The organism is Caldimonas hydrothermalis (genome assembly GCF_056746695.1).
This window is the reverse complement of sequence record NZ_JBWQXA010000006.1, coordinates 54,375-165,945: the sequence shown is the minus strand read 5'-3', so window position 1 is coordinate 165,945 and position 111,571 is coordinate 54,375. Positions and strand designations below refer to the sequence as shown.

Here is a 111,571-nt window from a genome sequence, read left to right as displayed (position 1 = left end):
CCCAGCGAGCTCTTGCCGGCGCCGTTGACGCCAGCCAGCACGAAGAGGACGGGGCGCGGGGCGGACGGCGGCTTCTTCAATAGCTGGCCCCGGCCTTGACCTCACCGCCCAGGCGGGCCGGGCCGTCCATCAGGCCGCGCAGGCGGTCGCCGGCCTCGGGGGTGTTCAGCACGGCCAGGCGCTCGTCGAAGCGGCGGCGCAGGGCGTCCAGGGCGGCCTCGGCCGGGTCGGCGGCGCGCTGGGCGCGTGCCAGCAGCTCGGCATAGGCCTGCACGGGCAGGATCACCGCCTCGGGCTGCTGGTGGTTGGTGACCAGCACGGGGCCTTGCGTCTGCAGCTGACGCATCACGCCGCGCCAGCCGAGTTTTTTCACGTCGGACGCGGGCGTGCGGTGGAGCTGGTCCACGGGCGGGACGGGCTGGGTCTTGAGGACGGCGGACATGGCAGGCTCCCGGACAGCGTGCACCTATCTTAGGCCAAAAGGGGAATTTTGGCCAAAAGGGGTCCATTGGATTCAAGCACGGGCCGCAGGCGCCACAGCGAGGTCACCTCCGAACGCCGGGCCCGGAACAGCGGGTCGGACGGGTCGGCGGCCTTGGGGTGACGGGGGCGGATGTCGTGGCGGCCGGCCACAGTCAGGCCCGCCTCGGCGATCCAGCCCAGCAGCTCGGCCCGGGGGCGCAGGCCCAGGTGCTCGGCCAGGTCGGACAGGATCAGCCAACCCTCGCCGCCGGGCGTGAGGTGGGCTTTCAGGCCGGCCAGGAAGGCGCGCAGCATGCGGTGGTCGGGGTCGTAAACGGCCTGCTCCAGCGGCGAATGGGCCCGTCCAGGCAGCCAGGGCGGGTTGCACACGATGAGCGGGGCGCGGCCGTCGGGGAAGAGGTCATCGCCGCTGAGCGTCACGCGATCGGCCAGGCCCAGGCGCTGCAGGTTGTCGCGCGCGCAGGCCAGGGCGCGGGGCGAGGTGTCGGTGGCCACCAGCTTGCGCACGCCGCGCCGGGCCAGCACGGCGGCCAGCACGCCGGTGCCAGTGCCCACATCAAAGGCCCGCTCGGGGGGCGGGGAGGGCAGGGGCGTGGTGGCCACCAGATCGACGTATTCCCCCCGCACCGGTGAGAACACGCCGTAGTGGGCATGGATGCGCGCGCCCAGGGCCGGCACCTCCACGCCCTTGAGCCGCCATTCGTGGGCGCCGATGGCGCCCAGCAGCTCGCGCAGCGACAGCACACAGGGCGCCTCGCAGGGGCCGAAGGCTTCTTCGCAGGCGGTGCGCACCTCGGGCGCGCGGCGCAGCGGCAGCGCGTAGTGGGCCTCGAAGGGCAGCAACACGAGGTTGAGGCGGCGGGCCTTTTCGGCCTGGGCCTTGCGCTGCAGGTGGAAGGCATGGGCGAGCGGGTCGGTGCCCGGGGCCGGTGCGGGCGGCGGCTTGCGCGGCGGGCGGTCGAGCCGCCGGGTCAGGGCCACGAGCAACTGGCGGGCGTTGTGGTAGTCGCCGCGCCACAGCAGGGCGGTGCCTTCGCTGGTCAGGCGCAGGGCGGTGTCGGCCGTGGTCTGGTCGTCGGCCACCACCACGCGTTTGGGCGGCGGCAGGCCCGCCTCGGAATGCCAGTGGGCCTCATGGGACCGGCCGTCTTCGGTCCAGCGCAGGGTCGAGATGTCAGTGGGCATGCGCCACTGTAGCGGCTGGGCTGTCGTGCGCCAGCGGTGGCAGCCGGTCGAACCAGGGCTGGGCCTGCTCGAGCTGGGCCGCCAGCTGCAGCAGCGTGGCTTCCTCGCCGAAGCGGGCGATGAACTGCACACCCAGCGGCAGGCCGTTGGCGCACCAGTGCAGCGGCACGCTCATCGCGGGTGTGCCGGTGAGGTTGGCCAGCTGGGTGAACGGCACATGGCGCAGGCTGTCGAGCGCGATCTGGTCGATCACCGGGGCCAGCACGCCCAGGCGGTGCAGGCCGCCCAGCAGGCCGGTGGCGCACAGAACCGTGAGCAGGCTTTCCTGCCAGGCGGGCGGGTCGCCGGTGCCATGCACCACAGGCGGGCCCGCCAGCGTGGGGGTGAGCAGCAGGTCGTGCTGCTGGTGGAAACGGCCCAGCGCGCGGGCGAAATCGTTCCAGCGCCAGAGGTGGCGCGTGGCGGTGCCAGCCGAGGTGGCACGGCCCAGGGCGGCCAGCACGCGGGTGAGCGGTTCGAAATCGCTCTCGCGTGCGCCCTGTTCGCACGCCTGGCTCACGCTGGCGGCCACCACGCCGAAGTAGAGGTGCAGGTAGGTCTGGGCCAGCGCACGGCCGTCGATGTCGGGGGCGCCCGGCACCACCTCGTGCCCGAGTTGGCGCAGCAGATCGACCGTGTGCTCGACGGCGGCCACGGCTTCGGCGTGCACCGGCGTGCCCAGCGGCGAGGCGGTGGTGTAGGCGATGCGCAGGCGCGGGGGCGGCTGGCGCATCAGTTCGACATAGGGTGCCGGCGGCGGCGGGATCTGGAAGGGGTCGCCCGGTTCGGGGCCGGACAGCACATCCAGGGCGAGTGCACTGTCGCGCACGCTGCGCGAGATCACCCCGTCGCTGGAGGCGCCGTACCAGACTTCGCCGAGCGCCGGACCCACCGATACGCGCCCGCGCGAGGGCCGCAGGCCGAAGAGCCCGCAGCAGGCCGCCGGGATGCGGATGGAGCCGCCGCCATCGTTGCCGGCGGCCATGGGCACCACCCCCGCGGCCACGGCGGCGGCCGCGCCCCCGCTGGAGCCGCCCGGGGTGTGGTCCAGGTGCCAGGGGTTGCGGCTGGGCCCCAAAGCGCGCGGGTCGGTCACGCCCTTGAGGGCCAGTTCGGGCAGGCGGGTCTTGCCGAAGATCACCAGGCCCGCGGCCTTCAGGCGGCGCACGATGCTGCTGTCCTGGGCGGCGGGGCGCGTGAAGGCCCGGCTGCCCTGGCCGGTGGGCAGCCCGGCGATGTCGTGCACGGCATCCTTCACGAGGAAGGGCACCCCGCCCAAGGGTCCCGAGGGACGGCCATGGGGCCAGGCCTCGATCTGGGCGCGGGCCTCGCCTTCCATCAGCCGCGCGAGCGACTGGATGCGCGGCTCGACCCGGTCGAGCTGTTGCAGCGCGAGATTCAGCAATTCGCAGGCACTGACCTCGCCGCGGGCCACGGCGGCGGCCAGGGCGGTGGCGTCATGGCGCAGGTACTCGGCGTGGTGCATGCGCCGCCGCGTCAACGCTTGCGCGTGCGGGCCGCCGGTGCTTCGGCGCTGCCCTGTTGCAGCCCTTCGGTCATGCCGATGAGCACGCCGCTGACCAGCGTGGAATAGCCTTCGAGCAGGGCCTGGGCGGTGCGCAGGCCCATGGCCCGGCTCTCGCGCAGGCTGGTGCGCGCCTGCGCCAGGAGCTGCTCGACGGTGTCCGCCGCCTGGGCGCCGGTGTGGGTGCCCTTGAGCTTCATCGCATCGAGCACGGGCTGCCAGGCACCTTGCACGGGGCCCGCCGCGTCCTGGATGGCCTTGCCCACGGTGGTGAAGAAGACGTCTTCCATCTTCTCGAGATTGGCCAGCGCGGTCTTGAGCGGGCCCTGCTGCAGGTCGGCTCCCTGGGAGACGAATTGCTGCAAGGCGGTGCGGTGCGCCTGCACGGCCTTCAGCAAGGCGGCATCCATGCCGTCGAAGGCTTTCTCGAGGAGCTTTTGCACGTCGATGGTGCTGCCCGGGTTCTGGGCCGCGCCGGCCGAGGCCGCCTGGGTGACGGCCTGCAGCACGCTGCGCACGTTCTGCAGTGTGAGCTCGCGCCCCTGCAGGGCCTTGAGGGTGGCCGCGCTCACCGCCTTGCGCAGCGCCTCGCCCTGGCCGGCGGTGGCCTGGGCGAACATCTGGATCAGGGCGTCCTGGTCGATGCCGGATTTCGTGCTCATGCGCGTCTCCTCGTCTTTTCGTTGCGGCGGCCGCGCCCGATGCGGCACCTGCCGCTTTATAGGCGGGATCACGCGCGCTGACCAGGGGGTGGGCCAGCACGGACTGCACCACCGCAACGAAAGGACGAGAATGCCGCGATGGACTTCCTCGAACACCTCGACCCCGGCATCACCGTCATCGACACCGGCTTTGTGCGGCCGCGATTCGATGCGGCCTACCTGATCGTCGAAAACGGCCGCGGCGCGTATGTGGACACCGGCCCCAACAGCGCCGTGCCACGCCTGCTGGCGGCTTTGCAGGCCCGGCAGATCGCCCCCGAGCAGGTCGATTGGCTGATCGTCACGCACGTGCACCTCGACCACGCCGGCGGCGCGGGCCTGCTGCTGCAGCACCTGCCGAACGCAAAGCTGGTGGTGCATCCGCGCGGGGCGCGGCACCTGATCGACCCGCGCCAGCTCATGGCCGGCGTGCGGGCGGTCTATGGCCCCGAGGTGGCCGAGCGTGACTACGGCGAGCTGCAACCCGTGCCGCCCGAACGTGTGCTGGAAACCCACGATGGCCTGGTGCTGGAGCTGGCGGGACGGCCGCTTCACTTTGCCGACACGCCGGGGCACGCCCGCCATCATCACTGCATCTGGGATGAAGCCAGCCGCGGCTGGTTCACCGGCGACACCTTCGGCATCGCCTACCCGGATCTCGTCACGGCCGATGGCCGCTACGCCTTTCCGACCACCACGCCGGTGCAGTTCGAGCCCGAGGCCCTGCACCGCTCGATCGACCGGCTGATGGCATACGACCCGCAGGTGATGTTCCTCACGCACTTTGGCGCCACGCGCGCGGTGGCCGCGCAGGCGGCCATGGTGCGCGATCAGCTCGATGCGATGGTGCGCCTGGGCCGGTCGGTCGCAGACCGGCCCGACCGCGATGCACGCCTGCGTGCGGGCCTGGCGGCGCTGTATGGTGCTGAATACCGGCGCTGCGGCGGCGCGCTCGACGACGAGCGCGTGCAGGCGCTGCTCGAAGGCGACGTGGAACTCAACGCCCAGGGCCTGGGCGTGTGGCTGGACAAGCAGGCGGCCGCGACCGCCTGATCAGCGGCGCGGGCCGCGGGGGCGGTCCGGGCCTTCACGCCGGGGCGGGCGGTCGCCGCCTCGCGGCGGACGGTCTCCGCGCGGGGGCGGGCGTCTGTCATCAGCTCCTCCTCCTTGCGCCTCGCGCAGCAGATGGTGCATCTGCCCCGGGGGCATGTTCTTGCTGGCGGCGAATTCGTTGATGCTCAGGCCGCTGTCGCGGTAGGCCTTGCTCAGCTCGGCCAGGAAGGCCTGCCGCTGCGCGCGCTCGGCTCGGGCTGTCTCCAGCAGGCCGTCCAGCGCGTCGGGCGCAATGCCCTTGAGGGCGCAGAAGTTCTCGCGGGTCAGTGTGGTGGTCTCGAAGGCCCGCAGCAGGCCGGCGCGGAACTGGCGTTCGGCGCGCTGGGCTTCGCGGTGCTTGGCACGGGCCTGTTCGCGTTGAGCTTGGCGTTGGGCCTTGCGACGGGCCTGGGCCTGCGGGTCGGCCGCCTGGGCCACGGGCGCGGCCTGCCCCTCACGCGGCGGATGCAGCGGGCCACGGCGCTGCTCGCGGCGTTGCAGCAAGGTTTCCAGCGCGATTCGGCGGTGTTCTTCACTCAGTTCGCCGGCGGGCTGGCCGTCGAGATCGAAGCGTTGTGTGCCGGTGCTCACCGCCTTGAGATAGGCGTCACTGAGCGTGTAGCGGCGAAAGAAGGCCGACAGCACCGGCTTGGGGAACACGCCTGGCGCACGTTCGTTGATGTCCACCTGGATGCGCAGCTTCAGCGGCTTGGGCTCGCCGCCGAACAGGGCGGGAAAGCGCGCGCGCAGCTCCTCGGCACAGGCCTTGACCGTCATGGCAGGCGGCTGCGCGGGCGCTGTGGGGGGGGCAGCGGTCGCTGTGACATCGGCCGGGGCGGCCTGGGCGGACAAGAGCGGCTCGGTGGGCACCGGCGGGGGCGGCGGGACGTCTGCCCCTTCGGGCGGGGGGAGGTTCGGGGTGTCGGCGTTCATGACGGTTCGCGGCGTGAAGCGGCGATTGTCGCCGCTTCGACGGCCTGATGCCATGCGCGAGCGCTGCGTTGCCACGGTTCGGCTTAGCATCGCCCCATGAGCAACGACCACGAAGCGGCGAGGGCGTCGCGCCGGGCCCGGGCCGTGGGCCTGCTGGGCCTGGCCTCAGGCATGGGCATCGGACGCTTTGCCTTTACGCCGCTGCTGCCGCTGATGCAGGCCGAGGGGCTGAGCCTGACCGCCGGCAGCCAGTTGGCGGCGGCCAACTACCTGGGTTACCTCGCCGGGGCCTTGGCTTGCATGGCAGGCCATCCGCGTGCCGGTGCGGCGGCTCGGGCCGGCTTGCTGGGCGTGGCCGTATGCACCTTGGCGATGGCGGTGTCGCCGGGGCTGGTGATGGCCTGGTGGTGGCGTTTTGCGGCGGGCGTGTGCAGTGCCTTCGTGCTGGTGGGAGTGTCGGCCTGGGCGATGGGCTGGCTGGCGAAGGCAGGCCGCCCGGCTGCGGCGGGCGGCGTGTTTGCCGGCGTGGGCGTGGGCATGGCGGTGGCCGGCGGCATCGCCTGGGTGGCCGGGCTGCGGGCCTGGCCTGCGGCACCCACCTGGGCCGGCCTGGGCCTGCTGGCCGCCGCAGTGGTGGTCGTCGCATGGCAGCCCTTGCGGGAGGACGCCACGGGGCCCGCGCCGGGGCCGCAAGGCGCAGCACAGGGGGTGCCGCGTGCCGTGTGGCCGCTGGTGGCCTGCTACGGCGCCCTGGGTTTCGGCTACATCCTGCCGGCCACCTTCCTGCCGGCGCTGGCGCGCCTGTGGGTGGACGATGCACGCGTCTTTGGCGCGGTCTGGCCGGTGTTCGGTGGGGCAGCGGCCCTGTCCACCGTGGGGGCCGCGCCGCTGCTGGCGCGCCACGGTGCGCGCACCGTGTGGGCCGCCGCGATGGGCGTGATGAGCGTGGGGGTGCTGCTGCCGGTGGTCTCGACCCAAGCCCTGGCCCTGGTGCTGAGCGCCGTGTGCGTGGGCGGCACCTTCATGGTGGCCACGATGGCCGGGCTGCAGGAAGCCCGGCGCCTGGGCGGCGCAGCGCCCACCCGCGTGATGGCCGCGATGACCGCCGCGTTTGCCACCGGTCAGTGGCTGGGGCCGCTCACCGTGGGGGCGCTGGCCCGCGCCGACGATCCGATCACCCGGCCCAGCCTGCTGGCGGCGGCCGTCTTGCTGCTGGCGGTGGGGGCCTTGCTGTGGCGCCGCCGCCCCGATGTGGAACTGCCTCGAAAGGACCCAGCATGAACACACCCCTGTTGCCCGACCGCATGCCGCCGTTGGCGCTGGAAGCGATGGACGATGCGCAGCGCGAAGCCGCCCAGGCCCTGATCGCCGGCCCGCGCAAGGCTGTCAAGGGCCCCTTCATCCCGCTGCTGCGCAGCCCCGCGCTGATGGACCGCGTGCAGCGGGTGGGCGAGTACCTGCGCTTCGACAGCAGCCTGCCCACGCGCGTGTCGGAGTTTGCGACGCTGCTCGTGGCGCGCCACTGGACGCAGCAGTTCGAATGGTGCGTGCACGTGCCGCTGGCGCTGAAGGCGGGAACTTCACCGGAGACGATCGAGGCCCTGCGCGAAGGCCGGCGGCCCACCACGATGGACGCCGACGAGACCCTGGTGCACGACTTCGTGGGCGAATTGCTACAGCACCACGGCGTGAGCGATGCCACCTATGCGAGGGCGGTCGAGCGTTTCGGCGAGCGCGGCGTGATCGACCTCACCGGCCTGGTGGGCTATTTCGCGATGGTGTCGATGGTGCTCAACGTGGCGCACACACCGCCCGAAGAAGCGCCCGGTGTGGCGCTGCTGCCGGCTTTCCCGCGCTGAATCGTCGCTAGTGGGGCGTCATGGTTGAAATCAACTGCTCGAACGTCACGTGATCGACACCGGCCACCAGCGCTCGCACCACAATGTCGGGCTTGTCGGCATGGAGCGCGATGAACTCGTAGCGACCGTCTTCGCCCTCGAAGGCATAGACGAGACGGTGAGCGGGCCTCTCGTCAGGGTTGAGCGGTACGTCGCGGAATGCATCTGCTTCCAGCTCTTCAGGAAGGCGCAGCCTTCCTCCGTTTTGCCTTGGAGCGCGTTGGCGAAGAAGGGACCAGGCTTGCTGTCACTCATGCCTTTCAAGGTGTACCCATCGTCCATCAACACGACGATCCTGCGGCTGTCGCCATAGTGAACGGCCAGGGCATCATGGCTGGGGATCAGGTGAGTCATCCCGGCCGGGATTCGCATACGCAACTGGTTTGCCGGTCGCACTTCCATCGTGCCAGACTCGGCACCAGGCAGGGGGTTCAGGGCGTTGAAGCTGGGGGACGGGCACGCCTGCGCGGCTGCAAGGATCGGTGCCGCCAGAAGGGCACCGAGAAGGGCACTGTATTGCATGGACACTCCCCGACTTTTTGGTGCGGGCAGTGTATGCAGCGCGCACGGCCCCCAGCAAGCGGCTGGCTGTAACGCATTTTTGCGAGCTGGACCCAGGCCGGCCCCGCAGGCATCCATCCAGGGGGTCGGACCCTGTTGCGCTTGCGCGCAGCGTCGTCGGCTGGCAGGACGGTTGCTCAGGCGTCGGCCAGCGGCACGTCGCGCCCGTCGGGCGCCTGCAGTGCCATCAACCCGATCACCTGCTCGAGCAAGTGATTGAGCTGCGCCAGGGCCGAAGGGTCCAGGCGTTCCAGCGCATCGGGCAGAATGCCGGCCACGGGCTTCGGGGCGGCTTGCGCGATGCGGGCGCCCGCTTCACTCAGGAACAGGCTCACCACGCGCTGGTCGCGCTGGTCGCGCCGGCGTTCCACCAGGCCCTTGCGGTCCAGCGACTCGACCAGATTGCTCGCCGTGGCCTGCTGGATTCCCAGCGCCTGCGCCAGTTGGGTCACACGAATGCCGGGCTGGGCCTGGATGGTGACCAGGCACCACAATTGGGAGCCGCTGACCCCGGTGGCTTCTTGCACATGCTGAAAATGCTGCTTGATCGACCGCACGATCATGCGGAAGCTGCGCAGGGCGCGCAGCACTTCGGCGGGCAGGGTGGGGTTCTCGCTGGGATGGGAGACCATGGAATCCGCTTGGGGATAGGACGGGACACCAAGCCGTTGTATGGCATGGTCCCCCCATAACGCGCCATCCGTCATTGGGTTGACGCGCCGCCACGGGCGGCTTGCCGCCTTGAAGACATGAACAAAGAAAGGGAACAGCACGATGCTCGAATCCATCTTTGCCACCCTTGGCATCAGCCTGTCGGGCTCCGGCGGGCTGTTGTGGGGATCGCTGGTCATCATCGTGGGCGCCCTGGTGGGTGAGGCGGTGTTCCGCCGGCTGGGCCTGCCGCGCGTCGTGGGTTATGCCTTGGCCGGCATGGGCGTGGGCCTGGCCGGGTATGGCATGGCGGCTGGCCAGCTCTCGCCGTCGCTGCGGGTCATCGTCGACCTGGCGCTGGGCCTGCTGCTGTTCGAGCTGGGCTCGCGGGTCTACCTGCGATGGCTGCGCACCAACCCCTTCCTGCTCGTCACCAGCCTGGCCGAATCGTTGCTCACCTTCGGGGCGGTCTACCTGGTGATGCGCTGGGCGGGGCTGGCCGCGCCGGCCGCCGTGGCCGTCGCGGTGCTGGCCGTGCCCACCTCGGCGGCGGTGATCTCCCGGGTGGCCTCCGAGTTCGGCGCGGCCGGGCAGGTGACCGAGCGGGTGTCGATGATGACCGCGCTCAACACCCTGTACGCCGTGTTCGCCAGCAAGCTGCTGCTGGCCTGGCTCGACTTGGACACCGGCCAGAACCCGGTGCAGGCCATCGTGCAGCCCTTGTACGTGGTGGCCGGCTCGGTGCTGGTGGCCGGGCTGCTGGGCTATGCCGTGGCTCGCGTGGCCCGTGGCCTGGATCTGCGCAATGAGAACTCCACCTTGCTGCTGCTGGGCCTGATCACCCTGGCGCTGGCGGTCACGCAGGTGCTCAACCTGTCCACGCTGCTCGTTCCGCTGATGGCCGGCCTGTGGCTGCGCAACACCACCGAACGGCCCTGGGTCTGGCCCCGCCACTTCGGCACGGCCGGCGGCGTGCTGGTGCTGCTGTTGTTCGTGATCGTCAGCACCTCCTGGTCTCCCGCGGCGCTGGCCGCCGGGGCCGGCCTGGCCCTTCTGGCCATGGCCGTGCGCCTGGCCGCCAAGGCCGGGGCGGTGCTCACCCTGGGCTGGTTCAGCGGGCAGTCCGTCCGCCAGGGCCTGGGCTTGAGTCTGGCCCTCACCCCGCTGTCGGCCACGGCCCTGGTGCTGTTTGCCGACCTGCAGGGCTCGCATGCCGCCTTTGCCGCTCAGGTCGCGCCCATCGCCCTGAGCGCCGTGGCGCTGATGGAACTGCTGGGCGCCCTGGCCGTGCTGGCCGCCCTGCGCGGCGCCCGTGAGATCACCCCCCAGCGCGGGGCCTGAGCCCTGCACCGAGGACACCCCATGAGCCTGGAAGCCTTCTCCACCTCCGAACCGCTGACCCTGGGCGTCGAGCTCGAACTGGCCATCGTCAACCGCCACGACTACGACCTCTCCCCCAGCTCGGCCGACCTGCTGCGCCTGATGGCCAAGCGCAAGATCCCCGGCGACGTGAAGCCCGAGATGACCGACAGCATGATCGAGCTGTCCACCGGCATCTGCCGCCACCATGCCGACGCCCTGGGCCAGCTCACCGAGATCCGCGACGCGCTGGTCGAGTGTGCACGCAAGCTCAACGTGGGCCTGTGCGGCGGCGGCACCCACCCCTTCCAGGACTGGAGCGAACGGCGCATCTTCAACACGCCGCGCTTCCACATGCTCTCCGAGCTGTACGGCTATCTGTCCAAGCAGTTCACCATCTTCGGCCAGCATGTGCACGTGGGCTGCCCGGGGCCGGATGACGCCCTGGTGCTGCTGCACGGCCTGTCGCGCTTCATCCCCCACTTCATCGCGCTGTCGGCCTCCAGCCCCTACGTGCAGGGCACCGACACCGGCTTCCACTCGGCGCGGCTGAACTCGGTGTTTGCCTTTCCGCTGTCGGGCCGCGCGCCGTTTTGCACCACCTGGGACGACTTCCGGATCTTTTTCGAGAAGATGACGCGCACCGGCGTGGTCCAGAGCATGAAGGACTTCTACTGGGACATCCGCCCCAAGCCTGAATTCGGCACGATCGAGGTGCGCGTGCTCGACACCCCGCTCACGATCGACAAGGCCGCGGCCCTGGCGGCTTACATCCAGTGCGTCTCGCGCTGGCTGACGGTGGAGAAGCCCTTCGAGCTCGCCGAGGACGACTACCTCGTCTATACCTTCAACCGCTTCCAGGCCTGCCGTTTCGGGCCCGAAGGCAGTTTCGTCGACCCCAAGACCGGGGAGCACCGCAGCCTGCGCGAGGACATCCTGGCCACCCTGGCCCGGCTGGAGTCGCATGCCATCGAGCTGAAGGCGGAGGCGGCGCTGGACTACCTGCGCCTGGAGCTCGAGCGCCACGGCAATGACGCCACCTGGGCGCGCCAAGTTCACGCCCGTGAACACCTCCTGCCCGAGCTCGTCCGGCAGCAGTGCGAGCGCTGGAGTGGGGAATGCTCCGTCGAGTGATGGTAATTTAACTACATCGACTCCAGCGAAGGGGTTTTCCGCTCGGCCGCTCGGCCGCCGATTCCGCGGCGTGGAACAGGCGAAATACCTATTGTTTATCAATCACTTGGCAATCGTTCCTGCGCCCCGAATGTTTCAGGGTTTGTCCCAGAGTTGATTTTGTAGTTTTACTTCGCGAACATCCCGGTCGCCGTATCTGGAGGCTGAGCACGCCCTGGCTTCGTCCATCGTGCCCCCTCCCGGTACCGAACTCAGGAGACGACGATGACGAACGGGATGAGACGAGGTTGGAGCCGCTTCTGGGCGGCCCTGATGGTGGCCGGTGGGGTTGGTCTGCTGGCCGGCTGCGGCGGCGGTGGGGGGAGCGATGGCGGCGGCGATGAGGGGGCCCCTGCGGTGGCGCCCGGGACGCTGCGGGTCCATTACCAGCGTGCAGCCGGCGACTATGCCGGCTGGGGCGTCTACGCCTGGCATGGACCGACGACCCCCTCGAGCGGCTGGCCCGGTTCGCCGCGCTTCGAGTTTGGGGCCTCCGACGGCTACGGCCGCTATGTCGACATCCCCGTGAACCCATCGGCCGGCCGGATGGACTTCCTGTTGAACCGGCCCACCAGCGCCTCCGAGGCCGAGAAGGACCAGGAGTGCGACCGCGTGGCGTCCTTCACGGCCGACATCGCCACCCGCGGCCAGGAGATCTGGCTGAAGCAGGGGGACTGCACCACCTACGACAGCGCCCAGGCCGCCAGCGGCCTGAACATCGGCCATGCCCGCGCGATGTGGCTGTCCGCCTCGCGCCTGGTCTGGCCGGGCCTGCCGCCCGGCGGCGAACTGCGCCTGTACCACGCCGCCCAGGGCGGCATCACCGTCAGTGCCTCGGGCGTCCAGGGGGCCGACGGCTTTCATGCGCTGAGCACCACCACGCTGGACACTGCACTGCGCGAGCGCTTCCGCCACCTGGCGGGTGCACCGGCCTTTGCGTTGCCGGTGGCCGCGGCCTCCGAGGTCCGCTCGCTGCTCAAGGGCCAGCTCGTCGTGGCGCGCCTGGTCCAGGGCCAAGTCACCCACGCCACGCAGTTGCAGATCCAGGGGGTGCTCGACGATGTGTATGCTGCCCAGGCGCGCCCGCAGACGCTGGGATTGAGCTTCGACACGCAAGGCCGTCCGGTGTTCCGCCTGTGGGCGCCCACGGCGCGTTCGGTCGAGCTGGCCATCGCCGGGCAGCCGCTGCGTGCCATGACCGAGGATCCTGGTTCTGGCGTGTGGAGCCACACCGGCGAAGCCGACTGGGTGAACAACGCCTACTACACCTACCGGGTGCAGGTCTATTCGCGCCAGGACGGCGGCGTGGTCACGAACACCGTGACCGACCCCTATGCCCTCACCCTCAATGCCAACAGCCAGGCGGCGATGGTGGCGCGGCTCTCCGATGCGATGTTCAAGCCCGCCGGCTGGGACGGCCATGCCATCCCGCCGCTGCAGGCGCCCTCGGACAGCGTGATCTATGAACTGCACGTGCGTGACTTCTCGGCCAACGACGCCACCGTGCCGGCGGCGCACCGCGGCAAGTACACCGCCTTCGCGCAGACCGGCACCGACGGCGTGCGCCATCTGCAGGCCCTGGCCTCGGCCGGCCTCACCCACGTGCACCTGTTGCCCACCTATGATCTCGCCACCATCCCCGAGACCGGCTGCGTGACGCCCTCGGTCACCTCCGACGGTCCCACCAGCACGGTGCCGCAGGCCACCGTGGCCGCCACCAAGGACGAGGACTGCTTCAACTGGGGCTATGACCCGCGCCACTATGGCGCTCCCGAAGGCAGCTACGCCAGCGATGCGGCCGACGGCGCGGTGCGTGTGCGCGAGTTTCGTCAGATGGTGCAGGCCCTGCACGGCAACGGCCTGCGCGTGGTGCTCGACGTGGTCTACAACCACACCAGCGGCAGCTTCCTCGACCGCATCGTGCCGGGCTACTACTACCGCCTCAACGGCGACGGCTTCATCGAGCGCTCGACCTGCTGCGAGAACACCGCTCCCGAGTACGCGATGATGGAAAAGCTGATGATCGACACCCTGAAGACCTGGGCGGTCGAGTACAAGGTTGACGGCTTCCGTTTCGACATCATGGGCCACATTCCGCTGGCCGCGATGCAGGCCGCCCGCACCGCGGTGGACGCCGCCGCCGGCCGCCCCTTGCTCTACTACGGCGAAGCCTGGAACTTCGGCGAAGTGGCCAACGACCGACAGTTCGTGCAGGCCCGCCAGGCCCACCTGCGCGGCACGGGCATCGGCTCCTTCAGCGACCGCATCCGCGACGCCATCCGCGGCGGTGGTCCGTTCGATGTGGGCGACGCGGTGCTGCGCCGCCAGGGCTTCGCCAACGGACGCTGCTACGACAACAACGCGCTCAACGGCAGCACCTGCACCTCGGAGCAGCGCGAGGAGCTGCACTACCAGCAGAACCTCATCCGCTTGGGGTTGGCCGGCAGCGTGCACGACTTCGTGCTCAACGGCCGCTTGGCGTCCTCGTACGACTATGGTGGCCAACCCGCCGGCTACACCGCCGATCCGCACGAGGTCATCAACTACGCCGGCGTGCACGACGGCGAGACGCTGTTCGACATCCACCAGTTCAAGCTGCCCGCCACGACCGCGGCGTCCGAGCGCGCGCGGGCCCAGGTGGTGGCCCTCGGCACGGTGCTGATGGGCCAGGGCATCCCCTTCCTGCATGCGGGCGACGAATTGCTGCGCAGCAAGAGCCTGGACCGCGACAGCTACAACGCCGGCGACTGGTTCAACCGCATCGACTGGTCGGCCACGACCAATTACTTCGGCACCATGGGCCTGCCCTCGGCCGAAAAGAACCAGGCCGAATGGGACCGCATGCGCCCCATTCTGAGCAACACCAACATTGCGCCGTCGGCCGCTGACATCCGGGCTACCCGCGACGCCGTGCTCGACCTGCTGCGCGTGCGCCGCGACACCACCATGCTGCGCCTGCGCAGCGGGGCCGATGTGCGCGACTGCGTCAGCTTCCCCGACGCCGCCAACCAGCGCGACGGCCTGATCGTGATGCGCGTGACCGGTCGCAAGAACGACGGCAGCCTGTGCGGGGACGGCCGCTATGCCAACCTGGTGGTGCTCATCAACGCCGCACCCAACGTCCAGACCTATGCCGTGGCCGCGCTGGCGGGCCGCAGCCTGAGCCTGCACCCCGTGCTGGCCGGTGGCAGCGACCCCCGGGTGCGGGGCGCGAGCTTTGCCTCCGGCACCGGCAGCTTCACCGTGCCCGGCCGCAGTGTGGCCGTCTTCGTGGAGCCTGCAGCCCCCTGAACCGGCCGCCGCCCTCGTGACCCCGGGGCCCCGAGGCCGGCCCCGGCTTCCCGCCCGCCCTCACCCGGCGGGCTTTTTTTCGGCCGGGGTCTTGAAGCCCGCCGACTCGCCCCCATGTTGTGCGCTCATCTGTGGGCTGCCGGCCCCTTCCTTTCCAAAGACGCCATGGACAAGCAAATCCTCTCCTTCCAAGCCGAAGTCAAGCAGCTGCTCCACCTCGTCACCCACTCGCTGTACTCCAACAAGGAAATCTTTCTGCGCGAGCTGATCTCCAACGCCTCGGACGCCTGCGACAAGCTGCGCTTCGAAGCCCTGCACCACAACGAGCTCTACGAGGACCAGCCCAACCTCGAAATCCGCGTGAGCTTCGACAAGGCCGCGCGCACGATCACCATCAGCGACAACGGCATCGGCATGAGCGCCGAAGAGGCCATCGCCAATCTCGGCACCATCGCCAAGAGCGGCACCCGCGAGTTCATGGGCCGCCTCTCGGGCGACCAGCAGAAAGACGCCCAGCTCATCGGCCAGTTCGGCGTGGGCTTCTACAGCGGCTACATCGTGGCCGACCGCATCACCGTGGAGTCGCGCCGGGCGGGCCTCAAGCCCGAGGAGGGCGTGCGCTGGAGCAGCGAGGGCACCGGCGACTTCGAGGTCGAGCCCCTCACCCGCGCCCAACGCGGCACTGACGTCATCTTGCATCTGCGCGAGAGCGAGGCCGATTTCCTCAGCCGCTGGCGCCTGAAGTCCATCATCGGGAAGTACTCCGACCACATCTCCCTGCCCATCCTGATGCGCAAGGAGGAATGGGACAAAGACAAGGGCGAGTACGTCCTGAAGGACGAGTGGGAGACGGTGAACCAGGCCGCGGCCCTGTGGACCCGCGCCAAGGGCGACATCACCGAAGAGCAGTACCACGAGTTCTACAAGCAGATCAGCTACGACACCCAGGCCCCGCTGGCCTACACCCACAACCGCGTCGAGGGCCGCACCGAATACACCCAGTTGCTCTACATCCCGGCCAAGGCCCCCTTCGACCTGTGGAACCGCGACAAGCGCGGCGGGGTGAAGCTCTACGTCAAGCGCGTCTTCATCATGGACGACGCCGAGGCGCTGATGCCGGTGTACCTGCGCTTCGTCAAGGGCGTGGTTGACAGCGCCGACCTGCCGCTCAACGTCTCGCGCGAGCTGCTGCAGGAAAGCCGCGACGTCAAGGCCATCCGCGAGGGCTGCACCAAGCGTGTGCTGTCCATGTTGGAAGATCTCGCCGAGAACCACAAGGACAAGTACGCCCAGTTCTGGAAAGAATTTGGCGCGGTGCTCAAAGAAGGTGTGGGCGAAGACAACGCCAACCGCGAGCGCCTGGCCAAGCTGCTGCGCTTTGCCTCCACCCAAGCCGACGATGGCCTGGTGTCGCTGGCCGACTATGTCTCGCGCATGAAGGATGGCCAGGAGGCCATCTACTACATCACCGCCGACACCCTGGCCGCCGCCAAGAACAGCCCCCAGCTCGAGATCTTCCGCAAGAAGGGGATCGAGGTGCTGCTGCTGACCGACCGCGTCGACGAGTGGATGCTCAACTACCTCTACGAGTTCGACGGCAAGCCCCTGCACAGCGTGGCCAAGGGCGCGGTCGATCTCGGCTCGCTGCAAGACGAGGAAGAGAAGAAAAAAGCCGAACAGGCCGCCGAGGCCTTCAAGCCCATCGTCGAGCGCCTGAAGGAAACGCTCAAGGACAAGGCCAAGGACGTGCGCGTCACCACCCGCTTGGTGGACTCCCCCGCCTGCCTGGTGGCCGACGAGGGCGAGATGAGCGCCCACCTGGTGCGCCTGCTCAAGCAGGCCGGCCAGAACGCGCCGCAGACCCGCTTCATCCTCGAGATCAACACCGAGCACCCGCTCGTCCAGCGCCTGGACGGCAGCGAGCGCTTCGAGGATCTGGCCCACATCCTCTTCGACCAGGCCTTGCTGGCCGAGGGAGGGCAGCTCGAAGACCCGGCCGCCTACGTCAAGCGCGTCAACGCCTTGCTCGCCGGCTGATCCCTCACACCGCCAGCGGCGGCTCGGCCATCGCCTCCAGCTGCTCACGCAGCTGGACCACCTGGCCACTCCACCAGGCCGAGCTGCCGAACCAGGGGAAGGCGGCCGGGAAAGCCGGGTCGTCCCAGCGCCGCGCCAGCCAGGCGCTGAAGTGCAACTGGCGCAGCGTGCGCAGGGCTTCCACCAGGTGCAGCTCGCGCCGGTCGAAGGCCATGAAATCCTCGTAGCCGGCCAGCACCTCGCTGAGCTGGCGTGTCCGTGCCGCGCGGTCGCCCGACAGCAGCATCCACAGATCCTGCACCGCCGGGCCCATGCGCGCATCGTCCAGGTCCACGAAATGCGGGCCGGCCTGCGTCCACAGGATGTTGCCCACGTGGCAGTCGCCATGCAGGCGCAGGCGGGCCACCTCGCCGGCTGCCTCGAAGCAGCGGCGCACGCCATCGAGCGCCGCCCGCGCGGCCGCCGTCCAGGCGGGCGCCACGTCGGGCGGCACGATGCCATGATCGAGCAGCCAGGCCAGCGAGTCCTCGCCGAAGCTCGTCACGTCCAGCCAGGGCCGGTGCACGAAGGGCCGCAGCGCGCCCACGGCATGGATGCGGCCGATGAAGCGGCCCAGCCATTGCAGCGTTGATGCATCGTCGAGTTCGGGCGAGCGCCCGCCGCGCCGTGGGCTCACCGAAAAGCGGAAACCCTCGAACTGGCCCAGGGTCTGCCCGGCCGCCGCCCCCGACAGTACCAGCGGCGCCACCACGGGAATCTCGGCCTGGGCCAGTTCGCAGGCATAGGCATGTTCCTCGAGGATCTGCGCGTCGCTCCAGCGCTGCGGCCGGTAGAACTTGGCCACCACGCTGCTGCCGTCTTCCAGGTGACACAGGAACACGCGGTTCTCGTAGGAGTTGAGCTGCAGCAGACGTCCGTCGCCGCGCAGCCCGGCGTGGTCCAGGGCGTCGAGCACCAGATCGGGGGTCAGGCGGGCGTAAGCGTGGGCAGAAGAGGTGGGGTCGCTCATCCCGACATGCTACGCGGCCGGCCGCCGTTCAGTGCCGCGGGGCGGCCGGCGCCGCAGAGTCCACCACCACGCCGCCGATGTCGCTGGGCCGTTCGGCGGGCCATGCCGCAGCGGCCGGTGGCAGAGGGGTGAAGCCGCTTTCGACCATGCCGTCGAGCCGGCTGTCGGGTGCGAAGAAAGAGTCCTGCGCGAACGCCGAGTCCTGCCACAGCGCGCTGCGCTGCTCGCGGCGCTGGCGCACCGTGCGCTCCAGCGTGTGGCGGGCATCGTCCAGCGGCGACGGGGCGCTGGCTGCTCCGCGTGTGGCCGGCATCGGCAGCGGGCTGTCGTGCAGCACCAGGCGCTGCACCTCCAGCAGCGAAGGCAGGTCGTCCACCATGAAGCACAAATAGCGCACCCGACAGGCGTTGAGCACGCCGGTCTTGATGGCCGTGGCGCGGCGCGATCCGCCGCGCGCGCCCTCGATGTCGATGGCCGCGATCACCCGGCCGTTGAGATTGCAGATCGCAAAAGTGACATGCAGGTTGCCGATGAGCTGGTGCCAGTAGCCGGCCCGCTCGGGCTCGCTGGCCTGGGTGAAGCGCGTCAGCGGCAGCTTCACCAGGATCGCATGCTCGGGAAATGCCTCGCGCAACTGGCGGTACATGCGCCGCTCGTCGGCGGTGAACACCGGGCGCAGCGTCAGATGCCATTCGCGCGGCAGGGTCTCGCCACGATGCCGGTGGGTGATCCACAGGCTCAGACCCGCCCCCAGCAGCACGGAACTCACCACGACGAGAATCAGGGTCAGGGATTGCATGGCCATTGCGGAAGGGGGCCCGCAACGTCAGGGGCGCTCGCGCTACCGCGTGCCGCCCGTGGGGCCATCACATGGACGCGATGCTAAGGGCGCCTGGCTGCTGCGGCCATCGCCCAGTTGAGGGGCCAGGCCGCGGTGCGGGCCTGGCGGCCCGTGGGGCGCCCGTTCAGCTGCTGCTCGGGTGGTGCGGTCCGATGTTGGCCTTCACTTCGGCCAAGGCATCCAGCCACTCGGCGAACCGGCGGGCGTGGAGCTTGAGCCGGTAATCCATCTCGGCGGCCTGGGTCTCCAGCAGGGCCTCGAAATGCGTGGCCAAGGTGTCGGGCGGCAGCTTCAACCAAGCCTGGGACTCGCTGCCGTCGCGCACCACGGTTGCCCCCGCCTTGCGGGCGATCTTCAGCATGGCCGTGTTCTCGCTCAGGGCGTGGATGTAGAGCGTGTCGACCTGCCGGTTGCGGGCGTGCATCACCGCCCGTTGGAACAGCCGGGCCCCGTAACCGCGCCCGCGGGCCGACTTCGACACCGACACCCCGAACTCGACCATGGCCGGTTGTCCGCGGACCTGCTGCGGCGCCTGGTAGGCCAGATGGGCCACCGCGATGAGCTGCAGCCGCCGGTTGAAGATGCCGAAGACCTCGTCGCGCTCGAAGTCGAGCTTGTGCACGTACTGTTCGATCTGGGCGTCGCTGGCCGGGTAGCCGAAGCGCAGGTAGCGATCCTGGGCGTCCAGCCCCAGCAGGTGGGCCAGGATGCGCGGGCGGTGCCGCGGCGCCAGCGCGCGGATCGGCACCCAGTTCGCCAGCCAGGACGGCGTACCAGGGCCCTGGGGCGGGGTCTGCGGTTCGGACTGGGGCCGGTCGTGTCGGTCCAGTCCATACTTCGGCCGGCTCAGGATGTCGCCGGGGTAGCCCATGACATGCTCTCCGATAAGGGTTAACCCTAGTATGCCTCGAAATCACGGATCTGGCCACCCCCCGGGCCGACCGCCGCGAAGGCCGTGAGGTCTTCTCATCAAGCCGCTGTGGCACGGCCGGCCTGGCAGCCGGCCCCGCGAGCCTGTATACTTGCGCGTTTTCCCGAGTGCAACCCCGGGAAATGCGCTGCCGGACTGGCGCTCTTTCGAGTCGGCCCAGGTCGATTCCCAAAAGCTTTGGTCGGGTGGCGTTGTGGAAGATTCCCGTGCCCCAGGGCCTAAGAGGCTGCAAACCACAAGCAGCACCGACCGCCTGCGCGGAGCTTCCAGGGTTGGACCTCACTGATCGGAACTTCCATGAAAACCTTCAGCGCCAAGCCCGCTGACGTGAAGCACGATTGGTTTGTGATCGACGCCACCGACAAGGTGCTCGGACGAGTGGCCAGCGAAGTCGCTCTGCGCCTGCGTGGCAAACACAAGCCCATCTACACGCCCCACGTCGACACGGGCGACTACATCATCGTCGTCAACGCCGACAAGATCCGCGTCACCGGCAACAAGGCCGAGGACAAGATCTACTACCGTCACTCCGGCTATCCGGGCGGCATTTACGCCACCAAGTTCAAGGACATGCAGGCCAAGCATCCCGGCCGCGCCTTGGAAAAGGCGGTCAAGGGCATGCTGCCCAAGGGCCCCCTGGGCTACGCGATGATCAAGAAGCTGAAGGTGTATGCCGGGGCCGAGCACCCGCACACCGCCCAGCAGCCCAAGACGCTGGAAATCTAAGGAGCGGCGATGATCGGCAATTGGAACTACGGCACGGGCCGGCGCAAGTCGTCGGTGGCCCGCGTCTTCCTGAAGAAGGGTACCGGCCAGATCCTGGTCAACGGCCGCCCGGTGGACCAGTACTTCGGCCGCCAGACCTCCATCATGGTGGTCAAGCAGCCCCTGGTGCTCACCAACAACGATGGCGCCTTTGACATCAAAGTCAACGTGCATGGCGGCGGTGAGTCCGGCCAGGCCGGTGCGGTGCGTCATGGCATCACCCGCGCCCTGATCGACTACGACGCGGCGCTCAAGCCCGCGCTCAGCCAGGCCGGTTTCGTGACCCGCGACGCCCGCGAGGTCGAGCGCAAGAAGGTCGGTCTGCACGGCGCCCGCCGTCGTAAGCAGTTCAGCAAGCGCTGAGACGCCCCCCACCCCCTGCGGCCTGCGGCCGCCCCCTCTAGGGGGCGCCTCAGGCGGACCGGTGCCGCCGAATCTGCGGTGGCCGCTGAGGGGAAACAGATCGCAAAAGCCGCCTTCGGGTGGCTTTTGTGCTTCTACAATGAACAATTCTTCGCTGGAGAGCGGTCCATGATCAAGGTTGGTATCGTCGGGGGAACGGGTTACACGGGCGTCGAGCTGCTGCGCCTGCTGTCGCAGCATCCCCAGGTGAAGATCACCGCCATCACCTCGCGCAAGGAAGCGGGCATGCCGGTGGCCGACATGTACCCCTCGCTGCGCGGCCGGGTGGACCTGGCCTTTACCACGCCCGACGAGGCCCGGCTGAACGAATGCGATGTGGTGTTCTTCGCCACCCCCCATGGCGTGGCGATGGCGCAGGCGCGCGAGCTGCTGGCCGCGGGCGTCAAGATCATCGACCTGGCGGCCGACTTCCGCCTCAAAGACACGGCCGAGTTCGAGCGCTGGTACGGCATGCCCCATGCCTGCCCCGACCTGCTGGCCGAGGCGGTCTACGGACTGCCCGAATTGCATCGCGAGGCCATCCGCAAGGCTCGCATCGTCGGCAACCCCGGCTGCTATCCCACCAGCGTCCAGCTCGGCTTTGCGCCGCTGCTCAAGACGCCGGGTCTGGTCGATGCAGCCCACCTGATCGCCAACTGTGCCTCGGGGGTGTCGGGCGCGGGCCGCAAGGCCGAGGTGCACACTTTGCTGGCCGAAGCGTCCGACAACTTCAAGGCCTATGGCGTCAAGGGCCACCGCCACGGGCCCGAGATCAATCAGCAGTTGCGCGTGATCGCCGGCGTGGCCCCGGGCTCTTCCGAGGTGCACTGCGTGTTCGTGCCGCACCTGATCCCGGCCATCCGCGGCATCCACTCCACGCTCTACGCCCGTCTGACGCCCACTGGCCAGCAAACCGACCTGCAGGCCCTGTTCGAGGACCACTACCGCCACGAACCCTTCGTGGACGTGATGCCGGCCGGCTCGGCGCCCGAGACCCGCTCGGTGCGCGCCTCCAACTTCGTGCGCATCGCGGTGCACAAGCCCGCACCCGACCTGGCCATGGTGCTGGTCGTGGAAGACAACCTCACCAAGGGCGCCTCGGGTCAGGCCGTGCAGTGCATGAACCTGATGTGCGGCCTGGACGAAACCACCGGCCTGCTGCAAGTGCCGGTGCTGCCTTGAACCGCGTCGTCGGAGACCGCGCTTGCGCTGGAAGCTGATCAGGCGGCGGCTGTCGGTCAGTGCCCCGCGCATGATCGTGCGCAGCCATCTGCCCTGGCCGCTGCGCTGGGCCGCCCTGGCGCTGGTGCTGGGCTTTTCCGGCGCCATCGCGCTGTGGGCCTTCGAGTTCGGCAAGGACATCGCCGGGCTTGACCGGGTCGAGCGCGCCGAGCTGGCGCGCCTGCAGGCCGAACTGCGCCAGTTGCGCGAGGAGCGCGACCAGGCCCAGTCGATTGCCAATGCGGCCGAAAGCCTGCTGAAGATGGAGCGCGCCGCCCAGGAACGCCTGGCCGAGCAGATGCGGCAGCTCGAAGCCGAGAACCTGGCCTTGCAGGACGACCTGGGGTTCTTCGAGCGTCTGCTGCCGGCCACCGGCGGGCCGCTGGCGGTGCGGGGTTTGCAGGCCGAGGTTGCCCAGCCCGGGCAGATGCGTTACCAATTGCTCATCATGCAAAACGGCCGCACCCAGCCTGAATTCCGCGGGCTCTACGAGATCCGGCTCGTGGGCACGCTCGACGGCCGGCCGTGGAGCCAGACCCGGGCGGAAGGGGCGCGTGCCGTGGTCGTAAAACATTACAAACGTGTGCAGGGCATCATCGACTTTCCGCCGACGGCCGTGGTACAACAACTCGAAGTCCGCGTGACCGATGCCGACGGCACGGTGCGGGCTCAGCAGACGCTCAAGCTCTGAAGCCGCAGCGCCGCTGGGAACAAGCCCGCGGCGGGCGTGCGTGCCGCAGCCAGGCCAGGGCCGGGCGGGACATCGACATTCGCACGAGCAACCCAGGCGGCACCTTGCCGCTGCCGCCTCGGGTGGCCACCACGTTGGAGAGCACCATGTTCGGACGCAAGAAGCAGCCCCCCATCCGCACCCTCATCGGCGAGGGCACCCGCATCGAAGGGCGCGTCGCCTTCGCCGAGGGGCTGCGCATCGACGGCGAAGTGCTGGGCGACGTTGTGGCCCAGGGCGAGGCGCCGAGTGTGCTGGTCATCAGCGAGAAAGCCCGGGTCCGCGGCAAGGTCAAGGCCGGCCATGTCATCATCAACGGGATCGTCGAGGGCCCCGTGGAGGCCGAAGACCTGCTCGAATTGCAGCCGCGTGCCCGCATCATCGGGCCGGTGCGTTACGAATCCCTGGAGATGCACCAGGGGGCCACGATCGACGGGGAGTTGCACCCGCTCAAGGGCGATGCGCCCGGGCCGGCCGCCGAGTCGGCCGGCAGCGGGGCTGCTGCGTTGAAGCTGGCGTCCAATAACGGATAATCCGGTCACCGGGCCGCGTCGGCCCACCAGGAGTTTGCATGAGTGCCGTCCTTGAAACCCCCACCGCCGAGATGCCCGCCCCGCTGATCTTCACTGACAGCGCTGCCGAGAAGGTCAAGCAGCTCGTCGACGAGGAAGGCAACCCCGACCTGAAGCTGCGCGTGTTCGTGCAGGGGGGCGGTTGTTCGGGCTTCCAGTATGGCTTCACCTTCGACGAGGTCGTCAACGAAGACGATACGCAGATGCAGAAGAACGGCGTCACCCTGCTGATCGATGCGATGAGCCTGCAGTATCTCGTCGGCGCCGAGATCGACTACAAGGAAGACCTGCAGGGTGCCCAGTTCGTGATCAAAAACCCGAACGCCACGACCACCTGCGGCTGCGGTTCGAGCTTCTCGGTCTGAGCCGCTCCTTCTCCGATCCTGTGCGGCGCGCCCTCGGGCGCGCCGTTCGTTTTGGGGGGGCTTCGGGGCTTCAGGCGTGGTGCAGGGCGCCCAGCACGCGCGGACCGGACGCCCCGGTGACGGCGGGCAGGTTGCCCGCTCGACCCTGCAGGCGCGCGCGGGCCAACCAGGCGAAGGCGGCCGCCTCCACCTGCAGCGGGGGCAGGCCGTGTTGTCCGGAGTCCCGCACCACCATGCCCGGCAGCCGCGCGCGCAGCCGAGCCAGCAGGTCGGTGTTGAACGCGCCGCCGCCACAGACGATCAGTTCCTGTGTGGCCGGGGCATGGCGCTGCAGGTGGTCGGCAGCACAGGTGGCCGTGAACTCGCACAGCGTGGCCTGCACGTCCACCGGTGCGCAAGGCGGCCCGGCGTCGAGCCGGGCCTGCAGCCAGTCGGCATGGAAGAGGTCGCGCCCGGTGCTCTTGGGCGCAGGCGCAGCCAGCCAGGGTTCGGCCTGCAGCGCCTGGAGCAGCCAGGGCAGCACCCGGCCCTGGGCCGACCAGCGGCCTTGCGCGTCATACGGTTGTCCGAGATGGCGCTGGCACCACGCGTCCAGCAGCACATTGCCCGGACCACAGTCGAAGCCGCGCACCTCACCCTGCGGGCCGAGCAGGCTGAGGTTGGCGATGCCGCCCAGGTTGAGCACGGCCACCCAGGCGCCGGGCCGGGCGAAACAGGCGGCGTGGAAGGCCGGCACCAGCGGGGCACCCTGGCCCCCGGCGGCCACGTCGCGGCTGCGCAGGTCGGCCACCACGTCCAGGCCGCAGAGCTCGGCCAGCAAGGCGGCATTCAGGAGCTGCACGGTATAGCCATGCCCATCGAATTCGCCCGGCCGGTGCCGGACCGTCTGGCCATGGGCGCCGACGGCCCGCACGGCCCCGCGCAGCGATGCCGGCAGGGCATCGAGCAGCCGCCGCACCACGCCGGCATAGACCCTGGCCAGGGCGTTGGCGGCCAGCGCCGCACGGTGCAGTTCGTTGTCGCCGGGGCGGTTCAGGGCCAGCAGCTCCTCGCGCAAGGTCGCATCCAGCGGCTCGGCGACATGGGCGAGAACTTGCAGGGCTGGCGGCTCGCCGCGGCCGAAGCGCACGGCCACGCCATCCACCCCGTCCAGCGAGGTGCCTGACATCAGGCCGAGGACCACCTCGCCGGGCGCCGCCTCGTCGCTGGGGGCTGGCTCGGTCATTCAGCCTGGGCGAATTGCTGCTGAGAGGCCAGGGCGAGCTGGTTCCGCAAGGCCAGGGCCTGGGCCTGGAACTGCGTGCGCGAGGCCGGGGCGATCGAGAAGGCCTCGGAGCTGCGGGCCACGCGCAGCGGGTCCACATGCTGGCCGTTCTCGCGGATCTCGAAATGCAGATGCGGGCCGGTGGCCCAACCGGTGGCGCCCACGGCACCGATGTGCTGGCCCTGCTCGACGCGCTGGCCCTGGCGCACGTTGATGCGGCTCAGGTGGGCGTAGACGGTGACACGCCCGCCCGTGTGCCGGATGAAAATCACGTTGCCATAGCCGTTTTGCCAGCCGGCGAACTCGACCACGCCATCGGCCACGGTGCGCACCGGGGTGCCGGTGGGCGCGGCGTAATCCACCCCGAGGTGGCGGCGCCAGGTCTTCAAGATGGGGTGGAAGCGCATCGCGAAGCCCGAGGACACCCGCGAGAACTCCATCGGCGAGGCCAGAAAGGCGCGCCGCAGGCTCTCACCCTTGCGGTCGAAGTAGGCGGCATTGCCCAGCACCGGATCGCGGAACCAGTAGGCCTCGTGCACCCGGCCGGCGTTGGTGAACTGGGCGGCCAGCACGCGCCCGGCCGCCTGGTTCCAAGTGATGGGCTCCCCATCGGCTTCGAGCGATTCGAAGATCACGGCGAAGAAGTCGCCGCGGCGCAGGTCGCGCCGGAAGTCGATCTCGTTGGCGAAGATCTCCGCCATTTGGATGGTGACGGTGTCGGGGATCTGCGAGGCCGCGGTGGCCGCCCACAGCGAGCTTTCGATCGTGCCGCTGCGCAGGGCCACCTGGCTGTTCAGTTCGGCCTGCTCGATGCGGGCTGCAAAGCTCTCGCCCGAGCGCTCGACCGTCAGGCGGGTGAAATGGGTGGCGTATTGCTCGGCCTTTTCGGCCGGGTAGCGGGCGATGAGCCGATGCAGCTCTCCCGAAGGGCCGACCTGGGCCTGTACCATCTTGCCCGCGCGGCCTTGCATCAGGCGGCGCGCGACGGGGTCGTTGCGCAGGAAGGCGGCCGCCTGGGCGTCCGTGACGTTCAGTCGGGCCAGCAGGGTGTCGACGGTGTCGGTGGCGCGGGTGAGGTCGTTGCGGGTGAGTTGCAGCTCGAACTCCCCCAGCGCTTCGAGCTGGGCCTGCCAGTCCGGCGGCTCGACCTGCTCGGCGATCAGGCGCTTGGGCAGATCGGCGGCATCGGGGGCGAGCGGCGCCACTCCGAAGGCGGTGATGGCCGTGCCGAACAGGGCGGCCAGCACGACACCGGCCAGCCCGCGATGATGACGATGCGCCCACGTGGCGGCGCGGCGCGCGTGGCGCTCCCAAGACTCCAACAACTTCACGGATCTTCTGACTGCTGAGGAGCGACACGCCGCGCCGGTCTCACCGGCCGGGGCCCCGCCCGCGAGTTGAACCCCCCTGGTCACCAGCGGAGGGCCTTTGCCGCTCCACTAGAATCCAAGGCGCCTGCCAGGGGCTGTTTTTAAAGCGTTGGAGTATATCAACCGCCTCTCGCGACAACCCTCTGAAATAACCCGTATGTCCACCTCTTCGGCTCAGTCTTCCGCTTCGGGCAGTCCTTCCTCGTCCACCTTGACACCGCGCTACCCCGTGACTGACAAAGTGCGCGAGGCGATGAACATCTCGTTACGCGGTTGCGAGGAATTGTTGCCGCAGGAAGACTGGCTGAACAAACTGGCCCGTTCTGAAGCAACTGGCGTGCCATTGCGCATCAAGCTCGGCCTGGACCCGACGGCGCCGGACATCCATCTGGGCCACACCGTGGTGCTGAACAAGATGCGCCAGCTCCAGGACCTGGGCCACACGGTGATCTTCCTGATTGGCGACTTCACCTCGATGATCGGCGACCCGTCCGGGCGCAACTCCACCCGTCCGCCGCTGACGGCCGAGCAGATCCGCGCCAATGCCGAGACCTACTACCGCCAGGCCAGCCTGGTGCTCGACCCGGAGAAGACCGAGATCCGCTACAACTCGGAGTGGAGCGATGCGCTCGGGGCGCGCGGCATGATCCAGTTGGCCGCCAAGTACACCGTGGCGCGCATGATGGAGCGCAACGACTTCCACGACCGCTTCAAGGCCGGCACGCCGATCTCGGTGCACGAGTTCCTCTACCCGCTGATGCAGGGCTACGACTCGGTGGCGCTCCGAAGCGACCTGGAGCTGGGCGGCACCGACCAGAAGTTCAACCTGCTGATGGGCCGCCACCTGCAGCAGGAGTATGGCCAGGAGCCGCAGTGCATCCTGACCATGCCGCTGCTCGAGGGCCTGGACGGCGTCGAGAAGATGTCCAAGTCCAAGGGCAACTACATTGGCATCACCGAACCGGCCAACGACATGTTCGGCAAGCTGATGTCGATCAGCGATACGCTGATGTGGAAGTACTTCACTTTGCTGAGTTTTCGCAGTGAGGCTGAGATCGCCGCGCTGAAAGCCGAGGTCGAAGCCGGTCGCAACCCCCGCGACGCCAAGGTGATGCTGGCCAAGGAGATCACCGCTCGGTTCCACAGTGCCGCCGCGGCCGATGCGGCCGAACAGGACTTTGTCAACCGGTCCAAGGGAGGGATTCCCGACGAGATGCCCGAGGTGCAGCTTGCCGGGGCGCCGCTGGGCATCGGGGCCCTGCTCAAGCAGGCGGGGCTGGCGCCATCCACGAGCGAGGCCTTGCGCCTGATCGAGCAGGGCGGCGTGCGCATCGACGGCGCCGTGGTGTCCGACAAGGCCCTGAAGGTCCAGCCGGGCCGCTTCGTCGTGCAGGTGGGCAAGCGCAAGTTCGCGCGCGTGACGCTCACCTGAGCCTGGCCGGTAGGCCGCTGTGATGAAGGTCGCCCGCTACCTGCAGTGGTCTGTCGCCGCGGCGGTGGTCACGATCGCGCTGAAGACGGCGGCTTGGTGGTTCACCGGGTCGGTGGGCCTGCTGTCCGATGCGATGGAGTCCTTCGTCAACCTGGCCGCGGCCGTCTTCGCGCTGGCGATGGTGACGATTGCTCACGCGCCGGCCGACGACGAACACCCCTTCGGTCATGGCAAGGCCGAGTACTTCTCCAGCGGCTTCGAGGGCCTGCTCATCCTGGGGGCGGCGCTGGCCATCATCTGGGCGGCGGTGCAGCGCCTGCTGGCTCCCGAACCCCTGGAAGCGCTGGGCCTGGGGGTGGTGCTGTCGGTGGTCAGTTCGTTGATCAACGGCGGCGTGGCCTGGATGCTGCTGCGCGCCGCGCGCGAGCACGACTCCATCGCGCTGGAGGCCGACGGCCGCCACCTGATGACCGATGTGTGGACCTCGATCGGCGTGGCCGGTGGGGTGCTGCTGGTGCCGGTGACCGGCTGGCTCTGGCTGGATCCGGTGCTGGCCATCGGGGTGGCACTGAACATCACGCGCGAGGCCTGGAGCCTGCTGCGCCGATCGATCGACGGGCTGATGGACCGGGCCTTGGGCGCATCCGAGCGGGCGGTGATTCAGAGGGTGCTGGCGGGGCTGGCCAGCGAGGAGATCCGCTTCGATCACCTGCGCACGCGGCGGGCGGCGCGCTACAAGTTCTGCGAGTTCCACATGCACGTGCCTGGGCGCTGGAGCCTGTCGCTGGCCGCGGCCCGGCGCTCCGAGGTCGAGCGCGCGCTGACCGATGCGGTGCCGGGCCTGAAGGTGACGATCGAGCTGCTGCCCCAGTCGGTGGAGCCGGTGGGGCTGCACGAGGCGGCGGCGAAGGAGACCTGATGCTGGCGTTGGTGCAGCGGGTGCGGCAAGCCCATGTGGAAGTGGCCGGCGAGGTGGTCGGTGCGATCGGCCGCGGCCTGCTGGTGCTGGTGTGCGCACAGCCCCAGGACACCGAGATCCAGGCAGCGCGCCTGGTGGACAAGCTGCTCAAGCTGCGCATCTTCGGCGACGAGGCCGGCAAGATGAACCGCAGCGTGGTGGACGTGGGCGGTGGCCTGCTGATCGTTTCTCAGTTCACCCTGGCCGCGGACGTGTCGGGCGGCAACCGGCCCAGCTTCACCGGGGCGGCGCCCGCCGGGCAGGGGCGGGCGCTGTACGAGCAGGTCCTGGCCTGCGCCCGCGCGCGCCACACCCCGGTGGCCGCCGGCGTCTTCGGTGCGGACATGCAGGTGCACCTCATCAACGATGGGCCGGTGACGATTCCGCTGACGGTGGGCTGACGAGGCGTCAAGTACAACGGCCCGCCGAGGCGGGCCGTGTGTTCAGGTCGCGAGGCCGTTCAGTCGGCGTACTGGCCGGCGGCTTTGATGACCGGGGTCCACTTGTTGATCTCGGACTCGACGAACTTCTTGTGCTCGGCCGGGTTGACGCGGTTGTCGGTGACGACCACGGCCCCCAGGGCGGCCTGGCGTTTGATGAATTCAGGATCCTTCAGCGCCTCCTTGAGCGCAGCGTTCAGCTTGTCGAGCACCGGCTTGGGCGTGCCTTTCGGAGCGTACAGGCCATGCCAGATGCTCACGTTGAAGCCCTTCAGGCCGGACTCGTCCAGCGTGGGCAGGTTGCGCAGCTCGGGCGTGTTCAGGCGTTGCAGCGAGGTGACGGCGTAGGCCTTGACCTTGCCGGCGGCGATTTGGGGGGTGGTGTTGGTGGTCTGGTCGCACATCAGATCGACCTGGCCGCCGATCAGGTCGGTCATGGCCGGGCCGGTGCCCTTGTAGGGCACGGTGGTCATGTCCACCTTGAGTTGCGACATGAAGAGCAGACCGCACAGGTGCGAGGCCGCGCCCAGGCCGGCGTTGGCCAGGTTGACCTTGCCTTTGTTCTCATTGATCCACTTGACCAGTTCGGCGTAGTTGTTGGGCGGCAGGTTGGGGCGGCCCAGCAGGGTCATCGGCACTTCGTTGATCAGGCCGAGGTATTCGAAGTCCTCCAGCGGCTTGAACTGCAGGTTGCGGTACAGGGCCGGCGAGGTGGAGATGCCGATGTGCCACAGCAGCAGGGTGTGGCCGTCCGGGTTGGCCTTGGCCACGCGGGTGCCGCCCAGCGTGCCGCCGGCACCTGCGACGTTCTCGACGATGATGTTGCCGCCCAAGGGCTTGCGCATTGCCTCGGCGAGGTCGCGTGCGACCTTGTCGGTCGGACCGCCTGCGGCAAAGGGCACCACGAAGGTGACGGGCTTGCTGCCGGGGAAGTCCTGGGCAGCGACGCCGCTCATGGCAAGGGCCGCGGTGGCGGCCAGCAACAGGCGTTTCATGGCTTGATCTCCTGGGTTGGCAAAAGGCGGAATCGTACAGCGAGGCATCGTAGGTCGGCGGCGCGCGCACGCCATGACGGAAACTACGTAAGCCGGGCTGCGGGATTGCCCTGGCCCCGTGCAGCACGACGGGTTCAATCGTACCGGCGCGCGTCCTCGATGACCTTGCCGTCGTTGGGCAGGCTGCCGGGGGGCACCACGACGACCTCCCCGCGCAGTTTGGTCACCTCGCGGATCGACTCGGCCACCCGATCGGCCAGCCCTTCGGGCGCCTGGGCGCATTCGACGTGCAGACGCATGCGGTCCTGGGCCATCTCGCCTTCCACGACCAGGCGCACCCGTCCCAGCTCGGGGTGTCGGCGGGCGATCTCTGCCACCTGGCCCGGGTGCACGAACATGCCGCGCACTTTGGTGGTCTGGTCGGCCCGCCCGAGCCAGCCCCGGATGCGGGTGTGGGTGCGGCCGGTGGGGCAGCGACCGGGCAGCACGGCCGAGAGGTCGCCGGTGCCGAAGCGGATCAGCGGGTAGTCGGGGTTGAGGGTGGTCACCACCACCTCACCGACCTCCCCGTCGGCCACGGGGTCGCCGGTGCCGGGGCGCACGATCTCGACGATGACGCCTTCGTCGAGCACCAGGCCTTCGCGTGCGGCGGTTTCGTACGCGATGAGCCCCAGGTCGGCCGTGGCATAACACTGGTAGCCCTCGATGCCCCGCTCACGCAGGTGCTCGCGCAAGGCCGCAGGGAAGGCCTCGCCGGATACGAGGGCCTTGCGCAGGCTGGGTAGGCTCAGGCCGGTCTCGCGTGCCCGGTCGAGCAGGATCTTCAGGAAGCTGGGGGTGCCGGTATAGCCTTGGGGGCGCAGCTCGGCCATGGCCTGCAACTGCAGTTCGGTGTGGCCCACTCCGCCGGGGAAGACCGTGCAGCCCAGGGCATGGGCGCCGGTCTCCATCATCGAACCGGCCGGGGTGAGGTGGTAGCTGAAGCTGCAGTGCACGAGGTCGCCGCGCCGGAAGCCCGCGGCAAACAGGGCGCGACCCATGCGCCAGTAGTCGGATGCCTCGCCCTCGGGTTCGTAGATGGGCCCGGGAGACTGGAACACCCGGCGCGCGCCGGCGCCGCCGGCCATGCCGCGCCAGCCGATGGTGGCAAAGCCGCCGAACGCATCGGCGCTGCGCTGGGCCTTCTGGCGTTCGAGCAGCTCGTGCTTGCGCGTCACGGGCAGCCGGGCCAGGGCTTCGCGGCTCGTCACCGCGCGGGCGTCGATGCCTTCGAGAATCTGGGCAAAGGCGGGTGACCGGGCCTGGGCATGGGCCACCTGGCGGGGCAGTGCCGCCATCAGCGCGGTCTCGCGCTCGGCCGGGTCGCGGGTCTCCAGCGCGTCAAAGAACTCGGGTGTGGCGCTCATTCCTCACTCCATCGGGCCAGGCGGCGCTTCACTTCGTCGATGAAGCTGCGCACCTCGGCGGCGTTCCTCAGTTGGCGCGTGTCCCATTGCGGGCTGCGCGCGGGCTTCCTGGCGATGCGCACCTGCAGGTGATCCGCCTGCGCACCGAGCTGCAGCACCGGCTGCCCCTGCAGCTCGAAGCCTTCGCCGCGCTCGAGCAGCGGCCGCAGCTCACGCAGGCTGCGCTTGAGTTGCACCAAAGCGGCATCGGGCTTGAAGGGCGGTGACGCAAAGAAGTCGTCGGCGCTCATATCGTCAGGCCAGCCAGCGCTTGCGGCGCTTGTAGCTCTTCACGTCGCGGAAGCTCTTGCGGTCGCCGCCGCCCATGCCGAGGTAGAACTCCTTGACGTCCTCGTTCTCGGCCAGGGCTTTGGCCTCGCCGTCCATCACGATGCGACCGTTTTCGAGGATGTAGCCGTAATCGGCATAGCGCAGCGCCATGTTGGTGTTCTGCTCGGCCAGCAGGAAGGTCGTGCCCTCCTTGGTGTTGAGGTCTTTCACGATCTCGAAGACCTCCTCGACGATCTGCGGTGCCAAGCCCATCGAGGGTTCGTCGAGCAGCACCATTTTCGGGTTGGCCATCAGCGCACGGCCGATCGCGCACATCTGCTGCTCGCCGCCGGAGGTGTAGGCGGCTTGCGAATGGCGGCGGGTCTTGAGCCGGGGGAAGTAGTTGTAGACCTTCTCCAGTGTGGCGTTGATCGCCGCTTTGCCGTCCTTGCGGGTGTAGGCGCCGGTCAGCAGGTTTTCCTCGATGGTGAGGTGGCCGAAGCAGTGCCGGCCTTCCATCACCTGGATCACGCCGCGCTCGACCATGTCGGCGGTGGTGAGTTTCTCGATGCGCTCACCGCGCAGCGTGATCGAGCCCTTGGTGACTTCGCCGCGCTCGCCCGCGAGCAAATTGCTCACCGCGCGCAGCGTGGTGGTCTTGCCCGCCCCGTTGCCGCCCAGCAGCGCAACGATGCGCCCTTCGGGCACCTGCAGCGACACGCCCTTGAGCACGAGGATCACGTGGTTGTAGATGACCTCGATGCCGTTGACGTTGAGTAGCGGTGTAGCCATGAGAGACGTCCTTATCGAGCACGCGCCGCGCAGCCGGCTGCGCCGGCCCGCCAGCGCGGCCCCCCGCAGGGGGCGCGCGTAGCGCGTAGGGGGTGGGTCAAGACTGGCAATCCGCGGGCGTGCGGCGCTGGAGCTTCTTCTCGGCGGCGTACTTGTCGGCCGCCGCCTTCACCATGGGCTTGAGGATCTGTTCGTCGGCCTGATACCAGTCGGAGGTGAAGTTCCACTTGGTGCCGTCCCAGGTGTGGATGCGTGCCCAGGCCGATCCCATGTGGTCGTTGCAGGACGTGCTGACCGGGCGCATCACGCCGGCAAAGCCCAGAGCGTCGAGCTTTTTCTGGTCGAGTGCCAGGTTCTCCAGGCCCCAGCGGACCTGCTCGCCGGTCATGACCTTGCCGCGGCCGTACTTCTCCTGGGCGCGCTTGACGCCTTCGACGGCCAGCATGGCCGAGATGAGCCCGCGCATGTAGAGCACCGAGCCCACCTCCTCGCGCGGGCCGGTGCCCTGGCCCTTGTCATGCACCATGGCAAGGATGTCCTTGACGACCTTGGCATTGGGCTCGGTGCCATGCTGCATCGCCAGGCCGTTGTAGCCCTTGGCGGCATCCCCCACGTCCTTCACATCGGGCTCGGCCGCGGCCCACCACACGCCATACATCTTGTCGCGCGGGTAGCCGGTGGCCACGGCCTCCTTCAGCGCGGTCGAGTTCATCACGCCCCAGCCCCACAGGAAGACGTAGTCCGGCCGTTGCTGGCGGATCTGCAGCCAGGCGGCCTTTTGTTCCACGCCCGGGTGGGTCACGGGGATGGTCATGAGCTCGAAGCCGTGCATCTTGGAGCGTTCCTGCAGCAGCGGGATGGGCTCCTTGCCATAGGGGCTGTCGTGGTAGACGAGCGCGATCTTCTTGCCGCGCAGCTTGTCCAGGCCGCCGAGCTGTTTGCCCACATGCTGCACCAGGATGTCGGCGGCCACCCAGTAGGTGCCCAGCAGCGGGAAGTTCCACTTGAAGACGCCGCCGTCCGCCGACTCGGAGCGACCGTATCCGGCCGTGATCAGCGGGATCTTGTCGACGGGGGCCTTCTCGGTCAGCGCGAAGGTGATACCGGTGGACAGTGGCTGGAACACGGTGGCGCCACCGTTCTTTCCTTTGAGCCGCTCATAGCATTCGACACCACGATCGGTGGCGTAGCCGGTCTCGCATTCCTCCCAGCTCAGCTTCACACCGTTGAGGCCGCCTTGGGCGTTGACGAGCTTGAGGTAGTCGACATAGCCGTTGGCGAAGGGCACGCCGTTGGGGGCATAGGCGCCCGTGCGGTACACCAGCACGGGGAAGAACTGTTCCTTGGCCTGGGCCTGGGCCTGGGCCTGGGCCGCGGTGGTGGTGACCAGGGCGGCAGCACCGGCGGCTGCCAGGGTGGCGGCCAGAGCGAGCGACTTGAGTTTCATGCCTGTCTCCTAGGGGTGGATGCACTCGGGGTGCGTGTTGATGTTCGAGGAAGGGAACGTCCGGGGGGACTCAGTGCGGGAAAGGCCACAAGCGCAGCTTTTCCTTGCCGATGGACCACAGCCGTGCCAGGCCGTGAGGCTCGACGATCAGGAAGAAGACGATCAGGGCGCCGAAGATCATGAACTCCAAGTGCGAGGCCAGGGCCGTGGAGATCGGCACCCCGAGCCACAGCGGCACCTGGTTGAGCAAGATGGGCAGCACCACGATGAAGGCCGCACCGAAGAAACTGCCCATGATGGAGCCCAAGCCGCCGATGATGATCATGAACAGCAACTGGAAGGAGCGGTCGATGCTGAAGGCGGCCGGCTCCCAGGAGCTCAGGTGCACGAAGCCCCACAACGCGCCGGCCACCCCCACGATGAAGGAGCTCACCGCAAAGGCCGTGAGCTTGGCGTACACCGGCCGGATGCCGATGACGCTGGCGGCCACGTCCATGTCGCGGATGGCCATCCACTCGCGTCCGATCGCACTGCGCACCAGGTTCTTGGCCAGCAGCGCGAACACCACGACGAAGACCAGGCAGAACAGGTACTTCTCCATCGGGGTGTCGATGCGCCAGCCCAGCACTTCGAGGTTGGAGACTGACACCGACCCCGAGGCCGAGTGGTTGGTGAACCACTTGATGCGCAGGAAGGCCCAGTCGGCGAAGAACTGCGCCGCCAATGTGGCCACTGCCAGGTACAGGCCCTTGATGCGAAGTGAGGGGATGCCAAACAGCACACCCACCGCCGTGGCGCACACGCCGCCCATCAGCAGCGAGGCGATCAGCGGCATGCCCTCGATGCGGATCTGGAAGTTGTAGGCCGCATAGGCGCCCACCGCCATGAAGGCGCCGGTGCCCAGCGAGATCTGGCCGCAGTAGCCCACGAGGATGTTCAGGCCCAGGGCGGCCAGCGACAGGATCAGGAAGGGGATGAGGATGGCGCGAAAGAGGTATTCCGAGGCGAACGCCGGCACCACGAAGGCGGCAAAGAGAAGGATCAGGCCGATGGCGATGCGGTCCTGCCGGATCGGGAAGATGGCCAGGTCGGCCGCATAGCTGGTCTTGAACTGGCCGTTTTCACGGTAGAGCATCTGGTTCTCCTTCTCGCTCAGACGCGGTCGATGATCTTCTCGCCGAACAGCCCTTGGGGCCGGAACAGCAGGAAGACGAGGGCCAGCACGTAGGCGAACCAGATCTCGATGCCGCCGCCCAGCATCGGGCCGAGGTAGATCTCCGAGAGCTTCTCACCCACACCGATGATCAGCCCGCCGATGATGGCGCCGGGCACCGAGGTCAGGCCGCCCAGGATCACCACCGGCAGGGCCTTGAGTGCCACCAGCGACAGCGAGAACTGCACGCCCAGCTTGGAGCCCCAGATGATTCCAGCCACCAGTGCCACGAAGCCGGCCACGCTCCAGACAATGACCCAGATGCGCCCGAGCGGAATGCCGATCGACTGCGCGGCCTGGTGGTCGTCGGCCACCGCACGCAGGGCCCGTCCGGTGCCGGTCTTCTGGAAGAACAGCGTGAGCGCGATCACCAAAGCGGCGGCGATGCCCGCGGCGTAGAGATCCTCCTTGCCGATCAGCACGCCACCCTGGAAGGTGTTTTCGAAGAGGAAGAGCGGGTCCTTGGGCAGGCCGACGTCGATCTTGTAGATGTCCGATCCGAAGATCGTCTGGCCGGCGCCATCGAGGAAGTAGGTGATGCCCAGCGTGGCCATCAGCAGCGTGATGCCTTCCTGATTGACGAGCTTGCCCAGCACCAGCTTCTCGATGAGCCAGGCCACGACCACCATCACCGCCATGGCCAGGATGAAGGCGCCGACGTTGGCAAACAGGCGGCTGTCGATCCCTGTCCATTGCGGGATCCATTCCGAGAAGCGCGCCATCGCCAGCGCCGCAAAGAGCACCATCGCGCCCTGGGCGAAGTTGAACACGCCCGAAGCCTTGAAGATGAGCACGAAGCCCAGGGCGATGAGCGAGTACAGCATGCCGGCCATCAGGCCGCCGAACAGGGTTTCGAGGAAGAATCCCATCGCAAGTCCTCAGTGGCTGGTGCCCAGGTAGGCGCGGATCACGTCTTCGTTGCGGCGCACCTCGTCGGGCGTGCCGTCGCCGATCTTCTTGCCGTAGTCGAGCACCACGACCCGGTCGGAGATGTCCATCACCACGCCCATGTCGTGCTCGATCAGCACGATGGTGGTGCCGAACTCGTCGTTCACGTCGAGGATGAAGCGGCACATGTCCTGCTTCTCCTCCACGTTCATGCCGGCCATCGGCTCGTCGAGCAGCAGCACCTGGGGCTCCATGGCCAGCGCGCGGCCGAGGTCCACGCGCTTTTGCAATCCGTAGGGCAGGCGCCCCACGGGCGTCTTGCGGTAAGCCTGGATTTCCAGGAAGTCGATGATGCGTTCGACGAATTCGCGGTGGGCGATCTCCTCACGCTCGGCCGGACCCCAGCGCAGGGCCTGCAGGAAGATGTTGCTCTTCATGCGCAGGTTGCGGCCCGTCATGATGTTGTCGAGCACGCTCATGCCCTTGAACAGGGCCAGGTTCTGGAAGGTGCGCGCCACCCCCATCTCGGCCACCTGGCGTGAGTTCATGTGCTTGAAGGTCTGGCCGCGGAAGACGATCGACCCTTGCTGGGGCTGGTAGACGCCGTTGATGCAGTTGAGCATCGAACTCTTGCCCGCGCCGTTGGGGCCGATGATGGCGCGGATCTCGTGCTCACGCACGTTGAAGCTGATGTCGGTGAGCGCCTTGACGCCGCCGAAGCTCAGCGAGATGTTGCGCACATCCAGGATCACGTCGCCGATCTTGCGGCCGGCCACGGGAGGAGCCGCATCGTTGGCGGCCGGAAGGTCATCGCCCACCGGCAGGGGGGCGCGCAGAGCAGTGGCAGTGGTCATCAGGCAGCCCTCTTCACGGCAGGGTAGGTCTTGGTGTCGACGATGCGCAGGTCGGCGCTGACGACGCCGGTGCGGCCGTCCTCGAACTTGACCTGGGTCTCGATGTACTGCGAGGTCTTACCACCGTACAGCGCGTCGACCAGGACGCCATACTTCTCGGCGATGTAGCTGCGGCGCACCTTGCGCGTGCGGGTGAGTTCGCCGTCGTCGGCGTCGAGTTCTTTGTGCAGGATGAGGAATCGGCTGATCTGGCTGCCCGCGAGCTTCTCGTCCTGGGCGAGGTCGGCATTGACCTTCTCGACGCATTCGCGGATGAGCTCGTAGACCTCGGGTTTTTGTGCCAGGTCGGTGTAGCCGGCATAGGGCAGGTTGCGCTTTTCGGCCCAGTTGCCCACGGCCTCGAAGTCGATGTTGATGAAGGCGCAGACCTTGTCGCGCTTGTCTCCGAAGGCCACGGCCTCCTTGATGTGCGGGAAGAACTTGAGCTTGTTCTCGATGTACTTGGGCGCGAACATCGAGCCGTCGGCCATGCGCCCCACGTCCTTGGCGCGGTCAATGATCTTCAGGTGGCCGGTGGCGTCGAGGAAGCCGGCGTCGCCGCTGCGGTACCAGCCGTCGGCCGTCTTCACCTCGGCGGTGGCCTGGGGGTTCTTGTAGTACTCCTTGAGCAGGCCGGGTGAACGGATGAGGATCTCGCCGCTGGCATCGAGCTTGATCTCCACGCCCTCGATGGGCACGCCCACGGTGTCGGCCTTGACCTCGTGGTCGGGTTGCAGGCAGACGAACACGGCGGTCTCGGTGGAGCCATAGAGCTGCTTGAGGTTGATGCCGATGGAGCGGTAGAAGGTGAAGAGGTCTGGGCCGATGGCCTCGCCGGCGGTGTAGGCCACGCGGATGCGGCTCATCCCGAGGTTGTTGCGCAGCGGTCCGTAGACGAACAGGTCTCCGAGGGCATAGGCCAAACGCTCGCCCAGCGACAGGGGTTTGCCGTCCATGCGGGCCGGGCCCACGCGGCGCGCCACGTCCATGAAGTGGTGGAAGAGCCAGCGCTTGAAGCGCCCGGCGTCCTCCATGCGGATCATCACACTGGTGAGCAGGCCTTCGAAGATGCGCGGGGGCGCGAAGTAGTAGGTGGGGCCGATCTCCTTCAGGTCGATCATCACGGTGGAGGCCGACTCGGGGCAGTTCACCACGTAGCCGCACACGAGCCACTGCGCATAGCTGAAGCAGTTCTGGCCGATCCAGGCCGGCGGCAGGTAGGCCAGCACCTCCTCGTGCTCTGTGAGCCGGTCGAACTTCGCGCCGGCCAGGGCCCGGTCGATCAGCGCGTGATGCGTGTGGACCACGCCCTTGGGGTTGCCGGTGGTGCCCGAGGTGAAGAACATCGCGGCGACGTCCTCGGCTCGGGCCTTGTCCACCTCGGCCTGGAAGAAGCCGGGATGCTGGGCGTCGAAGGCGCGGCCGGCCTCGATGAGGGCATCGAGGCTGTCCAGACCGCTTTCGCGGTAGTTGCGCAGGCCGCGTGGGTCGTCGTACCAGATGCGTGCGAGCCGGGGGCATTGCTCGCGCACCTCCAGCAGCTTGTCGACCTGCTCCTGGTCCTCGACGACCGCGAAGGCGACCTCGGCGTTGTTGATGGGATAGACGAACTCGGCGGCCACCGCGTCCTGGTACAGCGGCACGGGAACGGCGCCCAGTGACTGCGCCGCCAGCATCGTGGCGTACAGGCGGGGACGGTTCTCGCCCACCACCACGAGATGCTCGCCGCGCTGCAGGCCCGCCTGGGCCAGGCCGCCGGCCAGATGCCGCACGAGCGCGGCCAGCTCGGCCCAGCTCATCGTCTGCCAGATACCGTATTCCTTCTCGCGCAGGGCCGGTGCGCCCGGTCGGCGCGCCGCGTGCTCGAGCATGAGCTTCGGAAAGGTGGTCTGCACCGTCGTCTCCTGGTGGGGCCGGCGCTTGCCGGCTCATCGCATGCCAGGGATGCTAGGAAGATGTTTGACGTCGTGTTGTCGTTCTGACGACAATCCTAGGGTCGCCCCCCTGGGGAATAACCCGTGTCCGTTGCCGTGTCCAAGGACCTGCCGCCTGCCGGTGCTCTGCTGCGCCGAGCCCGCTCGCCCAGTGATGCCGAACTGGCCGACGTGCCCTGGCTGGCGCATCTCGACGACGGCGACCGCGCGCTGGCGGCCGCCCGGATCCAGGTGGTGCGGGCCGAACCGGGGGAGCTGGTGTGCCGCATCGGGCGTGCGCCCACCTATTGGTTCGGTGTGATCGCTGGCTTGCTCAAGATGAGCAATGATTCCTCGGCCGGCACGCCCATCACCTTTACCGGCCTGCCGCCGGGCGCCTGGTTCGGCGAGGGCACGCTGCTCAAGCGCGAGCCCTACCGCTACAACGTGCAGGCCCTGCGGGCCAGCCTGGTGGCGGGGCTGGACATCGAGACCTTCCACTGGCTGCTAGACAACAGCATCCCCTTCAACCGCTTTGTGATGCGCCAGCTCAACGAACGTCTGGGCCAGTTCATCGCCGCGCGCGAGATCGACCGCATGAACGACCCGGATGCCCGTGTGGCGCGCAGCCTGGCGGCGCTCTTCCATCCCGTCCTCTATCCCGGCGTGGGCACCTTGCTGCGCATCACCCAGCAGGAGCTGGGGGCGCTGGTGGGACTGTCGCGCCAACGGGTCAACGAGGCCTTGCACGTGCTGCAGGACCAGGGCCTGATCCGTATCGAATATGGCGGCGTGCGCGTACTCGACCTGCAGGGTCTTCAGCGGCAGGTCTTCCGCGCGCTGCAGGAGTGATCGCGCTCAGCGCATCACGCCGAGGTGACGCAGGAAGAACTCGCGCACCGTTTTGCGATGGAACCGGCGCCACTGCCAGGCGCCGGCGGCGATCAGCCCGATGGCGCCCAGTTCGAGCAGGTGATTGAGCTTCAGGCCGGCCAGGCCCCACCCGAGCCATTCGTCGATGTGATGGAAGGTGGCGGCGCGGATCACGATGAACGCCAGCAGCAGCACCACACCCACCGCGCTGAGGCGGTAGCCTTGCCAGTGCCGGCGCCATTGGCGCCACAGCAGCACCGAGACGCCGGCCGCCCCGCAGGCCAGCACCACGATGAAGCCGGCCTGCACGATGCGACGCTGCGCGTACCAGCCCTGGGCCAGGGCCAGGTCGCGCCCGAGCTGGGTGAACCAGGTTTGCAGATCGAGCTGCTTGTTCAGTGCCAGCAGGGCCATCAGGGCCGCCACAACGGCCCAGTAGAGCCATGGCAGCCGGGTGCGTCGCGCCGCCAGCAGGTTCACCAGGGCCAGCGCGGCCGCGCCCAGGTAGGCCAGCACGGTCAGCCAGCCCATCACGGTGGGGTCGCCGATGCCAGGCGTCCAGCGGCCCGTGGCCGGGTCCACCACGGCCCGGGCTGGGCTGCCGGCCAGGGCCAGCAGCCAGGGCAGTGATCGAAGGGCAATAGCAAGCACCCTGCCATTTTGGCCGCGGGGCCAGGCCCGACAACCCCTCGGCACAGGGGGTCACATGTTGCGCCGGTACTGCCCGCCGACTTCGAACAGCGCGTGGGTGATCTGGCCCAGCGAGCAGCAGCGCACCGCATCCATCAACACCTCGAAGACGTTGCGGTTGTCGATCACGGCCTGCTTCAGGCGCTCGAGCATGGCCGGCGCCTCGTGGGCGTGGCGGGCATGGAAGTCCTGCAGGCGCGCCAGCTGCGACTGCTTCTCCTCCTCGGTCGATCGCGCCAGCTCCAGCGACTCGGGAATGGGGTCGCCATACGGGTTGCGGAAGGTATTCACGCCGATGATGGGCAGCTCGCCGGTGTGCTTGAGCATCTCGTAGTGCAGCGATTCCTCCTGGATCTTGCTGCGCTGGTAGCCGGTCTCCATCGCCCCGAGCACACCGCCGCGCTCGGCGAGCTTCTCGAACTCGGCCAGTACCGCCTCTTCCACCAGTTCGGTCAGCTCGTCGATGATGAAGGCGCCCTGGTTGGGGTTCTCGTTCTTGGCCAGGCCCCATTCACGGTTGATGATGAGCTGGATGGCCATCGCACGGCGCACCGATTCCTCGGTGGGGGTGGTGATGGCCTCGTCGTAGGCGTTGGTGTGCAGGCTGTTGCAGTTGTCGTAGATGGCAATGAGCGCCTGCAGCGTGGTGCGGATGTCGTTGAAGGCGATCTCCTGCGCGTGCAGGCTGCGGCCACTGGTCTGGATGTGGTACTTGAGCTTCTGGCTGCGCTCGTTGGCGCCGTACTTCTCTTTCATCGCCACGGCCCAGATGCGCCGCGCCACGCGGCCCAGCACGGTGTACTCAGGGTCCATGCCATTGCTGAAGAAGAAGGACAGGTTGGGCGCGAAGTCGTCGATGTGCATGCCACGGGCCAGGTAAGCTTCCACGAAGGTGAAGCCGTTGGCCAGCGTGAAGGCGAGCTGGCTGATCGGGTTGGCGCCGGCTTCGGCGATGTGGTAGCCGCTGATGGACACCGAGTAGAAGTTGCGCACCTTGTGGTGCACGAAGTACTCCTGGATGTCGCCCATGACCTTCAGGCTGAACTCGGTGGAGAAGATGCAGGTGTTCTGGCCCTGGTCTTCCTTCAGGATGTCGGCTTGCACGGTGCCGCGCACGTTCTCCAGCACCCACTCTCGGATCTTCTGGGCTTCGTCGTCGGTGGGCTCGCGGCCGTTGTCGGCGCGGAACTTGTCGAGCTGCTGGTCGACGGCGGTGTTCATGAACATCGCCAGGATGGTGGGGGCCGGCCCGTTGATGGTCATCGACACGCTGGTGTGGGGCGAGCACAGGTCGAAGCCGCTGTAGAGCACCTTCATGTCGTCCAGCGTGGCGACGGACACGCCCGAGTTGCCCACCTTGCCGTAGATGTCCGGGCGCGGGTCGGGATCGGCGCCGTAGAGCGTGACCGAGTCGAAGGCCGTGGACAGACGCTTGGCCGGCATGCCTTCGGACAGCAGCTTGAAGCGCCGGTTGGTGCGTGCCGGGTCTCCCTCGCCGGCGAACATGCGGGTGGGGTCCTCGCCCTCGCGCTTGAAGGCAAACACACCGGCGGTGTAGGGGAAGGAGCCGGGCACGTTCTCCAGCATCAGCCACTTCAGGCGTTCGCCATGATCCTCGAAGCTGGGCAGGGCGACCTTGCGGATCTTGTTGCCCGACAGCGTGGTGTGCACGAGCGAGGTGCGGATCTCCTTGTCGCGGATCTTCACGACGTACTCGTCGCCCGCGTAGGCCTGCTGCATCTGCGGCCACTGGGCCAACAGTTTTTTCGCCGTCGGCTCGAGCTGGGCCTCGCGCCGCTGCGCCTGCTCGAGCAGGGCTTCCACAGCCTTGTTCTTCTCCGGGATGGCCTCCTTGAGCATGCGTGCCGATTCGCGCAACTGCTGGATCTCGCGCGCCAGGGCCGACTGCTTGCGCGCCCGAGCCTTGTAGCCGCGCACCGTGTCGGCGATCTCGGCCAGGTAGCGGGTGCGCGCAGGCGGCACGATGGGGTTCTGGTGGGTGCTGTGGCGGGTCGAGACCGCCGGCAGCCGGCCCTCCTTCACCGGCAGGCCCAGCTCGGCCAGCCGCTGGCGCAGCGCCTGGTACAGCGCGGTCACGCCGTCGTCGTTGAAGCGGCTGGCCATGGTGCCGAAGACGGGCATGTCCTCGGGGCGCTGGCCGAAGGCCTCGCGGTTGCGCTGCACCTGCTTGGCCACGTCGCGCAGGGCGTCCAGCGCCCCCTTGCGGTCGAACTTGTTGATCGCCACGAACTCGGCGAAGTCGAGCATGTCGATCTTCTCGAGCTGGCTGGCCGCGCCGAACTCCGGCGTCATCACGTACATGGGCACGTCCACGTGCGGCACGATGGCCGCATCGCCCTGGCCGATGCCGGAGGTCTCGACGATCACCAGGTCGAAGCCGGCGACCTTGCAGGCGGCCACCACGTCGGGCAGGGCCTGGCTGATCTCGCTGCCGGCCTCGCGCGTGGCCAGGCTGCGCATGTACACGCGCGGGCCCTGCTGCCACGGGCCGATCGCGTTCATGCGGATGCGGTCGCCCAGCAGCGCGCCGCCGCTCTTGCGCCGAGACGGGTCGATGCTGATGACCGCGATGCGAAGCTGGTCGTCCTGGTCCAGGCGCAAGCGGCGGATGAGTTCGTCGGTGAGGCTGGATTTGCCCGCCCCGCCGGTGCCGGTAATGCCCAGCACCGGGATGCGCGCCTGCGCCGCGCGCTGATGCACAGCCTCGCGCAGCGCGGCAGGGACTGTGCCGGCCTCCAGCGCCGTGATGAGCCGGGCCAGCGCGCGCCAGGCCCGGTCATCATGGCCCTCCAGCGCGGACAGCTCGCGCGGGGCGTGCACTGAAAGATCCTGGTCGGCGCGCATCAGCATCTCGCCGATCATGCCCTGCAGCCCCATGCGCTGGCCGTCCTCGGGGCTGTAGATGCGCGCCACGCCGTAGTCCTGCAGTTCGCGGATCTCGGTCGGCACGATCACGCCGCCGCCGCCGCCGAAAACCTGGATGTGCTCGCCCCCGCGCTGGCGCAGCAGGTCCACCATGTACTTGAAGTACTCGACATGCCCGCCCTGGTAGGAGCTGATCGCGATGCCGTGGGCGTCTTCCTGCAAGGCGGCGGTCACCACCTCGTCCACCGAGCGGTTGTGACCCAGGTGGATCACCTCGGCCCCCATGCTCATCAGGATGCGCCGCATGATGTTGATCGAGGCGTCGTGGCCGTCGAAGAGCGAGGCGGCGGTGACGAAACGCACCTTGTGGGTCGGACGGTACGCGGCCAGGGCCTGGTATTCGGCGGAAAGGTCGGTCATCTCGGGACAGCCTGTGGGTTGGACGGGGTGGGGCTCGAATTGACGTTTACGTCAACGTCAATCATGCCATCAAAGTCTGGCAGACCGGCCCCCTGAAGCCGCCGGCCTATGGATAACCCTAGGTTTCAGTCGATCCGGATGCTCTTCGGGTCGAAGTCGGGTCGCGGGTAGCGCAGGTCCAGGCCCTGGAGCACGTCGCGGATCAGCGTGGCGACCATCAGATTGCGGTGGGTCTTGGAATCGGCGGGGACCACCGTCCATGGCGCCCAGGGGGTGGCGGTGGCGGCCAGGGCGGCCTCGTAGGCCCGCTGGTAGTCGTTCCAGCGGGCGCGGGCGTGCAGGTCGCGCGGGTCGAACTTCCAGTGCTTGCGGTCGTCGTCCAGGCGGGCCTGCAAGCGCTCCTTTTGCTCGTCCTTCGAGATGTGCAGCATGCACTTGACGATGACGGTGCCGGTCTCGGCCAGCATGCGCTCGAAGTCGCAGAGGTGGCGGTAGCGGCGTTGCGTCTCGTCCTCATCGATCCAGCCTTCGACCACCGGCACCAGCACGTCCTCGTAGTGGCTGCGGTTGAAGATCACGATCTCGCCGGCGCGTGGCACGCGCTGGTGCACGCGCCAGAGGTAGTCGTAGGCCAGTTCGGTGCTGTTGGGCGCCTTGAAGGCCACGGTGTGCACACCCAGCGGGCTCATGCGGCCGAACACGCTGCGCACCGTGCCGTCCTTGCCGCTGGTGTCCATGCCCTGCAACACCACCAGCAGCTTGTGACGCCCGTCCGCATAGAAATGCTCCTGCAGCAGGTCGAGCTCCTCGGCCAATTGCTCCACGCGCTCCCGGTCGCCGTTCTTCGGGCCGTTGGCAAAGGGTTTGTCCGCCGCAGACAGCCGCTCCAGATGCACCGGTGCTCGCCCGTCGCGGCCGTCGGCCTGGTGGAAATGCCAGCCTTCGAAGCGCGGATCCTTCAGGACCGGGAAGCGGGGCGGGGCCATGATGTCTCCTGTGGGGCGCACGCCCGGCGCCCATCGCACCCATAATGCCACCCCATGAGCTTCCTCGCCATCGACATCGGCAACACGCGCCTGAAGTGGGCCGTCTACGACGCCATGCACCCCGGCGCGCGCCTGCTGGCGCATGGGGCGGTGTTCATCGAGAACATCGACACCCTGGCCGAGGACGAGTGGAAGGACCTGGCCGCGCCTGAGGCGATGATCGGCTGCTGCGTGGCCAGCGATGCGGTGCGTCGCCGCGTCGAAGAGCAGATCGAGGAGCTGTGGGACTTCCCCCCGGTGTGGGTGGTCGCCAGCAGCCAGGAGGACGAGGTCATCAACGGCTACGACCATCCGTCGCGCCTGGGCGCGGACCGGTGGGTTGCGATGATCGGCGCGCGCTGGCACCTGCTCAACGGCGGTCGGCCGCGTCCGGCGCTGGTGGTGATGGTGGGCACGGCCGTGACCGTCGATGCGCTGGATGCGAGCGGCCACTTCCTTGGAGGCCTCATCCTGCCCGGCCACGGCATCATGCTGCGCGCGCTGGAAAGCGGCACGGCGGGCCTGCGCGTGCCCACCGGGGAGGTGCGCGACTTCCCCACCAACACCAGCGATGCACTGACCACCGGCGGCACCTTCGCGATCGCCGGGGCGATCGACCGGATGTACCACAACCTCACCGAGCGCTGCGGCGAGCCGCCTTCGTGCTGGCTGACCGGGGGGGCGGGATGGAAGATGGCCCCCCACCTGGGCCAGGAATTCGAGCTGGTCGAGACGCTGATCTTCGACGGCCTGCTGCACATCGCGCATCGACGCGCGCAAGCCAAGCGGGCGCTCTGAGCCTGCCGCTTCACACTGCTTGATTCGGAAGACGGTTACTCAGAGGATGTAGCGCGAGAGATCCTCGTCTTTCGCCAGCTCGGCCAGCCGGGCGTCCACGTAGGCGGCGTCGATCGTGACGGTCTGGCCTTCGAGCCGGCTGGCCTCGAAGGAGACTTCGTCGAGGAGCTTTTCGAGCACGGTGGACAGGCGGCGCGCACCGATGTTTTCGGTGCGGTCGTTCACCTCGTAGGCGATCTGCGCGATGCGGCGAATGCCCTCGGGCGTGAACTCCAGTGTCACGCCCTCGGTGGCGAGCAGGGCCTGGTACTGGCGCGTCAGGTTGGCATGGGTCTGCGTCAGAATGGCCTCGAAGTCCTCCACCGACAGGGGCCCCAGTTCGACGCGGATCGGGAAGCGCCCCTGCAGCTCGGGGATGAGATCGCTGGGCTTGCTGAGGTGGAAGGCGCCCGAGGCGATGAAGAGGATGTGGTCGGTCTTGACCATCCCGTACTTGGTGTTGACGGTCGTGCCCTCCACCAGCGGCAGCAGGTCGCGCTGCACGCCCTGGCGCGACACGTCGGCACCGCCCACGTCCGAGCGCGAGGCCACCTTGTCGATCTCGTCGATGAAGACGATGCCGTTCTGCTCGGCATTGGCCAGCGCGCGGGTGCGGATCTCGTCCTCGTTGATCAGTTTGGCGGCTTCCTCGTCCACCAGCAGCTTCAGCGCCTCGGCGATTCTGAGCTTGCGGGTCTTGCGCTTGGCCGCGCCGAACTGCGAGAACAGGCCGCGCAACTGCTCGGTCATCTCCTCCATGCCCGGTGGGCCCATGATCTCCAGCGCGGGGCGGGGGTCAGCCACCTCGATTTCGATTTCCTTGTCGTCGAGCTGACCTTCGCGCAGGCGCTTGCGCATGGTCTGACGCGCGGGGCTGTCGGGGGTCGAGGCGGGGGCCAGGCCGAAGTCGCTGCGCGGCGCAGGCACCAGCACGTCCAGGATGCGCTCCTCGGCGGCATCCTCGGCGCGCGAGCGCAGCTTGCGCATCTCGGCCTCGCGCGTTTGCTTGACCGACATGTCCACCAAGTCGCGGATGATGGAGTCCACGTCCTTGCCCACATAGCCCACCTCGGTGAACTTGGTGGCCTCCACCTTGATGAAGGGCGCATCGGCCAGGCGGGCCAGGCGGCGCGCGATCTCGGTCTTGCCCACGCCGGTGGGGCCGATCATCAGGATGTTCTTGGGCGTGATCTCGGGGCGCAGCTTCTCATCCACCTGCTGGCGGCGCCAGCGGTTGCGCAGCGCGATGGCCACCGAGCGTTTGGCCTGCTGCTGGCCGATGATGTGGCGGTCGAGTTCGGAGACGATCTCCTGGGGCGTCATGGCGCTCATCCCAGCACCTCGATCGTGTGGTGGTGGTTGGTGTAGATGCACAGGTCGCCGGCGATCTCGAGCGACTTCTTGACGATCTCGGGCGCGGCCAGCTCGGTGTGCTCCAGCAGGGCACGGGCGGCCGCCTGGGCGTAGGCGCCGCCCGAGCCGATGGCGATGATGCCGTGCTCGGGTTCCAGCACGTCGCCATTGCCGGTGATGATCAGCGAGGTCTCGCGGTCGGCCACGGCGAGCATGGCTTCCAGGCGGCGCAGCACGCGGTCGGTGCGCCAGTCCTTGGTGAGCTCGATGGCGGCGCGCACGAGGTGGCCTTGGTGCTTCTCCAGCTTGGCCTCGAAGCGTTCGAAGAGCGTGAAGGCATCGGCCGTGGCGCCGGCAAAGCCGGCCAGGACCTGGTCGCGGTACAGCTTGCGCACCTTGCGGGCTGAGGCCTTGACGACGATGTGGCCGAGCGTGACCTGGCCGTCGCCGCCCAGGGCGACTTGGTGGCCGCGGCGCACGCTGACGATGGTGGTGCCGTGAAAGGGTTCCATGGACTGTCTCAGATGGGGGAGATGGGGGAGGATTCAAGCGCGGCGGCGGCCCCTTCGGGTCCGGGGCCGCCGTGCGGCCGCAGACGCGCGCACCCTTTCAGACGTTGCGCACCTTGACCCGGGCATGCTCGGTGATGCCCATGGCGCCGAAGAACAGCGCCACCAGCCGGTGGGTGTCCTCGAACACGATGTGGCGGTTCTCGCCACGGCGGTTGAGCACCCAGTTGAGCAGGTCACCGGCGGCGATGAAGTCCACCCGGATCAGGCGGGTGCACGAGACATGGACGATCGAGGCATTGCCCAGGCGGGCATCCAGGCCCTTGAGTGTCTCGGAGATGTCCCCAACGAGCTGGCCCGACAGTTCCAGTGAGGCCACCTGCACCAAGGCTTCATCGGCGAGCTGCGACTCGACGAAGCTGGTGGAGACGTCGCTGACCACCGACAGCGGGGCCGTGGAGGCCGAGGGCAGGCCCGCGCCCCCGCCGAGCTTGACCACGCAGCGCGCAGCCTCCCAGGATGGCGGGGAGACCTCGTAGGTGACGCAATAGTCGATCGCCACCTCGTCGAATTGGTCGGGGCGGTTGGCCAGGCGCAGCACGTCCAGACGCAGCAGCCACAGGGCCGGGTCGGCATCGCGCACGCCGGTGGGGGCGGCGTCGGACAGGATCTGCAGCAACTGCTCGCCGGCCAGCCAGTGCATCTCCAGCGGCTCGCGCGCCCAATGGCGAAACAGCTCGCTCAGTTGCGCGGCGGCCTCGGCATCCACACGGCGCAGCGGGCTCCAGTCCAGCACCCAGGGCAGGGGCATCTGCAGGCTCTGCGAGCGCAGCCGCGCCACCGCGTCGACGTCGAGCTGCTCGGGGCAGACCCAGCCGATGGGACCTTCCAGCCGCGCCGCGCCGGTCATCGGCGCCTCTTCGGCGGCGGCTTCGGCCACCATGCGCGGCAACGAGAACCACTGGGGCGCCGACCAGCCGAACTGCTGCGCGTAGTCCAGGGCCAGGCCCTCGAACTTGGGCTGCTGGCCGGTGGCGCGGTACAGGTCGAACAGCACCATCCAGGTGTCGGCATGCTGTGCACGGCTGGCGCCGGGGTGCACCATGGCGACCAGGGATTGTTCACAGGCGTCGAAATCGGCGTTAGCAAAGGCGATCACCGCCTCGTCGAGCTCGGGATCGTGGACGACCTCGCTCACTTCCACCGCAAAGCCTTCGCCCAGCGCAGCGGGCGCGGCTTGCGGGGGCGCCACGGGGGCCGGGGGGTCTGCCGGGCCGACGACCACCGCCGGCGGCCCGGCCGGGCTGTCGCCCAGGGCTGCGGCACCGCTGGGTCCGGCCGCGGGTTCGGCGCCGAGCGAGCGGGTCGAGGGGCCGTCCAGCGCGGCCGGCTGGGTCGGGGCGTTGTAGAACGAGGGTGAGCGACGCGTGCCGATGGATTCGCCCACCATCTGCTGCTCGATCTCGTCGATCTTGGCCTTGACCTCGACCACGTCGGAGCGGACGAGCGCGCCGCGCAGGTCCACCTCGTCGAGGTTGGACGTGGCATCGAGCATGCCCACGTTGGCGTCGGTGAGGCCCTCGCGGCGCACCTTGCGCAGCATGTCGAACTCGCGCTTGCGCACGAAATCGTTGCGCCGCTTGCGCTCGATCATCGCCTTCAGTTCGGACTTGGCGTACTCGCTTTCCCGCGATTCCGCCGCCGGATGGCTCAGGTCGGCCCAGTCGGTCGTCGGATTGGCGACGAACCGGACGACCTTGCGGAAAAAACCGGGGGTGTTGTCCTTGGAATCCGACATGACCAGGGGGAGACCGACGTGTTCAGTCTCCGAACATCTTTTGCTTCAGCTCGCGGCGCTGCTGGGCTTCGAGGGACAGTGTAGCGGTGGGACGGGCGATCAGGCGGCCCAGACCGATGGGTTCGCCGGTTTCGTCACAGAAACCGTAGTCGCCGGCGTCGATGCGGGCCAGGGCCTGGGCGATCTTCTTGAGCAGCTTGCGCTCGCGGTCGCGGGTGCGCAGCTCCAGGGCGTGTTCTTCCTCGATCGTGGCCCGGTCGGCCGGGTCGGGAACGATCGAGGTGTCCTCGCGCAGGTGCTCGGTGGTCTCGCCGGCATTGCTCAGCAGGTCTTCCTTGAGCGACAGCAGCTTGTGGCGGAAGAACTCGAGCTGCTTGTCGTTCATGTACTCCGACTCGGGCATCGCCAGCACCTCGGCATCGGTGAGGTCCTTGCCGGCCTTGGTCTTCCAGGCATTGGCGAGCTTGGGATCGGGGGGGGTGAGGCTTGCGCGGGGTTGGTCGAGGACGTCGTTGGACTTGTTCATGGTGGCTGAGAGGGACGCTCGCCCGGCGGAGGATTGGGAAAAAGCCTTCGCCGGGCTGGGGCTGGGGGCCGGTGCGGCCGCAGCGGCTGCCGGGACCGGGGCGCTTGCCGGGGCCTCGGGCCGCCGGGCCGAGGCCGCGGGCTTGGGCGCTGGGGCCGTCTTGGCAGCGCCGGTCTTGGCCGGTGCGGCCGCAAGCGGACTGCGGGCGGGCGGCGCCGGGGTCTTTTTGGCCGGTGCCTTGGCCGGGGCGGCCTCGACGGTCTTCTTGGCGGCCGGGGCTGCCTTGGCGCGAGTCGGGGCCGCGGTCTTCTTGGCCGCCGTCTTGGCTGGTAGGGCTCGCTGGGCCGGGGTCTTGCTCACGTTCCATCTCCTCGCAGTGGCAGTTATATACCTGCTCTTGTCGGAATCGGGGACGAAGAACCTTGGGACGAGGCCGTTCCAGTGGCCTTCTGGCGCCGGGGACACCCCCAAGGGCGCCGCGGATTGTAGCGATCTCGCGTCATCGTGCGTGGGAGTTTTCCCGCCCCGGCCCGATCGTGGGTCAGACGAGACATTGCTCCAGGCCCTGCCGGAAGATGTCCTGAGGCAGGTCCAGGCCGATGAAGACCATCTTGCTGGTGCGGGGCTCCCCCTCGGCCCACTGCGGGCCCAGGTCGCTGCCCATGAGCTGGTGCACCCCCTGGAAGATCACCTTGCGCTCGGTGCCCTGCATGTGCAGCACCCCCTTGTAGCGCAGCATGCGCGGGCCGTAGATCTGCACGATGGCGCCCAGGAAGTCCTCCAGCTTGGCCGGGTGGAAGGGCCGGTCCGAGCGGAAGACGAAGGACTTCACGTCATCGTCGTGATGGTGATGGTGCGGGTGGTCGCAGTGCTCGCCATGCTCGTGGTCATGGTGGTGATGGTGGTCATGATCGTCCTCCTTCAGGAAGTCGGGATCGATCTCGAGCTTGGCGTTCAGGTTGAAGCCGCGCAGGTCGAAGACCTCGGCGATCGGCACCTCGCCGAAGTGCACGCGACGCTGCGGCGCGCGCGGGTTCATGTGCTTGATGCGGTGGGCCAAGGCCTCCACGGCGTCGGGCTCGACCAAATCGGTCTTGCTGATGAAGATCTGGTCGGCAAATCCCACCTGGCGGCGGGCCTCCTGGCGGGTGTCGAGCTGGTGCTGGGCATGCTTGGCATCCACCAGGGTCAGGATGGAGTCGAGCAGGTAGCTTTCGGCAATCTCGTCGTCCATGAAGAAGGTCTGGGCGACGGGGCCGGGGTCGGCCAGGCCGGTGGTCTCGATCACCACGCGGTCGAACTGCAGCTCGCCTTTGCGGCGCTTGGCGGCCAGGTCGGCCAATGTGGAGCGCAGATCCTCCCGGATGGTGCAGCAGATGCAGCCGTTGCTCATCTGGATGATCTGCTCCTGCGTGTCGGCCACCAGGATGTCGTTGTCGATGTTTTCCTCACCGAACTCGTTCTCGATGACGGCGATCTTCTGGCCGTGGGCTTCGTGGAGCACGCGCTTGAGCAGCGTGGTCTTGCCGCTGCCCAGGAAGCCGGTGAGGATGGTGGCGGGAATGAGGCTCATGATGGAATCCGTCGCAAAAGGGCGTGCCGGGATCTGGGGGCGAGCGCCGGCGTTTCAAGGGTTGAGCCGAGTGTATCGATCTTGTCAAGCCTTCGGCCGGCCTGGATACGCCTTGTCACGGGGCTGGGGTATCCTTCGCTGATCTAAACTTCTCGCGCAAGCGATGTCCGACCCCCACCCTCGACGCCTGGGACGCCCCGCGGGCGACAAGCGCAACTTCTTCGAACGCCTGGTCGAGTTCCTCTCGCCAGGGCCTGACTCCAAGGACGAGCTGTTCGAGACCCTGGCCGAAGCCGAGGACCGCGAGCTGATCGAGCCGGAATCGCGGCTCATGCTCGAAGGCGTGCTGCGCATGGCCGACATGACGGCCGGCGACGTGATGGTGGCGGCTCCGCGCATGGACCTGCTCGACATCAACGCGCCCTACGAGGAACTGCTGCGCATCGTGATCGACACGGCGCACTCGCGCTTCCCGGTGTTCGAAGGCGATCGCGAGAACATCATCGGCATCTTGCTGGCCAAGGACCTGCTCAAGCTGCAGCGCGCCCCTGAGCTCAAGCTGCGCACGCTGCTGCGCCCGGCCGTCTTCGTGCCCGAGTCCAAGCGCCTGAACGAGCTGCTGCGTGACTTCCGTTCCAACCGCAACCACCTGGCGCTGGTGGTGGACGAGTTCGGCAAGACCGCCGGCCTCATCACCATCGAGGACGTGCTCGAGGAGATCGTCGGCGAGATCGAAGACGAGTTCGACGAGGAAGACGCGCACAACGGCATCTACACCCTGGCCGATGGCAGCCAGCGCGTGGCCGGCGATGCCGACATCGAGACCGTCAACGAGGCCTTCGGCACCCACCTGCCCGAGGAGGACTTCGACACCATCGGCGGTTTGGTGGCCCATGAGCTGGGCCATGTGCCCCGTCGCGGCGAGGTGGTTGACATTGGCGGCCTGCGCTTTTCGGTGATGCTCACACGGTCCGGCGCGGTGCGCTGGTTCAAGGTGACGCGCAGCCCCGAGGCGCCAGCGGCTGCGCCCGCGCCCGAGGCCTGATGCCGGCGGCGCTGGACGCGCTCGTCGCGCTGCTGGCCGGCTGGGCGCAGGCCCAGGCCTTCGCGCCGCGCGAGGGCTGGGCGCTGCAGGTGGTGGCCACCGCGGTGTTGGCCTGGGGTGTGATGCGCGCACCCACCGTGCGCCGCGCGGCGCTGCTGGGCTGGTGTTTCGGCCTGGCCTGGCTGGCCGGTGGGGTGTGGTGGCTGTTCATCAGCATGCACCGCTATGGCGGCCTGCCGGCCTGGTTGTCGGCGCTGGCGGTGGCGGCGCTGTCGGCGGCGCTGGCGCTCTACCTGGCCTTGGCGATGGCGGCCTTTGCGCGCTGGCGCAGCGGCCGCCCGGGGGCGGACGCCCTGCTTTTCGCCGCCTGCTGGCTGCTGGCCGAGCTGGCCCGCGGCCTGCTCTTCACCGGGTTTCCCTGGGTGGCCTCCGGCTATGCCCACAGCGATGGGCCGTTGGCGGCCCTGGCGCCCTGGGTGGGCGTCTACGGCATGGGGTTCGTGGCGGCCTGGCTGGCCGCGGCCGCGGCTGCCGGACTGGCCCGCGCAGGCCGCGCCCGGCGGGCGTGGCTGGCCGCCGGGGGGGCGCCGCTGGCGCTGGTGCTGGCGGCCGCGATGGCGCCTTCCGACTTCACCCGGCCGGCCGGTCGTTTCGACGTCACGTTGCTGCAGCCCAACGTGGCCCAGGATGAGAAGTTCTCGGCCGAGCACCTGCCGGCCGCCTTGGAATGGCTGGGCCGTGAACTGGTCTCGGCGCGCACTGCGCTGGTGGTGGCGCCGGAGACGGCCATCCCCTTGCTGCCCGCCCAGCAGCCCGAGGGCTACTGGGACGCCCTGGCGGCCCATTTCGCCCGGGGGCCCGGCGCTGCGCTGATCGGCGTGCCGCTGGGCGACTTCACCGAGGGCTACACCAACTCGGTGGCCGGCCTGGCCCCGGGACAGCCGATGTACCGCTACGACAAGATCCACCTGGTGCCCTTCGGGGAGTTCGTTCCCCGCGGCTTCCGTTGGTTCGTGGACATGATGGATATGCCGCTGGGCGACTTCACCCGCGGGCGCGACACGCGGCCCTTCGAGTTCGACGGCCAGCGCATCCGCCCCACCATCTGCTACGAAGATCTTTTCGGCGAGGAGTTGGCCGCCAACTTCGTCGGGCCGGGCCAGGCCACGGTGATCGCCAACGTCAGCAACATCGGCTGGTTCGGCCCCACCGAGGCGGTGGACCAGCACCTGCAGATCTCGCGGCTGCGGGCGCTGGAGTTCCAGCGTCCCCTCGTGCGTGCGACCAACACCGGGGCCACCGCCATCATCGACCACCGCGGCCGGGTGACGCATGGGCTGGCCCCCCACACCCGGGGTGTGTTGGTGGGCGAGGTCGAGGGCCGCGAGGGCAGCACGCCGTATGCCCGCTGGGTGGCGGCGCTGGGCCTGTGGCCGTGGACGGTCCTGGCCGGGGGCGTGCTGCTGCTGGCGGGGCGCCGCCGCAAGTCCGGGGTGGGCGCCTAGAATCAAAGATTTATTCCGCCGGGGCCGGCGCGCTGCCCGCGCCGCCCCTTGCCCGCACATCGATCCTCGACACCATGCTGACCTTCCAGCAACTCATTGCGCGCCTGCAGGACTACTGGGCCGCCCAAGGCTGCGCCTTGCTGCAGCCCTACGACATGGAGGTGGGCGCCGGCACCAGCCACACCGCCACGTTCCTGCGCGCCATCGGCCCCGAGCCCTGGAAAGCCGCCTACGTGCAGCCCAGCCGGCGCCCCAAGGACGGCCGCTACGGCGAGAACCCCAACCGGCTGCAGCATTACTACCAGTACCAGGTGGTGCTGAAGCCGGCGCCCGAGAACATCCTGGAGCTCTACCTGGGCTCGCTCGAAGCCCTGGGCTTCGACCTGAAAAAGAACGATGTCCGCTTCGTCGAAGATGACTGGGAGAACCCCACGCTGGGCGCCTGGGGCCTGGGCTGGGAGGTCTGGCTCAACGGCATGGAGGTGACGCAGTTCACCTACTTCCAGCAGGTGGGCGGCATTGATTGCAAGCCGCTGACCGGCGAGATCACCTACGGCCTGGAGCGCCTGGCGATGTACCTGCAGGGGGTGGACAACGTCTACAAGCTCACCTGGACCGAAGGCCTGAGCTACGGCGACGTCTACCTGCAAAACGAGCAGGAGCAGTCGGCCTACAACTTCGAGCACAGCGATGTGGAGTTCCTGCTCACCGCCTTCAGTGCGCACGAGCGTCAGGCCCAGCACTTGATGGCCCAGCGCTTGGCTTTGCCGGCCTACGAGCAGGTGCTCAAAGCCGCGCACACCTTCAACCTGCTCGATGCACGCGGGGCGATCAGCGTGACCGAACGCGCCGCCTACATCGGCCGCATCCGCAACCTGGCGCGTGCGGTGGCGCAAAGCTACCTCGACAGCCGTGCCCGCCTGGGCTTCCCGCTGGCCCCGCGCGATTGGGCGAACGAAGTGCTGGCCCAGCTCGAGAAGAAGGCCGCCTGATCATGACGATGAAGAAGAACCTGCTGGTCGAGCTCTTCGTGGAAGAGCTGCCCCCGAAGGCACTGAAGAAACTGGGCGAGGCCTTTGCCACGGTACTCACCGACAGCCTCAAGGCCCAGGGCCTGGTGGACGCCGCCGTGGTGCCCACGCCCTTTGCCTCGCCGAGGCGCCTGGCGGTGCGGGTGGAGGCGGTGGCCGAGCGTGCGGCCGACCGTCCGGTGCAGCGCAAGCTCATGCCGGTGTCCGTGGGCCTCACGGCCGAGGGCCGGCCCACACCGGCCCTGCTGAAGAAGCTCGAGTCCCTGGGCCTGGACGCCAGCGTGGTGGACCAGCTCCAGCGGGTGAACGACGGCAAGGCCGAGGTCCTTTTCCATGACAGCCTGGTCCCCGGCGTCACGCTGGCCGAGGGCCTGCAGAAGGCCCTGGACGAGGCCCTCGCCAAGCTGCCCATCCCCAAGGTCATGAGCTACCAGCTCGCCGACGGCTGGACGAGTGTGCATTTCGTGCGGCCGGCCCACGGCCTGGTGGCGCTGTGGGGGGCCGACGTGGTGCCGGTGCAGGCCCTGGGCCTGACGGCCGGCCGCCAGACGCGCGGCCACCGCTTCGAGGCCCGGGTGGACCCGGTGGTGATCCACGAGGCCGACAGCTATCCCGAGCAACTGCGCCATGATGGGGCCGTGATCGCCAGCTTCGAGGCCCGCCGCGCCGAGATCGTGCGCCAGCTCGGCGAAGCGGCTGCGAAGATCGGCGGCGGTGTGCGGCCGGTGGACGACGAGGCCCTGCTCGACGAGGTCACCGCCCTGGTGGAGCGCCCCAACGTGCTGGTGGGTCAGTTCGAGGCCGAGTTCCTCGAGGTGCCGCAGGAGTGCCTCATCCTCACGATGAAGGCCAATCAGAAGTACTTCCCGCTTCTCGATGCCCAGGGCAAGCTCACCAACCGTTTCCTCGTGGTGAGCAACATCAGCCCCGAGGACCCGAGTGCCGTGATCGGCGGCAACGAGCGGGTGGTGCGCCCGCGTCTGGCCGATGCCAAGTTCTTCTTCGACCAGGACCGCAAGAAGACGCTGGAATCGCGCGTGCCGGGTCTGGACAAGGTGGTCTACCACGGCAAGCTGGGCAGCCAGGGCGAGCGCACACAGCGCGTGCAGGCCATTGCGCACGCCATCGTCAACCAGTTGCGCCTGGCCACCGTTCCCTACACGGTCGAGGCCAAGGATGAGTTCGATGTGCTCGACGGCAAGGTGCAGCAGGCCGCCCGCCTGGCCAAGGCCGACCTGCTCACCGACATGGTGGGCGAGTTCCCCGAGCTGCAGGGCATCATGGGCGGCTATTACGCACGCCATGAAGGCCTGCGCGATGGGGTGGCTATCGCCATCGAAGACCACTACAAGCCCCGCTTTGCCGGCGACGCCTTGCCGCGCAACCACACCGGCACCGTGCTGGCCCTGGCCGACAAGCTGGAAACGCTCGTGGGCCTGTTCGGCATCGGCCAGTTGCCCACCGGCGACAAGGACCCGTTTGCGCTGCGCCGGCATGCGCTGGGGGTGATCCGCCTGCTGATCGAGAAGAACCTGCCCTTGTTGCTGCCCGAGCTGGTGGCGGCCGCAGTGCCGGTCTTCGGCTCGCGCATCACCGACCCGCGCGAGCCGCTGCTGGATTTCATCTACGACCGACTGGCCGTGTCCCTGCGCGAGCAGGGCTATACCGCCCAGGAGGTCGAGGCGGTGCTGGCGCTGCGCCCTGGCCGCTTGGGTGAGGTGCCGCGGCGCCTGGCGGCCGTGCGCGCCTTTGCCGGCCTGCCCGAGGCGCAGGCGCTGGCTGCGGCCAACAAGCGCGTGGGCAACATCCTGAAGAAGGCCGACGCGACGGTCGAGCCGCGCGTGGACCCCACCTTGCTGCGCGAGGCGGCCGAGGCCGCCCTGCACGAGGCCTTGCAGGCCGTGCGTCCCCGCGCCGACGCGGCGTTCGAGCAGGGGGACTACACCGGCTCGCTGCAGGCCCTGGCCGTGCTGAAGGCCCCGGTGGACACCTTCTTCGACCAGGTGATGGTCAACGCCGACGATGCGGCGCTGCGGGCCAACCGGCTCGGCCTGCTGGCCGCACTGCACGCGGCGATGAACCGCGTGGCCGACCTGTCGCGTCTGGCGGCCGCCTGAGGAGATCGTCATGCCCGCCCCGCGCCCCGTGGAACGCCAGCTCAAGCTCGTCGTGCTCGGACGCGATGGCGTGCTCAACCGCTACCGCACCGAGCATGTGGCCCAGCCCGAGGAATGGGAGCCGCTGCCCGGTGCGCTGGATGCCGTGGCGCGGCTGAACCATGCCGGCTGGCATGTCGTGGTGGCCACCAACCAGCCGGGTCTGGGCACGGGATTGCTCGACATGTCGGGCCTGAACGCCGTGCACCAGCGCATGAACGAGCTGCTGGCCCGCCACGGCGGCCGGATCGACGCGGTCTTCATCTGCCCGCACACGCCCGAGGACGGCTGCGACTGCCGCAAGCCGGCGCCGGGGCTGCTGCGGCGCATCAGCGAACGCTTCGGCGTGCCGGCCCACGAGATCGTCGTGGCCGGCGACACCGTGCGTGACCTGCAGGCAGCTCAGGCGGCGGGCTGCGAGCCGCACCTGCTGCGCACCGGCCGCTGCGAGGGCCTGGGCGACGAGGAGGTGGCCGCGCTGGCGGCGCAGGTGCCCGGCACCCGCGTGCACGACAACCTCGAGGCCCTGGCCCAGCACCTGATCCAGCGCGAGCGCGAGATGCGCGGCGAGAACGCGGGCTCGAGTTCCGGATTTGGAGGTTTGAACTGATGTTGAGGGTCCTGCGTTCCCTCCTGTTCCTGTTGTGGATGACGGTGACCGTCATCCCCTGGGCGCTGGCCGTGCTGCTGCTGTCCGTCTTCGTGCGCGGCAGCCCCTTGTACTGGGCCTGCGTGGGCTGGCTGCGCCTGGTGATGTGGGGTGCGCGTGTCATCTGCGGTGTGCGTGCCCGCGTGCAGGGGCTGGAGCACCTGGGCAACGAGGCGGTGATCCTGTGCTCGAAGCACCAGTCCACCTGGGAGACTTTCGCCTTCCCCTGCCTGATGAGCCATCCGCTGTGCTATGTGTTCAAGCGTGAGCTGCTCTACATCCCCTTCTTCGGCTGGGCGATTGCCCGGCTGGACATGATCCACATCGACCGCAGCAAGCGCGCCGAGGCCTGGAACAAGGTGGCCGAGCAGGGGCGGCACTACATGGCTCAGGGCAACTGGGTGATCATGTTCCCCGAGGGCACGCGCACGCCACGCGGCGGGCAGGGCGTGTACAAGTCCGGCGCCACGCGCCTGGCCGTGGCCACCGGCGTGCCGGTGGTGCCGATTGCGGTGACCTCGGCACGCTGCTGGCCGCGCAAATCCTTTCTGCTGACGCCGGGGGTCATCGACGTGTCGATCGGCAAGCCCATCGCCTCGGTGGGGCGCGAGCCGGAGGAATTGATGCGCGAAGTGGAAGCCTGGATCGAGGCCGAAATGCGTCGGCTCGATCCCGAGGCCTACCCCGACGGCGCTGCGGTCTCCGGCGGCACGCCGCAGCGGGCCTGAACCTATACTGCCGGTCCATGGCACGCCCGGCACCCGGCTCCGACGAACCTCGGCAACTGTCGCTGTTTTCCGGCGAGCCGCCGTCGTGCACGACGGCGGCTCCACCGGCGGCAGCGCCGGCCAGGCCGCAAGCCTCGCGCCCCTTGCCGCCGGTGGCTTTTGTCCATCCGCGCTCGACGCACGACCTCCAGCTCGAGGGCCATCGCGTGGCCTTCGCCCTGCGCCGCGCCAAGCGTCGCACCATCGGGTTTGTCGTCGGCCCCGAGGGCCTGACGGTGAGCGCCCCACGCTGGGTGGGGCTGGGCGAGATCGAGGCGGCGCTGCGCGAGAAGGCGCGCTGGGTGCTGCGCAAGCTGGCCGAGCAGAACGAGCGCAACGCCCGGCTGCAGCAGGCGAAGGTGGAGTGGCGCGATGGCGCGAGCGTGCCTTTTCTGGGCGAGGCGGTCATCGTGGTGCTCGACCCGCGGGCCAGCGGGGCGGTGCTCAACACCGATGCTCAGGCCCTGCCCGGCGTGCCCCGCCTGGCCCTGCACGTGGGCCTGCCGCAGCACGCCCGCCCGGAACAGATCCGCGACGCGGTGCAGAGCTGGCTGCAGCGCCAGGCGCGCCGCGTCTTCGAGGAACGCTGCCGCCACTTCGCCGAGCGGCTGGGGGTGCGCTACACGCGCCTGAGCCTGTCATCGGCGCAGACCCGCTGGGGCAGTGCGTCGGCCGATGGCGCCATCCGCCTGAACTGGCGGCTCATCCACTTCGCCTTGCCCACCATCGACTATGTGGTGGCGCACGAGCTCGCGCACTTGCGCGAGATGAACCACAGCCCGCGCTTCTGGGACGTGGTGCGCTCGGTCATGCCCGACTACGAGCACGCCCGCGGCACGCTCAAGGACACGGTGCTGCCGGATCTGGGCTGAGCTTCAGGGCCGTGAGGCGAGCATCACGCCGGTGACGGCCACCGCGCCACCCACGAGCATGCTGGTCAGCAGCGGCTCGCCCAGCAGCAGCACGCCAAAGCAGGCGCCAAACACCGGCACCAGGTTGTTGAAGACCACGGTGCGCGCCGGCCCCAGCCGCTGCACACCCTGCGAATACCACACGAAGGCCAGCGCCGTGCCCAGCAGGCCGAGGTAGAGCGCCGAGGCGATCACCTGGGGCGAGAACGCCGCCCGCTCGATGCGCGGCAGCTCGAACAGGGCCACCCCCATCAGCAGCGCCGTGCCCCATAGCGAGGCATAGGTGGTGGCGGCCAGGGCCGTCAGCCCCTTGAGGGCCACGCGGCCGATGAGGGTGTAGGCCGCCCAGGCGCACACGCCGCCGAACATCAGCATCTCGCCCAGGCCGACGGACCGGCCCAGCGCCGCCGTCAGGTCGCCGCGCGTGATCACCACCCACACGCCGGCCAGGGCCAGGGCCACGCCCAGCCAGCGCTTGAGGCTGAGCCGCTCGTGCAGCAGCCAGGCGGCCGCGCAGATCGTCACCACCGGGTTGAGCGCGATGATCAGCGAGGTGCGGCTGGCCGGCAGCAGCGACAGTGCGCCCAGGAAGAAGAGGTTGTAGGCAAAGATGCCGGTGGCGCCCAGGCCGAAGGTCACCATCATCTGCCGGCGGTCCAGCCGCGGCAGGCCGCCTTCCAGCCAGCGGGTCGCCAGCAGCAAGGCTGCGCAGGCCACGAGGTAGCGCAGCACCGACCCGAAGGCCGGCGGCAGGGCCAGCGCGATCACCCGCCCGGCGATGAAGGTGCCGCCCCAGATGGCCGGCACGGCCACCAGGCGGGCGTAGAGAGACCAGGAGACGGAGGGAAGGGCCGCAGGGGGCGAAGGCGGGGCCATTCAGCGCCTGAACTTGCCTTCAGGCCCGATGATGGACAAGTCGGCGTAGTCCAGGCCGGTATGGTCGTTGGGCGAGTAGTTGATCTCCATCCCGCCAATGTCGTAATTGCGGATGCCGTTCAACGCATTGAGGATTTGCGCGCGCGTGGGGTTCGGGCCGGCGCGGCGCAGACCTTCGACGAGCACCTTGGCCGCGGCGAAGCCTTCCATCATGGCCGGTGAGATCTCCATGCCGCCTTTGGCACGTGCCAGGTCGACCGCCTCTTTCACGATGGGCGCGGCCAGCGAGCGCTCATAGGGAAAGACCTGGCTCACGATCACGCCGCGGGCGTGCTCGCCCAAAGACTTGATGAAACCGGTCGAGGCGTTGTTCGACAGCGTCACCACCTGGGCGCGTGAACCGGCCGCGCGCAGGGCCTTCACTGCGTCGACCACGGCCGATCCCGAGCCGATGATCATTACAGCCTGGGCCTCGGCCTTCACGATCTTGGGCACGATGGGCGCGAAGTCGGGTTTGGCACGGTCAAATTTTTCCAGCACCACCGGCTGCTTACCCACGGCGTCGAAACCCTTTTGGGCGCCGGCCATCGAGTCGGCACCGAAAGAGTCGTCCACCTGTATCACCGCGATGCGCTCCAGACCGATCAGGCTGAGGTGACGGATGGCGCGCTCGGCCTCGCGCTGGTAGGTGGCCCGGACGTTGAAGATGTAGGGGTTGACCGGCTGGTGCAGCACCATGGCGCCGGTGGATGGCGCGATCAGCGCGATCTTGTGCTCGTCCAACAAGGGCATGATGGCCTGGGTGTGGGGCGTGCCGCGCGTCAGGAACAGGGCGACCACCTTTCTGTCGACGATCAGCTCGCGTGCGTTCTCGGCGGCCAGCTTGGGGTCGAACTTGTCGTCCAGGGAGATCAGCTCGATCTTCTGGCCGTTCACCCCGCCGCGGGCGTTCACCGCGTCGATGTAGAGCTTGGCGCCGTCGGTGGTTTCCTTCACACCGGCGGCCACTGGCCCGGAGAAGCCGGCGGTCTGGCCGATCAGGATCTGGGCTTGAGCGCTGCAGGCCACAGCAGCGACAGCCCAAGCGGCAAGTCGAAGCCAACGAGTCATGTGCACAGTCTCCTCAGTTGTGTTTGTGGGGAAAGGAATAATCCGATGCGCAAGCCTCAGCGCCTGAACTTTCCGTCCGGCCCGATGATGGACAGGTCGGCGTAGTCCAGTCCCGAGCGGTTGTTCGGGCCGTAGGTGATCTCCAGACCGCCGATGTCGTAGCGGCGCAGGCCCTCCAGGGCTTGCACGAGGCGGGCCGGCGTGGGGTTCGGGCCGGCGCGGCGCAGACCCTCCACCAGCACCTTGGCGCCGGCAAAACCTTCCAGCATGGCCGGCGTCACTTCCGGCAGGCCCTTGGCACGGGCCAGGTCAGCCGCCTCCTTCACGATGGGCGCGGCCAGCGAGCGCTCATAGGGAAAGACCTGGGTCACGACCACGCCGCGGGCATGCTCGCCCAACAGCTTGATGAAGCCGGCCGAGGCATTGTTCGACAGGGTCACCACCTGGGCGCGCGAGCCGGCCTCGCGGATGGCCTTCGTGCCGGACGCCACCGTGCCGGCCGAGGCGATGAAGATCACCGCCTGCGGCTGGTTCTTGGCCACGACGGCCGCCAGCGCGGCCAGGTCGGGCTTGGCGCGGTCAAGCTTTTCCAGGAAGAGCGGCTTGAGCCCGGCCTGATCCAGGCCGCGCAGCGCACCCAGCACCGAGTCGGCGCCAAAACTGTCGTCCGTCTGGAAGATGCCGATGCGAGTCATCCCAATGGTTGTTAGAACCTGGATCGCCTTTTCTGCTTCGCGTTGATAAGGAGCCCGTACGTTGAAAATCAGCGAATGGGGCGGCTCGTGCAGCACCATCGCGCCGGTGCTTGGGGCGATCAGTGGCACCTTGAATTCCTCGATCAGCGGGATGAGCGCCTGCGAGTGCGGCGTGCCGCGGTTCATGAACAAGGCAATGACCTTGTCTTCGGTGATCAGCTTGCGGCTTACCTCCACGGTGACTTTGGGGTCGAACTTGTCGTCCACCGAGATCAGCTCGATCTTCTGACCGTTGACCCCGCCGCGGGCGTTCACCGCATCGAAGTACAGCCGGGCGCCGTCGGTGTTCTCTTTCACACCAGTGGCCACTGGCCCGGTGAAGCCCGAGGGCTGGCCGATGCGGATCTGGGACCAGGCGGGCCAGGCGCACAGGGCGGCAACGAGGGTGGCGCCGACCAGGCGAGCCTGCAAGAACTGCAACATCAATACACTCCGGCACTTCGCTGAGAAGGCGCGCAGTTTCACATGCCAGACCCCCCAGGTATTGTGGAAAACCACAGGCCTTTCGGACTTTTTACACATGGTTGCGGCCTGCGTGCGCCATGCGCGCGCTCCTCGCGCCGGCCCCTGTCAGCAGTCTTGTCAAGGCGGCTGCCTAGAATGCTTGGCCACTGCCGTTCGACCCCTCCCGAAAGACGTCCTTCATGACTTCCGGTGTCATTCGCATCCGCGGCGCCCGCCAGCACAACCTCAAGAACCTGGACCTGGACCTGCGCACCGGCGAGCTGACGGTGGTGACCGGCCCCTCGGGCTCGGGCAAGTCCAGCCTGGTCTTCGACACCCTCTACGCCGAAGGTCAGCGCCGCTACGTCGAGACCTTCAGCGCCTACGCCCGCCAGTTCCTCGACCGCATGGACCGTCCGGCGGTCGATCACGTGGAAGGCGTGCCCCCGGCGATCGCCATCGACCAGACCAACCCGGTGCGCACCTCGCGCTCGACGGTGGGCACGATGACCGAGCTGAACGACCACCTCAAGCTCCTGTTTGCCCGCGCCGCGCAGCTCTACGACCGGCAGACCGCCCGGCCGGTGCGTGAAGACAACCCCGAGACCATCTACGCCGACCTGGCGCAACGCACGCAGGGCAGCGACCCGCGCCTGGTGGTGACGTTTCCTGTGGAGCTGCCCGCGAACACCTCGGCCGAGGAGATCGAGCAATGGCTGTCGGCCAGCGGCTACACGCGCGTGCAGGCCGAGCGCGAGGTGGTCACGCCCAGCGGGCCGCGCAAGGTGCTCGACGTGGTGGCCGACCGCTTCCGCCTGGCCGGCGCCGAGAAAGCCCGCGTGATCGAGGCACTGGAGGCAGGGCTCAAGCGCGGCAGCGGGCGTGTGAACGTGTATGTTTTGAAGGAAGAAGGCGAGCCCGACGTCTGGCGTTATTCCGCCGGCTTGCACAGCCCCGACAGCGACCTGCGCTACAACGCACCCTCGCCGGCGATGTTCTCGTTCAATTCGGCCTACGGCGCCTGCGAGGCCTGCCGCGGTTTCGGGCGCGTGATCGGGGTGGACTGGGGCCTGGTCATTCCCGACCACCGCAAGACCCTGCGCTCGGGCGCCATCAAGCCGCTGCAGACGCCGGCGTGGAAGGAGATCCAGGACGACCTGCTCAAGTACGCCGGCGAGGCTGGCATCCCGCGCGACACCGCCTGGAGCCAGCTCACCGAGGCCCAGCGCGCCTGGGTGCTGGACGGCTCGCCGCACTGGAACGGCAACTGGAACAAGCAGTGGTACGGCATCAAACGCTTCTTCGAATACCTCGAAAGCAAGGCCTACAAGATGCACATCCGCGTGCTCTTGTCGAAGTACCGCAGCTACACCCCCTGCGAGACCTGTGGTGGAGCGCGCCTGAAGCTCGAATCGCTGCTGTGGCGCCTGGGTGGCAAGGACGATGCCGACGCGGTGCTGGGCGATCGTTACACGCGCTTCCGGCCCGTGGGCGTGGCCTGGACGCAAGAGCAGCTCGACGCCTTGCCCGGCCTGTGCCTGCACGATCTGATGCTGCTGCCCATCGAGCGGCTGCGCATCTTCTTCGACCGCATCGCGCCGCCGGCCGCAGCCGGGGCGGACAAAGACCCGCTGCACCTGCTGTATGACGAGATCCGCACGCGGCTGAAATACCTCTGCGACGTGGGGCTGGGCTACCTCACGCTCGACCGGCAAAGTCGCACGCTCAGCGGCGGCGAGGTGCAGCGCATCAACCTCACCACCGCGCTGGGCACCTCGCTGGTGAACACGCTGTTCGTGCTGGACGAACCCAGCATCGGTCTGCACCCGCGCGACATGAACCGCATCAACGAGGCCATGCTGCGCCTGCGCGATGCCGGCAATACCCTGGTGGTGGTCGAGCACGACCCGGCCGTGATGTTGGCGGCCGACCGCGTCATCGACATGGGCCCAGGCCCCGGCGAGCGCGGCGGCCAGGTGGTGTTCGACGGCACACCCGAGGACCTGCGCCAGGCCGACACGCTCACCGGCGCCTACCTGGGCGCACGCAAGCGCATCGGCATCGGCATGCGCCGCCTCGTCAACCAGAGCACGCCCCGCCTGGTGCTGGAAGGCGCGCGCGAGCACAACCTGCGCGGCGTGACCGTCGAGTTCCCGCTGCAGCGCCTGGTGTGTGTCACCGGCGTGAGCGGTTCGGGCAAGTCCACGCTGATGCAAGACGTGCTCTACCCGGCGCTCGCCCGCCACTTCGGCAAGGCCACTGAAGCCCCCGGCGCGCACGACCGTCTGCTGGGCGCCGACTGGCTCACCGACGCGGTCTTCGTGGACCAATCGCCCATTGGCAAGACGGCCCGCTCCAACCCTGCCAGCTACGTGGGCGCCTTCGACGAGATCCGCACGCTCTTTGCTGCTGCGCCGCTGGCGCTGCAACGCGGCTACGGCGCCGGCACGTTCAGCTTCAACGCCGGCGACGGCCGCTGCCCCACCTGCGGCGGCTCGGGCTTCGAGCATGTGGAGATGCAGTTCCTCAGCGACGTGTACCTGCGCTGCCCCGACTGCGACGGCCGCCGCTACCGCGCCGAGATCCTGGAAGTGCACCTCGACCGGCAAGCCGCCGACGGCAGCTGGCGCACCCTGAGCGTGGCCGACGTGCTGGAGCTCACCGTCAGCGAAGCGGCCGAACTCTTCCGTAGCGACCGCGAGGTGCTGCGCGTGCTGCAGCCGCTGGTGGACGTGGGCCTGGAGTACGTCAAGCTCGGCCAGCCCGTGCCCACGCTGTCGGGCGGCGAGGCCCAGCGCTTGAAGCTCGCCGGCTTCCTGGCCGAGGCGGCCAAGAGCGCCACACCCAGCAAACAGTCGCTGGCGCGCAAGGGCACACTCTTCCTCTTCGACGAGCCCACCACCGGATTGCACTTCGATGACATCGCCAAGCTGATGCGCGCCTTCCGCAAGCTGCTGGACGCCGGGCATTCGCTCTTTGTGATCGAACACAACCTCGACGTGATCCGCTCGGCCGACTGGATCGTGGACCTCGGCCCCGAAGGTGGCGAGGCTGGCGGCGAGGTCGTGTGCACCGGCACGCCCGACGACGTGAAGGCGCATGCGCAGTCGCACACCGGCCGGGCGCTGCGCGAGTACGAAGCCGCGCTGGGCCTGGGCGATACGAAAGCGCAAGAGGGCGCCCCGCTGCAGACCCTGGTGCGTGCGCGCCGCGCCGCCGTGCAGGCCAACGGTGCGGACGCCATTCGTATCGTCAACGCCCGCGAGCACAACCTCAAGGCCATGAATGTGGACATCCCGCGCGGCAAGTTCAGCGTGGTCACCGGGGTGTCGGGCTCGGGCAAATCGACGCTGGCCTTCGACATCCTCTTCAACGAAGGCCAGCGCCGCTACCTCGAATCGCTCAACGCCTATGCGCGTTCCATCGTGCAGCCGGCGGGCCGCCCCGAGGTGGATGCCGTCTATGGCATCCCGCCCACCGTGGCCATCGAGCAGCGCCTGAGCCGCGGCGGGCGCAAGAGCACGGTGGCCACCACCACCGAGGTCTACCACTTCCTGCGCCTGCTGTATGTGAAACTCGGCGTGCAGCACTGCGTGCACGACGGCGCCGAGGTGCGCCCGCAAACGCCCGAATCCATCGCCGCCCAGCTGCTGCGCGACCACAAGGGCCAGCACGTGGGCCTGCTGGCCCCGCTGGTGGTGAACCGCAAGGGCCTCTACACCGACCTGGCCAAGTGGGCCAAGGCGCGCGGCCACACCCACCTGCGCGTGGACGGCGAATTCGTGCCCGTGGCCCCCTGGCCCAAGCTCGACCGCTTCAAGGAACACACCATCGAGCTGCCGGTGGGCGACCTCGTGATCCGCGCCGACAACGAAGCCGAACTGCGCGAGCTGCTGGGCCGCACGCTCGAGCTGGGCAAGGGCGTGATGCACCTGCTCGCCCCGCTCGACGGCCTGAAGGACGCGATGGCCGCAGGCCGTTCCACGGCCCGCATCGGCCAGGTGAAGGTGTTCTCCACCAAACGCGCCTGCCCGGTGTGCGGCACCAGCTACCCCGAGCTCGACCCGCGCATGTTCTCGTACAACTCCAAGCACGGCTGGTGCACCGACTGCGTGGGCACCGGCGTGCAGCTCACGCGCGAGCAGCGCCGTGCGCTGGACGACACGCGCCGCGACGATGACAAGGGCCGCGAGCAGACCTTCGCCGAGCCCGAGGTGGAAGACGTCTCCGACCAGCCCTGCGGCACCTGCGGCGGCGCGCGCCTGAACCCGGTGTCGCTGGCCATCCGCTTCCGGGGGGAGTCGATCGCACAGATTGCCGCCCGCCCGGTGGCCGAGGCCCGCCGCTGGGTCGAAGCCCTGGCCCTGGAAGGCCGCGAGGCCGCGATTGCGCGCGACCTGGTGAGCGAGATCCGCAGCCGGCTGGAGTTCCTGGAAGACGTGGGCCTGGGCTACCTCACGCTCGACCGCGCCGCGCCCACGCTGAGCGGCGGCGAAGCCCAGCGCATCCGCCTGGCTGCGCAGCTGGGCTCCAACCTGCAGGGCGTGTGCTACGTGCTGGATGAACCCACCATCGGCCTGCACCCGCGCGACAACCACATCCTGCTCGACGCCCTGCACAAGCTCGGCGAACAGGGCAACACCCTGGTGGTGGTGGAGCACGACGAAGACACCATCCGCCGCGCCGACCACATCATCGACATCGGCCCCGGCGCCGGCAAGCGCGGCGGCCGGCTCATCGCCGAAGGCACGGCCGAGCAACTGGCCGCGCATGCCGATTCCCTCACCGGCCGCTTCCTCTCGCGCCCGCTGGTGCACCCGCTGCAGCCGCGCCGCGCGGTGGACCGCCATGTGCCCAAGCTGTCCTTGCGCGGCGCTTCGCTGCACAACCTGCGCGGCATCGACGTGGAGGTGCCGCTGCACCGCCTCGTGGCCGTCACCGGCGTGTCGGGCTCGGGCAAGTCCACGCTCGCGCGCGACGTCCTGCTGGCCAACGTGCAGGCCGTGGTGAACAGCCGCGGCAAGGGCCTGCCCGCCTGGATCGGCTGCACTGGGCTGGACGGCTGGGAGCACGTGGACCGCGTGCTCGAAGTGGACCAGACGCCCATCGGCAAGACGCCGCGCTCGTGCCCCGCCACCTACGTGGGCTTCTGGGATGTGATCCGCAAGCTCTTTGCCGACACCCTGGAAGCCAAGGCCCGCGGCTACGGGCCTGCTCGGTTCTCCTTCAACACCGGCGACGGCCGCTGCCACGCCTGTGAAGGGCAGGGCATGCGCACCATCGAGATGAGCTTCCTGCCCGACGTGAAGGTGCCCTGCGACGTGTGCCACGGCGCGCGCTTCAACCCTGAAACCCTCGCTGTCACCTGGCGCGGCAAAAGCATCGGCGACGTGCTGGCCATGGAGGTGGACGAGGCGGTGGACTTCTTCGCCTCCATGCCCCACATCGCCCACCCGCTGCAGTTGCTGAAGGACGTGGGCCTGGGCTACCTCACCCTGGGCCAGCCTTCACCCACCCTGAGCGGCGGCGAAGCCCAGCGCATCAAGCTGGTGACTGAGCTGAGCAAGGTGCGCGACGACGTGACCCGCCGCGGCAGGACTTTTGACCCCCAGACGCCGATGGCGTCGCCCCCCGAGGGGGACCGCCCGCTTGGGGCGGCCCGGCGCGGGCTGCCCCCGCACACCCTCTACGTGCTGGACGAACCCACCGTGGGCCTGCACATGGCCGACGTGGAAAAGCTCATCCGCGTGCTGCACCGCCTGGTGGACGGCGGCCACAGCGTGGTGGTGATCGAGCACGACCTCGACGTCATCGCCGAAGCCGACTGGATCCTCGACCTGGGCCCCGAAGGCGGCGTGGGCGGCGGCCAGGTGGTGGTGGCCGGCACACCGGAAGACGTGGTGGCCGCCGGCAGCCACACGGGGCGGGCGCTGGCGCCGGTGTTGGCGCGAGCCACCACGCGTTGAGCGGCGACGAAGGCTGTACCGCGTGCGGCGCCGTGTGGCGTCAAAGACGCGACGTCGAGTTCACGAGTGCGTTCAACCCCACTGCCGCCGTCGTCCTCCACACCCGGCTCACCTGCCCACTCAGTGGCGTGGCCTGCGGGTTGATCTCCACCACCGGCACGCCACGCGCCAATGCCTGCGCCGGCAAGCCGGCGGCGGGGTGGACGAGGCCGGAGGTGCCCACCACCAGCAGCAGGTCGCAGGTGGCCACGGCGTCCAGGGCCGCCTGCCAGGGGCCTGGGGGCAGCGCTTCGCCGAACCACACCACGCCGGGGCGCAGGGGGGCGCCGCAGTGGCCGCAGGCCGGTGGGGGGATGCGCAGCTCGGGTTGCCACTCCGGGGCCTGTGGTGCCAAAGGCTCCCTCGGTGGGCGGCCGCAGGCAAAGCAGCGGGGGGCGAAGAGGCTGCCGTGCACGTGGATCACGTCGGGGCTGCCGGCGCGTTCGTGCAGGTCGTCCACGTTCTGGGTGACGATGCGCAGGCCGCTCCGGTGCCGGGCCCAGCGGGCCAGGGCCAGGTGGCCGGCGTTGGGTTGGGCTTGGCGCACGAGGTGGGCGCGCCATTGGTACCAGGCCCACACCAAGGCGGGGTCGCGCTCGAAGGCTTCGGCGGTGGCCAGGGTTTCGGGGTTGAAGCGGGCCCACAGGCTTTTGGGCGTGTCGCGGAAGGTGGGCACGCCGCTTTCGGCCGACATGCCCGCGCCGCTGAGCACGCAGGGGCGTTGGGCGGCCTGCCACCAGGCCAGCACGTCGGCGGGCACATCAGACGAAACGGCGGGGGCGTTCACAGCCCTTCGCTGCTGAGCGCCTCACGCACGGCAGCGACCTGGCGGCGCGAGACGGCCAGCCATTCGTCCAGGCCCTGCAGGCGCACGGCCCAGCCTTCCTTGCCGTTGTCGTCGTCTTCGCCGGGCACGCTGCGGCGCTCGAGCGCGCGCACGGCGCGGCGGGCCACCAGGGCGTTGCGGTGGATGCGCAGGAAGCGCTCGCCTAGGCGCTCTTCCAGCACGGCCAGTGAGTCGTCGAGCACGTAGGTGTGCTCGGCGGTGCGCAGGGTCACGTACTTGAGTTCGGCCTTCAGGTAGAGCACCTCGTGCACGGGCACGCGGGTCACGCGGCCGCGGTCGTTCACCACGAGCACAGGACCGTCCTCGGTGCTCTGGGCCCGGGCCTTGATCCGATCGGATGCGCGTTCGAGCGCGGCTTGCAGGCGCTCGCGGCGCACGGGCTTGGTGAGGTAGTCCACCGCATTGAGCTCGAAGGCGGTGACCGCATGCTCGGGGTGGGCGGTGACGAAGACGATCGCCGGGGCATCGGGGCGGCCTTGCCACTGCGCCGCCCATTGCGTGCCGGTCAGTCCGGGCATCTGCACGTCCAGCAGCACGAGGTCGCAGCCCTGAGCGGACAGCCAAGCCTGGGCCTGTCGGGCATCGGCGGCTTCGCCGACCACCCGGTTGGGCGGCATGCCGGGCTCTTGCAGCAGGCTGCGCAGCCTCACGCGGGCCAGTTCCTCATCATCGACGATGAACACCTTGAGCATGCTCGGTCTTCCTCAGCTCTTCAGCGGCACGGCAATGTGCACGCGCCAGGTGCCATTTTCCGGGCCGGCGGCGAATTGCGCGCTGACGTCGTGCATCAGCCGCAGGCGCTCTTTCACGTTGCGCAGGGCCATGCCATGGCCGGCCGTGCCCGGCGTTGCGGCCGGCGGCAACGAGTTCGTCACGGTCAGCACGGCCAACGAGCCGCGCACCCGGGTGCGGATGCGCACGTAGCCGCCCTCGGGGGAGGGTTCCACGCCATGCCGCACGGCGTTCTCCACCAGGGGCTGCAGCACCAGCGGGGGCACGCGCACCTCGCCGGCGGCGGGGTCCAGATCCCATTGCACCTGCAGTCGCTCGCCGAAGCGGATCTGCTCGATGGCGAGATACCGCCGGGCGAGGTCCACCTCCTCGGACAGGGTGACGGCGCGGCCTGACTCGATCAGGGCCACGCGAAAGAGTTCGGACAGGTCTTCGAGCACGGCCTCGGCGCGTGCCGGATCCACCCGCACCAGCGTGATGGCGGTGTTGAGCGTGTTGAACAGGAAGTGCGGCCGGATGCGTGACTGCAGCTCGGTCAGGCGGGCGCGTGTGACGGCCGGGAGCTGGCTGCGCGAGCGCAGCTTCAGGGCATAGAACATCATGGCCGACAGGCTCGCCCCGGCCAGCATCGGGGCCAGGCCGTGCACGATCTCGGTCAGCGGCAGCCCCACCAGGCCCACCTGCCACCAGCCGTAGCCGGCGCAGGCGGCGCCCAGGCCCACGGCCACCAGCCACTGCATCGGGCCGGAGGCGCGGGCCAGCACACGCTTGAGCACACAGCACAGCACCAGCCACAGCAGAGTGGCCGGCAGGGCCACGGCGGCGCCATAGGCCAGCGCGAGCAGCCAGTCCTGCCAGCCGCGGGCCAGAAAGCTCACGGCCACGCCCACCACCGCATGCACGAACAGCACCGCACGCAGCACCACGCCGACCTGACAGGCGTCGAAGGGTGACAGGGCCGCCTGCGCGGCGGTGCCCCCCGGTTGTAGTTGGTCAAAGATCGTGGTGCCGAACGGGCGGGTCGACGGGTTCGGACGCGACGGCGATGGGCCGGGGCTGGACAAGGCGGCAGTCTCCACGGGCCCGGACAGCCGAGCCCCTAAAATCGAGAGGTTCCAAGGCGGCCCCGACCGGCGGCCGCCGCTGCCGATTCTCCCGGACGCCTGCCTGCCCCGGCAAGCCGCAGGGCGAGCGTCCATCCAGCCGGCCTGCGCCGTTCATCCGACATGTCCGCCAACCAACTCGACAAGAAATCCGAAGCCTGGTCTGCGCTCTTTTCCGAACCGATGAGCGAGCTGGTCAAGCGCTACACCGCCAGCGTGTTCTTCGACCAGCGCCTGTGGCGCGCTGACATCCGGGGCTCGCTGGCGCATGCCGAGATGCTGGCCGCGCAGGGCGTGATCTCGGCCGACGATCACGCCGCCATCCAGCGCGGCATGGCCATCATCACGCAGGAGATCGAATCGGGCGCCTTCGAGTGGAAGCTCGACCTGGAGGATGTGCACCTGAACATCGAGGCCCGCCTGACGCAGTTGATCGGCGACGCCGGCAAGCGTCTGCACACCGGCCGCAGCCGCAACGACCAAGTGGCCACCGACGTGCGGCTGTGGCTGCGCGACGAGATCGACCTGATCGACGGCCTGCTCACCGACCTGCAGAAGGCCCTGGTGGATATCGCCGACAAGAACGCCGAGGTGATCCTGCCCGGTTTCACCCACTTGCAGGTGGCCCAGCCGGTGAGCTTCGGCCACCACATGCTGGCCTATGTGGAGATGTTCGCGCGCGATGCCGAACGTTTTGCCGAGGTGCGCCGGCGTGTGAACCGCCTGCCCCTGGGCGCGGCCGCCCTGGCCGGCACCAGCTACCCGCTGGACCGCGAGCGCGTGGCGCGCACGCTGGGCATGGACGGCGTGTGCCAGAACTCGCTCGACGCGGTGAGCGACCGCGACTTTGCGATCGAGTTCACGGCCGCCGCCTCGCTCGCCATGGTGCATGTGTCGCGCCTGTCGGAAGAGCTCATCCTGTGGATGAGCCAGAGCTTCGGTTTCATCGACATTGCCGACCGTTTCTGCACCGGCTCGTCGATCATGCCGCAGAAGAAGAACCCCGACGTGCCCGAGCTGGCGCGCGGCAAAACCGGCCGCGTGGTGGGCCACCTGATGGGCCTGATCACGCTGATGAAGGGCCAGCCGCTGGCCTACAACAAGGACAACCAGGAAGACAAGGAGCCGCTGTTCGACACGGTGGACACCTTGAAGGACACGCTGCGCATCTTTGCCGAGATGGTGGGCGGCATCACCGTGAAGCCCGAGGCGATGGAGCGCGCGGCGCTGAAGGGCTATGCCACCGCCACCGACCTGGCCGACTACCTGGTGAAAAAGGGCCTGCCTTTCCGCGACGCCCACGAGGTGGTGGCGCACGCGGTGAAGACGGCCATCGGCCAGGGCGTGGACCTGTCGGCGCTGCCGCTGGCCACGCTGCAAAGCTTCTCGCCGCTGGTGGGCGAGGACGTGTACGAAGTGCTCTCGCTGCGCGGCTCGCTCAATGCCCGCAACATCCTGGGCGGCACCGCGCCGGCCCAGGTGCGCGCCCAGGTGGCGCGCCATCGGGCACGGCTGGCTTGATGCCCTGGACTTGACCTGGGGCAAGGCCCGGCGTGCAAGAGGCCGGTAGGCTGGCGGCCTGTTCCCGAAAGGCCGCTGCCCATGTCCCAACCCCTGCAATGGTCCGATGCCCTGGCCCTCGGCGATGAGGCGATGGACCGCACCCATCGAGAATTCGTCGAGCACCTGCAGGCGTTGCACTCCGCCACCGACGAGGCCCTGCGGCCGGCGCTGCGCATGCTCATCGAGCACACCGAGGCCCACTTCGGGCAGGAGGACGCCTGGATGGCCGCCACCGGCTTTGCGCCGGACAACTGCCACCAGCGCCAGCACACGATGGTGCTGGAGCTGATGCGCCAGGTGGAGCGGCAGGCCGCGCAGGACCTGTCGCTGGTGCGCCGGCTGGCCGACGAGCTGGCGCTGTGGTTCCCGCAGCATGCGCAGATGATGGACGCGGCATTGGCCTGGCATTGCGAGCAGGTGGGCTTCGACACGGCCACCGGCACGCTGCGGCCGGGGGCTGCAGCGCAGCCCCTGCCCGATGTGCCCATCTCCCACTGCGGCAGCGCCGGCTGCGCCACACGCTGAAGCAGGCTCAGGCGGTTGGGGCGTGGTCCTTCAGCTCTTGCCGTGCTTGGGCGATCACGCGCCAGGCCGCGCTCACGCCCAGGGTGGCCATCGTCGTGGCGACGATGAGGTCGGGCCAGGCCGTGCCGGTGCCGAAGACGCCCAGGGCGGCCAGCACCACCAGGGCGTTGCCGATGGCGTCGTTGCGCGAGCACAACCACACCGACCGGGCGTTGGCATCGCCACTGCGGTAGCGGTAGAGCAATGCGGCCACCATGACGTTGGCCACCAGGGCCAGCACGCCAACCAGGCCCATCGTGGCCGGCTGCGGGGCCGACCCCACCCAGGCGAGCCGACCGGCGTAGGCCAGCACGCCCAGGCCATACAAGCCCATCATCCAGCCTTTGAGCCAGGCCACGCGCGAGGCCCACACGGCCGCCAGGCCCAGCACGGCCAGCGACAGGCCGTAATTGATGGCATCGCCCGCGAAATCGACGGCATCGGCCAGCAAGGCCGCCGATTCGGCCTGCCAGCCCGCCCAGAGCTCCACCCCGAACATCGCGGCGTTCACGAGCAGGGCGATCCACAGCCTGCGGCGCCAGCGCGGGTCGTGGGCGAGCCGGTGGGCGGTGGTTGGGCAGGCATGGGCGTGGCAATGAGCGGACATGGTCGATTTCCTCGGGGGTGGAGTCAGGCCGGTACTTCGGCGTACAGTCATTGCAAACCCTGAAGCCACTCCAGAGTCAAGCATGAAGATTGGCGAACTGGCCGAGCGGGCCCACACTCCTGTGGAGACGGTGCGCTACTACGAAAAGGCGGGGCTGATGCCGGCCCCGGCGCGCACCGAGGGCAATTACCGGCGCTACGACGAGGGCCATGTGGCGCGGCTGCGCTTCATCCGCCATTGCCGCGCGCTGGACCTCTCGCTCGACGAGATCCGCGCGCTGCTGCGCGTGCGCGACGACCCGCAGGCCGACTGCACGGCGGCCGATGAGCTGGTGCGTCAGCACCTGACGCATGTGCAGCAGCGCATCGACGAGCTGGTGCAATTGCGCGACCAGCTCCAGGCGCTGGAGCGCCTGTGCGGCCGGGCCCGGCCCAGCGCCGAATGCCGCATCCTGGCCGAGCTGGCCCAGGAGCCCGAGGGCGGGTGCCCGCCTGAGGGGGCGACAGCTGCCGCCTGCCTGGGTGACACTCACGGCCGCCGCACCCCCGGACACGGACCATGACCCCGGCACCTTCCGCGACTGCCGCCGCGCTGCCCCCGGTGCGGTCTCTCGAACCCACCCGGCCGCTGCGCTGGCTGGTGGCCGGGCACCAGGATCTGGCGCGGGCCCCGGGCCTGAGCCTCATCCATGGCCTGGTGGTGATGCTGGGGGCCGTGGCGATTGCGCTGCTGGGCTGGCGTCACTTCGGGGTGCTGGCCGGCGGTTACAGCGGCTTCCTGCTGGTGGCCCCGCTGCTGGCCACGGGGCTGTACCAGATCAGCCGACGCCTGGCGCAGGGGGTCGAACCGACCTGGGCCGACGTGGTGCAGGCCTGGCGGCTCAGCGGGGCACTGCTGCGCTTTGCGCTGCTGTTGGCGCTCATCGGCACGCTGTGGGTGGGCTTCTCGGCCATGGTGGTGCTGGCGATGGCCGGCGAACCCTGGGCCGGCCTGCAGGGCTTCTTCAGCCCGCGTGTGTTGCGCTCGGCCGATTTCGTGCAGCGTGGCCATCTCTTCCTGCTGTGGCTGCTGGCCGGTGGCCTGCTGGCGGCCTGGGTGTTCGCGATCTCGGTGGTGGCCATTCCGATGCTGCTGGAGCGGCGCGTGCCGCTGTCTCTGGCGGTGCTGACCAGTGTGCGGGCGGTGGGCCACAACCCGGTGACGATGCTGGTGTGGGCCGCTCTGATCTTTGCCTGCACGGCGCTGGGCCTGCTCACGCTGGTGGGGCTGGTGTGGTGCGTGCCCTTGCTGGGGCATGCGAGCTGGCATGCCTACACCGAGCTGGTGGATGCCTCGGCCTGGCCCGAGCGGCGCTGAGGTGGGCGGCATGACCGAGGAGCAGTTCTCGCACTACGGCGTCACGATCGGCCTGGCGGCCTTCATCGCCTTCATGCTCTTCATCATCTGGGACCTGGCGCGCAAGTCCCAGGCGGGTCGCTTCGGCACCTTCGTGCTCTTTTTCGTGCTGGCCTTCGGCATGCTCGGCTTCATCGCCAAGAGCCTGCTGCAATGGCTGCTGGACGTCGGGCCTTGAGCATCCCTCTCACCGCACCCGCACGGTGAAGGTGACCGACGGCGTCTGCGCCGTGGACGGATCCCAGCTTCGCCGGTACTCCAGGCGCAGGATCTGCTGGCCGGGCACCGGGGCGCGGAAGCGGAAGACTTCCAGGCCCGGGGCCGCCACACGCGCCGCGCTGGCCGCATCGCTCACGTAGGCGGGGTTGGCCACCGGCTCGAGCACCGCGTTGGGGTCGGGCACCATGCGCCAGCCGTAGCCCATGGCCCGGTGGGCCGGCAACAACAGCACGAGCTGGCCGCCCACGGCCAGATCGGTGAGGCTGCGGCCGTCACTGAGGGTGAGCACCGGCACGCCGGCGGGCACGTCGTCGGGCACGCGCACCAGGCTGCGAGGCAGGTGGGCCGGTAGTTCGTTGCGGGCCCGATCCAGCGCGCGCAGCACCAGTTCGCCCACCTGAGCGAAATGCCGCTCGCGCTCGGGCACGCCCGGGTCCAGCGTGAGCAGGGCGAGATCGGGCTGGCCGCTGGCTTGCAGCGACCAGCGGCCGGTGCGCTCGAAACGGCGGTCGCCGTCGCGGGTGCCAAGGTAGGTCTCGACCAGGGCATAGCCCACGGGCGTGGAGCCCTGGCGATACAGCGCGAGATCGGTGCGCACGCCGGCGCAGTCGGCACAGGGCAGGGTGCCGACGTAACGGGCTGCGGGCACCTGGCCGCGCAGGTCGACCGGCGCGGCCGGGTCGGGCGACGAGGCACAGGCCGCCAGCACGGCGGCCAGGCCCAGCAGGAAGAAAAGCGGCAGTCGGGACATCCGGGCATCCTTTCGGCCCACACGGTAGCGCGAGGCTGTCGCCGGGGCAAGACCGCCGCTTCGCTTTGCACGGCCGCGGTGCGGGGTGGTACGCTGCGCACCTATCCCTGTCCCTGGTGGAGTGGCGGTCGATCCCGGGGCGGGCCTGCCATTGCTCCCGACACCCCGATGCATTCTGGCTTCGTCCGCACGGTGCTGCTCCCGCTGATCGTCACGGCTGCCGGCTATGCCGCGCTCAGTGCGGCCGCCTTATCGCTGGCCTTGCCACAGGGATTTGCCTCGCCTTGGTTTCCCGCGGCGGGCTGGGCGCTGGCCTGCACCATGGTGTGGGGTCATCGTGCCTGGCTCACCGTGGTGCTGACCAGCGCCGTGCTCACCCATATGATGCACGGCACGGTCGCGCAGCCTCTGGCCCAAGGCTGGGTCGTGCCCGCGATCGTGGGCTTAGGGGCCGGCTTGCAGGCCTGGCTTGGGGCCAGCTTGGTGCGCCGCCGGCTCGGCCAAGCGCCGGCGCTGGAGGCGCCCGGTGACATCCTGCGCTTCATGCTGCTGGCTGGGCCGGTGGCTTGTGTGGTCAGTGCCAGTGCCGGGACCCTGGCCCTGGGATGGCCCCAGACGCTGCCCAGCGCGGACCTCGCCCTGAGCTGGTGGACCTGGTGGTGCGGCGACACCCTGGGGGTGCTGGTGGCCGCGCCGGTGGTGCTCAGCTTCATTGCGCAGCCGCAAGAGGCTTGGCGGCCTCGGCGTTTGACGGTGGCCTTGCCGCTGGCGGCCGTCATGCTCGTGATGGCGCTGGCCATCCACGAGGTGGGCGAGCGCGAGCGCCAGCGCCGCGACGACGCCGCAATGCGCGACGCCGTCGTGGCGGCCGACCGGGTGCAACGTGAGTTTCAACGCTACCTCGACGTTCTGGACGCGATGCACGGCGTGTTCGTCGCTTCCGAAGATGTGACGCGAGCCGAATTTCGGCTGGCGGCCGAACCGTGGCTGAGCCGTTTGGAGGGGGTGCAAGCCTTGGGCTGGCATCGCCGCGTGCGGATGCAGGACCTGCCGGCCTTCGAGGCGCAAGTCCAGGCCGAGGGCTTGAGCGGCTTTCAGGTGTTCAATCGCCGCGGCGGCCTGCCGCCGCCGGCCGACGAGGCGATGGTGATGCACTATATCGAGCCCATGGCGGGCAATGCCACTGCGCTCGGGGTCAATGTGTTGACCATCCCGGCGGCTGCAGCGGCCATCGAACGCGCACGCCGCGAGGACCGAACCGTGGTCTCCGCGGGATTCCGTCTCACCCAGGAGACGCACGATCAAGTCGGTGTGGTGCTGTACCGGCCGATCTATGAGGGCCAACCACGTTCGGCCGAGGAGCGGTTGCGGGCCACGCGGGGCCTGGTTTTCCTCACTTTGCGCATGGACGATGCCTTGCGCGCCATTGCTGGCGCCTTGGCCGAGCATCTGAGCTTGTGCATGGTGGATCGGGGGCCGCTCCCGCCCTCAGGAGCGGCCTTTGCGCAGCAGCGCCTGGCCGGTTTGCCGGGGTGCGAGTCGGCGGCAGACGACGCGGTCGAGGCGCGCCTCGTCGATGTTCCATTCGGGCTGGCCGGGCGCGAGTGGATGCTGCGTGTGCGAGTCGACGAAAGCCACCTGCCGGGGGCGGCACCCTGGAACCTCTGGGCGTTTGCCATGGCCATGCTGCTGGCGGCCACGATGCTCAGCGTGTTGTTGCTCACCCTCACGGGCCGCACCCGTCGCTTCGAGGCCGCGGTGCGTGAGCGCACCGCCCAACTGCAACGCGAGATCGCCGAGCGCAGCTCCGCCGAGGTGGCCCTGCGCGAGAGCGAACAGCGCCTGCGCAACATTTTCAACACGGTGCCGGCGGGCATCGTCTACACCGACCTGCAAGGCCGCATCATCCAGGCCAACCCGGGCTTTTGCCAGATCACCGGCTACAGCGCCGAGGAGCTGAGCATGATGTCCACCGCGGATTTGACCGACCCCCAGGACCGCGGGACCGACACGCAGTTGCTGCTGCGCATGGCCAGCGGCGAGTTGCCGTTTTACCGCCGCACCAAGCGCTATATCACACGCGATGGCCAGGTGCGCTGGGTGCGCGTGCAGGTGCGGCCATTGTTCGATGCGCAAGGCCGCCCCTATCGCACCGTTGGCGTGGTCGAAGACATCAGCGAGCGGCTGCGCCTGGAAGAGGCCGAGCGGGCGCGCGAGCTGGCCGAGGCGGCCAACCGTGCCAAGAGCGACTTCCTCTCGCGCATGAGCCATGAACTGCGTACCCCGCTCAATGCCATGCTGGGCTTTGCTCAATTATTGGGCATGGACGCCGCACCGGCTTGGTCTGGCCCGCAGCGCGAGTGGCTGGCGCAGATCCAGAAGGCGGGTTGGCATTTGCTGGAGATGATCAACGATGTGCTCGATCTTTCGCGTATCGACCTGGGCACGGTCAAGTTGCACACCGAAGCCTTGCCGCTGCGCAAGCTCTTGAAGGAATCGGTCGCGTTGGTGCAAGCCGAGGCCTTGCAGCGCGGCGTGCGCGTGGAGTTCGATGAAGAGGCGGTCCGGGGCTTGGCCGTGATGGGCGATGCCACGCGGGTCAAGCAGATTCTCACCAACCTGCTCAGCAATGCGGTGAAATACAACCGCGAGGGCGGCCGGGTGTGGATCGAAGTGGCCGAACGGCCCCGTCCCGCGCATCCCGCAGGTGCGGTGGTGGACATCCACATTTGCGATACCGGCATGGGCCTGAGCGAGGAGCAACTGGCCCATTTGTTCGAGCCGTTCAACCGCTTGGGCCGCGAGCGCTCGGGCGCGCCGGGCACTGGCATCGGCCTGGTGATCAGTCGTCGGCTGGCCGAAGGCATGGGCGGGCAGTTGCGGGCGCAATCGGTCGAAGGCCAGGGCTCCACGTTCACGTTGGAGCTGCCCAGCGCGGCGGCCGCCCCGGCCGGTGTGTCCGGTTTTGGCGAGCTGGGACCCACCGCGCCTTCCTACGGGCAGCGCCGCGTCCATTACATCGAGGACAACGAAATCAATGCCGAGGTCATGCGCGGCGTTCTGTCCCAACGGCCGCAGATCCAGCTGAGCGTCTTTGCCACTGGCGCCGAGGGGCTGGCCGCGATCCGTTCGCACGCGCCTGATCTGGTGTTGCTCGATCTGCACCTGCCCGACATGCACGGCCTGGAGGTGCTGCAACACCTGCGCAGCGACCCGCGCACGGCCCAGGTGCCGGTGGTGGTGGTCTCGGCCGATGCCCTGCAGGACCAGATCGAAGGGGTGCTGCGCGCCGGGGCGCAGCGCTACCTCACCAAGCCGGTGGACGTGCGCGAGGTGCTCAGCCTGGTCGATGAGCTGCTGGGCGCGCGCGAGGCGCGCCCGGCCTGATCAGCCGAACAGCCAGCGCACCGCGCCCAGCGTGATGGCCGGGAAGAACAGCAGCAGGGCCACGCGGACGAAGTCGCTGGCCAGGAAGGGCAGCACGCCGCGGTAGGTCTCACTCATCGGCACGTCCTTGCACACGCTGTTGACCACGTAGACGTTCAGGCCCACGGGCGGCGTGATCAGGCCGATCTGCACGATCATCAGCACCAGGATGCCGAACCAGATGGCCTTTTCCTGCGGGTCCAGGCCGAAGAGCTCCAGCCCCATGATGGCCGGGAAGACCACGGGGATAGTCAGCAGCAGCATCGACAGCTCGTCCATCACGCAGCACAGCACCACGTAGAAGGCCAACAGCGTGGCCACGATGGCCAGCGGCGGCACATCCAGGTGCGAGACCCAGTCGGCCAGGTTGGCCGGCAGTTGCGTGAGGGCCAGGGCCGAGTTCATCATGTCGGCGCCGAGGAAGATCATGAAGACCATTGCCGAGGTCTCGGCCGTGCCCAGGAAGGAGCGCTTGATGCCTTCGAGCCCGAGCTCGCGCGAGGCCAGGCCGGCGATGAAGGTGCCGATGGCGCCCACGGCTGCACCCTCGGTGGGCGTGAAGATGCCGGCGTAGATGCCGCCGAAGACGACGATGAAGATCGTCGCGATGGGCCACACGGCCACCAGGGCCTTCCAGCGCTGGGCCCAGGGCGTGGGCTCGGAGGCCGTGGCCAGGTCGGGGCGCACGCGGCAATACAGGGCGATCACCACCAGATAGCCCACCACCGCGATCAGGCCTGGCACAAAGGCCGCCGCGAAGAGCTTGGCGATGTTCTGCTCGGTGAGGATGGCATACACCACCAGCGGCACCGAGGGCGGGATCAGGATGCCCAGCGAGCCCCCGGTGGCCAGCACGCCGGTGGACAGCCGGCCCGAGTAGCCATGCGACTTCATCTCCGGGTAGGCCACCTGGCCGATCGTGGCCGTGGTGGCCACCGAAGAGCCGCACACCGCGCCGAAGCCGGCCGCGGCCATGATGGCGGCCATGCCCAGGCCGCCGCGGATGTGGCCGATGAAGGCCGCGGCGGCCTTGAACAGCGCTCGCGACAGGCCGCCCTGGGTGGCGAACTGGCCCATCAGCAGGAACAGCGGGATCACCGAGAGGTCGTAGACCGTCAGGCGTGCCACCGCCGAGCCCTTGAGCAGGTTCAGCAAGGCCAGCTCGTTGGTCATGGCCCAGTAGCCCACGGCTCCGGGAATGAACATCGCTGCGGCGATCGGGATGCGCAGGGCCATGAGGCCCAGCATCGCCGCGAACATCACGAGGCCGATCATCGTGGGGCTCATGCCGTGGCCTCCGATTCACGACCGAGGACATGCATGACGGCCTGGTACAGCGCGATCAGCGCGGTCAGCGCAAAGCCGGGCGCCAGCACGGCGTAGACGATCCACATCGGCAATCCCATGATCATCGAGGTCTCGCCCGCTTCCTTCACCGCGACGGCGCCCTCGCCGGTGCGCCAGGCCAGCAGGATCACCATGGCGGCCAGCAGGACCGCGCCGATGCCGTCCAGGATCTGGCGGCCGCGTTCCGGGGCCTTGAGCGTGAAGAAGTCGACGATGATGTTGCCGCCGTGCAGTTGGCACCAGGGCAGGCACAGCGAGATGGCCAGGGCGATGCCGAACTGGGTGAGTTCCACGTCGCCCTGGATGGGGGTGGACCACAGCGTGCGGCTGATGATGCTGGCGACCGTCATGCAGCCCACCAGGGCTGCAGCCAGGCCGCCGATCAGGGCAAAGACCATCGCGGTCCAGCGTAGCAGGTGATACATGCGGGGGGCTCCAAAAAAGGGCGGGCGCGCCGCTTGGCGCGTCCGCCCCGGTGCGCTGTTGGCCGGACGATGGTCCAGCAGTGGCGGCGCTTTGGAAAGAGGACTACTTCTGATGCTTGGCGATCATCGCGCGGGCGTCTTCGAGCATCTGCTTGCCCGGCAGTCCGGCCTTGTCCATCGCGGCGACCCAGTCGTCGTGCAGCGGTGCGGAGGCCTTGATCCAGTTGTCCACCTCCTCGGCCGGCAGCGTGTAGAAGGTGTTGCCGCGTTCCTCGGCGGGTTTGCGGCCGGGCGCGCGGGCGGCGTCCCAGGTCTTGCCCGCTGCCGCCGACAGCACCGCGCCGCTGTGGCGGTCGATGACGGCCTTCAGGTCCGCCGGCAGGCTGTTGTACTTGGCCGGGTTCATCGCCAGCACGAACACCGAGGTGTACAGCGCCGGGCGGTTGTCCGGCGTCTCGGTGTGGAACTTCACCATCTCGTGCAGGCGCACCGAGGGGATCACCTCCCAGGGCAGCACGAAGCCGTCGATCACGCCCTTGTTCACCGCCTCGGCCACGGCCGGCAGCGGCATGCCCACGGGCGAGGCGCCCAGGCTGGCCAGCAGGCGGTTGGTCTGGCGGGTGGGGGCGCGCATTTTCAGGCCCTTGAAGTCGGCCAGGGTCTTGATCTGCTTGTCGCGGGTGTGCACATAGCCCTGCTCGTGCACGGCGAACATCAGCGGCTTGACGCTGGCGAACTCCTTCTGCGCGTACTTCTCGTAGAACTCCCAGGCCGCCTTGGAGCCGGCCTCGGCCGAGCGGATCATGAAGGGCAGCTCGAAGGCTTCCATGATGGGGAAGCGGCCGGCGGTGTAGCCCGGCAGCGTGAAGGCGATGTCGACCACACCGTCGCGGACTTGGTCGATCAGTTGCGCGGGCGTGCCGCCCAACTGCATGGCCGGGAAGACCTGGCACTTCAAGCGGTTGTTGGAGTCGGCGGCGATCTTGTCGCACCAGGGCTGCAGCACCTTGGTGGGCGGCATGGCCTGGGCCGGCCAGAAGTGATGGACCCGCAAGGTCACCTCCTGGGCCTGGGCGGCCCAGCCGAAGGCGGCCGCCAGGGCCACCGCGCAGGTCTTCAGCAGCAGTTTCATGGATCAGTCTCCTGGTTGTGGAATGTCAGGGTCGCGCAAACAGAGGGGGTCAGCGCCGGGGCAGCACCGGGGCCGGCAGCACCGTGCCTGCGCAATCGGAGAACCCGATGGCGCGCAAGCCATCGCGCTCGCAACGCGCCCGCAGGACGACAGTATCCCCATCCTCCAGAAAAGTGCGAGTCTCACCGTTCACTAATCGCACCGGATTCTTCCCACCGCACGTAAGTTCGAGAAGCGAACCGCCTTGATCGGCCCTGGGGCCGGACTGGGTGCCCGACCCCAGCAGGTCACCGCTTTGCAGGTTGCAGCCGTTGATGCTGTGGTGGGCGATCATCTGGCCCACCGTCCAGTACGCATCCCGGAAATTGGACTGCATGAGACGCTGGGGTTCCTGGCCGTTTTCCCGCATCCGCGCCGTCTGCAGCCACACTTCCAGCGTGATGTCGATGGCACCGCGCAAGCGGGTGTCGTCCGAATCCAGGTAGGGCAGCGGCTGCGGGTCGCCCTCGGGGCGGCTCCAGGCGCTGCGGAAGGGTTCGAGCGCTTCCATCGTGACGATCCACGGCGAGATCGTGGTGGCGAAGTTTTTCGACAGGAACGGGCCCAGAGGCTGGTATTCCCAAGCCTGGATGTCGCGGGCCGACCAGTCGTTGAGCAGCACCAGGCCGAAGGCATGGTCCTCGGCCTGCTCGATGGGGATGGGCTCGCCGCGCGCATTGCCGGGGCCGACGAACAAGCCCAGCTCCAGCTCATAGTCCAGCCGCTCGCAGGCGGCCAGCCGGGGCGCCTCGGCCGTGGGCGCCTTGAGCTGGCCCAGCGGCCGGCGCAGCGTCTGTCCGCTCACGCCGATCGACGAGGTGCGGCCGTGATAGGCGATGGGCACCCACTTGTAGTTGGGCAGCAGCGGGTTGTCGGGCCGGAAGAGCTTGCCCACCGCAGTGGCGTGGTGGATGCCGGTGTAGAAGTCTGTGTAGCCGTCGATGCGGCAGGGCAGGGCGTATTCGGCCTGGGCTTGCGGCACCAGGCAGCGCGACAGCATGCCTTGCTCAGCGCTGCCGCGGCGCAAGCCCTGCGAAAGCGCGCGGCGCAGCGCCATACGCACGCCGCGGCCCTGGGCCATGAAGGCGTTGAGTTCGCCGTCTGTGCAGGCCGCCAGGGCCGCGGCCACGTCGGCCGGCAACGCCCCGGCTTGGGCGGCGGCGGCGAGATCGACGATCTGGTCGCCGATGGCCACGCCAGGGCGGAAGGCCTCGTGGCTGCCGGCGCGCCGGAACCGGCCGATCGGCAGGTTCTGGATCGGGAAATCGGTGGCCGGATCGTTGGCCGTCTCGACCCAGGATTGCAGCGAGGGATCGTGGGTCTCATCCAGGCGCGCGCTCATGCCTTGGCTCCTTGGAACTGGTCTTTCAGGCCCTGCCAGCACTGGGCGTAGGCAGTGTCGAGCGTGCCGCTGTTCATGGCGTACTCGGTGGGCACGAAACGGTAGCGGCTTTCGAACATGAAGGCCAGGGTGTTGTCGAGCTTGTGCGGGGCCAGAGGTGCGGTGCTGGCCTTCTCGAAGGCTTCGGTGTCCGGGCCGTGGGGCACCATGCAGTTGTGCAGCGAGGCCCCGCCGGGTTTGAAGCCTTCGGGCTTGGCGTCGTACTGGCCGTAGACCAAGCCCATGAACTCGCTCATCAGGTTGCGGTGGTACCAGGGCGGGCGGAAGGTATCCTCTGCCACCATCCAGCGAGGCGGGAAGATCACGAAGTCGCAGTTGGCCGTGCCCGGGGTGTCCGATGGCGAGGTCAGCACCGTGAAGATCGACGGATCGGGGTGGTCGTAGCTGATCGAGCCGATCGTCATGAAGTGCGCGGTGTCGTACTTGAAAGGCACGAGGTTGCCGTGCCAGGCCACCACGTTGAAGGGCGTGTGTCCTTGCGTGCTGCGCCACAGGCGCCCGCCGTACTTCTTGACGATCTCGTACTCGCCTGCGCCGTCTTCCCAGGCTGCCACGGGCGTGAGGAAGTCGCGCGCATTGGCCAGGCCGTTCGAGCCGATGGGGCCGAGTTCGGGCAGGCGGAAGAAGGCGCCGTAGTTCTCGCACACATAGCCGCGCGAGGGCCCGTCGGGCAGCTCCACTTTGAAGGCCATGCCGCGCGGCACCAGCGCGATTTCGCCCGGCTTCGCTTCGAGCACGCCCAGTTCGGTGACGAGACGCAGCCGGCCCTGTTGGGGCACGAAGAGCATCTCGCCGTCGGCATTGACCAGCGCACGGCGGCCCATCGAGCGGCTGGCCAGGTACACATGCGCGGCCACACCACACTGCGCGTCGGCGTCACCGTTGGCCACGATGGTGCGCAGGCCGTCGACGAAGTCGTGCGCGGCCTCGGGCAGGGGGAAGGGGTTCCAGCGCAGCGGCTCGGGAGGCACGGCCACGCCGCCGGCGGCGCCGGTGGTCCAGTAGGGCTGTTCGTAAGGCCGGTAGGCGCCGCTCACCACCGAGGGCTGGCGGCGGTACATCCAGGTGCGCCGGTTGACCGCGCGCGGTGCGGTGAAGGCGGTGCCCGACAGCAGCTCGGCATACAGGTCGAAGGGTGCGCGCTGCGGGCTGTTGCGCCCGATGGGCAGCGCACCGGGGAGGGCCTCGGTGGCGAATTCGTTGCCGAAGCCGCTGAGGTAGGTCAGGGGGGCGTCGTTCATGGACATCATCCTGCGTGGTGGGAAGAGGAAAGCACGCTGTCGCGCGCCGCCTGCAGGGCCTGGCGCAGCACGGCGGTGTCGCCGATGTGGTTGGCCAGCAGCAGCACGAGCTTGGCGTTCAGTTCATGGCTTTGCGCCGTGGAGAGCTCACGGTGGGCGTCGATCAGCGCTTCGTAGAAGTCGTCGGGCGCGTCGAGATGGGGGGTGGTGATGAGAGACATGAGCTGGGGCCTCTCAATGCAGGGCCAGCGCGCGGCGCAACGCGGCGCGCACCGATGCGGTGGAGGGCTCGCGCCAGCGCGCGCACACATGCTGGTCGGGGCGCAGCAGGTAGACGGTGCCGGCGCGGGCGTCGTAGCGACGAGCCACCAGGCCTTCGGTGTCGACGAGGCAGCGCACACCGTCCAGGGCGCGCGGCCTGTCCGTCACGAGCAGCACCTCGAGCTCGGTCAGTCCTTCGGCGGCGGCACGCACGGCAGCCATGAGCTGCGGTGCATCGGGCCCGTCGAACACGAGGGCGGCAAAGCGCGAGCCCTGCAGGTGACGCAGCAGCCAGCCGGGGCGGCCGTTCACCGTCACCGGGGCGTCCGTGGCCGGGGCGCCGGGCACCATGCGGCCTTCGAAGGCCTCGGTGTCGGGGGTGTTCAGCGGCGAGTCGCGCAGCGTGGCCGGCACCGACAGCCGCCCGCTGTTGACCAGGCTGCGCGCAAAGGCATGGTCCTTGGCCAGGTCGAGCACCGCGTTGCGAAAGAGCCGGCTCACCTCGCTCTTGGGCGTGATGAAGTCGGTGGCACGTGTGGAGTTGCGGATGTTCTCGTCGGCCGCGTACTCGCGTTCGGTGCCGTAGCTGTCGAGCAGGGCCTGCCCGGCCTGACCACGCAGCACGGCCGCCAGCTTCCAGGCCAGGTTCTCGGCGTCCTGCACCCCGGAGTTGGCGCCGCGTGCGCCAAAGGGTGAGACGAGATGGGCCGCATCGCCGGCGAAGATCACCCGCCCGTGGCAGAAGCGGTCCATGCGCAGGCAGGAGAAGGTGTAGACGCTGACCCATTCCAGCGTGAACGGCACGTCCGGGCCGAGCAGCGCCTTCACCAGCGGGATCACGTTCTCGGGCTGCTTCGCTGTCTCGGGGTCGGCGTCCCAACCGAGCTGGAAGTCGATGCGCCACACGTCGTCGGGCTGGCGGTGCAGCAGCACGCTCTGGTTCGGATGGAAGGGCGGGTCGAACCAGAACCAGCGCTCGGTGGGGAAGTCCGCATGCATCTTCACGTCGGCGATCAGGAAGCGGTCACGGAACACCCGCCCATGGCTTTCCTGGCCGATCATCTGGCGCACCGGCGAGCGCGAGCCGTCGCAGGCGATGAGGTAGCCGGCCTCCAGCGTGTAGGGGCCCTCGGGCGTGTCCACCGTCACCACCACATGGTCGCCCCGGGGCTGCACGGCGGTCACGGCATGCCGCCAGCGCAGATCGATCAGCGGCAGCTCGGCGATGCGCTCGGCCAGGTAGCCCTCGGCGTAGTACTGCTGCAGGTTGATGAAGGCCGGGCGCTCGTGGCCGGATTCGGGCAGCAGGTTGAAGCCGTAGATCTGCTCGTTGCGGAAGAAGACCTTGCCCACGTTCCACGACACCCCCTTGGCCACCATGCGGTCGCCGCAGCCCAGGCGGTCGAAGATCTCCAGCGTGCGTTTGGCAAAACAGATCGCGCGCGACCCCACGGACAGCTTGTGATCGTTGTCCAACAGCACCACACGCACGCCCTGCTGCGCCAGGTCGATGGCCAGGCTCATGCCCACCGGCCCGGCGCCCACCACCACCACCGGGTGGCGCACTGCAGCGGCGGCGTCCTGGTCGGGGGAGCGTTCGTAGTCGAAGCTCACTGTCTGGTAGTCAATGCCCTCGCCATGCGCGCGGGCCAGGTCACGAAGGTTCATGACTCCAGCGCCTCCCACATCTGACGATCGCGCTCGGCCGTCCAGATGCGCGGGTCGGCGTATTGCGTGACCTCGTCATAGCAGCGGGTGACATCGAAGGGCATGCAGTGGTCGAAGATCACCCAGTGGCCGTACTTGGGCTGGAGCCGGGCGTAGGTGTCTTTGTAGATGGTCTTGAGGTCCTTGCCGGCGGCCACCCCTTCTTGCACGCAGGCGTAGACATCGGCGATGAAGCTGCGCGTGCCGGCCAGGCCGGCCTGCACCTGCTCGGGCGTGGTCAGCGCCGCGCCGCGGCCGGGCACGAGCTTGGCGGGGTTCAGCGCGGCGATGCGGTCCAGCGTGTGCGGCCAGTCCTTGAAGTAGGCGTCGCCGGCATAGGGCGTGGCGTCGAACTCCACCAGGTCGCCGGAGAACAGGATGCGCTCCTGGGGCAGCCAGGCCACGGTGTCGCCCTTGGTGTGGCCGCGGCCCAGTTGCAGCAGTTGCACCTCGAGTTGGCCCAACCACAGCGTCATCTGGCCGGTGAAGGCCAGGGTGGGCCAGGTCAGCCCGGGCGGGACGGTCTCGACATTGCGGAACAGGCGCGGGAAGCGGCCGATCTCGCTGGCCTTGTCCTGCTCGCCGCGCTCGCGGATGAGCTCCAGGGTGTCGTGGCTGGCGATGATGTGCTCGGGCTGGTAGGCCGAGGCGCCCAGCACGCGCACGGCGTGGTAGTGGGTGAGCACGACGTACTTGATGGGTTTGTCGGTGACCTGGCGGATGCGGGCGATGACGTCCTGGGCCATCGCAGGGGTGGCCTGGGTGTCCAGCACCATCACGGCGTTGTCGCCGATGATGACGCCGGTGTTGGGGTCGCCCTCGGCGGTGTAGGCATAGGCATGCTCGGACAGCCGGGTGAAGCTGACCTGCTTCTCCTCGAGATCGGCCTGGCTGGCAAAGGCTTTCTGGCTCATAAAGGCTCCTGGTCGGTGGGGCGTCGCGTTATACGTAGGCGAAGCAGTTTGACATCGCTGAACTACACTTGATCGTAGTCAACTTGTTTGCTAATGTCTAATCAATTTGACAGGTAACAAAGAGAATTCAGGGTAAACCCCTGGTCGAAAGGCCCGGAGGCCTGGAAAGCACATCAACCGTGGACGACAACAACACGAAGGCCGAGCGGGACCGGCGGGGCATTCAGAGTGTGGAGGTGGGAGGGCAATTGCTGCGGGCGCTGGCCCATGCCGGCCGGGCCTTGCCGCTGAAGGACCTGGCCCGCGAGGCCGGCATGGCGCCGGCCAAGGCCCACCCCTATCTGGTGAGCTTCGGGAAGATCGGCCTGGTCGAGCAGCACGAAGTCAGCGGCCACTACGGCTTGGGGCCCCTGGCCTTGCAACTGGGCCTGATCGCGCTGCAGCAGGCCGATCCGGTGCGCATCGCCACACCCTTGATTGCCGAGCTGGCCCAGCGCATCGGACACACCGTGGCCGTGGCGGTGTGGGGCTCGCGCGGCCCCACCATCGTGCGCATCGAGGAATCCCCGGCCGCCGTGCACGTGAACATGCGCCACGGCACGGTCGAATCCCTGCCCGGCACGGCCTCGGGGCGGCTGTTTGCGGCGTATCTGCCGGCCGACAAAGTGCGCGCGGCCCTGGAAGAGGAGCGTGCCCGTGAGCAAGCCCTGGGTCTGCGTGCCCAGCCTGGCATGCCCCCGCCCAAGCCGCTGCCTTGCTGGGAGGCGTTCGAGCCCACGTTGGCCGAAGTACGTGCTCATGGCATGAGCCGCTCAGAAGGGGCCGTGATCCAGGGCGTGAGCGCCATGTCCGCCCCGGTGTTCGACCACGCGGGCCAGATGGTGATGGCCGTCACCGCCATCGGTCCGTCTGGCGTGTTCGACACGCGCTGGGATGGCGAGCTGGCGCAGGCGCTGCGCGAGTGTGCGCGGGCGGTGTCCCAGCGCTTGGGGGCGCGCAGCGCGTAAGAGCCGGGCTTACTTGGCGCCGCCGATCATCGAGCTGATCTGATGCGCCGCGGCAAGCAGCTTGGGCAAGAAGCGCTCGAGCATCACCACCGGCGGCGTGCGGTGCTGCTGGCCGCTCACGTTGATGGCGGCCACCACGTCGCCATTGCGGCCGCGGATGGGGGCGGCGAGTGAGACGAGGCCCTCTTCGAGTTCTTCGGCCACCAGGGCCCAGCCCTGCACGCGCACCTGTTCGATCAAGGCGCGCAGGCGGGTGGGGTCGGTTTCAGTCTTGGGGGTGCGCTGCACCAAGTCGCTGGCGGCCAGGCGGGCGTCGAGTTCCGCGTCGCTCAGGCCGGCCAGCAGCACTCGGCCCATCGAGGTGCAGTAGGCCGGCAGGCGGCTGCCCACGCCCAGATTGATGGCCATGATCTTGTGCGTGGGCACGCGCAGCACGTAGACGATGTCGGTGGCGTCGAGCACCGCGGCCGAGCACGATTCCTTGATGTCGGCCACCAGGTCCTCCATCACCGGCTCGGCCAGGTTCCACAGCGGCAGCGAGCTCAGGTAGGCAAAGCCCAGGTCGAGGATCTTGGGCGTGAGGCGGAACAGCCGCCCCTCGGCCTCCACATAGCCCAGGTGCTGCAGCGTCAGCAGGATGCGCCGCGCGCCGGCGCGGGTCAGGCCGGCCCGCTCGGCCACCTCGGAGATGGTCTGGGCCGGGGCTTCGCCACTGAAGGTGCGCACCACCGCCAGGCCGCGCGCGAAGGATTGCACGTAGCTGTCGCCGGGTTCGATGCGCTCGGGGGAGGTCGAGCTTGAGTTCGGGCTCATCGTGGAGTACAGTGAATGTTCACGAGAAGAACCACTGTTCAATATTAGAACTTTCAGTGGTTTTGTCAATCATCTGTTCGATAGGCGTTCCATGATCAACAAGATCTGTGCCTCGGTCGAGGCCGCCCTGGCCGACGTGCGCGACGGCTCCACCGTGATGATCGGTGGTTTTGGCACCGCCGGCATCCCTGACCACCTGATCGAGGGCCTGATCGCCCAGGGGGCGAAGGATCTCACAGTGGTGAACAACAACGCCGGCAACGGCGACACCGGACTGGCCGCCTTGTTGAAGACCGGGCGGGTGAGGAAGATCATCTGTTCCTTTCCGCGTCAGGTGGATTCCCACGTGTTCGACGGCCTGTACCGCAGCGGCAGGATCGAACTGGAGCTCGTGCCGCAGGGCAACCTGGCCGAGCGCATCCGCGCAGCCGGCGCGGGCATCGGGGCCTTTTTCACGCCCACCGGCTACGGCACCGAGCTGGCCCGGGGCAAGGAAACCCGCGAAATCAACGGCCGGCCTTATGTGCTGGAGTATCCCATCCACGCCGACCTGGCTCTGATCAAGGCCGAGCGGGCCGACCGTTGGGGCAACCTCGTCTACCGCAAGACGGCGCGCAACTTCGGGCCGATCATGGCCATGGCTGCCCAGTGCACGGTGGTGGAGGTGCCCGAGATTGTCGAACTCGGCGCGCTCGACCCGGAGGCCGTCGTGACCCCGGGCATCTTCGTGCATCGCGTGGTGCAGGTGGAACGCCGAATCACCCGGGCGGGTGGCTTCAAGCAGGAGGCCGCATGATGAAGAAGTGGACCCGCGATGAGATGGCCCGGCGGGTGGCGGCCGACATTCCCGACGGCGCCTACGTCAACCTCGGCATCGGACTGCCCACCCTGGTGGCCAACCACATCCCGCCCGATCGGGAGGTGGTGCTGCACAGCGAGAACGGCGTGCTCGGCATGGGCCCGGCCCCGGCGCCGGGCGAGGAGGACTATGACCTCATCAATGCCGGCAAACAGCCCGTGACGCTCTTGCCCGGCGGCTGCTATTTCCATCATGCCGACAGCTTCGGCATGATGCGCGGCGGCCATCTCGACGTGTGCGTTCTGGGCGCTTTCCAGGTGGCTGCCAATGGCGATCTGGCCAACTGGCACACCGGTGCGCCCGATGCGATTCCCGCCGTGGGCGGTGCGATGGACCTGGCCATCGGCGCGAAGAAGACCTACGTGATGATGGAGCACCTGACCAAGAGCGGCCAGAGCAAGCTGGTGCCGCAATGCACCTACCCCCTGACCGGTGTGGGCTGTGTGAGCCGGGTCTACACCGACCTGGCCGTCATCGACCTCACCCCCGAGGGCGCCAAGGTGATCGACATGGTCGAGGGCTTGAGTTTCGATGAACTTCAGTCGCTCACGGCCATCGCGCTGCAGCGCGCGTGATCGACGACCTCCCCCACCGAAAGAGAAAGATCTGCTGCCATGACGCAAGCCTTCATCTGCGATGCCATCCGCACCCCCTTCGGCCGCTATGGCGGTTCGCTGTCGTCCGTGCGCACCGACGACCTGGCCGCCGTGCCGATCAAGGCCCTGATGGCGCGCAACCCCAATGTCGACTGGGCGGCCGTGACCGATGTGATTCTCGGTTGCGCCAACCAGGCCGGCGAGGACAACCGCAACGTCGCGCGCATGGCCGCGCTGCTGGCCGGCCTGCCGCTGGACGTGCCCGGCGTCACGGTCAACCGGCTGTGCGGCTCGGGCCTGGATGCCGTGGGCACGGCCGCGCGTGCGATCCGCAGCGGCGAGGCGGGCCTGATGATCGCCGGGGGGGTCGAGAGCATGAGCCGCGCGCCCTTCGTGATGCCCAAGGCCGAGAGCGCCTTCTCGCGCAACAACGCGGTGTACGACACCACCATCGGCTGGCGCTTCATCAACCCGCGGATGTTGGCGCAGTACGGCGTGGACTCCATGCCCGAGACGGCCGAGAACGTGGCCACCGACTGGAAGATCAGCCGCGAGGACCAGGACAAGATGGCGCTGGCCTCGCAGCTCAAGGCGGTGGCTGCGCAGAAGGCCGGCTACTTCGATGCCGAGATCACGCCGGTGACCATTCCGCAAAAGAAGGGCGACCCCCTCGTCGTGAACCGTGACGAGCACCCGCGCGAGACCTCGCTGGAGGCCCTGGCCAAACTCAAGGGCGTGGTGCGCCCTGACGGCACGGTCACGGCGGGCAATGCCTCGGGCGTGAACGACGGTGCGTGTGCCCTGCTGCTGGCCGACGAGGCCAGCGCCGCGAAGCACGGCCTCGCGCCGAAGGCCCGCGTGGTGGGCATGGCCACGGCCGGCGTGCCGCCGCGTGTGATGGGCATCGGCCCGGCGCCGGCCACCCGCAAGGTGCTGGCGCTCACGGGCCTGACACTCGAGCAGATGGACGTCATCGAGCTCAACGAGGCCTTTGCGGCCCAGGGCCTGGCGGTGCTGCGCGAGCTGGGCCTGAAGGACGACGACCCGCGTGTGAACCCCAACGGCGGCGCGATCGCGCTGGGTCATCCGCTGGGCGCCTCGGGGGCCCGCCTGGCCACCACGGCGGTGAATCAGCTCGTCAAGACGAAGGGCCGCTATGCCCTGTGCACCATGTGCATCGGCGTGGGCCAGGGCATTGCGGTGATCCTGGAGCGCGTGTGATCACGCCGCGGCGCTGAACTCCGCGAGTTCCTCCGCGTAATCGTAGAGCGCGCCCAGGATGTCCTGGCCGCGCTCGTCGTCATCGGCCAGGGATTCGCCCAGGGCGTCGATGCGCTCGAAATACTGCGCCAGCGTGGGCAGGCCGTGGGTGCCATCGTGCAGGCGTGCATGGCAGTGTTCGCGCCAGCGGGTCTGCTCGGCTGCGCTCAACGTGTGCGGGAAGTTGCGGGCTCGATAGCGGAAGACGAGTTCGTTCAGCCGCTCGTCGTCGAAGCTCGGCAGGCGCTCGGCCAGCGCTTCGGGCCGGGCGGTACGCACTCGCTGCAGGCGGCGGCGGTCCTCGTTGCCGATGAAGCTGCCATACAGATCCTCATCCACATCCACTGCAGCCGGCGCTTCGGGTCGCGCGAACACCTCGGGCCACAGGCCGGCGAGCTTGGCGCCGTCGCGTGCCACGGTCTGGGCGTGGCGCAGGGCCCGGTCGATGTCGAGTTGCCAGCGTTCGATCACGGCCGGTGTGAGGGCCTTGAGGTTGCCGATCACGATGGGGCAGCGGTTGAGGTGGATGGTCTTGATCGGCAGCCGGCTGACGCCCTCGGGCAAGTCTTCGCGGCGGGTGTACAGGCGCTCGCGCACCTGCGCGCTGCTGAGCTCGAACAGCTCGGCGGGGTCGTGGTCCAGATCCCAGACGATGATCTCGTTCTTGTGCAGGGGGTGCGGGGCGAGCGGCCAGACGATGGCCAGGCCGCCACGCTGCACGCCGTACATGCCCGACAGATGCACGAAGGGCCGGCCCGCGCCCATCTCGGCCAGCACGGCGTCTTTCTTGCGCAGCCTCAAGCAGAAGTCCCACAGACGCGGCTGGCGGGAGCGGATCAGCCGGGCCAGGGCGATGGTGGCGCGCACGTCGGACAGCGCGTCGTGGGCGGACTCGTGGGCCAGACCGTTGGCGGCCGTCAGGTGCTCGAGCTTGAAGCTGGGCCGACCGTCCTCGTGCGTGGGCCATTCGATGCCCTCGGGGCGCAGCGCCCAGGTGGCGCGCACGACGTCCAGCAAGTCCCAGCGGCTGCAGTCGTTCTGCCATTCGCGGGCGTAGGGGTCGATGAGGTTGCGCCAGAAGAGAAAGCGCGTGACCTCGTCGTCGAAGCGCAAGGTGTTGTAGCCCAAGCCCACGGTGCCGGGGCGGGCGAGTTCGGCCTCCACGGCGGCTGCAAAGGCATGCTCGGGCACGCCGCGCTCGCGGCAGTGCTGGGGCAGGATGCCGGTGAGCAGGCAGGACTCGGGGTCGGGCAGGTAGTCCGGCGCGGGCTGGCAGTACAGCATCACCGGCTCGCCCACGGTGTTCAGTTCGGCATCGGTGCGGATGCCGGCGAACTGGGCGGGCCGGTCTCGGCGGGGCACGCGGCCGAAGGTCTCGTAGTCGTGCCAGAAAAAGGTCAGATCGCTCATGACCGCGACCATACCCGATCGGGCGTGGTCGGCCGCCGGGTCAGAGCGTGTCCAGGAACTCGCGCAGCGTGCGCTCGAAGGCTTCAGGCGCCTCGAGCACGCTGATGTGCGAGGCGTTGTCCAGCACCACGAGCTGGGCGCCGGGGCGCGCCTGCACGATGGCCTGCGACATCGCCACCGGGGCGCCCTGGTCGCGCTGGCCCGCGATCACCAGCACGGGGCAGGCGATCGTGGGCAGGGCCTCGCGCCAGTCCACCCCGGCCACCGCATGGCAGCAGGCCACATAGCCCTGCGGGTCTGTGCGCAGCAAGGTGGCGCGTGCGGCGGCTTCCACCTCCGGGTGGGCGGCGCGGAAGTCGTCGTGGAAGTAGCGGCCCATCACCCCGTCGGCGATCGCAGCCAGGCCCTGCGCCTGAACTGTGGCGATGCGCTGGGCCCACAGGGCCTGGGCGGCTTCGGGGTACCACGCCGTGGAGTTGGCGATCACCAGGGCCCGCACCAGGTCGGGGTGGCGCGCGGCCAGGCCCTGGCCCACCATGCCGCCCATGGACAGGCCGACCCACACCACCGGGCCCCGGCCCCATTCACGCACGACACGTGCGGCATCGGCCACCAGGTCATCCATCGAGTACGGCCCCGGGGGCGAGGCCGACTGCCCATGGCCGCGGTGGTCGTAGCGCAGCACTTCGCAGCCCTGGTCGGCCAGCGAGCGCGCCAGGGCGTCCCACAGGTGCACGTCCATGCCCAGCGCGTGGCTGAGCACGACGGGTGTGCCGCGGCCCTGTCGCAGGACGTGCAGCTCGGGGGTGCTGAAGGTGCGGTGGGTGCTGATGCGGTGCTCGGGCGTGAGCGGCTGTGCCGGCAGGGCCACGCCCATCTGCCGCAGGACATCGAGGGCGAGCTTGAACGCGGTGTTGGCCGCAGGCACGCCGCAGTAGATGGCCGACTGCAACAAGGTTTCCTTGATCTCGTCGAGCGCCACGCCGCCGGCCACGGCGGCGCGCAGGTGCAACTCGTACTCCTCCCAGCGACCCTGGGCGATGGTCATGCCCAGCACCAGCAGGCGGCGGGTGCGGTGGTCCAGGCCGGGACGGCCCCAGATGTCGTGCCAGGCGTAGCGTGTGATGAGCGACTGGAAGTCGGCATTGAAGGCATTGGCCTGGGCCAGCGAGCGATCGACCCAGGCGTCGCCCAGCACGGCGCGCCGGTTGCGCAGGCCCTGGTCGAAGGCGTCGGTGTGGTCGGGGCAAGGGGGCGTGTTCATCTCGGTTCGGGCCTCAATAGGGACGGGGGGCGCACTGCAGATGCCGGGCGTGGGCTTCGAGGGTTTCGAGCTGTTCCAGCGCGATGCGCGCGGCCGGCTCGGCGGCCTGGTCGATGTCGAAGAGCGGGACGAGACGGTCGTGCAGGCCGCTCAGTGCGGCATCCAGGGTGATGGCCTCCAGCGTGACCTCGCGCAGGTGGCGCTTGGAGGCCAGGGCCTGATGCGTCAAGCTTTCCATCAGAGCATGCGCGCCCGCCTTGCCCATGGCTTCGGCCAGCAGCATCGACACGGCCTCGGCGCTGACCAGGCCTTGCAGCGCCTCGATGTTCGCGCGCATGCGCGCCTGGTCCACCTCCAGACCTTCGGCGGCTTCGGCCAGCGCCTTCACCGCGCCGTGGGCGCTGAGGAACAGGCCTGCCCACTCGGCCAGCTCGGCCTGCCAGTTGCCCAGTCCCCGCTCATGCTCCTGTGCCATGCTGGCCAGCAAGGCGGCCACACGCTGCGGCGTGCGCGTGGTCGCCGCCAGGGCCACCATGCTGGAGACCGGGTTGCGCTTGTGTGGCATCGCCGACGAGCCGCCGCGTCCGCCGCCCGAGGGTTCGGCCAGTTCGGCGATCTCGCCCTGGGCCATCAGCGAGAGGTCGCGCGCGATCTTGCCCAGGCTGCCGCACAGCACGCCGAGTTCCGCTGCCAACGCCACCCATTCGTCACGCTGGGTGTGCCACGCCAGCGCGGACCAGGGCAGCCCGAGCGATTGCGCCATGCGCCGGGCCACCGCGGGGCCCTTGGGGCCCATGGCCGACAGCGTGCCCACGGCCCCGCCGAGCTGCAGCCGCAGCGCGCGCGCGGCCGTCTCGCGCAGCCGCTGCTGGGTGCGCAGCAGCGGCGCCACCCAGCCCGTCAGCTTGTAGCCCAGGGTCACCACCTGGGCGGGCTGCATCAGGGTGCGTGCCAGCACCGGGCTGCGCGCATGCGTGCGGGCCAGGCCCAGCAAGGCGTTCACCAGGCGCATGAGGTCGCGGTCGATCACGCCCAGCGCCCGGCGTGTCACCAGCACCATGCCGGTGTCGATCACGTCCTGGCTGGTGCTGCCCCAGTGCACATAGCCGGCGGCCGGTTTGTCGAACAGGGCCACCGTCTCGGTGAGCTTCTTCACCAGCGGGATGGCCAGGCTGCCGCTGCGGCGGCTGTCGGCGATGAGACCGGGCAGGTCGTACAGGTCGGCCTTGCACACGCTGGCAATCGCCTGGGCGCAGGCCGCAGGCATCAGGCCTTCCTCGGCCTGCGCACGCGCCAGCGCGGCCTCGAAATCCATCATGGCCTGGATCACCGAGGACTCGCCGAAGGTGTCGAGCATCTCGGGGGTGGACAGGAAACTTTCGAAGATGAATGCGGACATGACGTGACGGTCGCGCCGAAGCCGCAGGAGTAGCGCCGCGACGGCAGGGTCTTTGAGATTTTCAATCAGGGCGATAGGCGCACTGATGGTTGTTGGCCGAACAACGCCAGCCAATCTAGGCTATATTGCCGCGCAGAACAAGCCTTCCGTGCCGATGGATGCGGTGATCGGTCCTTCTGTGCGCGAAGCGCGCGACGCAGCAGTAGAAAGGGGCAACGATGTCGCTTACCGTCATGTCCGGGCCTGAGTTTCAGGTGCAAAAGCGCGATTTCATCGCGGGGCTGGAGAAGGGGCTGGCGGTGATCGAGGCATTCGACCAGGACCAGTCGCGCCTGTCGATGACCGAAGTGGCTCAGCGCACCGGGCTGACACGCGCGGCGGCGCGGCGCTACCTGCTCACGCTGACGCATCTGGGCTATGTGGCTTACGACGGGCGCATGTTCTCCATCACTCCCAAGGTGCTGCGCCTGGGCCAGTCTTACATCCACTCGGCCCGTCTGCCGCGCATCGTGCACCCGCAGTTGCACAAGCTGGCGCACGCGCTGCAGGAGGCCTCTTCGGCCGGGGTGCTCGACCGCAACGACGTGATCTGCATCGCCGCCACCACTGCCGGCCGTGTGGTCTCGGCCACGCTGCAGCCGGGCACGCGTGTGCCGGCCTACTGCACGGCCAACGGCCGTGTGCTGCTGGCGGCGCTGCCGCAGGAGAAGATCGACGCCTGGCTCGACGAGCAGCGGCTCGAGCCGCTCACGCCGCACACCATCACGCACAAGGACCGGCTGCGCATCGAGATCGCCCGGGCCCGTGCCCAGGGCTATGCCGCGGTCGACCAGGAACTGGAGCTGGGCCTGCGCACGCTGTCGGTGCCCTTGCGAAACCTGCGCGGCGACGCGGTGGCGGCACTCAACGTCAGCGTGCACGCCGCACGCATGTCGATGAGCGAACTGCAGGACCGCTGCCTGCCGGCCCTGCTGCAGGTGCAGTCCCAGGTGCGCAACCTGCTGTAACCCGGCCCCCTCGCGCAGCGCGCGGCTCGCGAAGGGGTGTTCAGTGTTGCAGGATCTTCGAGAGAAACTCTCGGGCCCGTGGCGTGCGGCGCTCAGGCTGGCCGAAGAAGTCGTCCTTGGCGCAGTCCTCCAGGATGCGGCCCTGGTCCATGAAGATCACGCGGTGGCTGACCTTGCGCGCAAAGCCCATTTCGTGCGTGACGCACATCATCGTCATGCCTTCCTGGGCGAGCTGCACCATCACGTCGAGCACCTCGCCCACCATCTCGGGGTCGAGCGCCGAGGTGGGTTCGTCGAAGAGCATCACGATCGGGTCCATGCTCAACGCCCGGGCGATGGCCACGCGCTGCTGCTGGCCGCCCGAGAGCTGGCCGGGGAACTTGTCCTTGTGGGCCATCAGGCCCACGCGGTCGAGCATCTTCAGTCCGCGCTCGCGGGCCTCGTCCTTGCTGCGACCCAGCACCTTGACCTGGGCCAGCGTCAGGTTCTCCGTCACCGACAGGTGCGGGAAGAGCTCGAAATGCTGAAACACCATGCCCACGCGCGAACGTAAGCGGGGCAGGTTGGTCTTGGGGTCATTCACCGAGACCCCATCGACCAGGATCTCGCCTTGCTGGAAGGGCTCGAGTCCGTTGACCGTCTTGATCAGGGTGGACTTGCCCGAGCCCGAGGGGCCGCAGACCACGACCACTTCGCCTTTGTCGACGCTGGTGCTGCAGTCCGCAAGGACTTGGAAGGGACCATACCACTTGCTGACGTGGCGGATCTCGATCATGGCCGGCATAGGGCGTGTGCGGTGGTGGTTTCCGGTGGGGCAGGGGCTCGATTGTCGCCGATCGGCGGGTCGGTCCGGCGTCAGCCTGGGGGGCGACCCGGGGGCTGCTGCAGGTAGGCGCGCAGCAGCAGCTCACGCAAGCCGGGTTCGGGATGCAGCGTGGCGCTTTGAGGGTCGAGCCGCACCAAGCGCCATTGGCCCGAAGGGCGCCGCGGATCCAGCAGCAGGGGCTGCCCCTCCAGGGTGCCGATCTGCCACCAGTCGAGCACCTCGTCCAGGCCGGCGTCGCAGCGGCCTTCGGCGCCCGGTGGGCAGGGCATCGGCAGGGTCTGCGGCGGGCCGGGCCGCAAAGAGGCTGCACGCGCGCTGAGCTGCTGGGCCAGGCGCGGCCGGGCCTGCCGCAGCGTCTGCACCTCACTGACCGGCCAGATCTCCAGCGATGCCGAGGTGCGCAGGCCATCGCGGCTGCGGTAGAACATCACGGCTTCCTCGGGCAGCACGTCGCCGGTGCGCTGGGCCAGCGATGCCAGCGCCAGCTCCGAGGCGCCAGGCGCGGGGGTCGGGTCGGCCCGGCCGAGTGCCAGCGCCAGCTCGGCCACGCTCCATTGGCGGGCGGCCTCCAAGCGCCGCTCGGCTGCGGCCGATGCCCGCTCGGGCTCACTCATGAAGGCCAGGCGGCCGACGGCCAGGAGCTGCGGGGTGAGTACGACCGGTGAGGCCAGCACGGCCAGATAGAGCGCGCCGACTCCGAAAGCCGCGAAGCCTTTGAGCGGCCGGTAGCGCAGGTGCATGATGAGTTCATCGACCATGTCCATGCGCTGCTTGAGCGAAGCCCTGGCGGGCACGATGCGCTCCAGGGCCTGGAACGCCAGCCGCGCCAGGGCGCGGGCGTCGGCTGGCTTGTGCCTGCGTGCGACTGCAGCGTAGAGCCGCTCGAGCTGCAACTGGCGCCACAGTCCGCGCCAGGTCAGAGCCCGCAGCACCAGCAGCACCAGGGCGATCTCCAAGCCGAAGAACCACCACAGCGCCAGCAGGCCCGCCGCGGCCAAGCCCTCGAGGGCCACGCGCACCACCACCTGGCGTGCCGGCACCAGGGCCTCGAGGACATGGCCACCATCCAGAGGGTGGAAGGGCAGCAGGTTGAAGGCATTGACCCACACCAGGATCCAGCCCAGCAGCCCGACCTCGGGCACCGCCGGCTGCCACCACAGCAGCGCCGCGCCCAGCAGCAGGCCGGGCACGGGGCCGGCCAGGCTCACGATGATGCGGTGCAGGGCGTTGGGCTTGCTTTCCTCGCCAAAGGCCACACCGCCGATCAGCGGAAGCATCAGCATCTGCACGCGGCGATAGCCCAGCGCACGCATCGCGAGATAGTGACCCGCCTCGTGCAGCGCAATCACGACCAGCAACAGGCCCGCAAAGCGCCAGCCCAGCAGCAGGCCGCCCAGCACGAGGAAGAGCGCGGCGCTGAGTCCATAAAGCGTCCACTGCACCACGGGGGGCGGGCTGTGCTTGGGCCGGGCGCGCGTGGCAACGAAGAGCATCAGGCTGCGTTCGAGCGGGGCCGAGGTCTTCAGGGCCAGGGACTGCGGCGGCGCCTGCTTCAGCGTGTGCACCAGGCGCTTGAGCTGGCGCGCCAGGAAACGCCCCAGGGCCGGCAGCTTGCGCGGGACGATGCGCAGGGCCTGGCCCTCGGGCTCGCACCAGCCGGCTTGCACCAGGGCCTGCAGGCTGCGTTCCTCGTAGGCCCCGAGCCGGGCCTCGATGTCCTCGGGGTCGCCCCAGGGCCGGAAGTCCTGCAGGCCCTCGGCACGCATGGCGTCGAGCTGGGCTTCGTACTGGTCCTTCACCGAGACGAAGCTGTCGCCGCCGCTGCGCAGCACCTGCGGGTCGGGCGGGAAGAGGTTCATCGGCACGTTCTGCGTGGCCACCATCGGCCCGTCCTTCAGTTCGGCCAGCAGGGTCAGCACCGGCACGTTGGGCAGCTCGGGCAGGCCGGGGCCGGCCAGTTGGGCGACGATGGGGAAGTGGAAGTGCCGGAACACCCGCACCGGCTGCCAGGGGCTCAGGTCGCGGGGCTCGGCCAGGGCTTCGGCTGCATGCGAGAAGCGAAAACCCAGTTCGGCCAGCTCGGCCTCGATCGGGCCGAACAGATCCTCGACCGCCGCCTGCAGCCGCGGCGGTGCCGGCCGGCGCATCAGCCGGCTCGGCAGCCTCAGGCAGGCCAGTGCCCGGATCCTGGCCACCACTGGAGCCAGCAGCCAGATCACCGCGATGGCCACCGCCAACACTGCCCAACCCATGCAAGCTCCTCGGTGTGGTCTGTCCGGCGTCCGATCGTCGCGGATTCAGTCCGGATGCGCCAGCCGCAGATATTCCCACAAGGCCTGGGCGGCCGGCCGCACGTGCTTGGCGACTTCGGGGCGCTCGCGGTAGATCCGCACGTCCATGGTCACTTCGTAGGGGGCCGGGTCGGCCGCGGCGCTCACCAGCCGCCGGCTGCGCGTTTCCTTGCGCACCGAGCTGCCCGGCAGGAAGGCCAGGCCATGGCCTTCCAGGGCCATGGCCTTCAGGCCCTCGGCCATGTCGGTCTCGTAGATGGTTTCCAGGTGCAGCGGCACCGGCGAGCGCTGCTTGATCGACTCGACCAGCCGGCCCAGGTAGGCGCCGGCGGCATAGCTGAGCAGGGGCACCGGCCGCTGCGGCGTGCCCTGGGTGACCTGGAACAGCGGTTGGCCGTCCGGGCCGGCCTTGGCATAGGGGGCCAGCGTCTCCACCCCCAGGGTGAGCATCTCGTAACGGTCGGGGTTGATCTGCAACGGCTGCGAGGCATGGTGGTAAGCGATCAGCAGGTCACAGCTGCCTTCGGTCAGGCGCAGCACCGCATCGTGCACATTCAGGGCGATCAGCCGGCTCTTCACCGGCGCGAAGCGCTCGCGCAGGTTGGTGATCCAATGCGGGAAGAAGGTGAAGGCCAGGGTGTGGGGCACGGCGAACTCGATCAGGTCCTGGCCGGTGGCGCGGTGTGCGCGCATCAGGTTGCGCGTGGCCTGCAGCGTGCCGAGGATCTCCAGGGCCTGGGCCAGGAAGGTTTCGCCGGCCGGTGTGAGCCGTGTGGGGTAGGACGAGCGGTCGACCAGGTCGATGCCGATCCAGGCTTCCAGCGCCTGGATGCGGCGCGAGAAGGCCGGCTGCGTCACGTGCCGCAACTGCGCCGAGCGCGAGAAGCTGCGCGTCTCGGCCAGGCTCACGAAGTCTTCAAGCCATTTGGTTTCCACGGCCGGCAGTGTAGCCAGCCGGCCGTCACAGGTCCGTGCGGAGTTTCCAGATCTCCGGGAAGAGCACCACATCGAGCATCTTGCGCAGGTAGCCCACGCCCGAGGTGCCGCCGGTGCCTCGCTTGAAGCCGATCACACGCTCCACCGTGGTCACGTGGCGGAAGCGCCACAGGCGGAAGGCGTCCTCCAGATCGGTGAGTTCCTCGCCGAGCTGGTAGAGATCCCAGTGCTGAGCGGGCTGGCGATAGACCTGCAGCCAGGCCTGCTCGACCTCGGGACTTTCCACGTAAGGCTGGGTCCAGTCGCGTTCGACATGGCTGACCGGCACCGGCAGTCCGCGTCGCGCGAGCAGCCGCAGCGATTCGTCATACAGCGAGGGCGCACGCCAGGCCGCCTCCACCTCGGCCAGGCGGCGCGGGTTGTGCGCATGCGGCTTGAGCATAGCCGCGTTCTTGTTGCCCAGCGCGAATTCGATGCAGCGGTACTGCCAGCTCTGGAAGCCGCTGGAGTTCGACAGATACGGCCGGATGGCCGAGTATTCCGGCGGCGTCATCGTCGCCAGCACGTCCCAGGCGTGCACGAGCTGCTCCATGATGCGGCTCACGCGCGCGAGCATCTTGAAGGCCGCCGGCAGCTCGTCGTGGGCGATGCAGGCGATGGCCGCATGCAGCTCATGCAACATCAGCTTCATCCACAGCTCGCTGGTCTGGTGCTGCACGATGAACAGCATCTCGTTGTGGTCGGGCGAGAGCGGGTGCTGCGCGCTCAGGATCTCGTCCAGGTGCAGGTAGTCGCCATAGCTCATGTCCTTCGAGAAGTCGAGCCGGGCGCCTTCGGCGTGCACGATATCTTCGGGTCGCTGTGTCATTGTCATCGCTCGTCCTCAGGTCACCGCGGCACGCTGGTGGAAGCGCGCTTCCCGCCATTGCCCGCTTTCCATCACCTGCACCAACTGCTCCACCGCATCCCACACATCCACGTAGCGCGTGTACAGCGGTGTGAAGCCGAAACGCAGGATGTCCGGCGTCTGCACATCACCGGCACGGAAGTCGCCCACCACCCGTCGCGCGATCAGGGCCTGCACGATGGCATAGGCACCCTCGGCCCGGGTGAGGCAGACCTGGCTGCCGCGCAGCCGCGGTTCGCGCGGCGACACCACGGTCAGCCCGTGGCCGGCGCAGCGCGCCTCGACCAGCTCGGCAAACAGGGAGGTCAGTGCGATCGACTTCTCGCGCAGCGCGGCCATCCCGCCCAGCGGTTCGGCCGCCAGCACGGTGTCCACGCCGCACTCCAGCGCGCTCATCGCGATCACCGCCGGCGTGCCGCACAGGTAGCGCGCGATGCCGGGGGCGGGCTGGTAGTCCGGCGTGAACCGGAACGGCGCGGCATGTCCCATCCAGCCGGCCAGGGGCTGCCAGAAGCGGTCGGCATGGCGCGGGTGGGCCCAGACGAAGGCGGGCGCGCCCGGCCCGCCGTTGAGGTACTTGTAGCCGCAGCCCACCGCGAAGTCGGCATCGGCTGCGCGCAGGTCCACCGGCACGGCGCCGGCGGAGTGGGCCAGGTCCCACACCACGAGGGCGCCGACGGCATGCGCTGCGCGTGTGACGGCCGCCATCTCGTGCATGCGCCCGGTGCGGTAGTTCACATGCGTGAGCATGAGCACCGCCACGTCGGGGGTGAGCGCGGCCTCCACCTCATCGGCTTCGATGAGCCGCAGTGTCCAGCCCAGTTCGCGCGCGAGGCTTTCAGCGATGTACAGGTCGGTGGGAAAGTTGCTGCGCTCGGAGACGATCACGCGCCGTGTGGGCTGGTCCTGGCGGGTGATGTGGCTCGCGGCCATCAGCACCTTGTAGAGGTTCACCGAGGTCGAGTCGGCCGCCACCACCTCGCCGGCGCCCGCGCCGATGAGCCGCGCGATCTTGTCGCCCACGCGCCGGGGCAGGTCGATCCAGCCGGCGGTGTTCCAGCTTTGGATGAGGTCGCGGCCCCACTCCTCGCGCACCACCTGCTGCACGCGAGCGGGTGTGGCGCGCGGCAGCACGCCCAGAGAGTTGCCGTCGAGGTAGATCAGGCCTTCGGGGATCTCGAACAGCTCGCGCAGGGGGGCGAGCCGGTCGGCGGCGTCGAGCGCCAGGCAGTCTTGTCGTGTGGTCATGGTCAAGGTTCCTTCAGGGCCACTCGCGCAGCACGGCGCGCACCGGGCTGGCATCGGCCTCCATCAGCTTCAGCGGCAGGGCGATCAGCTCGTAGTCACCCTCGGGCACGTCGTCGAGCACGAGGTTCTCCAGCACGCGCAGGTCGCGCCGCAGCAACACCTGGTGGGCGTCCAGGGTCTTGCTCGAGGCGGGATCCACCGAGGCCGTGTCGATGCCTACGAGCCTCACGCCGCGCTCGGCCAGCCATTCCAGCGCCTCGGGCGCGAAGGCGCTGAAGTCGTCGACCCAGCGGTCCACCACGGCCCGGGTGCAGGTGCGCACCAGCACCCGCGGCGGCAGGCCGGCCTGCGCATGGGCCAGGTGCTCGGGCCGCACCAGCGGGCCCACGGCGATGGCGTGGATCACCCGGCACCGGCCCAGGTAGGGGGCGAGGTCCACGGCACCAATGGCCGGTGCGCCGCTGGCGTAGTGCAGCGGCGCATCGGCGTGCGCGCCCGCATGCGGCGAGGTGGTGATCTGGCTCACGTTCACCGGGCAGCCGGGGCCGATGGTGGCGCTCCAGACCTGGGAGTAGGGCGTGTCACCCGGGAAGACCGGGCTGCGGGTGTGCAGGGGCGGGGAGATGTCCCACAGGCGTTTCATCGGCCGCTCGTGACTGGAAAAACCGAAATTTCAGCACCGCAAAAAAGAGCGTGGTGTCGGTTATTTCCAACGCTACGGCAAATTCCTAGCCGCGGCCACCCAGCGGCGCAAGGCCATGACGTGCACGGGCCCGGGTGCAGGCGTCATCCGGCAGGCCCAGCGGTGCCAGCGCGCCGAACTCGCGACACGGCGAGGGCCGCCACTCGTAGATGCCGCAGTGCGCTTTCACCCCCACCTGGCCCACCAGCGCGGCGCAGCGGGGGCGGGCATGGTCGGTGCCGCGCATGCGGCAGGTGGTGTCGGTCACCTCCACCGTGAGCCCCGCGGGCACCGGGCCCCCGGCCTCGTCGAGTTCATCGCGCGCGAAGTCCACGCGGAAGCTGGCGCAGCAGGCGCCGCAGGTGGTGCAGGGGTTGTCCGGGGGGCTGGTCACGCCTGGATTGTCGCGCCTGTTGTAGTCTGGCGCCATGGCCTACCGTGTGCTCGCCGACCTGCTGGTGCTGCTGCACCTGGGCTTCGTCGTGTTCGTCGTGGTGGGCGGCTTCCTGGTGTGGCGCTGGCCGCGCCTGGCCTGGGTGCACCTGCCGGCTGCGGCCTGGGGCGTGTGGATCGAGCTGAGCGCGGGCATCTGCCCGCTCACCCCGCTGGAAAACCGCCTGCGCGCCGCTGGCGGCGAGGCGGGCTATGCCACCTCCTTCGTCGAGCACTACGTGATGCCGCTGCTCTACCCGGTGGGGCTCACGCCGGCGGTCCAGGCCTGGCTGGGCATCGGGGTGCTCGCGGTGAACGCGCTGGCCTACGGCGTGTGGTCGTGGCGGCGGTGTATCAGCCGATCCGCCCGAGCAAAAGGTACTCCATGAGCACCTTCTGCACGTGCATGCGGTTCTCTGCCTCGTCCCACACCACCGATTGCGGGCCGTCGATGACCTCGGCGGTGACCTCCTCGCCACGGTGGGCCGGCAGGCAGTGCATGAACAGCGCATCGGGCTTGGCCACGGCCATCATGTCGGCGTCCACGCACCAGTCGGCGAAGGCCTTGCGGCGCTGTTCGTTCTCGGCCTCGAAGCCCATGCTGGTCCACACATCGGTGGTCACCAGGTCGGCCCCGCGGCAGGCGTCCATCGGATCCCGGAAGGTTTTGTAGCAGCGCGGGTCGCGGATGCCGGCCAGGGCGGGATCCACCTCGTAGCCGCTGGGCGTGCTCACATGCACCGTGAACCCCAGGATCTCGGCGGCCTGCAGCCAGGTGTTGGCCATGTTGTTGCCATCGCCCACCCAGGCCACCACCTTGCCTTTGATCGAGCCGCGGTGCTCGATGTAGGTAAAGATGTCGGCCAGGATCTGACAGGGGTGGAACTCGTTGGTCAGGCCGTTGATGACCGGCACGCGCGAATGCGCCGCAAAGGCCTCGAGCTTGGCCTGCTCGTAGGTGCGGATCATCACCAGGTCGACCATGCGGCTGATCACGCGCGCGCTGTCCTCGATCGGCTCGGCGCGGCCGAGCTGGCTGTCGCCGGTGGTCAGGTGCACCACCGAGCCGCCCATCTGGTACATGCCGGCCTCGAAGCTCACACGCGTGCGCGTGCTGGCCTTCTCAAAGATCATCGCCAGCGTGCGGTCCACCAGCGGCTGGTACTTCTCGTAGTTCTTGAAGCGCTTCTTGATCAGCGCGGCGCGCTCGAAGAGATAGGCATACTCCTCGGCGCGGAAGTCCTTGAACTGCAGGTAGTGCTTCATCAGCGAGTCTCCCGGTTTCATCGCCGACCTCATGAGGCGGGGGCGGCCAGGAAGGCCTTCACCAGCGGCGCGAGCTTCGCCACGATCTCGTCGGCTTCGGCCTCGGTGAGGATGAGCGGGGGCACGATGCGGATCACCTTGTCGGCCGTCACGCTGATCAGCAGGCCCGCTTCCATCGCCTGGGCGAGCAAGGCGCCGCAGGGGCGGTCGAGCTCGATGCCCAGCATCAGGCCCTGCCCTCGGATCTCGACGACGCCAGGCAGACTGCCCAGCTCGCGCATGAGGCCGGCCTTGAGCGCCGCGCCCACGCGGGCGGTGTTGTCCAGCAGCCCCTCTTCTTCCATGATGCGCAGCGTCTCGACGCCAGCGCGCATGGCCAGCGGGTTGCCACCGAAGGTGGTGCCGTGATTGCCCGGCTGCAGCACGTTCGCGGCCTTCGGGCCGGCCACCACGGCGCCGATGGGCACGCCCGAGCCCAGGCCCTTGGCCAGGGGCATCACATCGGGCACGATGCCGGCCCACTGGTGGGCGAACCACTTGCCGGTGCGGCCGATGCCGCACTGCACCTCGTCGATCATCAGCAGCCAGCCCCGCTCGTCGCACACACGACGGACTTGCCGCAGGTACTCGGCCCGCGCCGGATGGACGCCGCCTTCACCCTGGATGGTCTCCAGGAACACGGCCACCACGTTGGGACGGTTCTTCGCCACCTCCTCCAGCGCGGCCGCATCGTTGAGCGGGATGCGCACGAAGCCGGGCACCAGCGGGCCGAAGCCGGCCTGCACCTTGGGGTTGCCGGTGGCCGACAGCGTGGCGATCGAACGGCCGTGGAAGGCCTTTTCGTAGACCACGATCTCCGGGGTCTCGATGCCTTTGTCATGCCCGAACTTGCGGGCGATCTTGATCGCGGCCTCGTTGGCCTCGAGCCCCGAGTTGCAGAAAAAGACGTTGGTCATGCCCGACAGCTCCACCAGCCGGGCGGCGAGCTGCTCCTGCAGCGGCACCTGATAATAGTTCGAGCTGTGGATCAGCTTGGCGACCTGGTCCTGCAGGGCCGGCACGAGCTTGGGATGGGCGTGTCCCAGGGTGTTGACCGCGATGCCGCCCAGGGCGTCGAGGTACTCGCGCCCCTTGGTGTCCCAGACCCGGCAGCCTCGTCCATGCGACAACGCGATCGGCAGTCGGCCATAGGTGTTCATCACATGAGGCATCGACGAGGTCGGGGTCTGAGGTGCGTTCATGGCGTCTTTCGCAAAAGAAAATCGCGGCGGCAAGCCCTGCACACCCGCAAGGCCCCCAACCGCGTCGGCATTTCATTCTAGGGCAGGCGCCACCGAGGCGGCATGAAAGCCGTGCGACAGCTTGGGTGCGTCATCATCGGCGGGGTCTGGCGGGAAGTCCCTGGGCAGCGGCAGGAACCCGACTGAAACCCTGGCAAGTCTTATATAAGATATCATTCTTAAGACATGTCGCTGCAGGACCCCTTCCCGCCCTTTGCAGCGCGGCCGCCACAAGCGGCGCATCGAGAGTCTGTACCGCATGACCAGCCCCAAACCCCGTGAGATCTTCATTCAGGGGATCACCCGCGACGGCCGCACCTTCCGTCCCAGCGACTGGGCCGAGCGCCTGGCCGGCGTGATGTCATGTTTTCGCCCGGGCGGGGGGCAACCTGGCCGCTCGGGGCCCCTGGGCTACTCCCCTTATTGCGTGCCCACCGTGGTGGGAGGGGTCAAGTGCGTGGTGGTCAACGAGGCCATCCGGCAGATCGAACCGATGGCCTGGGATTTCGTGATGAACTTCGCTCGCGACAACGACCTGCAGATGGTCGAGGCCTGTCTGATCCCCGACCCGCCGGCCCCGCCCCGGGGCTGAGGAGCCGCCTGCGCACGCTCCGGCGACGCGGGGCCATGAGGCCATGAAAAAGGGCTCGCATCGCGAGCCCTTGTGGTCTCAACCCGGCAGGCGCTTCAGGCGGCCAGGGCCTTGATCGACGCCGACAGGCGGCTCTTGTGGCGAGCGGCCTTGTTCTTGTGGAAGATGCCCTTGTCAGCGACCGAGTCGATCACCTTTTGGGCGTGCTTGAACAGGTCGGCGGCACGGGCCTTGTCGCCGGCCGCCACGGCCTTCTGAACGTTCTTGATGACCGTGCGGAACTTGGAGCGCAGCGCGGTGTTCGCGGCGTTGAGCTTGACGTCCTGGCGGGCGCGCTTGCGGCCCGACGCGATGCGGACGGTCTTCTTGGCTTTGGACGAAGTGGCCATGGACGGATGGATTCGATTCGGGTTGAGCGAAACTCGAAGTATAGCATGGGCCGGCCATCCCGCCCAGACGGGCCCCACAGGGCTCATCGTCTGCCGCGGGCGGTGGGCTGGGCCGGCCCCGCGCCCGCGGCCTGTGCTCCCTATAATCGCGCCCGTCACCGAAGGCGCGCGTCCAGCGCTGCGCTGCTCTTATGAACCTGCTGCGCGCCGCTTCCACCGTCTCCCTGCTGACCCTGGCCTCCCGTGTCACCGGCCTGGCGCGCGAACTGCTGATGGCGGCCACCTTCGGTGCCTCGGCCTGGACCGACGCCTTCAACGTGGCGTTCCGCATCCCGAACCTGCTGCGCCGGCTGTTCGCCGAAGGGGCGTTCTCCCAGGCCTTCGTGCCGATCCTGGCGGAAAGCCGTGCCCGCCAGGGCGATGAGGCCACCCGTGCCCTGGTGGACGCCGTGGCCACCGTGCTGGTCTGGGTGCTGCTGCTCACTTGCGCGCTTGGCGTGGTGGCCGCGCCGGTGCTGGTCTATGCCATCGCTGCCGGGCTGACGCAGTCACCCCAAGGCTTCGAGGCGGCGGTCGTGATGACCCGCTGGATGTTTCCCTACATCGGCTTCATGTCGCTGGTGGCCTTGTCGGCAGGCATCCTGAACACCTGGAAGCGCTTTGCAGTGCCGGCGGCCACGCCGGTCCTGCTCAACCTGGCGATGATCGCTGCGGCCTGGGGGCTGGCCCCGCGCTTGGAGGCCTGGGGGCTGCCCGGCATCTACGCGATGGCCGCCGGCGTGATGTTGGGCGGCGCGATGCAGCTTGCCGTGCAGGTGCCGGCGCTGGGGCGCATCGGCATGCTCCCGCGCCTTCGCCGGCCGGGTGCGGCCTGGCGGCACGAAGGCGTGCAGCGCATCTTGCTGCTGATGGCGCCGGCCGTGCTGGGCGTGGCCGTGGCCCAGGTCTCGCTGCTCATCAACACGCAGATCGCCTCCTTCCTCGGCGAAGGCCGGGTCTCCTGGCTCACCTATGCCGACCGCCTGATGGAGTTTCCCACCGCACTGCTCGGCGTGGCCCTGGGGGTGGTGCTGCTGCCGCAGCTGTCGGCCGCCCAGGCCGTGGGCGACACGCGCCGCTACAGCGAGCTGCTCGACTGGGGCCTGCGGCTGGTGCTGCTGCTGGCCCTGCCCAGCGCCGTGGCGCTGCTGGTCTTCGGCCAACCGCTGGTGTCGGTGCTCTATCACTATGGCGCCTTCCAGGACGAGGACCTGCGCCAGACCGGCCTGGCGCTGATGGGCTACGGTGTCGGCCTGATCGGCTTGATCGCCATCAAGGTGCTGGCGCCGGGCTTCTACGCGCGCCAGGACATCCGCACCCCGGTGCGCATTGCGATCGTGGTGCTCGTGCTCACGCAAGCGATGAACCTCGTGTTCGTGCCCTGGCTGGGCCATGCGGGCCTGGCCCTGTCCATCGGGGTGGCGGCCCTGGTCAACGCCGGCTGGCTGCTGGCAGGCCTGCGGCGCCGGGGAGCCTATGAGCCCCAGGCGGGCTGGGGGCGCTTCATCGCGCAGGTGACGGCCGCCTGCGCGGTGCTGGGCCTGGCGCTGGCGGGCGCCGCCCAGGCCCTGGACTGGACGGCCCTGCGGGCCACCCCCTGGGTGCGCATCGGCTGGATGGCGCTGTGCCTGGGCACGGCAGCGCTGCTTTATTTCGGTGTGCTCGCGGCGCTGGGCCTGAGGCTGCGCCAGTTGGCCCGGCGCGCCTGACGAGGCGCTCACCACCCGGGCGCACCGGCGCCCACCTCGCCGAGCCTGTGCGCTCGGACTACACTGGATCCATGCAGTACGGCCCTTCGACCGCGCTCGACTACTTCGCGACCCTGGTGGCCGACGATGCCGCCTTTCCCTTGACCGAGGCGGCGCTGTCGCTGGCCCAGGACGAGTTCCCCGACCTGGACATCCAGGGGGTCCTGGCCGAGATCGATGCCCTGGCCGAGCGGCTCAAACGCCGGCTGCCCGCTGACAGCGCGCCGTTGCACCGCCTGCGCATGCTCAACCGCTATTTCTATGGAGAGTTGGGCTTTGCGGGGAATGTGAACGATTACTACGACCCTTACAACAGTTGCTTGAACATCGTGCTGCAGTCGCGGCGCGGCATCCCCATTTCGCTGGCGGTGCTCTACATCGAACTGGCCCACCAGGTGGGGCTGCCTGCAAAAGGCGTGTCCTTCCCGGGGCATTTCCTGGTGAAGCTGCGCATGCCAGGCGGCGAGGTCGTGATCGACCCGTTCAGTGGCCTGTCGCTGTCGCGCGAGGAGCTGGAGGAGCGTCTGGCCCCCTACAAGCGCCAGCAGGGGCTGACGGGCGACGATGACGTGCCGCTGGGGCTGTTCCTGCAGTCGGCCAGTTCTCGCGAAGTGATCGCCCGCATGCTGCGCAACCTCAAGGAGATCCATCGCACCCACGAGGACTGGCCGCGCCTGGTGGCGGTGATGCAGCGGCTGGTCATCCTGCTGCCCGAGGCCCTGGACGAGTTGCGCGACCGCGGGCTGGCTTACGCCGAGATGGGTCGCCGCGACGAAGCCATCGCGGACCTGACCGACTATGTGCAGCGAGCCCGCCA

At 68.8% G+C, this 111,571-nt stretch carries 101 protein-coding genes (2 of these 101 only partly in view); 41 read left to right on the top strand and 60 right to left on the bottom strand.

Features of this window, described 5'->3' with window-relative positions; all coding sequences use genetic code 11:
* The 5 genes in view from AC1ECW_RS09855 to AC1ECW_RS09835 are tightly spaced (at most 29 nt apart) and all read right to left on the bottom strand, a layout consistent with a single transcriptional unit that may run on beyond the window.
* A protein-coding gene (locus tag AC1ECW_RS09855) for an ATPase (RefSeq protein WP_409702292.1) crosses the window boundary here: on the bottom strand, positions 1 to 80 show its 5' end (the start). Its footprint begins 604 nt before the window's first position; only the first 80 of its 684 coding nucleotides appear in the window; it begins with the start codon at positions 78 to 80; the stop codon falls past the left edge of the window.
* A complete protein-coding gene (locus AC1ECW_RS09850) occupies positions 77 to 442 on the bottom strand; it encodes a hypothetical protein (RefSeq protein WP_409702294.1) in 366 nt (121 codons plus the stop codon). Before AC1ECW_RS09850 ends, AC1ECW_RS09855 begins: the two co-directional genes overlap by 4 nt.
* A gap of 29 nt (positions 443 to 471) precedes the next feature.
* Positions 472 to 1,668, bottom strand: coding sequence for a methyltransferase (locus AC1ECW_RS09845; protein WP_409702296.1), 1,197 nt, complete (start codon positions 1,666 to 1,668; stop codon positions 472 to 474).
* Positions 1,658 to 3,193 carry an amidase gene (locus AC1ECW_RS09840; protein WP_409702298.1) on the bottom strand — a complete coding sequence of 512 codons (1,536 nt, stop codon included), beginning with the start codon at positions 3,191 to 3,193 and terminating at the stop codon, positions 1,658 to 1,660. The genes AC1ECW_RS09845 and AC1ECW_RS09840 overlap by 11 nt, the downstream gene beginning before the upstream one ends.
* Before the next feature lie 11 nt (positions 3,194 to 3,204).
* Entirely contained in the window at positions 3,205 to 3,894 is a 690-nt protein-coding gene (locus AC1ECW_RS09835) for a DUF6781 family protein (protein ID WP_409702300.1), read from the bottom strand.
* 138 nt (positions 3,895 to 4,032) lie between these two features.
* Here AC1ECW_RS09835 and AC1ECW_RS09830 point away from each other — a divergent pair, with 138 nt between their 5' ends.
* The gene (locus AC1ECW_RS09830; protein WP_409702302.1) at positions 4,033 to 4,986 is read left to right on the top strand and encodes an MBL fold metallo-hydrolase; all 954 of its coding nucleotides are present in this window, start codon (positions 4,033 to 4,035) and stop codon (positions 4,984 to 4,986) included.
* Here AC1ECW_RS09830 and AC1ECW_RS09825 read toward each other — a convergent pair whose 3' ends face one another.
* Complete coding sequence (locus AC1ECW_RS09825; RefSeq protein WP_409702304.1) at positions 4,987 to 5,802, bottom strand: ProQ/FINO family protein; 816 nt, start codon at positions 5,800 to 5,802, stop codon at positions 4,987 to 4,989.
* 252 nt (positions 5,803 to 6,054) lie between these two features.
* Between AC1ECW_RS09825 and AC1ECW_RS09820 the strand changes: the two genes are divergently transcribed.
* Positions 6,055 to 7,239, top strand: a complete 1,185-nt coding sequence (locus AC1ECW_RS09820; protein WP_481201730.1) for a YbfB/YjiJ family MFS transporter — start codon at positions 6,055 to 6,057, stop codon at positions 7,237 to 7,239.
* Positions 7,236 to 7,817, top strand: a complete 582-nt coding sequence (locus AC1ECW_RS09815; RefSeq protein WP_409702308.1) for a carboxymuconolactone decarboxylase family protein — start codon at positions 7,236 to 7,238, stop codon at positions 7,815 to 7,817. Before AC1ECW_RS09820 ends, AC1ECW_RS09815 begins: the two co-directional genes overlap by 4 nt.
* Before the next feature lie 45 nt (positions 7,818 to 7,862).
* On the opposite strand, the gene AC1ECW_RS09810 is transcribed toward AC1ECW_RS09815, so the two are convergent.
* Together AC1ECW_RS09810 and AC1ECW_RS09805 are read right to left on the bottom strand one after the other, a co-directional pair.
* The gene (locus tag AC1ECW_RS09810; RefSeq protein ID WP_409702310.1) at positions 7,863 to 8,378 is read right to left on the bottom strand and encodes a hypothetical protein; all 516 of its coding nucleotides are present in this window, start codon (positions 8,376 to 8,378) and stop codon (positions 7,863 to 7,865) included.
* Positions 8,379 to 8,554: 176 nt separating this feature from the next.
* On the bottom strand, positions 8,555 to 9,049 hold the full coding sequence (locus AC1ECW_RS09805; RefSeq protein ID WP_409702312.1) for a MarR family winged helix-turn-helix transcriptional regulator: 495 nt from the start codon (positions 9,047 to 9,049) through the stop codon (positions 8,555 to 8,557).
* Positions 9,050 to 9,191: 142 nt separating this feature from the next.
* Between AC1ECW_RS09805 and AC1ECW_RS09800 the strand changes: the two genes are divergently transcribed.
* The 4 genes from AC1ECW_RS09800 (at position 9,192) to htpG (ending at position 16,928) form a co-directional block, all read left to right on the top strand.
* The gene (locus AC1ECW_RS09800; protein ID WP_409702314.1) at positions 9,192 to 10,409 is read left to right on the top strand and encodes a cation:proton antiporter domain-containing protein; all 1,218 of its coding nucleotides are present in this window, start codon (positions 9,192 to 9,194) and stop codon (positions 10,407 to 10,409) included.
* 21 nt (positions 10,410 to 10,430) lie between these two features.
* Positions 10,431 to 11,561 (top strand): YbdK family carboxylate-amine ligase, encoded by a 1,131-nt coding sequence (locus tag AC1ECW_RS09795; RefSeq protein WP_409702316.1) that lies wholly within the window; start codon positions 10,431 to 10,433, stop codon positions 11,559 to 11,561.
* Positions 11,562 to 11,837: 276 nt separating this feature from the next.
* Positions 11,838 to 14,891, top strand: coding sequence for an alpha-1,6-glucosidase domain-containing protein (locus tag AC1ECW_RS09790; protein ID WP_481201729.1), 3,054 nt, complete (start codon positions 11,838 to 11,840; stop codon positions 14,889 to 14,891).
* A gap of 165 nt (positions 14,892 to 15,056) precedes the next feature.
* Entirely contained in the window at positions 15,057 to 16,928 is a 1,872-nt protein-coding gene (gene htpG / locus AC1ECW_RS09785) for a molecular chaperone HtpG (protein ID WP_409707844.1), read from the top strand.
* A gap of 4 nt (positions 16,929 to 16,932) precedes the next feature.
* Here htpG and AC1ECW_RS09780 read toward each other — a convergent pair whose 3' ends face one another.
* The 3 genes from AC1ECW_RS09780 to AC1ECW_RS09770 form a co-directional block, all read right to left on the bottom strand.
* Positions 16,933 to 17,937: a serine/threonine protein kinase gene (locus AC1ECW_RS09780; protein WP_409707841.1), complete on the bottom strand. Its 1,005-nt coding sequence runs from the start codon at positions 17,935 to 17,937 to the stop codon at positions 16,933 to 16,935.
* Positions 17,938 to 17,965: 28 nt separating this feature from the next.
* Positions 17,966 to 18,736: a DUF2726 domain-containing protein gene (locus AC1ECW_RS09775; protein WP_409707838.1), complete on the bottom strand. Its 771-nt coding sequence runs from the start codon at positions 18,734 to 18,736 to the stop codon at positions 17,966 to 17,968.
* A gap of 166 nt (positions 18,737 to 18,902) precedes the next feature.
* Complete coding sequence (locus tag AC1ECW_RS09770; RefSeq protein WP_409707835.1) at positions 18,903 to 19,649, bottom strand: GNAT family N-acetyltransferase; 747 nt, start codon at positions 19,647 to 19,649, stop codon at positions 18,903 to 18,905.
* Positions 19,650 to 20,006: 357 nt separating this feature from the next.
* On the opposite strand from AC1ECW_RS09770, the gene rplM reads away from it, so the two are divergent.
* The 6 genes from rplM (at position 20,007) to erpA (ending at position 23,764) form a co-directional block, all read left to right on the top strand.
* Positions 20,007 to 20,435 (top strand): 50S ribosomal protein L13, encoded by a 429-nt coding sequence (gene rplM / locus AC1ECW_RS09765; RefSeq protein ID WP_019561105.1) that lies wholly within the window; start codon positions 20,007 to 20,009, stop codon positions 20,433 to 20,435.
* 9 nt (positions 20,436 to 20,444) lie between these two features.
* Positions 20,445 to 20,837 carry a 30S ribosomal protein S9 gene (gene rpsI / locus AC1ECW_RS09760; RefSeq protein ID WP_409659944.1) on the top strand — a complete coding sequence of 131 codons (393 nt, stop codon included), beginning with the start codon at positions 20,445 to 20,447 and terminating at the stop codon, positions 20,835 to 20,837.
* Between the two features lie 168 nt (positions 20,838 to 21,005).
* Complete coding sequence (gene argC / locus AC1ECW_RS09755) at positions 21,006 to 22,058, top strand: N-acetyl-gamma-glutamyl-phosphate reductase (protein WP_481201728.1); 1,053 nt, start codon at positions 21,006 to 21,008, stop codon at positions 22,056 to 22,058.
* Positions 22,059 to 22,080: 22 nt separating this feature from the next.
* Positions 22,081 to 22,788, top strand: coding sequence for a DUF6776 family protein (locus tag AC1ECW_RS09750; RefSeq protein WP_409710557.1), 708 nt, complete (start codon positions 22,081 to 22,083; stop codon positions 22,786 to 22,788).
* Between the two features lie 146 nt (positions 22,789 to 22,934).
* A complete protein-coding gene (locus AC1ECW_RS09745) occupies positions 22,935 to 23,360 on the top strand; it encodes a bactofilin family protein (protein ID WP_409710554.1) in 426 nt (141 codons plus the stop codon).
* Between the two features lie 38 nt (positions 23,361 to 23,398).
* A complete protein-coding gene (erpA, locus tag AC1ECW_RS09740; RefSeq protein ID WP_409710552.1) occupies positions 23,399 to 23,764 on the top strand; it encodes an iron-sulfur cluster insertion protein ErpA in 366 nt (121 codons plus the stop codon).
* Positions 23,765 to 23,834: 70 nt separating this feature from the next.
* Here erpA and AC1ECW_RS09735 read toward each other — a convergent pair whose 3' ends face one another.
* Together AC1ECW_RS09735 and AC1ECW_RS09730 are read right to left on the bottom strand one after the other, a co-directional pair.
* Positions 23,835 to 24,989, bottom strand: a complete 1,155-nt coding sequence (locus AC1ECW_RS09735) for an anhydro-N-acetylmuramic acid kinase (protein ID WP_481201727.1) — start codon at positions 24,987 to 24,989, stop codon at positions 23,835 to 23,837.
* The gene (locus AC1ECW_RS09730; RefSeq protein ID WP_481201726.1) at positions 24,986 to 26,359 is read right to left on the bottom strand and encodes a peptidoglycan DD-metalloendopeptidase family protein; all 1,374 of its coding nucleotides are present in this window, start codon (positions 26,357 to 26,359) and stop codon (positions 24,986 to 24,988) included. The genes AC1ECW_RS09735 and AC1ECW_RS09730 overlap by 4 nt, the downstream gene beginning before the upstream one ends.
* Positions 26,360 to 26,651: 292 nt before the next feature.
* Here AC1ECW_RS09730 and tyrS point away from each other — a divergent pair, with 292 nt between their 5' ends.
* From tyrS to dtd, 3 genes are read left to right on the top strand one after another with little or no spacing between them, the layout of a single operon-like run.
* Positions 26,652 to 27,830: a tyrosine--tRNA ligase gene (gene tyrS, locus AC1ECW_RS09725; RefSeq protein WP_409704314.1), complete on the top strand. Its 1,179-nt coding sequence runs from the start codon at positions 26,652 to 26,654 to the stop codon at positions 27,828 to 27,830.
* Positions 27,831 to 27,852: 22 nt separating this feature from the next.
* Positions 27,853 to 28,749, top strand: coding sequence for a cation diffusion facilitator family transporter (locus AC1ECW_RS09720; protein ID WP_409704306.1), 897 nt, complete (start codon positions 27,853 to 27,855; stop codon positions 28,747 to 28,749).
* Positions 28,749 to 29,189, top strand: a complete 441-nt coding sequence (gene dtd / locus AC1ECW_RS09715; RefSeq protein WP_409704304.1) for a D-aminoacyl-tRNA deacylase — start codon at positions 28,749 to 28,751, stop codon at positions 29,187 to 29,189. Before AC1ECW_RS09720 ends, dtd begins: the two co-directional genes overlap by 1 nt.
* A gap of 59 nt (positions 29,190 to 29,248) precedes the next feature.
* Here dtd and AC1ECW_RS09710 read toward each other — a convergent pair whose 3' ends face one another.
* From AC1ECW_RS09710 to AC1ECW_RS09670, 9 genes are all read right to left on the bottom strand, one after another.
* Positions 29,249 to 30,223 (bottom strand): tripartite tricarboxylate transporter substrate binding protein BugD, encoded by a 975-nt coding sequence (locus AC1ECW_RS09710; RefSeq protein WP_409704302.1) that lies wholly within the window; start codon positions 30,221 to 30,223, stop codon positions 29,249 to 29,251.
* 134 nt (positions 30,224 to 30,357) lie between these two features.
* Complete coding sequence (locus tag AC1ECW_RS09705) at positions 30,358 to 31,629, bottom strand: phenylacetate--CoA ligase family protein (protein ID WP_409704300.1); 1,272 nt, start codon at positions 31,627 to 31,629, stop codon at positions 30,358 to 30,360.
* Positions 31,626 to 31,919 carry a hypothetical protein gene (locus tag AC1ECW_RS09700; RefSeq protein ID WP_409704298.1) on the bottom strand — a complete coding sequence of 98 codons (294 nt, stop codon included), beginning with the start codon at positions 31,917 to 31,919 and terminating at the stop codon, positions 31,626 to 31,628. The genes AC1ECW_RS09705 and AC1ECW_RS09700 overlap by 4 nt, the downstream gene beginning before the upstream one ends.
* A gap of 4 nt (positions 31,920 to 31,923) precedes the next feature.
* Entirely contained in the window at positions 31,924 to 32,730 is an 807-nt protein-coding gene (locus AC1ECW_RS09695; RefSeq protein ID WP_409704296.1) for an ABC transporter ATP-binding protein, read from the bottom strand.
* A 97-nt stretch (positions 32,731 to 32,827) separates the two neighbouring features.
* Positions 32,828 to 34,177 carry an ABC transporter substrate-binding protein gene (locus AC1ECW_RS09690; protein ID WP_481201725.1) on the bottom strand — a complete coding sequence of 450 codons (1,350 nt, stop codon included), beginning with the start codon at positions 34,175 to 34,177 and terminating at the stop codon, positions 32,828 to 32,830.
* Between the two features lie 70 nt (positions 34,178 to 34,247).
* Positions 34,248 to 35,312 carry a branched-chain amino acid ABC transporter permease gene (locus tag AC1ECW_RS09685; RefSeq protein ID WP_409704291.1) on the bottom strand — a complete coding sequence of 355 codons (1,065 nt, stop codon included), beginning with the start codon at positions 35,310 to 35,312 and terminating at the stop codon, positions 34,248 to 34,250.
* Between the two features lie 17 nt (positions 35,313 to 35,329).
* Positions 35,330 to 36,259: a branched-chain amino acid ABC transporter permease gene (locus AC1ECW_RS09680; RefSeq protein WP_409704289.1), complete on the bottom strand. Its 930-nt coding sequence runs from the start codon at positions 36,257 to 36,259 to the stop codon at positions 35,330 to 35,332.
* Between the two features lie 9 nt (positions 36,260 to 36,268).
* A complete protein-coding gene (locus tag AC1ECW_RS09675; protein WP_409704312.1) occupies positions 36,269 to 37,054 on the bottom strand; it encodes an ABC transporter ATP-binding protein in 786 nt (261 codons plus the stop codon).
* Between the two features lie 77 nt (positions 37,055 to 37,131).
* The gene (locus AC1ECW_RS09670; protein ID WP_481201724.1) at positions 37,132 to 39,066 is read right to left on the bottom strand and encodes an AMP-dependent synthetase/ligase; all 1,935 of its coding nucleotides are present in this window, start codon (positions 39,064 to 39,066) and stop codon (positions 37,132 to 37,134) included.
* A gap of 123 nt (positions 39,067 to 39,189) precedes the next feature.
* Here AC1ECW_RS09670 and AC1ECW_RS09665 point away from each other — a divergent pair, with 123 nt between their 5' ends.
* A complete protein-coding gene (locus AC1ECW_RS09665; protein WP_409704285.1) occupies positions 39,190 to 39,936 on the top strand; it encodes a Crp/Fnr family transcriptional regulator in 747 nt (248 codons plus the stop codon).
* 6 nt (positions 39,937 to 39,942) lie between these two features.
* Here the strand turns inward: AC1ECW_RS09665 and AC1ECW_RS09660 are convergent, their stop codons facing one another.
* The 3 genes from AC1ECW_RS09660 to AC1ECW_RS09650 all read right to left on the bottom strand — a co-directional run bounded on the left by AC1ECW_RS09660 (position 39,943) and on the right by AC1ECW_RS09650 (position 44,939).
* Complete coding sequence (locus AC1ECW_RS09660; RefSeq protein WP_481201723.1) at positions 39,943 to 40,608, bottom strand: hypothetical protein; 666 nt, start codon at positions 40,606 to 40,608, stop codon at positions 39,943 to 39,945.
* A gap of 51 nt (positions 40,609 to 40,659) precedes the next feature.
* Positions 40,660 to 43,953: a fused isobutyryl-CoA mutase/GTPase IcmF gene (gene icmF / locus AC1ECW_RS09655; protein ID WP_481201722.1), complete on the bottom strand. Its 3,294-nt coding sequence runs from the start codon at positions 43,951 to 43,953 to the stop codon at positions 40,660 to 40,662.
* A gap of 125 nt (positions 43,954 to 44,078) precedes the next feature.
* Positions 44,079 to 44,939, bottom strand: a complete 861-nt coding sequence (locus AC1ECW_RS09650; RefSeq protein WP_409704279.1) for a PPK2 family polyphosphate kinase — start codon at positions 44,937 to 44,939, stop codon at positions 44,079 to 44,081.
* Positions 44,940 to 44,993: 54 nt separating this feature from the next.
* Here AC1ECW_RS09650 and AC1ECW_RS09645 point away from each other — a divergent pair, with 54 nt between their 5' ends.
* Entirely contained in the window at positions 44,994 to 45,776 is a 783-nt protein-coding gene (locus tag AC1ECW_RS09645; protein ID WP_409704277.1) for a type III pantothenate kinase, read from the top strand.
* A 39-nt stretch (positions 45,777 to 45,815) separates the two neighbouring features.
* On the opposite strand, the gene hslU is transcribed toward AC1ECW_RS09645, so the two are convergent.
* The 5 genes from hslU to AC1ECW_RS09620 all read right to left on the bottom strand — a co-directional run bounded on the left by hslU (position 45,816) and on the right by AC1ECW_RS09620 (position 51,574).
* Positions 45,816 to 47,147, bottom strand: coding sequence for an ATP-dependent protease ATPase subunit HslU (gene hslU, locus AC1ECW_RS09640; RefSeq protein ID WP_409704275.1), 1,332 nt, complete (start codon positions 47,145 to 47,147; stop codon positions 45,816 to 45,818).
* Positions 47,144 to 47,680: an ATP-dependent protease subunit HslV gene (hslV, locus tag AC1ECW_RS09635; protein ID WP_481201721.1), complete on the bottom strand. Its 537-nt coding sequence runs from the start codon at positions 47,678 to 47,680 to the stop codon at positions 47,144 to 47,146. The genes hslU and hslV overlap by 4 nt, the downstream gene beginning before the upstream one ends.
* A 97-nt stretch (positions 47,681 to 47,777) precedes the next feature.
* Positions 47,778 to 49,475 (bottom strand): STAS domain-containing protein, encoded by a 1,698-nt coding sequence (locus tag AC1ECW_RS09630; RefSeq protein ID WP_481201720.1) that lies wholly within the window; start codon positions 49,473 to 49,475, stop codon positions 47,778 to 47,780.
* 22 nt (positions 49,476 to 49,497) lie between these two features.
* Positions 49,498 to 50,361, bottom strand: a complete 864-nt coding sequence (gene dksA, locus AC1ECW_RS09625; RefSeq protein WP_409709743.1) for an RNA polymerase-binding protein DksA — start codon at positions 50,359 to 50,361, stop codon at positions 49,498 to 49,500.
* A 181-nt stretch (positions 50,362 to 50,542) separates the two neighbouring features.
* On the bottom strand, positions 50,543 to 51,574 hold the full coding sequence (locus AC1ECW_RS09620) for a CobW family GTP-binding protein (RefSeq protein ID WP_409709740.1): 1,032 nt from the start codon (positions 51,572 to 51,574) through the stop codon (positions 50,543 to 50,545).
* A 163-nt stretch (positions 51,575 to 51,737) separates the two neighbouring features.
* On the opposite strand from AC1ECW_RS09620, the gene AC1ECW_RS09615 reads away from it, so the two are divergent.
* The 7 genes from AC1ECW_RS09615 (at position 51,738) to AC1ECW_RS09585 (ending at position 59,599) form a co-directional block, all read left to right on the top strand.
* A complete protein-coding gene (locus tag AC1ECW_RS09615) occupies positions 51,738 to 52,619 on the top strand; it encodes an HlyC/CorC family transporter (protein WP_481201719.1) in 882 nt (293 codons plus the stop codon).
* The gene (gene lnt, locus AC1ECW_RS09610; RefSeq protein WP_481201718.1) at positions 52,619 to 54,124 is read left to right on the top strand and encodes an apolipoprotein N-acyltransferase; all 1,506 of its coding nucleotides are present in this window, start codon (positions 52,619 to 52,621) and stop codon (positions 54,122 to 54,124) included. The genes AC1ECW_RS09615 and lnt overlap by 1 nt, the downstream gene beginning before the upstream one ends.
* Positions 54,125 to 54,198: 74 nt before the next feature.
* Entirely contained in the window at positions 54,199 to 55,116 is a 918-nt protein-coding gene (gene glyQ, locus AC1ECW_RS09605) for a glycine--tRNA ligase subunit alpha (RefSeq protein ID WP_409706683.1), read from the top strand.
* Positions 55,117 to 55,118: 2 nt separating this feature from the next.
* Positions 55,119 to 57,272, top strand: coding sequence for a glycine--tRNA ligase subunit beta (glyS, locus tag AC1ECW_RS09600; protein ID WP_481201717.1), 2,154 nt, complete (start codon positions 55,119 to 55,121; stop codon positions 57,270 to 57,272).
* A gap of 10 nt (positions 57,273 to 57,282) precedes the next feature.
* Positions 57,283 to 57,921, top strand: a complete 639-nt coding sequence (gmhB, locus tag AC1ECW_RS09595) for a D-glycero-beta-D-manno-heptose 1,7-bisphosphate 7-phosphatase (RefSeq protein ID WP_409706689.1) — start codon at positions 57,283 to 57,285, stop codon at positions 57,919 to 57,921.
* Positions 57,921 to 58,688 (top strand): lysophospholipid acyltransferase family protein, encoded by a 768-nt coding sequence (locus AC1ECW_RS09590; protein ID WP_481201716.1) that lies wholly within the window; start codon positions 57,921 to 57,923, stop codon positions 58,686 to 58,688. Before gmhB ends, AC1ECW_RS09590 begins: the two co-directional genes overlap by 1 nt.
* Positions 58,689 to 58,705: 17 nt before the next feature.
* Positions 58,706 to 59,599 (top strand): M48 family metallopeptidase, encoded by an 894-nt coding sequence (locus AC1ECW_RS09585; protein ID WP_481201715.1) that lies wholly within the window; start codon positions 58,706 to 58,708, stop codon positions 59,597 to 59,599.
* Between the two features lie 3 nt (positions 59,600 to 59,602).
* On the opposite strand, the gene AC1ECW_RS09580 is transcribed toward AC1ECW_RS09585, so the two are convergent.
* The 3 genes from AC1ECW_RS09580 to AC1ECW_RS09570 are packed head-to-tail and all read right to left on the bottom strand — an operon-like array spanning position 59,603 to position 62,802.
* A complete protein-coding gene (locus tag AC1ECW_RS09580; protein ID WP_409708218.1) occupies positions 59,603 to 60,514 on the bottom strand; it encodes a DMT family transporter in 912 nt (303 codons plus the stop codon).
* A complete protein-coding gene (locus AC1ECW_RS09575) occupies positions 60,515 to 61,624 on the bottom strand; it encodes an ABC transporter substrate-binding protein (RefSeq protein ID WP_409708221.1) in 1,110 nt (369 codons plus the stop codon). It abuts the gene before it with no gap.
* Positions 61,625 to 61,680: 56 nt separating this feature from the next.
* The gene (locus AC1ECW_RS09570) at positions 61,681 to 62,802 is read right to left on the bottom strand and encodes an ABC transporter substrate-binding protein (RefSeq protein ID WP_409708224.1); all 1,122 of its coding nucleotides are present in this window, start codon (positions 62,800 to 62,802) and stop codon (positions 61,681 to 61,683) included.
* Between the two features lie 221 nt (positions 62,803 to 63,023).
* Here AC1ECW_RS09570 and uvrA point away from each other — a divergent pair, with 221 nt between their 5' ends.
* Entirely contained in the window at positions 63,024 to 68,789 is a 5,766-nt protein-coding gene (gene uvrA, locus AC1ECW_RS09565) for an excinuclease ABC subunit UvrA (protein WP_481201714.1), read from the top strand.
* A gap of 40 nt (positions 68,790 to 68,829) precedes the next feature.
* On the opposite strand, the gene AC1ECW_RS09560 is transcribed toward uvrA, so the two are convergent.
* Genes AC1ECW_RS09560 through AC1ECW_RS09550 form a run of 3 tightly spaced genes read right to left on the bottom strand, consistent with a single transcriptional unit; the run spans position 68,830 to position 71,471 of the window.
* Positions 68,830 to 69,615, bottom strand: a complete 786-nt coding sequence (locus AC1ECW_RS09560; protein ID WP_481201713.1) for an SIR2 family NAD-dependent protein deacylase — start codon at positions 69,613 to 69,615, stop codon at positions 68,830 to 68,832.
* Positions 69,612 to 70,367: a LytR/AlgR family response regulator transcription factor gene (locus AC1ECW_RS09555; protein WP_409708530.1), complete on the bottom strand. Its 756-nt coding sequence runs from the start codon at positions 70,365 to 70,367 to the stop codon at positions 69,612 to 69,614. The genes AC1ECW_RS09560 and AC1ECW_RS09555 overlap by 4 nt, the downstream gene beginning before the upstream one ends.
* Before the next feature lie 12 nt (positions 70,368 to 70,379).
* On the bottom strand, positions 70,380 to 71,471 hold the full coding sequence (locus AC1ECW_RS09550; RefSeq protein WP_481201712.1) for a sensor histidine kinase: 1,092 nt from the start codon (positions 71,469 to 71,471) through the stop codon (positions 70,380 to 70,382).
* Positions 71,472 to 71,633: 162 nt separating this feature from the next.
* Here AC1ECW_RS09550 and argH point away from each other — a divergent pair, with 162 nt between their 5' ends.
* Positions 71,634 to 73,031: an argininosuccinate lyase gene (argH, locus tag AC1ECW_RS09545; protein ID WP_409708524.1), complete on the top strand. Its 1,398-nt coding sequence runs from the start codon at positions 71,634 to 71,636 to the stop codon at positions 73,029 to 73,031.
* An 81-nt stretch (positions 73,032 to 73,112) separates the two neighbouring features.
* Positions 73,113 to 73,598: a hemerythrin domain-containing protein gene (locus tag AC1ECW_RS09540; RefSeq protein WP_409708521.1), complete on the top strand. Its 486-nt coding sequence runs from the start codon at positions 73,113 to 73,115 to the stop codon at positions 73,596 to 73,598.
* Positions 73,599 to 73,605: 7 nt separating this feature from the next.
* On the opposite strand, the gene AC1ECW_RS09535 is transcribed toward AC1ECW_RS09540, so the two are convergent.
* The gene (locus AC1ECW_RS09535) at positions 73,606 to 74,244 is read right to left on the bottom strand and encodes a cation efflux transmembrane domain-containing protein (protein ID WP_481201711.1); all 639 of its coding nucleotides are present in this window, start codon (positions 74,242 to 74,244) and stop codon (positions 73,606 to 73,608) included.
* Between the two features lie 82 nt (positions 74,245 to 74,326).
* On the opposite strand from AC1ECW_RS09535, the gene cadR reads away from it, so the two are divergent.
* Genes cadR through AC1ECW_RS09520 form a run of 3 tightly spaced genes read left to right on the top strand, consistent with a single transcriptional unit; the run spans position 74,327 to position 75,817 of the window.
* Positions 74,327 to 74,806 carry a Cd(II)/Pb(II)-responsive transcriptional regulator gene (cadR, locus tag AC1ECW_RS09530; protein WP_481201710.1) on the top strand — a complete coding sequence of 160 codons (480 nt, stop codon included), beginning with the start codon at positions 74,327 to 74,329 and terminating at the stop codon, positions 74,804 to 74,806.
* Positions 74,803 to 75,600, top strand: coding sequence for a DUF2189 domain-containing protein (locus AC1ECW_RS09525; protein WP_481201709.1), 798 nt, complete (start codon positions 74,803 to 74,805; stop codon positions 75,598 to 75,600). Before cadR ends, AC1ECW_RS09525 begins: the two co-directional genes overlap by 4 nt.
* Before the next feature lie 10 nt (positions 75,601 to 75,610).
* Positions 75,611 to 75,817: a DUF2788 domain-containing protein gene (locus AC1ECW_RS09520; protein ID WP_481201708.1), complete on the top strand. Its 207-nt coding sequence runs from the start codon at positions 75,611 to 75,613 to the stop codon at positions 75,815 to 75,817.
* Positions 75,818 to 75,826: 9 nt separating this feature from the next.
* Here AC1ECW_RS09520 and AC1ECW_RS09515 read toward each other — a convergent pair whose 3' ends face one another.
* Entirely contained in the window at positions 75,827 to 76,609 is a 783-nt protein-coding gene (locus AC1ECW_RS09515) for a protease inhibitor I42 family protein (RefSeq protein WP_481201707.1), read from the bottom strand.
* A gap of 168 nt (positions 76,610 to 76,777) precedes the next feature.
* Here AC1ECW_RS09515 and AC1ECW_RS09510 point away from each other — a divergent pair, with 168 nt between their 5' ends.
* Positions 76,778 to 79,996: a CHASE domain-containing protein gene (locus tag AC1ECW_RS09510; RefSeq protein ID WP_481201706.1), complete on the top strand. Its 3,219-nt coding sequence runs from the start codon at positions 76,778 to 76,780 to the stop codon at positions 79,994 to 79,996.
* On the opposite strand, the gene AC1ECW_RS09505 is transcribed toward AC1ECW_RS09510, so the two are convergent.
* The 8 genes from AC1ECW_RS09505 to AC1ECW_RS09470 form a co-directional block, all read right to left on the bottom strand.
* Positions 79,997 to 81,322 (bottom strand): TRAP transporter large permease, encoded by a 1,326-nt coding sequence (locus AC1ECW_RS09505; protein WP_409707303.1) that lies wholly within the window; start codon positions 81,320 to 81,322, stop codon positions 79,997 to 79,999.
* A complete protein-coding gene (locus AC1ECW_RS09500) occupies positions 81,319 to 81,807 on the bottom strand; it encodes a TRAP transporter small permease (RefSeq protein ID WP_409707300.1) in 489 nt (162 codons plus the stop codon). The genes AC1ECW_RS09505 and AC1ECW_RS09500 overlap by 4 nt, the downstream gene beginning before the upstream one ends.
* A gap of 103 nt (positions 81,808 to 81,910) precedes the next feature.
* Positions 81,911 to 82,939 (bottom strand): TRAP transporter substrate-binding protein, encoded by a 1,029-nt coding sequence (locus tag AC1ECW_RS09495; protein ID WP_409707297.1) that lies wholly within the window; start codon positions 82,937 to 82,939, stop codon positions 81,911 to 81,913.
* Between the two features lie 49 nt (positions 82,940 to 82,988).
* Positions 82,989 to 84,320 carry a fumarylacetoacetase gene (gene fahA / locus AC1ECW_RS09490; RefSeq protein ID WP_409707294.1) on the bottom strand — a complete coding sequence of 444 codons (1,332 nt, stop codon included), beginning with the start codon at positions 84,318 to 84,320 and terminating at the stop codon, positions 82,989 to 82,991.
* On the bottom strand, positions 84,317 to 85,621 hold the full coding sequence (gene hmgA / locus AC1ECW_RS09485; RefSeq protein WP_409707291.1) for a homogentisate 1,2-dioxygenase: 1,305 nt from the start codon (positions 85,619 to 85,621) through the stop codon (positions 84,317 to 84,319). The genes fahA and hmgA overlap by 4 nt, the downstream gene beginning before the upstream one ends.
* A 5-nt stretch (positions 85,622 to 85,626) precedes the next feature.
* Complete coding sequence (locus AC1ECW_RS09480; protein ID WP_409707288.1) at positions 85,627 to 85,842, bottom strand: DUF2783 domain-containing protein; 216 nt, start codon at positions 85,840 to 85,842, stop codon at positions 85,627 to 85,629.
* A 13-nt stretch (positions 85,843 to 85,855) separates the two neighbouring features.
* Positions 85,856 to 87,550, bottom strand: a complete 1,695-nt coding sequence (locus AC1ECW_RS09475; RefSeq protein WP_481201705.1) for an FAD-dependent oxidoreductase — start codon at positions 87,548 to 87,550, stop codon at positions 85,856 to 85,858.
* A complete protein-coding gene (locus tag AC1ECW_RS09470) occupies positions 87,547 to 88,503 on the bottom strand; it encodes an MBL fold metallo-hydrolase (protein ID WP_481201704.1) in 957 nt (318 codons plus the stop codon). The genes AC1ECW_RS09475 and AC1ECW_RS09470 overlap by 4 nt, the downstream gene beginning before the upstream one ends.
* A gap of 179 nt (positions 88,504 to 88,682) precedes the next feature.
* Here AC1ECW_RS09470 and AC1ECW_RS09465 point away from each other — a divergent pair, with 179 nt between their 5' ends.
* On the top strand, positions 88,683 to 89,510 hold the full coding sequence (locus AC1ECW_RS09465) for an IclR family transcriptional regulator (RefSeq protein ID WP_409704138.1): 828 nt from the start codon (positions 88,683 to 88,685) through the stop codon (positions 89,508 to 89,510).
* A 9-nt stretch (positions 89,511 to 89,519) separates the two neighbouring features.
* Here AC1ECW_RS09465 and AC1ECW_RS09460 read toward each other — a convergent pair whose 3' ends face one another.
* On the bottom strand, positions 89,520 to 90,323 hold the full coding sequence (locus AC1ECW_RS09460; protein ID WP_409704136.1) for an IclR family transcriptional regulator: 804 nt from the start codon (positions 90,321 to 90,323) through the stop codon (positions 89,520 to 89,522).
* A 91-nt stretch (positions 90,324 to 90,414) separates the two neighbouring features.
* On the opposite strand from AC1ECW_RS09460, the gene AC1ECW_RS09455 reads away from it, so the two are divergent.
* The 3 genes from AC1ECW_RS09455 to pcaF are packed head-to-tail and all read left to right on the top strand — an operon-like array spanning position 90,415 to position 92,999.
* A complete protein-coding gene (locus tag AC1ECW_RS09455; RefSeq protein ID WP_409704134.1) occupies positions 90,415 to 91,119 on the top strand; it encodes a 3-oxoacid CoA-transferase subunit A in 705 nt (234 codons plus the stop codon).
* On the top strand, positions 91,119 to 91,757 hold the full coding sequence (locus AC1ECW_RS09450; protein ID WP_409704132.1) for a 3-oxoacid CoA-transferase subunit B: 639 nt from the start codon (positions 91,119 to 91,121) through the stop codon (positions 91,755 to 91,757). The genes AC1ECW_RS09455 and AC1ECW_RS09450 overlap by 1 nt, the downstream gene beginning before the upstream one ends.
* A gap of 39 nt (positions 91,758 to 91,796) precedes the next feature.
* The gene (gene pcaF, locus AC1ECW_RS09445) at positions 91,797 to 92,999 is read left to right on the top strand and encodes a 3-oxoadipyl-CoA thiolase (RefSeq protein ID WP_409704130.1); all 1,203 of its coding nucleotides are present in this window, start codon (positions 91,797 to 91,799) and stop codon (positions 92,997 to 92,999) included.
* On the opposite strand, the gene sbcB is transcribed toward pcaF, so the two are convergent.
* From sbcB to pcaB, 3 genes are read right to left on the bottom strand one after another with little or no spacing between them, the layout of a single operon-like run.
* Positions 93,000 to 94,448, bottom strand: a complete 1,449-nt coding sequence (gene sbcB / locus AC1ECW_RS09440; RefSeq protein WP_409704128.1) for an exodeoxyribonuclease I — start codon at positions 94,446 to 94,448, stop codon at positions 93,000 to 93,002.
* A gap of 40 nt (positions 94,449 to 94,488) precedes the next feature.
* Positions 94,489 to 95,712: a bifunctional 4-carboxymuconolactone decarboxylase/3-oxoadipate enol-lactonase PcaCD gene (gene pcaCD, locus AC1ECW_RS09435; RefSeq protein WP_409704126.1), complete on the bottom strand. Its 1,224-nt coding sequence runs from the start codon at positions 95,710 to 95,712 to the stop codon at positions 94,489 to 94,491.
* Between the two features lie 13 nt (positions 95,713 to 95,725).
* Positions 95,726 to 97,111: a 3-carboxy-cis,cis-muconate cycloisomerase gene (gene pcaB, locus AC1ECW_RS09430; RefSeq protein WP_409704124.1), complete on the bottom strand. Its 1,386-nt coding sequence runs from the start codon at positions 97,109 to 97,111 to the stop codon at positions 95,726 to 95,728.
* A gap of 233 nt (positions 97,112 to 97,344) precedes the next feature.
* Between pcaB and AC1ECW_RS09425 the strand changes: the two genes are divergently transcribed.
* Positions 97,345 to 98,118, top strand: coding sequence for an IclR family transcriptional regulator domain-containing protein (locus AC1ECW_RS09425; protein ID WP_481201703.1), 774 nt, complete (start codon positions 97,345 to 97,347; stop codon positions 98,116 to 98,118).
* Between the two features lie 40 nt (positions 98,119 to 98,158).
* Here AC1ECW_RS09425 and AC1ECW_RS09420 read toward each other — a convergent pair whose 3' ends face one another.
* The 7 genes from AC1ECW_RS09420 to AC1ECW_RS09390 form a co-directional block, all read right to left on the bottom strand.
* A complete protein-coding gene (locus AC1ECW_RS09420; protein WP_409704120.1) occupies positions 98,159 to 98,893 on the bottom strand; it encodes an amino acid ABC transporter ATP-binding protein in 735 nt (244 codons plus the stop codon).
* An 80-nt stretch (positions 98,894 to 98,973) separates the two neighbouring features.
* Entirely contained in the window at positions 98,974 to 101,196 is a 2,223-nt protein-coding gene (locus AC1ECW_RS09415) for a metalloprotease (RefSeq protein WP_409704118.1), read from the bottom strand.
* Positions 101,197 to 101,241: 45 nt separating this feature from the next.
* Positions 101,242 to 102,171, bottom strand: coding sequence for a LysR family transcriptional regulator (locus tag AC1ECW_RS09410; protein WP_409704116.1), 930 nt, complete (start codon positions 102,169 to 102,171; stop codon positions 101,242 to 101,244).
* 25 nt (positions 102,172 to 102,196) lie between these two features.
* A complete protein-coding gene (kynA, locus tag AC1ECW_RS09405) occupies positions 102,197 to 103,045 on the bottom strand; it encodes a tryptophan 2,3-dioxygenase (protein ID WP_481201702.1) in 849 nt (282 codons plus the stop codon).
* 9 nt (positions 103,046 to 103,054) lie between these two features.
* A complete protein-coding gene (kynU, locus tag AC1ECW_RS09400; RefSeq protein ID WP_481201701.1) occupies positions 103,055 to 104,326 on the bottom strand; it encodes a kynureninase in 1,272 nt (423 codons plus the stop codon).
* Between the two features lie 13 nt (positions 104,327 to 104,339).
* On the bottom strand, positions 104,340 to 104,969 hold the full coding sequence (kynB, locus tag AC1ECW_RS09395; RefSeq protein WP_481201700.1) for an arylformamidase: 630 nt from the start codon (positions 104,967 to 104,969) through the stop codon (positions 104,340 to 104,342).
* An 85-nt stretch (positions 104,970 to 105,054) separates the two neighbouring features.
* Entirely contained in the window at positions 105,055 to 105,438 is a 384-nt protein-coding gene (locus AC1ECW_RS09390) for a YkgJ family cysteine cluster protein (RefSeq protein ID WP_481201699.1), read from the bottom strand.
* Between AC1ECW_RS09390 and AC1ECW_RS09385 the strand changes: the two genes are divergently transcribed.
* Positions 105,437 to 105,829, top strand: a complete 393-nt coding sequence (locus AC1ECW_RS09385) for a DUF2784 domain-containing protein (RefSeq protein ID WP_481201698.1) — start codon at positions 105,437 to 105,439, stop codon at positions 105,827 to 105,829. The two genes, AC1ECW_RS09390 and AC1ECW_RS09385, sit on opposite strands and share 2 nt — an antisense overlap.
* Here the strand turns inward: AC1ECW_RS09385 and argF are convergent.
* Positions 105,795 to 106,727, bottom strand: a complete 933-nt coding sequence (argF, locus tag AC1ECW_RS09380) for an ornithine carbamoyltransferase (protein WP_409704104.1) — start codon at positions 106,725 to 106,727, stop codon at positions 105,795 to 105,797. The genes AC1ECW_RS09385 and argF overlap by 35 nt on opposite strands.
* An 8-nt stretch (positions 106,728 to 106,735) precedes the next feature.
* Positions 106,736 to 107,947: an acetylornithine transaminase gene (locus tag AC1ECW_RS09375; RefSeq protein WP_481201697.1), complete on the bottom strand. Its 1,212-nt coding sequence runs from the start codon at positions 107,945 to 107,947 to the stop codon at positions 106,736 to 106,738.
* Positions 107,948 to 108,245: 298 nt separating this feature from the next.
* Here AC1ECW_RS09375 and AC1ECW_RS09370 point away from each other — a divergent pair, with 298 nt between their 5' ends.
* The gene (locus AC1ECW_RS09370) at positions 108,246 to 108,578 is read left to right on the top strand and encodes a DUF3579 domain-containing protein (protein ID WP_409704099.1); all 333 of its coding nucleotides are present in this window, start codon (positions 108,246 to 108,248) and stop codon (positions 108,576 to 108,578) included.
* Positions 108,579 to 108,673: 95 nt separating this feature from the next.
* On the opposite strand, the gene rpsT is transcribed toward AC1ECW_RS09370, so the two are convergent.
* Positions 108,674 to 108,967: a 30S ribosomal protein S20 gene (gene rpsT / locus AC1ECW_RS09365; RefSeq protein ID WP_409704097.1), complete on the bottom strand. Its 294-nt coding sequence runs from the start codon at positions 108,965 to 108,967 to the stop codon at positions 108,674 to 108,676.
* A gap of 191 nt (positions 108,968 to 109,158) precedes the next feature.
* On the opposite strand from rpsT, the gene murJ reads away from it, so the two are divergent.
* Positions 109,159 to 110,715: a murein biosynthesis integral membrane protein MurJ gene (gene murJ, locus AC1ECW_RS09360; protein WP_481201696.1), complete on the top strand. Its 1,557-nt coding sequence runs from the start codon at positions 109,159 to 109,161 to the stop codon at positions 110,713 to 110,715.
* Positions 110,716 to 110,786: 71 nt separating this feature from the next.
* On the top strand, positions 110,787 to 111,571 hold the 5' portion of the coding sequence (locus AC1ECW_RS09355; RefSeq protein ID WP_409704093.1) for a SirB1 family protein. 70 nt of this gene lie beyond the right edge of the window; the window shows 785 of its 855 coding nt (coding positions 1-785); it begins with the start codon at positions 110,787 to 110,789; the stop codon falls past the right edge of the window.

Bases quoted from the DNA above. Each gene is read 5' to 3' on its own strand.
- AC1ECW_RS09420 (WP_409704120.1), bottom strand. From the start codon at position 98,893: ATGATCGAGATCCGCCACGTCAGCAAGTGGTATGGTCCCTTCCAAGTC.
- AC1ECW_RS09515 (WP_481201707.1), bottom strand. From the start codon at position 76,609: ATGTCCCGACTGCCGCTTTTCTTCCTGCTGGGCCTGGCCGCCGTGCTG.
- argH (WP_409708524.1), top strand. From the start codon at position 71,634: ATGTCCGCCAACCAACTCGACAAGAAATCCGAAGCCTGGTCTGCGCTC.
- AC1ECW_RS09720 (WP_409704306.1), top strand. From the start codon at position 27,853: ATGAAGGTCGCCCGCTACCTGCAGTGGTCTGTCGCCGCGGCGGTGGTC.
- AC1ECW_RS09745 (WP_409710554.1), top strand. From the start codon at position 22,935: ATGTTCGGACGCAAGAAGCAGCCCCCCATCCGCACCCTCATCGGCGAG.
- uvrA (WP_481201714.1), top strand. From the start codon at position 63,024: ATGACTTCCGGTGTCATTCGCATCCGCGGCGCCCGCCAGCACAACCTC.
- AC1ECW_RS09710 (WP_409704302.1), bottom strand. From the start codon at position 30,223: ATGAAACGCCTGTTGCTGGCCGCCACCGCGGCCCTTGCCATGAGCGGC.
- AC1ECW_RS09450 (WP_409704132.1), top strand. From the start codon at position 91,119: ATGAAGAAGTGGACCCGCGATGAGATGGCCCGGCGGGTGGCGGCCGAC.
- murJ (WP_481201696.1), top strand. From the start codon at position 109,159: ATGAACCTGCTGCGCGCCGCTTCCACCGTCTCCCTGCTGACCCTGGCC.
- AC1ECW_RS09790 (WP_481201729.1), top strand. From the start codon at position 11,838: ATGAGACGAGGTTGGAGCCGCTTCTGGGCGGCCCTGATGGTGGCCGGT.
- fahA (WP_409707294.1), bottom strand. From the start codon at position 84,320: ATGAGCGCGCGCCTGGATGAGACCCACGATCCCTCGCTGCAATCCTGG.
- AC1ECW_RS09685 (WP_409704291.1), bottom strand. From the start codon at position 35,312: ATGCTCTACCGTGAAAACGGCCAGTTCAAGACCAGCTATGCGGCCGAC.
- AC1ECW_RS09815 (WP_409702308.1), top strand. From the start codon at position 7,236: ATGAACACACCCCTGTTGCCCGACCGCATGCCGCCGTTGGCGCTGGAA.
- AC1ECW_RS09840 (WP_409702298.1), bottom strand. From the start codon at position 3,193: ATGCACCACGCCGAGTACCTGCGCCATGACGCCACCGCCCTGGCCGCC.
- AC1ECW_RS09850 (WP_409702294.1), bottom strand. From the start codon at position 442: ATGTCCGCCGTCCTCAAGACCCAGCCCGTCCCGCCCGTGGACCAGCTC.
- AC1ECW_RS09735 (WP_481201727.1), bottom strand. From the start codon at position 24,989: ATGACCGAGCCAGCCCCCAGCGACGAGGCGGCGCCCGGCGAGGTGGTC.
- AC1ECW_RS09375 (WP_481201697.1), bottom strand. From the start codon at position 107,947: ATGAACGCACCTCAGACCCCGACCTCGTCGATGCCTCATGTGATGAAC.
- AC1ECW_RS09370 (WP_409704099.1), top strand. From the start codon at position 108,246: ATGACCAGCCCCAAACCCCGTGAGATCTTCATTCAGGGGATCACCCGC.
- erpA (WP_409710552.1), top strand. From the start codon at position 23,399: ATGAGTGCCGTCCTTGAAACCCCCACCGCCGAGATGCCCGCCCCGCTG.
- AC1ECW_RS09795 (WP_409702316.1), top strand. From the start codon at position 10,431: ATGAGCCTGGAAGCCTTCTCCACCTCCGAACCGCTGACCCTGGGCGTC.
- AC1ECW_RS09535 (WP_481201711.1), bottom strand. From the start codon at position 74,244: ATGTCCGCTCATTGCCACGCCCATGCCTGCCCAACCACCGCCCACCGG.
- glyQ (WP_409706683.1), top strand. From the start codon at position 54,199: ATGCTGACCTTCCAGCAACTCATTGCGCGCCTGCAGGACTACTGGGCC.
- AC1ECW_RS09630 (WP_481201720.1), bottom strand. From the start codon at position 49,475: ATGTCGGATTCCAAGGACAACACCCCCGGTTTTTTCCGCAAGGTCGTC.
- AC1ECW_RS09585 (WP_481201715.1), top strand. From the start codon at position 58,706: ATGGCACGCCCGGCACCCGGCTCCGACGAACCTCGGCAACTGTCGCTG.
- AC1ECW_RS09805 (WP_409702312.1), bottom strand. From the start codon at position 9,049: ATGGTCTCCCATCCCAGCGAGAACCCCACCCTGCCCGCCGAAGTGCTG.
- dtd (WP_409704304.1), top strand. From the start codon at position 28,749: ATGCTGGCGTTGGTGCAGCGGGTGCGGCAAGCCCATGTGGAAGTGGCC.
- htpG (WP_409707844.1), top strand. From the start codon at position 15,057: ATGGACAAGCAAATCCTCTCCTTCCAAGCCGAAGTCAAGCAGCTGCTC.
- AC1ECW_RS09780 (WP_409707841.1), bottom strand. From the start codon at position 17,937: ATGAGCGACCCCACCTCTTCTGCCCACGCTTACGCCCGCCTGACCCCC.
- hslV (WP_481201721.1), bottom strand. From the start codon at position 47,680: ATGGAACCCTTTCACGGCACCACCATCGTCAGCGTGCGCCGCGGCCAC.
- AC1ECW_RS09480 (WP_409707288.1), bottom strand. From the start codon at position 85,842: ATGTCTCTCATCACCACCCCCCATCTCGACGCGCCCGACGACTTCTAC.
- AC1ECW_RS09645 (WP_409704277.1), top strand. From the start codon at position 44,994: ATGAGCTTCCTCGCCATCGACATCGGCAACACGCGCCTGAAGTGGGCC.
- AC1ECW_RS09540 (WP_409708521.1), top strand. From the start codon at position 73,113: ATGTCCCAACCCCTGCAATGGTCCGATGCCCTGGCCCTCGGCGATGAG.
- rplM (WP_019561105.1), top strand. From the start codon at position 20,007: ATGAAAACCTTCAGCGCCAAGCCCGCTGACGTGAAGCACGATTGGTTT.
- AC1ECW_RS09845 (WP_409702296.1), bottom strand. From the start codon at position 1,668: ATGCCCACTGACATCTCGACCCTGCGCTGGACCGAAGACGGCCGGTCC.
- AC1ECW_RS09460 (WP_409704136.1), bottom strand. From the start codon at position 90,323: ATGAGCCCGAACTCAAGCTCGACCTCCCCCGAGCGCATCGAACCCGGC.
- rpsI (WP_409659944.1), top strand. From the start codon at position 20,445: ATGATCGGCAATTGGAACTACGGCACGGGCCGGCGCAAGTCGTCGGTG.
- AC1ECW_RS09775 (WP_409707838.1), bottom strand. From the start codon at position 18,736: ATGCAATCCCTGACCCTGATTCTCGTCGTGGTGAGTTCCGTGCTGCTG.
- AC1ECW_RS09555 (WP_409708530.1), bottom strand. From the start codon at position 70,367: ATGCTCAAGGTGTTCATCGTCGATGATGAGGAACTGGCCCGCGTGAGG.
- glyS (WP_481201717.1), top strand. From the start codon at position 55,119: ATGACGATGAAGAAGAACCTGCTGGTCGAGCTCTTCGTGGAAGAGCTG.
- AC1ECW_RS09830 (WP_409702302.1), top strand. From the start codon at position 4,033: ATGGACTTCCTCGAACACCTCGACCCCGGCATCACCGTCATCGACACC.
- AC1ECW_RS09390 (WP_481201699.1), bottom strand. From the start codon at position 105,438: ATGGCGCCAGACTACAACAGGCGCGACAATCCAGGCGTGACCAGCCCC.
- AC1ECW_RS09520 (WP_481201708.1), top strand. From the start codon at position 75,611: ATGACCGAGGAGCAGTTCTCGCACTACGGCGTCACGATCGGCCTGGCG.
- pcaF (WP_409704130.1), top strand. From the start codon at position 91,797: ATGACGCAAGCCTTCATCTGCGATGCCATCCGCACCCCCTTCGGCCGC.
- AC1ECW_RS09620 (WP_409709740.1), bottom strand. From the start codon at position 51,574: ATGAGCCTCATTCCCGCCACCATCCTCACCGGCTTCCTGGGCAGCGGC.
- AC1ECW_RS09475 (WP_481201705.1), bottom strand. From the start codon at position 87,550: ATGAACCTTCGTGACCTGGCCCGCGCGCATGGCGAGGGCATTGACTAC.
- AC1ECW_RS09495 (WP_409707297.1), bottom strand. From the start codon at position 82,939: ATGAAACTGCTGCTGAAGACCTGCGCGGTGGCCCTGGCGGCCGCCTTC.
- AC1ECW_RS09615 (WP_481201719.1), top strand. From the start codon at position 51,738: ATGTCCGACCCCCACCCTCGACGCCTGGGACGCCCCGCGGGCGACAAG.
- pcaB (WP_409704124.1), bottom strand. From the start codon at position 97,111: ATGTCCGCATTCATCTTCGAAAGTTTCCTGTCCACCCCCGAGATGCTC.
- AC1ECW_RS09705 (WP_409704300.1), bottom strand. From the start codon at position 31,629: ATGAGCGCCACACCCGAGTTCTTTGACGCGCTGGAGACCCGCGACCCG.
- AC1ECW_RS09800 (WP_409702314.1), top strand. From the start codon at position 9,192: ATGCTCGAATCCATCTTTGCCACCCTTGGCATCAGCCTGTCGGGCTCC.
- AC1ECW_RS09500 (WP_409707300.1), bottom strand. From the start codon at position 81,807: ATGTATCACCTGCTACGCTGGACCGCGATGGTCTTTGCCCTGATCGGC.
- pcaCD (WP_409704126.1), bottom strand. From the start codon at position 95,712: ATGAACACGCCCCCTTGCCCCGACCACACCGACGCCTTCGACCAGGGC.
- AC1ECW_RS09590 (WP_481201716.1), top strand. From the start codon at position 57,921: ATGTTGAGGGTCCTGCGTTCCCTCCTGTTCCTGTTGTGGATGACGGTG.
- AC1ECW_RS09570 (WP_409708224.1), bottom strand. From the start codon at position 62,802: ATGTTGCAGTTCTTGCAGGCTCGCCTGGTCGGCGCCACCCTCGTTGCC.
- AC1ECW_RS09505 (WP_409707303.1), bottom strand. From the start codon at position 81,322: ATGAGCCCCACGATGATCGGCCTCGTGATGTTCGCGGCGATGCTGGGC.
- hslU (WP_409704275.1), bottom strand. From the start codon at position 47,147: ATGAGCGCCATGACGCCCCAGGAGATCGTCTCCGAACTCGACCGCCAC.
- hmgA (WP_409707291.1), bottom strand. From the start codon at position 85,621: ATGAACGACGCCCCCCTGACCTACCTCAGCGGCTTCGGCAACGAATTC.
- AC1ECW_RS09470 (WP_481201704.1), bottom strand. From the start codon at position 88,503: ATGAGCCAGAAAGCCTTTGCCAGCCAGGCCGATCTCGAGGAGAAGCAG.
- rpsT (WP_409704097.1), bottom strand. From the start codon at position 108,967: ATGGCCACTTCGTCCAAAGCCAAGAAGACCGTCCGCATCGCGTCGGGC.
- kynU (WP_481201701.1), bottom strand. From the start codon at position 104,326: ATGACCACACGACAAGACTGCCTGGCGCTCGACGCCGCCGACCGGCTC.
- AC1ECW_RS09825 (WP_409702304.1), bottom strand. From the start codon at position 5,802: ATGACGGTCAAGGCCTGTGCCGAGGAGCTGCGCGCGCGCTTTCCCGCC.
- AC1ECW_RS09455 (WP_409704134.1), top strand. From the start codon at position 90,415: ATGATCAACAAGATCTGTGCCTCGGTCGAGGCCGCCCTGGCCGACGTG.
- AC1ECW_RS09425 (WP_481201703.1), top strand. From the start codon at position 97,345: ATGTCCGGGCCTGAGTTTCAGGTGCAAAAGCGCGATTTCATCGCGGGG.
- AC1ECW_RS09810 (WP_409702310.1), bottom strand. From the start codon at position 8,378: ATGCAATACAGTGCCCTTCTCGGTGCCCTTCTGGCGGCACCGATCCTT.
- AC1ECW_RS09835 (WP_409702300.1), bottom strand. From the start codon at position 3,894: ATGAGCACGAAATCCGGCATCGACCAGGACGCCCTGATCCAGATGTTC.
- icmF (WP_481201722.1), bottom strand. From the start codon at position 43,953: ATGACCGACCTTTCCGCCGAATACCAGGCCCTGGCCGCGTACCGTCCG.
- tyrS (WP_409704314.1), top strand. From the start codon at position 26,652: ATGAACATCTCGTTACGCGGTTGCGAGGAATTGTTGCCGCAGGAAGAC.
- kynA (WP_481201702.1), bottom strand. From the start codon at position 103,045: ATGACAATGACACAGCGACCCGAAGATATCGTGCACGCCGAAGGCGCC.
- AC1ECW_RS09385 (WP_481201698.1), top strand. From the start codon at position 105,437: ATGGCCTACCGTGTGCTCGCCGACCTGCTGGTGCTGCTGCACCTGGGC.
- AC1ECW_RS09575 (WP_409708221.1), bottom strand. From the start codon at position 61,624: ATGACTCGTTGGCTTCGACTTGCCGCTTGGGCTGTCGCTGCTGTGGCC.
- kynB (WP_481201700.1), bottom strand. From the start codon at position 104,969: ATGAAACGCCTGTGGGACATCTCCCCGCCCCTGCACACCCGCAGCCCG.
- AC1ECW_RS09695 (WP_409704296.1), bottom strand. From the start codon at position 32,730: ATGGCTACACCGCTACTCAACGTCAACGGCATCGAGGTCATCTACAAC.
- AC1ECW_RS09820 (WP_481201730.1), top strand. From the start codon at position 6,055: ATGAGCAACGACCACGAAGCGGCGAGGGCGTCGCGCCGGGCCCGGGCC.
- AC1ECW_RS09510 (WP_481201706.1), top strand. From the start codon at position 76,778: ATGCATTCTGGCTTCGTCCGCACGGTGCTGCTCCCGCTGATCGTCACG.
- AC1ECW_RS09580 (WP_409708218.1), bottom strand. From the start codon at position 60,514: ATGGCCCCGCCTTCGCCCCCTGCGGCCCTTCCCTCCGTCTCCTGGTCT.
- argC (WP_481201728.1), top strand. From the start codon at position 21,006: ATGATCAAGGTTGGTATCGTCGGGGGAACGGGTTACACGGGCGTCGAG.
- AC1ECW_RS09700 (WP_409704298.1), bottom strand. From the start codon at position 31,919: ATGAGCGCCGACGACTTCTTTGCGTCACCGCCCTTCAAGCCCGATGCC.
- argF (WP_409704104.1), bottom strand. From the start codon at position 106,727: ATGAAACCGGGAGACTCGCTGATGAAGCACTACCTGCAGTTCAAGGAC.
- AC1ECW_RS09415 (WP_409704118.1), bottom strand. From the start codon at position 101,196: ATGGGTTGGGCAGTGTTGGCGGTGGCCATCGCGGTGATCTGGCTGCTG.
- AC1ECW_RS09770 (WP_409707835.1), bottom strand. From the start codon at position 19,649: ATGGGCTACCCCGGCGACATCCTGAGCCGGCCGAAGTATGGACTGGAC.
- lnt (WP_481201718.1), top strand. From the start codon at position 52,619: ATGCCGGCGGCGCTGGACGCGCTCGTCGCGCTGCTGGCCGGCTGGGCG.
- AC1ECW_RS09650 (WP_409704279.1), bottom strand. From the start codon at position 44,939: ATGGCCCCGCCCCGCTTCCCGGTCCTGAAGGATCCGCGCTTCGAAGGC.
- AC1ECW_RS09680 (WP_409704289.1), bottom strand. From the start codon at position 36,259: ATGGGATTCTTCCTCGAAACCCTGTTCGGCGGCCTGATGGCCGGCATG.
- cadR (WP_481201710.1), top strand. From the start codon at position 74,327: ATGAAGATTGGCGAACTGGCCGAGCGGGCCCACACTCCTGTGGAGACG.
- AC1ECW_RS09525 (WP_481201709.1), top strand. From the start codon at position 74,803: ATGACCCCGGCACCTTCCGCGACTGCCGCCGCGCTGCCCCCGGTGCGG.
- gmhB (WP_409706689.1), top strand. From the start codon at position 57,283: ATGCCCGCCCCGCGCCCCGTGGAACGCCAGCTCAAGCTCGTCGTGCTC.
- sbcB (WP_409704128.1), bottom strand. From the start codon at position 94,448: ATGAGCGATCTGACCTTTTTCTGGCACGACTACGAGACCTTCGGCCGC.
- AC1ECW_RS09690 (WP_481201725.1), bottom strand. From the start codon at position 34,177: ATGAAACTCAAGTCGCTCGCTCTGGCCGCCACCCTGGCAGCCGCCGGT.